Genomic DNA, 113,724 nt, shown 5'->3' on the forward strand with positions numbered 1-113,724 from the left:
CACCTCGACCGCGGCTATGAGCGGGTCGAGGAGAAGCTGGGCGCCTGCGGTGCAACGATCGAGCGCATCCGCGCCGAGTGACCGGCCAGCGCCCCTGGCCGGCGCCAACCCCGCGGGGCGGCCGTGACGGCGTGACGGGGACCTGCGTCCGGCACCGTCGCCCGAACCCGCCGGGCACGGCCGGCGGCGGCGGCGCTTGACGCCCCCGTCCCGCGGCGCATCTTTGGCGCGAGGACAGCCGGAGCCGGGGCGGCCGGGCAAGCGGCGGTTCATGGCCGGAACCGGCAGCACAGCGACAGGCGGCGCGGACGCGCCCGAAAGGATGACGATGACCGGGGATGCACGGTTCGAGGACGGCGCCGAGCAGGCGCTTCACCTGGGCGCGATCTCGTTCGAGGACCTGCAGGTGATCTCGGCGCTGTGCCAGGACGCGGTGCTGAGCGCGGCCGACATCCGCTGGGACCGGCCGGCGCGCCGGCTGGTGCTGCTGCTCAACCGCTTCCGCTGGGAAGACCGGGCCGCGGCCGAGCGCGAGGCGCGCGAGCCCGAGCGCGTGCGCTCGCTGCTGGTGCTGGGCGACGTGCTGAAGGTCGCGGGCCAGGGCATCGCCCGGGGCGATGCCGACACGGTGCTGTCGCTGCTCGGGCTGGGCTGGGAGCCGGGCGAGGACGGCACCGGCCGGGTGATCCTGACCTTCGCCGGCGACGGCGCGATCGCGGCGACGGTGGAATGCCTCGACGCGAGCCTGCGCGACGTCACCCGGCCCTATGCCGCGCCCTCGGGCAAGGTGCCGCACCACCCCGAGTGAGGCCCCCCCCGAGCGTGGAGCCGGGCCCGGCCGCCGGGGCGCTGCCCCGGACCCCGGGATATTTGCGCAAAGTCGATGGCCAGAGCTGGCGGGCCTGAGATGGCCGGGCGAGAGGCGGCCGGGAATGGGCGGCGGGGGTGCGACGGGGGCGCTTTCGACGGTTGAGGCGCCGCGACGGCTGGGCTAATCCCGGCGGGACCGATCGCAGGGGGCCGCCGATGCCGCAGTTTCTGGATACCACCGACGCGGGCTTCGAGGCCGCCTTCACCGCCCTTCTGGCGATGAAGCGCGAGGATGCGCCCGATGTCGACGCGACCGTCGCCGAGATCATCGCCGACGTGCGCGTGCGCGGCGACGCGGCGGTGATCGAGCTGACCGAGCGCTTCGACCGGCTGTCGCTGACGCCCGCGACGCTGGCCTTCACCCCCGAGGAGATCGAGGCGGAATGCGCGAAGGTCGCGCCCGAGGACCGGGCGGCGCTGGACCTCGCCGCCGCGCGGATCCGGGCCTATCACGAACGCCAGATGCCGCAGGACGCGCGCTGGACCGATGCGAGCGGGGCCGAGCTGGGCTGGCGGTGGACGCCGGTCTCGGCGGCGGGGCTCTACGTGCCGGGGGGGCTTGCGAGCTATCCGTCCTCGGTGCTGATGAACGCGATCCCGGCCAAGGTCGCGGGGGTCGGGCGGCTGGTGATCGCCTGCCCGACGCCGGGGGGCGCGGTGAACCCGCTGGTGCTGCTGGCGGCGCGGCTTGCCGGGGTGGACACCGTCTATCGCATCGGCGGCGCGCAGGCGATCGCGGCGCTGGCCTACGGCACCGCGACCATCGCGGGCGTCGACAAGATCACCGGGCCCGGCAATGCCTTCGTCGCCGCCGCCAAGCGCCGGGTCTTCGGCAAGGTCGGCATCGACATGATCGCCGGCCCCTCGGAGATCCTGGTGATCGCCGATGGCGACAACGACCCCGACTGGATCGCGCTCGACCTGCTGAGCCAGGCCGAGCATGACGAGAGCGCGCAGTCGATCCTGGTGACGCCGGACGCGGAATTCGCGCGGGCCGTGGCGGCCGCCGTCGAGGCGCGGCTGCGGACGCTCGAGCGGCGCGCGATCGCCGGGGCGAGCTGGCGCGATTTCGGTGCGGTGATCGTGACGCGCGACCTGGCCGAGGCGGCGGCGCTGTCGAACCGGGTCGCGCCCGAGCATCTCGAGCTGTGCGTGGCCGACCCGGACGGCCTGGCCGAGGCGATCACCCATGCCGGCGCGATCTTCCTCGGGCACTGGACCCCCGAGGCGATCGGCGACTATGTCGGCGGCCCGAACCACGTGCTGCCGACGGCGCGCTCGGCGCGGTTCTCGTCGGGGCTGTCGGTGATGGATTTCGTCAAGCGCACGACGCTGGCGAAGATGACGCCGGCGGCGCTGGCGGCGATCGGGCCGGCGGCGGAGCGGCTGGCGGTGTCCGAAAGCCTCGAGGCGCACGGGCTGTCGGTGCGCGCAAGGCTCGACCGGCTCAATCGGTAAGGCAGGTCGGGGGGGCTCGCGAGCCCCCCCGCGCCCCCCCGCGCTCTGGCGCATCCGCCCGGCCGGGGCGCCCGGGCCGGGGGGGCGCGGGGGGCCACGCTGGCCCCCCGACCCTGTTTCAGGCCGCCCCGTCCATCACCAGGTGCCCCGGCCCCACTTCGCGGAACGCCCGCGCCGGCGGCACGAAGCCCCGGGGACGCACCGGGCTTTTCAGCTCGCTCACCTCGGCATTGCGCCGCAGCCCGCGCCGCGAGGGGTCGGGCACCGGCACCGCCGAGATCAGCTGGCGGGTGTAGGGATGCTGCGGATTGCCGAAGATCTGCGCCCGCGGCCCGATCTCGACGATCTCGCCCAAGTACATCACCGCCACCCGGTGGCTGACGCGTTCCACCACCGCCATGTCGTGGCTGATGAACAGATACGCGATCCCCAGCCGTTCCTGCAGGTCCATCAGCAGGTTGCAGACCTGCGCCTTGACCGACACGTCCAGCGCCGAGACGCTTTCATCCGCCACGATCACCTTCGGCTCGAGCGCGAGCACCCGCGCGATCGCCACCCGCTGCCGCTGCCCGCCCGAGAATTCGTGCGGATAGCGCCCGGCCATCTCGGGCGCGAGCCCCACCTGCCCCAGAAGCTCCGCCACCCGCGCCCGGGCCGCCGCCCCGCGCGCGATCCCGTGCTTTTCCAGCGGCTCGGCGATGGCGCCGCCGATCGTCATCCGCGGGTTCAGCGACGAGAACGGGTCCTGGAAGATCATCTGCCCCGACCGCCGCATCCGGCGCAGCTCGGCCGTGCCCAGCCGCGGCACGTCGAAGCCGTCCAGCTCGATCTCGCCCGCCATCGGCTCGACCAGCCGCAGGATCGACCGCCCGGTGGTCGACTTGCCGCAGCCCGATTCGCCCACGAGGCTGAGCGTCTCGCCCTGCCACAGGTCGAAGGACACGTTCTCGACCGCGTGCACCGCGCCCGTCGGCCGGCCGAGCATGTCCGAGCCGACCTTGAACCGGGTGGTGAGGTTGCGCACCTTCAGCACCGGGCCGCCGCCGCGCACCACCGTGTCGGGCAGCGCCGCGAGCGGGGTGATGGCGCCTGTCTCGGGCTCGACCGCCGGGAAGCGCAGCGGAAGCTGGCTGCCTTCCATGCCGCCAAGCTTCGGCACCGCCGCCAGCAGCGCGCGGGTATAGGGCTTTTCACCGGCCGCGAAGATCTGCGCCGTCGGCCCCTGCTCGACCATGTCGCCGCGGTACATCACCAGCGTACGGTCGGCGATCTCGGCCACCACGCCCATGTCGTGGGTGATGAACAGCACCGCCATCCCGGTCTCGGCCTGCAGCTCCTTGATCAGGTCGAGGATCTGGCCCTGGATCGTCACGTCGAGCGCCGTCGTCGGCTCGTCCGCGATCAGAAGCTTCGGCTTCGACGCCAGCGCCATCGCGATCATCACCCGCTGGCGCATCCCGCCCGAGAATTCGTGCGGGTACTGGTCGATGCGGCGCGCGGCATCGGGGATGCGCACGCGCTCCATCAGCGCCAGCACCTCGGCGCGCGCCTCCGGGCCGGTCATGCCGCGGTGGCGGGTCAGCACCTCGCCGATCTGGCGGCCGACGGTGAAGACCGGGTTCAGCGAGGTCATCGGCTCCTGGAAGATGATCGCCATCTCGTTGCCGCGGATCTCGCGCATCTCGCGGTCCGAAAGCCCGATCAGCTCGCGCCCCATCAGCCGCGCCGAACCGGTGACGCGCGACGCCTTCGCCTCGAGCAGCCCGAGCACCGTCATCGAGGTGACGGACTTGCCCGATCCGCTTTCGCCGACGATGGCCAGCGTCTCGCCCGCCGCGATCTCGAACGAGATGTCGCGCACGACCTCGCGCCAGCCCTCATCGGTGCGGAAGGCGGTGGTGAGGCCGTCGACCTTGAGGATCGGTTCCGCCATCTCAGCGCCCCACGGCATAGGCCTGCATCATCCGCGGCGTGGCGGCGGCGCGCAGCACCCCCTCCGCGCTGCGGGATGCGGCGGTGAGACGGCCGATGGTCCAGTCGCTCGAGACGTCGACGCCGTGGCCGCGGGCGCGCAGCTCGGCGATCGCCGCCTCGCCGATCCGGCCCTCGATCAGCATGCCGCCGGGGTTCGAGGTGCGCGGATAGAACGAGGCCGGGAAATGCGTCGAATGGAACAGCGGCATGTCGATCGCCGCCTGCAGGTTCGGCTCGTGGTGGACGTGGCGCAGGAAGAACGACAGCTGCCACTGGTCCTGCTGGTCGCCGCCGGGCGTGCCGAAGGCCAGCACCGGCTTGCCGTCCTTCAGCGCGATCGAGGGCGTCAGCGTGGTGCGCGGGCGCTTGCCCGGCGCGAGCGAGGTCGGCAGCCCCTCCTTCAGCCAGAACATCTGCGCGCGCGAGTTCAGGCAGAAGCCGAGCCCCGGCAGGATCGGCGAGGATTGCAGCCAGCCGCCCGAGGGCGTGGTCGAGACCATGTTGCCCCAGCGGTCGATCACGTCGATATGCACGGTGTCGCCGCGCTTTTCCGACAGGTGGGCCATCGTCGGCTCGTAGACCGCGCCCTGCCCCAGCCCGCCGATCACGTCGAGCGCGAGCTGCCGCTGCGCCTCGAAGCCCGCGATCTCGCCGGGGTTCAGCACCATGGACGCCGCGTTGCCGATCAGCGCCCGGCGCTTGGCCGCATAGTCCTTGGACAACAGCACATCCATCGGCACGGCGGCGAAGTCGGGATCGCCGTAATAGGCCTCGCGGTCGGCGAAGGCGAGCTTCATCGCCTCGATCACCGAATGGACGAAGTCCGGGCCGCAGGGGTCCATGTCGCCGATCCCCATCCCCTCGAGGATCGCGAGCGATTGCAAGAGCACCGGCCCCTGCCCCCAAGGGCCGGTCTTGGCGACGGTCCAGTCGTGGTAGGTGCCATAGGTCGGCGTCTCGATCGTGGCCGAATAGCCGGCCATGTCGTCGGCCGTCAGCACCGCCTTGTGACGCGCGCCGGAGGCATCCATCACCTCGGCGGTGTCAAGGTAGCGCTGCATCTCCTCGGCGACGAAGCCGCGGTAGAAGGCGTCGCGCGCGGCCTGAACGCCGGCCTCGCGGTTCGGCGCCGCCTCGGCCTCGGCGATGATGCGCCGCCAGGTCTGGGCCAGCACCGGGTTCTTGAAATTCGACCACGCCTTGGGGGACTGATCGCCCGGCAGCCAGGTCTGGGCGCTGGTCGGCCATTCGGTGCGGAAGAAGTCCGACAGCCCGTCGATGGTCGCGGCCACGCGCGGCAGCATCGGGTGGCCCTGCTCCAGATAGTAGATCGCCGGCTCCAGCACCTCGCGCACGGACAGGCTGCCATAGTCGCGCAGCATCAGCATCCAGCCGTCGAAGGCGCCCGGGATCACGGTGGCCAGAAGGCCGTCGCCGGGGATCAGGTCGATCCCTTCCGCCTTGTAATGCGCGATGGTCGCGCCCTTCGGCGCCGGGCCCTGCGCGCAGATCACCTCAAGCTTGCCCGTCGCGGCGGAATAGACCAGCGCCGGCAGGTCGCCGCCGGCGCCGTTCAGATGCGGCTCGACGACCTGCAGCGCGAAGCCGGTGGCAACGGCGGCGTCGAAGGCGTTGCCGCCCTTCTCGAGGATCGACATGCCGACCGCCGAGGCGATCCAGTGGGTCGAGGTCACGACGCCGAACGAGCCGATGAGTTCGGGGCGGGTGGTGAAATCGGTCATCTTGTCAGGTCTTTCCAGAAGTTCAGGACTCGCGCGGGTCGAGCGCGTCGCGCAGGCCGTCGCCGAGGATGTTGAAGCCGATCACGACGAGGAAGATCGCGGCCCCGGGGTACATCGCCATCCACGGCGCCTGGCCGAGGAAGTTCTTCGCCACGTTCAGCATCGACCCCCACGAGGGCGCCGGCGCCTGCTGGCCAAGGCCCAGGAACGACAGCGAGGCCTCGGCGATGATCGCGGTGGCGACGGTCAGCGTCGCCTGCACGATGATCGGGGGGATGATGTTGGGCAGGATGTAGCGGGTCATGATGTCGAGGTGGCCAAGGCCGATCGAGCGGGCGCCCTCGACATAGTCCTCGGTCTTCACCGCCAGCACCTGGCCGCGGGTCAGCCGGATGAAGACCGGCATCGCCGAGATCCCGATGGCGATCATCGCGTTGGTCAGCGACGGGCCGAGGAAGGCCGCGAGTGCGATGGCAAGGATCAGGAACGGCATCGCCAGCAGCGCGTCGGTGAAGCGCGAGATCACCATGTCGACCCAGCCGCCGAAATAGCCGGCGATCAGCCCGATCGGCAGGCCCAGCACGACGGCGATGATCACCGAGATCACGCCGGCCATCAGCGAGGCCTGCGCGCCCCAGATCATGCGCGACAGCACGTCGCGGCCGATGTCGTCGGTGCCCATCAGATGCTCGGCCGAGGGCGCCTTGCGGATCGCGGTCCAGCTGGTCTGCAGCGGATCGTCGATCGGCAGCACCGGGGCGAGCGCCGCGACGATGACGAAGAAGGCGACGATGATCAGCCCGACGAGCGCCGCGCGCGAGCGCTTGAGCTTGGCCCAGGCGCGGGATTTCTGCCGCGGGGCGGCGGGGGTGGTGAGCGCGGCGGTCACAGCGTGCTCCTCAGGCGGGGGTTCATCAGCATGTAGAGGACGTCGGCGATCAGGTTCATCGCCAGGAAGCCCACGGCGGTGCACAGCACCACGCCCTGCACCACGGCATAGTCGCGGTTGAAGACGCTATCGACGATCAGCTTGCCGAAGCCGGGGATGGTGAAGATCTGCTCGGTCAGCACGGCGCCGGCCAGCAGTTCGCCGAACAGCAGCGCCGTCAGCGTGATCACCGGCAGCAGCGCGTTGCGGAACGAATGGCTCATCACCACCTCGCGCGGGGACAGGCCCTTGGCCCGGGCGGTGCGGATGTAGTCCTGCGACAGCACCCCCAGCATGGCCGAGCGGGTGTGGCGCATCAGCGTCGCGGCAAGCCCGGTGCCCAGCACGAACGAGGGCATCAGCATCGTCTGGATCGACCGGGCGGGATCGCTGAAGAACGGCTCGTAGCCCGAGGCCGGCAGCCAGCCCAGCCGCACCGAGACGAAGAGGATCAGCATGATCCCCAGCCAGAAGTTCGGGATCGACAGGCCCGAGAGCGCGACGATGTTGGCCAGCCAGTCGATCCAGGTGTTCTTGCGGACCGCGGCGAGGATGCCGGCGGGAATGCCGATCGCCAGCGCGAAGATCATCGACATGATCGCCAGCTGGATCGTCACCGGCAGCTTCTGCGCGATCAGCTGCGCGACCGGCTGGTTGGTGCGCAGCGACGCGCCGAAATCGCCCTGCACGATGCCCGAGATCCAGTACCAGTACTGCATCACCCAGGGGTCGTTCAGGTGGTACTGCTCGCGCAGGAAGGCGATGGTCGCGGGGTCGCGCTCTTCGCCCGCAAGCGCCAGCACCGGGTCGCCGGGCAGAAGCTTCTGCAGCAGGAACACCAGGATCGAGACGATCAGCAGCGTGGGCAGCGCCACGAGCAGACGCCTGACGATGAAGGCCAGCATGGGCAGGATCCTTTGGTCGGAGATCGGCGGCCCCGCGCCGCCCCGAGAGGGTCCGGCGGCGCGGGGCTGGCGGCAAGAGGGGTCCCGGCGGGGAGAGGGATCGCCGGGAGCCGGTTGAACCGCCGGTCAGCCGGCGCCGGTCGATCGGCGCCGGTCGGGTGGGACCCGTCAGCCGGGACCCGTCGGGCGGGACCCGTCAGGTGGGGCCGATCAGTCGGCGTCGGTGACGCCGGTCAGGCGGATCATCCCGTCCGGGAAGGCCTCGAACCCGTCGACGCCCTTGTCGTAGGCGAAGATGTAGGTCTGGTGGCCGAGGTAGATCACCGGCAGGTCCTCGGACAGGATCTTGGTCGCGGCGTCGTAGTATTCCTTGCGCTTTGCGACGTCCGTGGTGGTGCGGGCATCGTTCAGCAGCGTGTCGACCTCGGGGTTGCAGTACTTGGCATCGTTGATGCCGCCCTCGCAGGTGACGAACTGGTGGATGTTGCCGTCCGGGTCGGCCCGGCCCGACCAGTCCGAGCGCGACAGCTGGTAGTTGCCGGCGGTCTGCTCGGCCAGCAGGGTCGCGAACTCGGTCGCGCGCAGGCTGACGTCGAAGCCTGCCTCGGCGACCATCGCCTGGATGACCTGCATCATCTGGGTCACGACCGGGTTGTTGGCGTGCTGCAGCTCGATCGCGACGCGCTCGACCCCGGCTTCCTTCAGCAGCGCCTTCGCGCCCTCGAGATCGCGCGGCTCCAGCGGCACGTCCTTGTCGTACCACGGGCTGGTCGGCGCCCAGGGCTGGTTGCCGGCCTTGGCGGTGCCCTCGAACACGACCTGGTTCAGCGCCTCGCGGTCGATCGCCTTCGAGAAGGCCTGGCGGATGCGCTTGTCCTCGCCCAGCGGGTTCTTCGCCCGCTCGCCGTTGCCGACGTTGACGTAAAGCGCCATGTAGCCCAGGCCGGTCACGTCCTGCATCTGCAGCTCGGCATCGTCCTTGACCGAGGCCACGTCCGTCGCCGCCAGCCGCTCGACCATGTCGAGCTGGCCCGAGCGCAGGTTCGCGAGGCGCACGGTGGTGTCGGGGATCGGCAGGTAGGTGACGCGGTCGAGATGGATGTTCTCGGCGTTCCAGTACGCGGGGAACTTCTCCAGCACGATCCGGTCCTGCGCGATGCGCTCGACGAACTTGAACGGGCCCGAGCAGACCGGGTTCGCGCCGAAGTCCTTGCCGGCGGCCTCGGCGGCGGCGGGCGAGATCATCATGCCGGCGCGGTCCGACAGCTGCGCCAGCAGCGAGGCGTCGGCGGCCTTGAGGGTGAAGGTGACCTGCATCGGGCCGGTGGCCTCGACCGTGTCGACCGACGAAAGCTCGGACTTGCGGCGGCTTTCGGGCAGGGTCATCGACCGGGTGATGTTGTAGACCACCGCCTCGGCGTCGAAGGGGGTGCCGTCATGGAAGGTGACACCCTCGCGCAGGTTCATCACCAGCTTCATGCCGTCGTCGGAATAGGACCAGTCCGTCGCGAGTTGCGGGACGATGTTCACGTCCTTGTCGAGGTCGACGAGCTTGTCGCACAGGCCCGTGTAGACGATGCGCCCGACGAAGGTGCGCGACTGGTCCGGGTCCAGCACGTCGGCATCGTCCTGCAGGCCGATGCGCAGCTCGTTCGCCATGGCGGGCATCGCCGCGGCAAGGGCCGCCACGGTGGCGACGGAGGTGAGCAGCTGTTTCATGTGGTTTGCATTCCCTGTTGTCTTTCTTCGGTCTCGTCGTCGTCTGCGCCGGGGATCGCCCCCGATCGCGGTCGTGGATCGTGCTGGGCGTCGGGGACCAGCCCGGCCAGCGGCAGCGCCGCCAGCAGCGCGCCCTCCGGCCCTGCCGCCTCGTGCGCCGTGCCGCCGGGGGCGGCCCCGTCCAGCGAGGTCTGCCGGATCAGCACCTCCTGCAGGTAGAGCAGGTGTTCGCGCATCCCCTCGCCCGCGCGGTGCGGGTCGCGGGCGGCGATGGCGGCGACGATCTCGGCATGGTGCCGGCGCGTCGCCATCGGGTCGGGCTGGCCGGTGCGGGCGCGGGCCCGGATCGCCTGCCAGCTCGGGTCCTGCCGCACGCGGTTGAGGATGTCGAAGATCGACAGGAACAGCGCGTTGCCGGCGCTGAGCGCGATCTGGCGGTGGAAGGCGCCGTCCCACAGTTCGCGTGCATCGGCGTCGTCGGTCTCGGCGCTGGTGATGCGCGCGCACAGCAGCTGCAGCCGGTCGATGTCCTCGGGCCGCGCCCGCAGCGCCGCAAGCTGCGCCAGCTGCGGCTCGATCCGCAGCCGCACCTCCATGATCTCGAGGAAATTGGTCGCCGCCACCATCGCCTTCGGTGCCGGGGCCGGCATGTCGGGCTGGCCGACGAAGGTTCCCGACCCCTGCCGCCGCCACAGCGCGCCCTCGGCCTCGAGCACCTCGAGCGCGCGGCGCAGGGCGCGGCGGGTCAGGCCCAGCTCGTCCGCCAGCTGGCGCTCGGGCATCAGCCGGGTGCCGCCGCCCAGACCCAGCGCGGCGATATGCGCACGCACGAGGTCGAGCGCCTTCGAGGATGTGGTGTCGGAACGTGCCATGGGCAGGGACTTCGAAGCCTTCATGCGGACCGGAAGCGGACCAGATGCGAACCAATTCGAATTGGATCGAAGCCCCTGTCGAGAACCGATATCGGCGCACCGCCCTGCCGGACCCCAGATCGTGACCATTTGCACACTTATTGTGCATTAATTCCGGTGAGTGCACGCGATATGATCATGACTGGCCATCACGTCATCATACCACCCGCCGCATGAGGGCGGGCCGGCGAGAATCACGCGAATTGGTTCAGGCGTCCGGCGATTGGTTCGCGGCGCCATCCGGCCGGCGCCCGGTGAGGCGCAGCGCCAGCTCGGCCGCGCGGGCGAGCGGCGCTTCGGCGATGCCGGTCTCGAAGCCCAGCGCCGCGAGATGCGCGACCACGGCGCCGGTCGCGACATTGCCGCTTGCCCCCGGCGCGAAGGGACAGCCGCCAAGCCCGCCGACCGCGGAATCGAAGATCCGCAGCCCGTAGCCCAGCGCCGTCGAGATGTTGTCGAGCGCCCGGCCCCCGGTGTCGTGGAAATGCCCCGCCAGCCGCGCCGGCGGCAGCTCTGCCGTCACGAGGTCGAGCACCTGCGCCAGCGTCGCGGGTTCGGCCCGGCCGATCGTGTCGGCAAGGCAGATCTCGTGGCAGCCCATCTCGTGCAGCCGCCGCGCCAGCGCCAGCACCGCGCCCGGCGCCACCCGCCCCTCGAACGGGCAGTCGGTGATGCACGAGACATAGGCCCGCACCGGGCGGCGGGCCGCGGCCAGCACCGGGGCGAAGCGCGCGAGGCTTTCCGCGACCGAGCAGTTGATGTTGGCGCGGCTGAAGGATTCCGAGGCCGAGGCGAAGATCGCGATCTCGTCGGCGCCGGCGGCCTCGGCGGCTTCGAGCCCGCGCAGATTGGGCGCGAGCGCCGCGTAGCGGATGCCGGGCCGGCGCGCGATCCCGGCCATCACCGCCGCGCCGTCGGCCATCTGCGGCACCCGCGCCGGGTTGACGAAGCTTGCGGCCTCGATGCGGGTGAGGCCGGTCGCCGACAGCAGGTCGACGAGCGCGATCTTGTCGGCGGTGGCGACGATCGCGGGCTCGGCCTGCAGCCCGTCGCGTGGCCCGACCTCGACGATGGTGACATGTTCAGCCATCCGCGCCCCCCGCATCCCCGGCATCCCCCGCATCCCCAGCATCCTCCAGCACCGCGAGCAGGTCGCCGTCGGCCACCTGCTGGCCCTCGGCCACGCCCAGCCGGGCGATGCGGCCGTCGCGCGGGGCGCGCAGCATGTGCTCCATCTTCATCGCCTCGAGCACCATGAGCGCCTCTCCGGCCGCGACCTGCTGGCCCGCCCCGGCCAGCAGCCGCGTGACGAGCCCGGGCATCGGCGCGCGGATCTCGTTGCCGCCCGCCCCGGCGGCGGCGGCGCGCGCGAGCGGGTCGGGGCGCTGCCAGTGCCAGGCCTGCCCGCCCTCGAACACCGTCACCGCCCGTGGCGGGGGCGCGACGCCTCCGGCGGGGATATTTGGACAAAGTCGAGGAGAGGCGGCGATGGCCAGGTGGCGGGTCAGCCCGTCGCGGGTCAGGCTGATGCGGTCGGGGCCGGCGGCGACCGCGTAGCTTGCGCCCCCGAAGACGACGCGGGCGCCGTCGAGCTGCAGGACCATCGTCTCGTCCTCGGCCCCGCGGCGCAGCGCGACGCTGACCGCGGCCGGGCCCCAGTGGCGGTAGCCGCGGGCGGCGGACCAGGGATCGGCGGCGTCGGGCGGCGTGGCCAGGCCCGACAGCACCAGCGCCGCGGCGAGCCGCGCCTCGGGCGGTGGCGGCGGCGCGGCGGCCAGGGCGTCGATGTCGCGCGCGATCAGGCCGGTGTCGACGGCGCCGGCGCGAAAGCCCTCGTGCCGGGTCAGCGCGGCCAGGAAGCCGAGGTTGGTGACGGAGCCCGCGACCCGGGTCGCCGACAGCGCCCGATGCAGCCGCGCGAGCGCGGTGGCGCGGTCGGGGCCATGGGCGATGACCTTGGCGATCATCGGGTCGTACCAGGGGGTGATCTCGTCGCCCTCGGCCACGCCCGCGTCGATGCGCAGCGGGCCGCGCGCGAAGGCCGCGCCCGGCGGGAAGGCCAGGGTCGAGAGCCGGCCGGTGGCGGGCAGGAAGCCCCTGGCTGCATCCTCGGCATAGAGCCGCGCCTCGACGGCATGGCCGTCGATCGCGAGGCTGTCCTGGGTGACCGGCAGCGGCGCGCCGGCCGCGACGCGGATCTGCAGCTCGACGAGGTCGAGCCCGGTGATCGCCTCGGTCACCGGGTGTTCGACCTGCAGGCGGGTGTTCATCTCCATGAACCAGAACCCGTCCTCGCGCAGGCCGCGCGCGCCGTCGGCGATGAATTCGACCGTGCCCGCGCCGACATAGCCGATGGCGCGCGCGGCCTCGGTCGCGGCGCGGCCCATGGCGGCGCGGACCGCGGGCGTCATGCCGGGCGCCGGCGCCTCCTCGATCACCTTCTGGTGGCGGCGCTGCAGCGAGCAGTCGCGTTCGAACAGGTGGATGACGTGGCCGTGGCCGTCGGCGAAGACCTGGATCTCGACATGGCGCGGGGCGGTGACGTAGCGCTCGACCAGCACCGCGGGATCGCCGAAGCTCGCCTGCCCCTCGCGCTGCGCCGAGGCGAGGCTTTCCGCGAAGGCGCCGGGGTCCTCGACCAGCCGCATCCCCTTGCCGCCGCCGCCGGCGCGGGCCTTGATCAGCACCGGGTAGCCGATGCGCGCGGCCTCGGCCGCGAGATGCGCGGGGTCCTGATCCGGGCCGTGATAGCCCGGCACCACCGGCACGCCGGCCCGCTCCATCAGCGCCTTGGCGGCATCCTTCAGCCCCATCGCGCGGATCGCCGCGGCGGGCGGCCCGATGAAGGCCAGCCCCGCGGCCGCGACCGCCTCGACGAAGTCGGGGTTCTCGGACAGGAAGCCGTAGCCGGGGTGGATCGCCTGCGCCCCGGTCCCGAGCGCGGCGGCGATGATGCGATCGCCCCGCAGGTAGCTGTCGGCCACCGCCGCCGGGCCGATGCGCACCGCGCGGTCGGCCATCGCGACATGGCGCGCGCCCGCGTCGGCGTCGGAATGCACCGCCACCGTCTCGATGCCCATCTTGCGGCAGGTGGCGATGACCCGGCAGGCGATCTCGCCGCGGTTGGCGATCAGGATGCGGTCGAACATCGGGCTTTCCTCACATCCGGAACACGCCGAAGCGCGTGTCGCCGATCGGCGCGTTCAGGCTGGCGGCGAGCGACAGCGCCAGCACCTCGCGCGAGCGGCGCGGGTCGACGATGCCGTCGTCCCAGAGCCGCGCCGCGGCATAGAGCGGGTGCGACTGGCGCGCGAACATCTCGATCGTGGGCGCCTTGAAGGCGGCCTCGTCCTCGGGCGACCACTGGCCGCCGCGGCGCTCGATCCCGTCGCGCCGGACGGTGGCCAGAACGCCCGCGGCCTGCTCGCCCCCCATCACCGCGATCCGCGAGCCGGGCCAGGTCCACAGGAACCGCGGCTGGTAGGCGCGCCCGCACATGCCGTAGTTGCCCGCCCCGAACGAGCCGCCGACCAGAAGCGTCACCTTCGGCACCGAGGTCGTCGCCACCGCCGTTACCAGCTTGGCGCCGTCCTTGGCGATGCCGCCCGCCTCGTAGGCGCGCCCGACCATGAAGCCGGTGATGTTTTGCAAGAACACCAGCGGGATCCGGCGCTGCGAGCACAGCTCGACGAAATGCGCGCCCTTCTGCGCGCTTTCCGAGAACAGCACGCCGTTGTTCGCGACGATGCCGACGGGGATCCCCATCACATGGGCAAAGCCCGTCACCAGCGTCTCGCCGTAGCGCGGCTTGAACGCGTCGAGGCGCGAGCCGTCGACGATGCGCGCGATCACCTCGCGGATGTCGTAGGGGGTGCGCAGGTCGGCAGGCACCACGCCCAGCATCTCGTCCGGGTCATAGAGCGGCGGCTCGGGCGCGGCGCGCTCGAGCCCGGGCGGGCGCGGGCGGTTGAGGCTGGCCACCGCCTGCCGCGCGAGCGCCAGCGCATGGGCGTCGTCCTCGGCCAGCATGTCGGCCACGCCCGACAGCCGCGTGTGCAGGTCCCCGCCGCCCAGATCCTCGGCCGTCACCACCTCGCCGGTGGCCGCGCGCACGAGCGGGGGGCCGGCCAGGAAGATCGTCCCCTGCCCGCGCACGATGATGGTGACATCCGACATCGCCGGCACATAGGCGCCGCCGGCGGTGCAGCTGCCCATCACCACCGCGATCTGGGGGATGTTCGCCGCGCTCATCCGGGCCTGGTTGTAGAAGATCCGGCCGAAATGGTCGCGGTCGGGGAAGACCTCGTCCTGGTTGGGCAGGTTCGCCCCGCCGCTGTCGACGAGATAGACGCAGGGCAGGTGGTTCTCGGCCGCGATCTCCTGCGCGCGCAGGTGCTTCTTCACCGTCATCGGGAAATAGGTCCCGCCCTTCACGGTGGCGTCGTTGGCCAGCACCATCACCTCGCGCCCGGCGACGCGGCCGACGCCCGCGATCACCCCCGCCCCCGGCACCTCGCCGCCGTAGAGGCCATGCGCGGCGGTGGCGCCGATCTCGAGGAAGGGCGCGCCGGGATCGAGAAGCGCCGTGACCCGGTCGCGCGGCAGCATCTTGCCGCGCCCGGCGTGGCGGTCGGCCGCCGCCTGCCCGCCCCCGGCCCGCGCCGCGGCCACCGCCGCCGCGATCTCGTCCAGCGCGCGGCCCTGCGCGGCGGCATTGGCGGCGAACTCGGGCCCGCCCGTCAGCACCTGCGACCGGATCACGCTCATGCCCCCTGCGCCCCCATCAGCTCGCGCCCGATCAGCATCCGCCGGATCTCGGAGGTGCCGGCGCCGATCTCCATCAGCTTGGCGTCGCGGAACAGCCGGCTGACGGTGCTGTCGGCAAGGAATCCCGCCCCGCCCATCGCCTGCACCGCCTGATGCGCCTGCACCATCGCCTGCTCGCTGGCGTAAAGCACGCAGGCGGCGGCATCGGCGCGGGTGACGCGGCCGCGGTCGCAGGCGCGCGCCACCTCGTAGACATAGGCGCGGGCCGAGTTCAGCGCCGTGTACATGTCGGCGATCTTGCCCTGCATCAGCTGGAACGACCCGATCGGCTGGCCGAACTGGCGCCGCTCGACCATGTAGGGCATCACCTCGTCGAGGCAGGCCGCCATGATCCCGGTGCCGATCCCCGCCAGCACGACCCGTTCGAAGTCGAGCCCCGACATCAGCACCCGCACCCCGCGCCCGACCTCGCCCAGCACGTTCTCGCCCGAGACCTCGACGCCGTCGAACACCAGCTCGGCCGTGTTCGACCCGCGCATCCCCAGCTTGTCGAAATGCCCGCTGGTCGAGAAGCCGGGCATGTCGCGCTCGACCAGGAAGGCGGTGATGCCCTTCGATCCCGCCTCGGGGTCGGTCTTGGCATAGACCACCAGCAGGTCGGCATCGGGGCCGTTGGTGATCCAGTACTTGGTGCCGTTCAGCACCCAGCCGTTGCCGCGCGGCTCGGCGCGCAGCCGCATCGACACCACGTCCGAGCCCGATCCCGCCTCGGACATCGCCAGCGCGCCGACCCGCTCGCCCGAGACGAGCCCGGGCAGATAGCGCGCCTTCTGCGCCGGGCTGGCGTTCAGCTTGATCTGGTTCACGCACAGGTTCGAATGCGCGCCGTAGCTGAGCGAGACCGAGGCCGAGGCCCGCGCGATCTCCTCGACCGCGACGACATGGGCGAGATAGCCCATGCCGGCGCCGCCGTACTCCTCGGGCACGGTGATGCCCAGAAGACCAAGCTCGCCCATCTCGCGCCAGAGCGCGGCGGGAAAGACGTTGTCGCGGTCGATCGCCGCCGCCTGCGGCTTGACCCGGGCCTGTGCCCAGGCGTGCACGGTGTCGCGCAGCGCGTCGATCTCGTCGCCGAGATCGAAGCGCATCGAGTGGTGGAACATCGGCATCCTCCCGGCCTGGTCCCCATGGTGCGACGCCCCCGCTCCCCCGGGGGCTGCCGGCGGACCCCTCCCGGTCCGCGAGTCGGCTGTCGCCTTGGTCCAGCATCCGGCAAACCGCCCCGCGCTTCAGCGCGAACGTGGCGGCACCGCCCGGCTGCCGCCACGTCCTTCGCGGGGCGGCCCGGGCGCCGCCCCGGCCTTTTGCGAAGGTCGCGCGGCGCCGGGGGGCGATCACGAATTGATGAGCCTGCATGCAGTTGGCCCGAAAGCGCCCCGGCGCGGAGCGGCCAAACCGGCGGAATGACTTCGGAAAATGGCGTCATGCGCGGGGTTCCGCCGCCCGGGACGCTGACGCCGAGGCAACATCGACAGTGCGCGGGTGCGACGTTTTGATACAGCCTTCCGCTTGCAGGGGCGCCAGGGGGGAGAGGCCGGGGCAACCGGCCACACCTGACACCCGCACAACCCGACATCGAAACCATCAGGGGTTTTCTCATGAACGCACGGATCACGGGCCTGTCGGCCGTTCTTCTTGCCACGACCGTCCTGGCCGGACCGGCCGCCGCGCAGGCGACCGCGCCCGACGGCAGCGCGCTTGCCGCCGACCAGACGCTGACGATCCGCATGCTCGACGAACAGTCCTCGCTCGATCCGCAGCTGATCGAGGACGTCTCGGGCTCGGACATCGCGCGCCAGCTCTTCGAGGGGCTCACCAACCAGAACGCCGAGGGCGAGGTCATCCCCGGCGTCGCCGAAAGCTGGGACGTCAGCGACGACAAGCTGACCTACACCTTCCACCTGCGCGACGCGAAATGGTCGAACGGCGACCCGGTCACGGCGGGCGACTTCGTCTACGCCTGGCAGCGCGCGATCGATCCCGCGACCGCGTCGGAATACCAGTGGTACATGGGGCTGATGTCGATCGCGAATGCCCAGGACATCATCGACGGCAAGAAGCAGCCGTCCGAGCTGGGCGTGAAGGCCGTCGACGACAAGACCTTCGAGGTCACGCTGTCGACCCCGATCCCCTATTTCGTGCAGATGACCAGCCACACCACGACCTACCCGGCGCCGAAGGCGGTGATCGAGGAGTTCGGCGACCAGTGGACCGCGCCCGAGCACATCGTGTCGAACGGCGCCTACATGCTGAAAGAGCACGTGCCGAACGAGCGCACGGTGGCGGTGAAGAACCCCGAGTACTGGGACGCCGGCAACGTCACGATCGAAACCTTCGTCACGCTGGTGATCAACGACGAGAGCCAGGCGCTGACCCGGTTCCTGGCGGGCGAGCTGGACCGCACCGAGATGCCCGCGGGCCAGTTCCCGCGCATGCAGAAGGAGCACCCGGACGAGGCGGTCAGCTTCCCGCGGCTGTGCAACTATTACTACACCTTCAACCTCAGCGATCAGGGCCCCGAGGCGTTCAAGGACGTGAAGGTGCGCCAGGCGCTGTCGCTTGCCATCGACCGCGACATCATCACCAAGAACGTGCTCGCCGGCGGCCAGCCGCCCGCCTACACCTTCACCCCGGCCGCGACCGCGAACTTCCAGGTGCCGGACGTGCCCGCGGCCTCGATGACCCAGGCCGAGCGTGACGCCAAGGCCAAGGAGCTGCTGGCCGAGGCGGGCTATGACGCGTCGAACCCGCTGACCTTCGACATGCTCTACAACACCTCGGAGGATCACCAGAAGATCGCCGTGGCGATGTCGCAGATGTGGAAGCAGAAGCTGGGCGTGCAGGCCAACCTCGCCAACATGGAGTGGAAGACCTTCCTCGACACCCGCGGCCAGCAGAACTTCGACATGGCCCGCGGCGCCTGGTGCGGCGACTACAACGAGGCCTCGACCTTCCTCGACCTTCTGGTCAGCCAGTCGGGCTACAACGACGGCAAGTACGCCAACCCCAAGGTCGACGAGCTGATGGCCGACGCCAAGACCGCCGACGACCCGCAGGCCGACTACACCCAGGTCGAGCAGATCCTCGCCGAGGACATGCCGGTGATCCCGGTCTACCACTACGCGGGCGTCTACATGCTGGACAGCGACGTCGGGAACTACCCGACCAACAACGTCGAGCAGAACTGGTACGTCAAGGACATGTGGATCAAGGCCGAGTAAGCCGCCACGATCCCCCAAGGTCTGACAGAACCCTGCCCGCGGACTGCGCGGGCGGGGTCTCGGACCATATGATTTCCAAAGCCTTCCCGGCCGTTAGCGGGTCCTCCTCATGCTCACCTACATCCTGCGGCGATTGCTGATCGCGATCCCGACGCTTCTGATCCTGATCGTCGTGTGCTTCCTGCTGATGCACGCGGCCCCCGGCAGCCCCTTCACCTCGGAACGCGCCCTGCCCCCGCAGGTCATGGCCAACATCGAGGCGCGCTACGGCCTCGACCAGCCGCTGGTGATCCAGATGTGGGACTACCTGGTGAACGTGGTGACCCGCTTCGACTTCGGGCCAAGCTTCGTCTACCGCGACCGCACCGTGAACGGCATCATCGCGCAGGGCTTCCCGGTCACGCTGACCTACGGCACGCTGTCGTTCATCGTCGCCGTCATCGTCGGCGTCTCGCTCGGCGTCGCCGCGGCGCTGCGCCAGAACACCTGGCTCGACTACCTCGCCGTCGGCGTCAGCTTCTCGGCCCAGGCGCTGCCGAACTTCGTCATGGCCCCGATCCTGGTGATCGTCTTCACCTGGAAGCTTGGCTGGCTGCCGGGCGGCGGCTGGAACGGCGGGGCCTGGCCCTACCTGGTGATGCCGGTGATCGCGCTCTCGACCTCGTTCATGGCCTCGATCGCGCGGATCACCCGCTCGTCGATGCTGGAAGTGCTGAACGCCAACTTCATCCGCACCGCCAAGGCCAAGGGCCTGCCCGCCCGCACCGTCGTGTGGCGCCACGCGATGAAGCCCACGATGATGCCGGTGGTCAGCTACCTCGGCCCCGCCTTCGTCGGCATGATCACCGGCTCGGTGGTGATCGACATGTACTTCTCGACCGGCGGCATCGGGCTGTTCTACGTGAACTCGGCGCTCAACCGCGACTATTCGGTGATGCTGGGCCTGACGATCCTCTACGGGGCGCTCACCATCCTGTTCAACCTGATCACGGACGTGGCCTATGCCTGGCTCGATCCCAAGATCCGTTACTGAGGGCCCCGACATGACCCCCGAAACCCGGATGGACCGGATCGCCGAGCACCTGACCGACACTGAGGTCAAGGGCCGCTCGCTCTGGCTCGATGCCGCGCGGCGCTTCATGCGCAACAAGGCCGCCGTCGCCGCCGTCGTGGCGCTGGTCGCCGTCGTCGCCTTCGTCCTGATCGGCCCGCTCTTCGCCCGCTTCTCGAACGAGGAGATCGACTGGGCGCTGATGGGCGACGTGGCGGGACAGGGCCAGCCCTCGCTCGCGACCGGGCATTTCTTCGGCCTCGATGAGCTGGGCCGCGACATGTATTCCCGCGTGATCCAGGCGACGGGAACCTCGCTGATCGTGGGCGTCATCGGCGCCTTCGTCTCGGTGGTGATCGGCACGCTCTATGGCGCGGTCGCGGGCTACCTCGGCGGGCGGACCGACAACCTGATGATGCGCGCCGTCGACATCCTGCTGGCGGTGCCCTCGATGTTCGTCATCATCCTGCTTCTGGTGATGTTCGGGCGCAGCTTCTACATGCTCTTCGTCGGCATCGGCCTCGTCAGCTGGCTGGAGATGAGCCGCATCGTGCGCGGCCAGACCCTGAGCTTGCGCGGTCGCGAGTTCATCGAGGCCGCCCGCGCCTCGGGCGTCGGGCCGATGACGATCATCCTGCGCCACATCGTGCCGAACCTGCTGGGCGTCGTCGTGGTCTATGCCTCGCTGCTGGTGCCGCAGATCATCCTGACCGAAAGCTTCATCTCGTTCCTCGGCCTCGGCGTGCAGGAACCCGCGACCTCGCTCGGCGCGCTGATCTCGGCCGGGGCCGCGACCATCACCTACGGGACGGTCTGGCAGCTGGCCTTCCCGCTCGTCTTCTTCCTGATCACCATCGTCTCGATGTTCTTCATCGGTGACGGCCTGCGCGACGCGCTCGACCCGAAGGACCGCTGATATGGCACTCGTGGAAGCAAGGGATCTGACCGTCACCTTCCAGACCGGCGACGGCCCGGTCGCGGCGGTGAAGGGCGTCAGCTTCGACATCGAAGCCGGCGAATGCCTGGGGATCGTCGGCGAAAGCGGCTCGGGCAAGAGCCAGACGATGATGGCCGCGATGGGGCTTCTCGCGCGCAACGGCCGCGCCAGCGGGTCGTTCCGCTTCGACGGGCGCGACCTGCTGTCGCTGCCCGCCTCCGAGGCCGGGCGCATCCGCGGCGCCGACGTGTCGATGATCTTCCAGGACCCGCTGACCGCGCTGACCCCGCACCTGACCGTGGGCCAGCAGCTGGGCGAGGTGCTGGCGCATCACAAGGGCCTGAAGGGGTCCGAGGCGCGGCAGATCTCGCTCGACTGGCTCGACCGCGTCCGCATCTCCGACGCGGCACGACGTTTCGCGCAATATCCGCACGAGCTGTCGGGGGGCATGCGCCAGCGGGTGATGATCGCGATGGCGATGCTGTGCAGCCCGCGGTTGCTGATCGCGGACGAGCCCACCACCGCGCTCGACGTCACCGTGCAGGCCGAGATCCTCGACCTGATGGCGGGCCTGCAGCGCGAGACCGGCACCGCGATCGCGCTGATCACCCATGACATGGGCGTGGTCGCGCGGATGTGCGACCGCATCCAGGTCATGCGCCACGGCCAGTATGTCGAACAGGGCAGCGCGACCGAGATCTTCGCCGCCCCGCGCGAGGCCTACACCCGCCAGCTGATCGACGCGATGCCGCGCATCGACAGGATCCGCACCGACGCCGCCCGCGACCCCGCCCGTGCGGACGGCGGCGGCGCCGACATCCGCGGCGCGCAGATCCTCGACGTGAAGGACGTGAAGGTCCATTTCCCGATCAAGCTGCAGCAGGGGCTCTTCGGTCGCAAGGTCGACCTCAAGGCCGTCGACGGCGTCAGCTTCGACCTGCGCGCCGGCGAGACGCTGGGGATCGTCGGCGAATCGGGCTGCGGCAAGTCGACCCTCGCCCGCGCGGTGCTGCAGCTGATCCCGCCGACCGACGGCTCGGTGGCCTGGCTCGGCCGCGACCTGACGGCGATGGATGCCAAGGCGCTGAAGGACAGCCGGCGCGACCTGCAGATCGTGTTCCAGGACCCGCTCGCCTCGCTCGACCCGCGCATGACCATCGCCCAGTCGATCGCGGAACCGCTCAAGACCTTCCAGCCGCAGCTCACCCGCTCGGAACGCCGCGCGAAGGTGCTGGCGATGATGGACCGCGTGGGCCTGCCCGCGACCATGCAGAACCGCTACCCGCACGAGCTGTCGGGCGGCCAGAACCAGCGCGTCGGCATCGCCCGCGCGATGATCAACACCCCGAAGCTGATCGTCTGCGACGAGGCGGTCTCGGCGCTCGACGTCTCGATCCAGGCGCAGGTGCTGGACCTGCTGCGCGAGCTTCAGGCCGAGTTCGGCATGGCGATGCTGTTCATCAGCCACGACCTTGCCGTGGTGCGCGAGATCTCGCACCGGATCCTGGTCCTGTACCTCGGCCGCGTCGTCGAATTCGCCGACCGCGACCGGATCTACGAGACGCCGCTGCATCCCTACACCCGGGCGCTGATCTCGGCGGTGCCGATCCCGGACCCGGGGCTCGAGCGCGCGCGCACCCGCCTGCGCCTGCCGGGCGAGCTGCCCTCGCCGCTCACCCCCGGCGCGCAGCTGCGCTTCCTGCCGTCGCGGCGCGGCGACGCGGGCTACCTGCCGCGGCTGTCGGAAGTGGCGCCCGGTCATTTCGTGGCCGAGCACGACAGCCTCGAGACCATCCTCGCGCAGTGACACAGTCCGGGGGAGGCGCGCCTCCCCCGTCCCCCCTTGCCGACCCCCTGCGCTTTCGACTTTGCGCAAATATCCCGGGGGTGAATTGGCCGCAGGCCAAGAGGGGGCAGCGCCCCCTTCCACACCGCAGTCCGCAGCGAGCCCCGGGGCAGGCGCGGAGGACACGAGACGAGCCGACGACCAGATCGAGATCCTGAAGGTCTTGGGGGAGGCGGAGACGCGGCGGCCCCAGGGAGGAGGAGGGGGCCGCCGCTTGATCCCGAGGCTCAGGGAGGAGGAGGAGCCTCTGGAATTCCGCTGCGATGTTGTTCACATCGCGTGCTCTCCATATGCCTGCCGCGAGCGACTCGCGCAATGGCCCCCGCTGCAACCCCGCCCTGCAGCAAACGCAAGGGTGTTTTCACGCTGCCGACATAATAGGCAAATCCCCGGCCCGCCGCCAGCGGAACCGGGGATTTTAATTCCATCTCAATGATTTGCCCCGCAACAAGGCGCCGGCGCCGTGCCGTTGCCGTGTCCGCACCGCACGAGCAGTCGGGTCAGCAACCGGGTCAGCAGTCGGGTCAGCAACCGGGTCAGAGCCGCCGGAAGGTCGCGTAGTCGGGCACCCTGCCCTCGCGCAGCGCCTTCTGCTCGTAGCGGGTCGACAGCCAGTCGTCCCAGGCCGTGCCGCCGTGGGCGACCAGCGCGAAGCCGGCCGGGGGCACCTCCTCGAGCGTCTGGCGCATGTAGTCGGGGATGTCGGTCGCCACCCGGAACTCGGCGCCCGGGCGCAGCAGCCGGTGCAGCGGCAGCAGGTGTTCGGGCGTGACGAAGCGGCGGCGGTGGTGGCGCCGCTTCGGCCAGGGATCGGGATAGTTCAGGAACGCCTTGTCGAGGCAGCCCTCCGGCAGCACGTCGAACAGGTCGCGCGCATCGCCGGGATGCACGGCAAGGTTCGTCACCCCGGCGGCGCGGATCTTGCCCAGCAGCATCGCCACGCCGTTGATGAACGGCTCGCAGCCGATGATGTTCACCTGCGGATAGCGCGCGGCCATGTGCACCAGATGCTCGCCGCCGCCAAAGCCGATCTCGACCCAGACCGGGCGGTCGTTGCCGAAGATCGTGGCCGGGTCCAGCGGGTGGCGGTCGGCGTTCTCCTCGCGGCTGACCCCGTGCGGGCGCAGCTCCTCGAGATCCTCGGCCAGATAGCCGCGCTGGCTGCCGCGCAGCGTCTTGCCGGCGCGGCGGCCGTAGAAGTTGCGCCAGGCGCCGTCGGCCGAGACCGTGGACTTGGCGGCCGGAATGCCGGGCACGCGGCGGTCGTCGCCGGGCGTGCCGCCGTGATCTGGCGTCGGGTCGGTCTTGTCGGTCATCGCGAAGGGCCCCGGATCGAAGTGATCCGGGGCCTCTAGTCCAGCCGGGGCGCGGCGGTCAAGGCCGCGGGCCGGATTTACTGGGTGCGCATCATGCCCTCGGGCTCGACCGCCTCGACGCCGGGCGAGGCCGCGAGCCGCGCGGCCAGGCGCGCGGTCGCGCGCACGGTCAGAAGGCCCAGCGCCCCCATCTCGTCGTCGATCGCGATGCCGAGCGATCCCGCCGCCCGCCGCGCCGCCGCGAGGTCGGAGCAGGTGACAACGTAGCGGATCGTTGCGTCGTCGGGCATGTCCTCCCCCGCACTCATGCGTCCTGCGCCGCCGGCGCGCCGGCCTCGCGCAGCCGGATCGGCAGCAGCGGCGCGATCGGCAGCCGCCGCAGCACCCGCGGCGCCTGCACCAGCCCGGCCCCGACATGGGTCGCGGGCTGGCTCGGCAGGCTCTGGGCATGCGCGGTCAGCGCCTGCCACAGCGCCGCGCCGCGCAGCCGGGCCGAGGACTGCGCGTACAGCGCCGCGATCCCCGCGACATGCGGCGTCGCCATCGAGGTGCCGCTCTTGGTGCCATGGCCGCCGCCGGGCACCGAGGACAGCACCCCGACGCCGGGACCGGCGATGTCGACGCTGCCATGCGGCGCGTACATGCCCACGTTCGAGAACCCGGCCCGCGCCAGCGTCTCGCCCACCGCGCCGACTGCCATGATCGAGGGGCAGTTCGCCGGCCGCGACACCGGCCTGAGCCCGCCCGAGCTGTCGTTTCCGGCCGCGGCGACGATCAGCGTGCCCCGCGCCAGCGCCGCGCGCGCCGCCGCCTCGTAGGCGGCCGGATAGCCGGTCGAGCCGATCGCCACCGGGGCGCCCAGCGACATCGACACCACCTGGCAGCCGTTGGCCACGGCCCAGTTGATCCCGGCCAGGATCCAGCCGTCCTGCCCCGAGCCGGCGTTCGACAGCACCTTGCCCGCCCAGATCTCGGCCTCGTGGGCGATGCCGTAGCGCACCACCGCCGGATCGACCGGCGCGCGCGGCCCGCAGGCGGTGCCGATGCAGTGGGTGCCGTGGCTGTGCAGGTCGTTCACCGCCTCGCCGGGCACGAAGCTGGCCGCGCGGATCGTGCGGCCGGCGAAGTCGCGGTGGCCCAGATCCATGCCGGTGTCCAGCACCGCGACGCGGATGCCGCGGCCTGAATAGGGCTGCGACACCAGGCCGATGGCGGGGCGCACCACGTGGCAGGCCTTCAGCCCCCAGGTCGCGGGCGGGGTGCCGATCGGCAGCGTCGGGCGCAGGATCGGCGCGCCGGGCAGCGCCTGCGCGGCCTCGTCCGGGTCCAGGTCCCCCGCCAGCATCCCCTCGACCATCGCGTTGGTCGCGTCGCGGAAGCCGCGCAGGTAGGACCGGCCATCATCGGCCAGCGCATAGACATACTGCTCGGGCTCGGCGATCGGCCCCTCGATCTCGCCCGCCAGCCCCTCGGCGAAGAGATTGAGCGAGGCGAGGCGGCTGACCGCGGCCGGGTCGGCGGCCTCGGACAGGATCGTCACGCCGATCTCGTTGAGAAACACCCCGTCGGCGCCCGCGGGCGCCTCGGCCCCCGTGTCCTGGTCCTTGAAGTCCAGCGACGAGGCGATGGTCAGCCCGGCGGCGCGCTTCATCTCGCGCGTGGCGGCGCTGCTGTCGTCGGGCCGGCCGACCATCAGGATGCGGCCGGTGTACTGCGGTTCGGTCACGGGAAACTGGTGAAAATCGTCCATGGTGTCGTCCTTGCAAGACGGATGTCCCGCGCGGTGCGCGCCCGGCCCGAAGCCTCCCGGTCCGGGGCGGTCCGGGCGGGACGTCCGGGGCGATCACACCCCGCATGGCTTCGGGTCGACAGGCGTCGGACGGGGCCGAAGAGCGCCCCGAGGGACATCGGTTGAAAATGGAACAGTCTGAAAATAGCGCAGTGGAAGGTATCAGAAGCACAAAGGCGGACCACTTCGGCCCGCCCCTGCAAAATACCACCCTGGCGCGAAGACGGCCAAGGACTATCGCGCCAGAGGCGCTGACCCTTTGTCAGCCGCGGCCGCGATAGGGCGGCACGCCCTGTTCGGGGATCCAGGCGCCCTCGGGCGGCGCGCCGGTCTGCCAGAACACGTCGATCGGGATGCCGCCGCGCGGATACCAGTAGGCACCGATGCGCAGCCAGACCGGGTCGAGCAGGTCGACCAGGGTCTTCGCGATCTCGACCGAACAGGTCTCGTGGAAGGCGCCGTGATTGCGGAACGACCCGAGGTAGAGCTTCAGCGACTTCGATTCCACCAGCCAGTCGCCGGGGATGTAGTCGATCATCAGATGCGCGAAATCGGGCTGCCCGGTCAGCGGGCAGAGCGAGGTGAACTCGGGCGCGGTGAAGCGCACGCAGTAGTTCGCGCCCGGATGCGAGGCGGGCACCCGTTCCAGCACCGCCTCTTCCGGCGAGGCGGGAAGACCGACGTTCGCGCCAAGCTGCGTCAGTCCGGAGACGTCGGTCTTCGCCATGGTCAGACCGCCTTCTTCAGCGCGTCGATGAGGTCGGTCTTCTCCCACGAGAAGCCGCCGTCATTGTCGGGCTGGCGCCCGAAATGGCCGTAGGCCGCGGTGCGCTGGTAGATCGGGCGGTTCAGCTGCAGGTGCTCGCGGATCCCGCGCGGGGTGAGATCCATCGAGGCGGCGACGGCGCGCTCGATCTCGGCCTCGGACACTTCGCCGGTGCCATAGGTCTCGGCATAGATCGCGAGCGGCCGGGCGACACCGATCGCATAGGCCAGCTGGATCGTGCAGCGCTTGGCCATGCCCGAGGCGACGACGTTCTTCGCCAGGTAGCGCGCGGCATAGGCCGCCGAGCGGTCGACCTTGGTCGGGTCCTTGCCCGAGAAGGCGCCGCCGCCATGCGGGGCCGCGCCGCCATAGGTGTCGACGATGATCTTGCGGCCCGTCAGGCCCGCGTCGCCGTCCGGGCCGCCGATCACGAAGGTGCCGGTCGGGTTGACCCACCATTCGGTCTTGTCGGTCAGCCAGCCCTCGGGCAGCACTTCGCGGATGTAGGGCTCGACGATGGCGCGGATGTCGGCCGAGGTCTGGCGGGCATCGGTGTGCTGGGTCGAGAGCACGAGCTGCGTCACCTCGACCGGCACGCCGTTCTCGTAGCGCAGGCTCAGCTGCGACTTGGCATCGGGGCCGAGCGTGGGCTCGTTGCCCGATTTGCGCGCCTCGGTCAGGCGCTTGAGGATGGCGTGGCTGTAGTGGATCGGCGCGGGCATCAGCACCGGCGTCTCCTCGCAGGCATAGCCGAACATGATGCCCTGGTCGCCGGCGCCGTCCTTGTCGACGCCCTGCGCGATATGCGCGGACTGCGGGTGCAGGAAGTTGGCGACCTTCAGCGTCGCCCAGTGGAATTCGTCCTGCTCGTAGCCGATGTCACGCACGCAGTCGCGCACGATCTGGTCGATCTTCCCCATGTACTCGGCAAGCTTGGTCTTGTCGGACAGGCCAACCTCGCCGCCGACGACGACCTGGTTGGTGGTGGCGAAGGTTTCGCAGGCGACGCGGGCGTTGGGCTCCTCGGACAGGAAGGCGTCGAGGACGGCATCCGAGATCCGGTCGCAGACCTTGTCGGGATGGCCCTCCGAGACGGACTCGGAGGTGAAGATGTAGCTTTGACGAGTCATGGGGAAGCGCTCCATTCGATTGACCCCGTCACGCCAGGAAGCCGTTGTGAGGGGCAGGTGAGCTTGCCTACGCCCGGGCGGGGGTGGGGTCAATGGCCGAATGACCGCAGCGTCAACCGCGGTTTTGCAGCGCACGAGCCCATGGGTCGGGCCGGTGCGCGGGCGGGTCTGTGCTCTGGCATGTCGTCGGGTGCGGACCGGTCCGTGGCGCCGCCCGGGGCCCCCGGGGGCAGACCTCAGTCCCGCTGGCGGCGGCGGCGCAGGACCAGCCCCGCCAGCGCGACCAGCAGCAGCCCCGCGACCGGCAGGTCGCCGGTGCGGGCGTAAGGCGTCGGCGCCAGCGACGGCGGCAGCCGCGCGTCCAGCATCCCCTCGGTGTCGAGCGGCAGCGAGGCCAGCACCCGCCCGCCCGCGTCGATCACCGCCGAGACGCCGGTGTTGGCGACGCGCAGCAGGGGCAGCCCCTGCTCGACCGCGCGCAGCCGCGCCTGCGCCAGATGCTGGTAGGGCCCGGCGAGCGATCCGAACCACGCGTCGTTCGTCGCCTGCAGCAGCCAGCGCGGCCGGCCCGGCGCGTCGAGGATGTCCTGCGGGAACACCGCCTCGTAGCAGATCAGCGGCAGCGCCGGGCCGATCGCGCCGCCGAAGTCGATGATCTGCGGCCCCGGGCCGGCGCTGTAGCCCGACCCCATCTGCGCGGCGAAGGCGGTGATGCCGAAGCGGGCGGCGAGGTCGCCGAAGGGGATGTATTCGCCGAAGGGCACGAGGTGGTGCTTGTCGTAGACCGCCCCCACCGCGCCCCCCGGCCCGATCACGGCGAGCGAGTTGTAATAGCGACGCCCCTCCTCGCGCTGGATGCCGACCACGACCGGCGGACCGCCCGCGGCATCGGCGATCATGCCCAGCACCGGGCCGGGATCGTTCAGCGGCCAGGCGACCGAGGTCTCGGGCCAGAGCACGAGATCGGGGCGCGGCCTGCCGGCCTCGGGCGACTGCGCGGTCAGCGCCAGCAGGCGCTCGAAAAAGTGCTGCGGCATCCCCGGCAGCCATTTCAGCGCCTGCGCGGCATTGGGCTGCACCAGGCGGATCACCGGCGCGTCGGGCGCGACGCCCGGCAGGGTCGAGAGCCGCCAAGCGCCCCCCGCCCAGGCCGCGGCGACGATCGCGACGGCCGCGAGCCCGCCCCGGCGCGGCGCGGCGGCGGCAAGCGCGGCCAGCCCCACCGTCAGCAGCGACAGCGCCACCGGCCCGCCCAGCGCGGCCAGCTGCGCGACCGGCGAGCCGATCCAGACATGGCCGAACAGCGCCCAGGGAAAGCCGGTGAAGATGTAGCCGCGGAGCAGGTCCGACAGCGCCAGCAGCACGGCAAGAGCGGCCAGCCGCCCTGCCCGGCCCCGATCGCCCTCGCCCCCCAGCCGGTGCGCGCCCATCGCCGGCAGCGCCCAGAACAGCGCCATCCCGAAGGCCATCATCGGCAGCGCGAAGGGCGCCATCCAGCCGTCGCGCTCGGGCTCGACCATGAACGGCTCGACGATCCAGAACATCGCGGTGGCGAAATGCCCCGCGCCGGCCCAGAGCGCGAGCGCCCCCGCCGTCCGCGCCCGCGGCGCCGCGACCACCCGCGCGAAGATCACCGCCAGCGCCGGCAGCGTCACGACCCACAGGCCGAGCGGCGCCTGCCCCAGCGCCGCCAGCGCGCCCAGCGCCGCCACCAGCCCCCGCGCCCGCCAGCGCGCGCCGGCGGCCAGGCCATGGCCGGGGCCGACGGTCCGGGGCCTTGGGATCGGATCGGTCATCGCGGTGCCGGGACGGGGGCCCGCGGGCGCGGGCAGGCAGGCAAGGTCATCGGCAGCGCTTCGTCATCGGGGAAGGGTCAGGCCTCGACCGGGGCGGGCACGCGCACGCGCAGGCGCTTGATCCGGCGCGGGTCGGCATCGACCACCTCGAATTCGACGCCCTCCTCGCCCGGGATCACCTCGCCCCGCGCCGGCACGCGGCCGGTGAGCATGAACACGAGACCGCCGAGCGTGTCGACCTCCTCGGCCTCGTCCTCGTCGGCGATCTTGCGGCCGATCTCGCCCTCGAACTCGTCGAGCGGCGCGCGGGCCTGCACCAGCCACTGGCCGGGCTTCTCCTGCACCCAGAGATGGCCCTCGACCTCGTCGTGCTCGTCCTCGATCTCGCCGATGACCTGTTCGATCAGGTCCTCGAGCGTGACGAGCCCGTCGACGCCGCCGTATTCGTCGATCACCAGCGCCATGTGGATGCGGTCGGCCTGCATCTTCTGCAAGAGCACCCCGATCGGCATCGAGGGCGGCGCATAAAGCAGCGGGCGCAACAGCTTGCGCAGCGCGAAGGGCTGCTGCGGCGCGCCCGGGGCCGAGCCGAAGCCATGCGTCAGCGCAAGGTCCTTGAGGTGCACGAGCCCCAGCGGGCTGTCGAGCGTTCCCTTGAACACCGGCAGCCGGGTGAAGCCATGCTCGCGGAAGGTCTCGATCAGCTCGTCGCGCTCGATCGTGACGGGAACCGCCACGATCTCGGGCTTGGGGATCGCCACGTCGCCGACGCGCATCCGCCGCAGCGCCGCCAGCCCGGCGATCGGCGCCGTGCCGTCGTCGGAGGGAGGCTCTGCCCCGTCCTCGTCCTCGATCCCGGCGCGCGGGCCGAAGAAGCGTCCGAAAAATCCGCGGGAACTGCCGTTCTCGCCACTCTCACCGTGGTCCAGCGCGCCTTGCGCAGCCGTAGACCCGTCCGAACTCTCGCCCATCTGTCCTTTCCAACAGCCGGAACCCTTGGGTTCCAATTCACCCAGTTGAGATCACTCGTAGGGATTTGCAAGCCCGAGACCGGCAAGGATCGCGATTTCCGCGCCTTCCATCAGGGCCGCGTCGGCCTCGGTCTCGTGATCGTATCCCATGAGGTGAAGCGTGGCATGAATGACCAGATGCGTCACGTGGTCTTTCATCGGCTTTTTCTGCTCGGCGGCCTCCCGCTCGCAGGTTTCCCAGGCGATGGCGATGTCGCCAAGGCTCTCGGGATCGTCGGGCGCGCCCGGTTCGGGCAGGTCGGGGGTGCCGCCCTCCTCCTCGGCCATCCGGTCCTCGGCGGGCCAGGACAGCACGTTGGTGGGCTTCGGCTTGTCGCGGAACTCGGCGTTGAGCGTGGCGATGCGGGCGTCGTCGCAGCCCATCAGGCTGATCTCGAAGCCCGCGGGCGAAATCCCAAGGTGCGAAAGCGCCGCGGTGGCGGCGCTTTCGGCGATCGTGTCAAGCGCGAAGCCCTCCCAGCGGGGGTCCTCGCAAAGGGTGTCAACCAGCGGCGTTCTTTGCATCGTCGCGGTCATAGGCCTCGATGATGCGGGCGACAAGCGGGTGGCGCACGACGTCGGACGAGGTGAAGTAGTTGAAGCTCACCCCGTTCACCCCCTCGAGGATCCGCTCCGCGTCGCGCAGGCCCGAGGCGACGCCGCGCGGCAGGTCGATCTGGCTGCGGTCGCCGGTGATGACCATGCGGCTGCCCTCGCCCAGACGGGTGAGGAACATCTTCATCTGCATGGTCGTGGCGTTCTGCGCCTCGTCCAGCACCACGAAGGCGTTGGCGAGCGTGCGGCCGCGCATGAAGGCCAGGGGCGCGATCTCGATGCGCTTGTCGGCCATCAGCTTTTCCACCTGCTTGGCGGGCAGGAAGTCGTTCAGCGCATCGTAGAGCGGCTGCATGTAGGGATCGACCTTCTCCTTCATGTCGCCGGGCAGGAAGCCCAGGCGCTCGCCGGCCTCGACGGCCGGGCGGGAGAGGATGATCTTGTCGACGTGACCGCCGATCAGCATCGTCACGCCGACCGCCACCGCGAGATAGGTCTTGCCGGTGCCCGCCGGGCCGATGCCGAAGGCCAGCTCGTGCTTGAACAGGTTCGCGACATAGGCCTTCTGGGCGTCGGTCCGCGGCTCGACATGCTTCTTGCGGGTGCGGATCTCGAACCGGCCCTGCTGGAACATCTCCAGCTGGTCCTCGGGCGAGGTCGGCGCGTCGCGGGTGAAGTCGTTCATGCGGATCGCGGCATCGATGTCGCCGGCCTCGACCTCGCGCCCGCTTTCCAGCCGGCCGTAGAGATCCTGGAGGATGGCGGCGGCCTGACCGCGCTGGTCCGGGGTGCCGACGACCGCAAGCTGGTTGCCGCGTCGCAGGATGTGGACCCCGAGGGCATGTTCGACCTGGGCGAGATTGCGGTCGAACTGGCCGCAGAGATCACGCAGCAGGTTGTTGTCGGCGAATTCCAGAAGCGTTTCGTGGACGTCTTCGGGACGGGGCGGGGGTGTCAGCGCGCTGATGCCCAATAAGGTCTCCTGACGAGCAAGAACGTGGGGATTGGGTGGTTCTGCTTACTAGAGTTAGTAATCGGATGGTGCCAAGCGATCCAGAGGATGGCAATGATTCCTGCCTTGCCCTTGCAGTTTTCCGAAACGCAACGGATTTCGGGCCGCTTCGGTTCCGCAGCCGCCCGCCCTGCCCCGCGCCCTGCCCCGCGCCCGGGACCCGCGCCCGGGACCCGGGTCCCGCCTGCGCTCCGGCAACGAGTCGCGTCCTTGGCGCGCGCATCCGGCTCGCGCGCCTTTCGCGCACGTGGCGCACCCGAGTCGCCTGCGCGGTGCGCGCGCGGGCGGAAGCGCGACACCTTTCGTTTCGCAATTGGAGACAATAGCGCATCACTGCCGATTTTGCGCACAGTCGCCGGTTGCAAAGCGCAAGCATTCCGGCCGCTGCGCTGTTTCGTTTGGCCGCGACGTCGATTGGACCTATTTATCTGCTGGTAATGAATTGTTCCGCCGGATGGTCCGGCGACCGCGCGGGTCGCGGGACCAGACAAGGAGACGGAAATGAAGGCGCTTACCACCCTTGCAGCCCTTGCCCTCGCGGCGACGACCACGGCCGTGGCAGCGAGCCCGGTGGTGCCCGGCGTCATCACCGTCAGCTGCTTCCGCGGTCCGACCACGGCGGTGATCTGGGATCACCCGCGCCCGGTCTTCATCGAGAGCCTCGTCGCCGTCGGCTACGACTACAACACCGCCACCTCGATCGCCGAGCGGATCTGCCGCGACGAAGAGGGCGTGGGCAACGAAGACCACCTGAAGGCCGCGACGCGCCAGGCGCTCTACAACTCGCCGATGTGGCTCAAGGGCCAGCTGCGCAAGCGGCACTGATCCCCGGTTCCGGACCCGATCCCCGGCGGGCGTCGCGCAGGCGGCGCCCGTCTTGCATTCTGGGGGCGCCTTGCATCCGGGTGGCGGTCCCTGCGAGCGGCGCGGGTCAGGCCAGCATCTTGCGCAGGAACACGCGGTCGTGGCCGCGCGGGTTCTCGGGCAGCCGGCCGAAGACCTCGTAACCCAGCCCCTGGTAGAAGCCGGGCGCCTGGAACCCGAAGGTGTCAAGCCAGATCCCGCGGCAGCCCCGGGCGCGGGCCAGCGCCTCGGCCCGGGCGATCAGGTCGCGCCCGACCCCCTGCCCGCGCAGCGCCTCGGGCACCACCAGCAGTTCGACCACCGCCCAGTCATAGGCGGTGCGGCCCCAGAGCCCTCCCTGCACCGGCCCGTCGCCGTCGCGCAGCACGAAGGCGAAGGGGCGCAGCTGCGGCGCCGGCCCGCGCCGCAGGTTGCTTTCGACCAGGATCTCCAGGATCGCGCGGCGTTCGTCCTCGTCCGGCGTCTCGCGGAAGGTGATCCCGACCGCCATCGGCCAGACCCGCACTCAGACCAGCTCGCCGGCAAGCGAGTTCAGCCCCGAGGCGGTGATCCGCACCCGGGCCAGATCGCCCACCGCGAGCGGGCCGCGCACGTGGACGGCGTGCAGGTAGTCGGACTTGCCGACCCACTGCCCCGGCTCGCGCCCCGGCTTCTCGAACAGCACGCCGACCTCGCGCCCGATCATGGCGCGCTGCAGCGCCTGCTGCTGCTCGCCCAGCAGCGCCTGCAGCCGCTGCAGCCGGTCCTCGGCGATCTCGCGCGCGACGGCGGGCTTCTCGGCCGCCGGCGTGCCCGGCCGCGCCGAGTAGCGGAACGAGAACGCGGTGCCGTAGCGGACCTCGCGGATCAGGTCGAGCGTCTCCTGGAACTCGGCCTCAGTCTCGCCGGGGAAGCCGACGATGAAGTCGCCCGACAGGTGCAGGTCGGGGCGCGCGGCGCGGATCCTCTCGACCAGGCGCAGGTACTGCTCGGCCGTGTGCTTGCGCGCCATCGCCTTCAGCACCCGGTCCGATCCCGCCTGCACCGGCAGGTGCAGGTAGGGCATCAGCTTCGGCTCGTCGCCATGCACCGCGATCAGGTCGTCGCCCATGTCGTTGGGATGGCTGGTGGTGTAGCGGATCCGTTCGAGCCCCTCGATCGCCGCCAGCGACCGGATCAGCTGCGCGAGGCTGACATCGCCCGCCTCCGACGCGCCGTGATAGGCGTTGACGTTCTGGCCCAGCAGCGTGATCTCGCGCACCCCGCGCCCGACGAGCGCCCGCGCCTCCTCCAGCACCCGCGCCGCGGGGCGCGAGACCTCGGCGCCGCGGGTGTAGGGCACGACGCAGAAGGCGCAGAACTTGTCGCAGCCCTCCTGCACCGTCAGGAAGGCCGCGGGGGCGCGGCGGGCGGGCGTGCCCGAGGGCCCGCGCAGCGGCAGGTGGTCGAACTTGTCCTCGGCCGGGAAGTCGGTCTCGACCGGTTTCGCGCCGGTGGCGGTGGCCGCGACCATCTGCGGCAGCCGGTGATAGCTCTGGGGCCCGACCACCAGGTCGACCATCGGCATCCGGGTCAGGATCTCGGGCCCCTCGGCCTGCGCGACGCAGCCCGCGACGCCGATCTTCATCCCGGGCTTCGCCTGCTTGAGCGGCCGCAGCCGCCCGAGGTCCGAGAACAGCTTTTCCGAGGCCTTCTCGCGGATGTGGCAGGTGTTCAGCAGCACCATGTCGGCCTCTTCGGCGCGCTCGGTCAGCTCATAGCCCTGCCCGCCCATGGCCTCGGCCATGCGCTCGCTGTCATAGACGTTCATCTGGCAGCCGTAGGTCTTGATGAAAAGCTTCTTGGTGCCGCCGGGCCGGGTGCCGTCCGCCATTCGCCTGGGCCTTCCTGTCGTCGAGGGATCGGGGGCTTCTACACGGATCGGGGGGCGCTTCGCAATCGCCTGCCGGCTTGCAAGCGGCGCCGGGCCACGGCAGGGTCGCCGCCAAGACACGACCGGAAGGCCCCGCCGATGCGCCATGCCCATATCGACAGCTTCCTGCCGCAGGCGGCGCGCGCGCTGGCCAGGGGGCCGGTCGCGGTGATCATGGCCGAAGACCTGGTCGAGGTCGAAAGCACGCTGTCGCACCACCGCGCCGCGGGCTTCCGCCAGACGGTGCTCCTCGCCCCGCCGGAACTGGCGCTGGCGCCCGGGGTCGAGTCCGATCCCGCGCTGCACCGCATCGACCACCCGGTGCGCGAACAGGACGCGCTGGTGCGCGCGGTGAACATGCTGATCGCCGCCGCGCCGGGCGGGACGTGGTTCTACTATGGCTACAACGCCGAATACCTGTTCCACCCGTTCTGCGAGACCCGCAACGTGCGCGAGCTGATCAGCTTCCACGTCGAGGAACGGCGCGACGCGATGCTGGCCTATGTGGTCGATCTCTATGCCGGCGATCTTGGCCGCTTCCCCGATGCCGTCGACCGCGACGGCGCCTATCTCGACCGCACCGGCTACTACGCGCTCGCCCGCCGCAGCCCCGAGGGCGAGATCATGGAGCGCCAGCTGGATTTCTTCGGCGGCATCCGCTGGCGGTTCGAGGAGCACGTGCCCCGGCCCCGCCGCCGCATCGACCGCATCGCGCTGTTCCGCAGCCAGCCGGGGTTGCAGCTGCGCCCCGACTTCACCTTCAACCTCGAGGAATACAACACCTATGCCTGCCCCTGGCACCACAGCCTGACGGCCGCGGTCGCCTCGTTCCGCACGGCCAAGGCGCTCAAGCTCAACCCCGGGTCGACCTACGACATCCCGAGCTTCTGGTGGCACAACTCGGTGCCCTTCGAATGGAAGTCGGAACAGCTGATGCGGCTGGGGCTGATGGAACCCGGGCAGTGGTTCTGACCCCGCCCTGACTTTGCCCTCCCGCGCCCGGGCGCCAGACGCCCGCCCGACCTGCACGGGTCGACCCGGGGCCGCCGTCGCGCCGGACGGCGTGACAGGATCGCCCGCCCCACCCCGCGCGCATCGCCCGGCACTCTGCGAAGTGCGTGAGCCGAAGGCATCGTTAGGGAACCGCCGGCCCGCGCAAGCGTCAAGCAGACCCCGGCCCCTGTCACTCGGTGCAGGTCACTCGGTGCAGATCACTCGGCGGGGCGGCGGCGCAGGCGGATGACGACCTCGACCCGCGCAAGCTCGGCGCCGTCGGGCACTTCCGGCAGGCGGGTGATCTCAAGCTGGTGCGCGGGCGCGTCGACCAGCTCGGCGGTGTCTTCCCAGAAGAAATGCGGATGATCGTCGATCCGGGTGTCGAAATACGACCGCGCGCCGTCGACGGTGATCTCGTTCAGCAGCCCCGCCTCGCAGAAGGCGCGCAGCGTGTTGTAGACGGTGGCCAGCGAGACGCTGTCGCCGGTTTCGCGCACGGCGGCGTACAGGCTTTCGGCCGTCACGTGACGGTTCTTGCCGTCGCCGACCAGCAGGGCGGCGAGGGCAAGGCGCTGGCGGGTCGGGCGCAGACCCGCGCGGGACAGCCAGCGCGAGCCGCGCTCGGTTCCGGAGGGGATCACGGCATTCCAAGCTTGCGACATGGGTTGATATATATTCCCACGCCTCGCCCATGTCCAATGCTCCGTCCCGAGAAATTCCATCGCGAAAGCCTGCCGCTTGCCGACCCGCACCGCTGCCGCCCGCCGCCCGCCCCAGCTTTCCCCGCCGACCCGGTGCCACCGAGCGACGGGACCGACTGCTCTGACACACTGGCCCACCGACTGCCTCCACCGACAGGTCTCCCGTCCCGCCGGCCCCGCCTGACGCCACCCGCACCGCCCGCCCCCGGGGCGCGACCGGCCTGCCGCCCCCTTCGGGCCGGCGCGCGCCGGGGGGCGACCGGCGCGGCTTCGCCGGGGCGGGGCGCACGGGGGGCGGCTATTGCACCCTTGCGGAAACGGATGATAGAGGGTGCCCCGACCACAAGACCGCCCCCCGGCACGGAGACCGGCACTGACGGGGCGGCCATGCGAGGGAAAGGGGTCGAATGGCGGACTATCCGACGAGCTTCGACAAGGAGGCGCTTCTGGCCTGCGCGCGGGGCGAACTGTTCGGTCCGGGCAATGCCCAGCTGCCTGCCCCGCCGATGCTGATGATGGACCGGATCACCGAGATCTCGGGCGACGGCGGGCTGCATGGCAAGGGCCATGTGGTGGCCGAGTTCGACATCACGCCCGAGCTGTGGTTCTTCGACTGCCACTTCCCGGGCAACCCGATCATGCCCGGCTGCCTCGGCCTTGACGGCCTGTGGCAGCTCACCGGCTTCAACCTCGGCTGGCGCGGCTGGCTGGGGCGCGGCTATGCGCTGGGCGTGGGCGAGGTCAAGCTGACCGGCATGGTCCGCCCCGACCGCAAGATGCTGACCTACAAGGTCGACTTCACCAAGGCGATCCAGACCCGCCGGCTGACGATGGGCGTCGCCGATGGTATCGTCGAGGCCGATGGTGAAGTCATTTACCAGGTCAAGGACATGAAGGTGGCGCTCAGCGAAAGCTGAGCCCCGGCCCCTTCAGCCCGTTCTCAAGGAGACCCGAACATGCGTCGCGTCGTCGTCACCGGCCTCGGCATCGTATCCTCGATCGGCAACACCGCCGACGAGGTGCTGGCATCGCTGCAAGCCGGCCGTTCCGGCATCACCGCCAATGCCGACATGGCCGAGCGTGGCTTCCGCAGCCAGATCGCCGGCAACGTCAAGCTCGACGTGACCGAGCATGTCGAGAAGCGCACCCTGCGCTTCATGGGCCCCGGCGCCGCCTATGCCCACATCGCCATGACGCAGGCCATCGCCGACGCCGGCCTGACCGAGGCCGAGATCGTGAACGAGCGCACCGGCCTGATCGCCGGCTCGGGCGGCCCCTCGACCTCGGCGATGTTCGCCGCGCACCAGACGGTGCTGTCCTCGGGCAGCCCCAAGCGCATCGGCCCGCTGGCGGTGCCGAAATGCATGTCCTCGACGATCTCGGCGAACCTGTCGACCGCGTTCAGGATCAAGGGCATCAACTACTCGATCACCTCGGCCTGCTCGACCTCGCTGCACTGCATCGGCAACGCGGCGGAACAGATCATGCTGGGCAAGCAGGACGTGATGTTCGCCGGCGGCGCCGAGGAGCTGGACTGGACGCTGTCGTGCCTGTTCGACGCGATGGGCGCGATGTCGTCGAAGTACAACGCCACGCCCGAGAAGGCCTCGCGCGCCTTCGACGCCGGCCGTGACGGCTTCGTCATCGGCGGCGGCGGCGGCATCGTCGTGCTGGAAGAGCTGGAGCACGCGAAGGCCCGCGGCGCGAAGATCTATGCCGAGGTCACGGGCTATGCCGCGACCTCGGACGGCCACGACATGGTCGCCCCCTCGGGCGAGGGCGGCGAGCGCGCGATGCGGCTGGCGCTGTCGACGCTGGGGTCGGACCGCAAGGTCGGCTACATCAACGCCCACGGCACCTCGACCCCGGTCGGCGACGTCGGCGAGGTCGAGGCCGTGCGCCGCGTCTTCGGCCGCGGCACGACGCCGCTGATCTCTTCGACCAAGTCGATGACCGGCCACAGCCAGGGCGCCACCGGCGCGCAGGAGGCGATCTATTGCCTGCTGATGCTGGAGCACGACTTCATCGCCCCCTCGATCAACGTCGAGACGCTCGATCCCGCGATCGACCCGGGCGAGATCGCGACGGCGCGCGTCGACGCGGCGGGCCTCGACACGGTGATGACCAACAGCTTCGGCTTCGGCGGCACCAACGGCTCGATGCTGCTTTCGAAATACCACGGGTGAGATGACATGGCAGACCTGATGAAGGGCAAGCGCGGGCTGGTGATGGGGGTCGCGAACGATCGCTCGATCGCCTGGGGTATCGCGCAGGCCCTCGCCGCCGAGGGCGCGGACCTCGCCTTCACCTACCAGGGCGACGCCTTCGGCAAGCGGGTCGAGCCGCTTGCGGCCTCGCTCGGCTCGTCGATGCTGATCGACGTGGACGTGATGGACGATGCCTCGCTGGACGCGGCCTTCGCACGGCTGAAGGACGACTGGGGCAGCATCGACTTTCTCGTCCACGCGATCGCCTTCTCGGACAAGACCGAGCTGGCGGGCCGGTTCATCAACACCAGCCGCGAGAACTTCAAGACCTCGCTGACGATCTCGTGCTTCTCGTTCATCGACGTCGCCCGCCGCGCGCGCGAGCTGATGCCGAACGGCGGCACGCTGCTGACGCTGACCTACCAGGGCTCGAACCGGGTGACGCCGTTCTACAACGTGATGGGCGTGGCGAAGGCGGCGCTGGAAAGCTCGGTGCGCTATCTCGCCAACGACCTCGGCCCCGAGGGCATCCGCGTGAACGCGATCAGCCCCGGGCCGATGAAGACGCTCGCGGGGGCGGCGATCGGCGGTGCGCGCAAGACCTTCCGCCACACCGAGGCCAACGCGCCGATGCGCGCCAATGCCACGCTCGAGGCGATCGGCGGCACCGCGGCCTATCTGTGCTCGGATTACGGCGCCTGCACCACCGGCGAGATCATCATCGTCGACAACGGCTTCCACGTGCTGGGCATGCCGCAGCCGGACCACCTGTAGGGCCGCCGGCCACCCGCATCCGTCGCAGGGGCGTGCCCGGAACCGGGCGCGCCCCTCGTCGTTCCGGCCCCCGCCTGCCGGCCTGCCCGCCTGCCCACCTGCCCGCCAGACCCGCGGGCCCGATCGGCGCAGGGGCCGGCCGCAGCCCGGCCCGCACCTCTCGCAAGCCCGCACGTCTCGCAAGCTCGTGATCCCGCCCGGCTCTGGAACCGCCCGGTGCCGCCCCCCAGATCGCAGGCATGACCAGACCCCTGCTCTCCCGCCGCCGCCTCGTCTCGTTCGGCCTGACGATGGGCCTTGCCGCGCCCGCGCTGCTTGCGCATCCGCTCGCGGCCGGGGCGCAGGCCGACCGCTTCGCCCGGACCCGCGCGGCCGCGGGCGCGCTCGACCAGCTGCACGCGCTGGTGATCCTGCACCGCGGCCGCGAGGTGCTGGCCGAGGCGTTCCGCGGCCCCGCGCCCGACCGGGCGGTCAACGTCAAGTCGGTCTCGAAGACGCTCGTCGCCTCGATCGCCGCCGCGGTGATCGGCACCGGGCGGCTGACGCTCGACACCACGATCGGCGCGGCCGCGCCGCGGCTGATCCCGGCCGGGGCCGACCCGCGGGTGCGCGACCTGACCGTGGCCGATTTCCTGACCATGCAGACCGGCCTCGAACGCACCTCGGGCGGCAATTACGGCGCCTGGGTCTCCAGCCGGAACTGGGTGTCCTACGTGCTCGACCGCGAGATGACCGGCACGCCGGGGCGCGGGATGATGTATTCGACCGGCAGCTTCCACGTGCTGGGCGCGATGCTGACCGAGGTCACCGGCGAAAGCCTGCTGGCGCTGGCGCGTGCCCGTCTCGGCCGGCCGCTCGGGGTGCGGATCGACGGCTGGACCCGCGATCCGCAGGGCTTCTACATGGGCGGCAACAACATGGCGCTGAGCCCGCGCGCGATGGCGGCCTTCGGCGAGGCCTGGCGGCAGGGCGGCGCCGGCCCCGCGGGGCGGCTCGTGCCCCCGGGCTGGGTCGAGACGGCCTGGACCCCGCGGACGCGCTCGCCCTTCTCGGGCGACGCCTACGGGCTCGGGTGGTTCCTGTTCGACGCCGACGGCACGCCCGCCGCCTATGCCCGCGGCTACGGCGGGCAGATGATCTACGTCCTGCCCGGGCACGAGCTTGTCGTCGCCGTCACCTCGGACGACAGCCGCCCCGCGCGCAGCGAGGGCCATGCCGGCGACCTCAAGCGCCTGCTGGTCGGAACGATCCTGCCGGACATCCGCGCCTGAGCCCGCCCCGGGCCGGGCGCACCAGTGCGCGCGCGGCCTGCCGGACGGCGCCGGCCACGGCGACGCCGCTCAGCGCAGCGGAAACAGCCCGGCGAAGGCCTGCAAGACAGCCGGATCGCCCGCGATCGCCAGCCCCGAGCCCTCGATCGGCGCGCCGCCGTGGATCACCGCGGCCAGCGCCATGCGGTCGCCCGTCACCCGCACCGCGCCCTCGGGCAGGCCCGGGCCGATGGTCAGCCGCCCCGCCGAGACCCGCGCGGCAAAAGTCTGCCCCGCCCCGAAATCCAGCCCCAGCGACAGCTCGAGCGTCCCCGCACGCGCCGGGCTGAACAGCGTGCGCAGCGACATCACCAGCGTCGCGACCGAGATCGGCAGGTCGAAGCGCATCGCCGGCCCCGCCACCGCCCAGACCCCGAGCGCCTGCAACGCGGGCTCGAGCCCCCGGCCCCAGTCGCTCAGCCCGTAGAGCCGCCCGTCGCGACAGACGACCCCCGCCCGCTCAAGCTCGGCCAGCCGCTGGGTCAGCACCGTCGGCGCGATCCCCGGCAGGTCGGCGCGCAGCTCCGAGAACCGGCGCGGGTGGAACATCAGCTCGCGCACCACCAGCAGCGCCCAGCGCTCGCCGATCACGTCAAGCGCCTGCGCCATGCCGCAGCCGTCGCCGTAGCTTCGGCGGGGCTTTGCCGCTTCGGTATCCCTTTCATACTTCATGGTTGCTTTTTAATACCAATCCGCCCAGCCTGCAACCGCCGGGTGGCCGACCGCCGACCGGTCCGCCCCCGGACCACACCCCGAGACGACCCCAGGAGGAGACCCGAAATGACCTCGCCCCAGTTGATCTTCGTGAACCTGCCGGTGACCGACCTGCCCCGCGCCCGCGCCTTCTACGAAGGCATCGGCTTCACCATCAATCCGCAGTTCTCGGACGACACCGCCGCCTGCGTCGTGGTGTCCGACACGATCCACCTGATGATCCTGACCCATGCGAAATTCGCGGGCTTCGCGCCGCGCCCGCTGGCCGATCCCGCGCAGGGCTGCGCGGTGCTGACCTGCCTGTCGCGCGACAGCCGCGACGCGGTCGACGCGATCACCGAGGCCGCAGTGCGCGCGGGCGGCACCGACAACGACAAGGTGCAGGACTACGGCTTCATGTACGGGCGCAGCTTCTCGGACCCCGACGGCAACGTGTTCGAGGTGATGTGGATGGACCTCGCCGCCGCGCAGGAGGCGATGGGCGCCGCCGGCTGATCGGGCGAGGGGCATCGCCCCCTGCGCGGCGGCCGCTAGCGCAGCGCCACTGCGAAGACCGCCGCCAACGCCAGCAGGTGCGCCGCCGCGATCACCCCGCCCCGGCGCGCATCGCGCCGCGCGACCGCCCGCGCCGGCGCGCCCGGCTCGGCCCGGCGCCGGGCCCGGTGGCTCAGCAGCGACAGGAGCAGCATCCCCAGGATCATGCTGAAGGTCAGGAACGTGACCTGATCGACGGTGCCGAAACTGGCATCGAAGCCGATCGCGTCCTCGAAGCGGTAGCGGTTGAAGACCGCGGCGAAGATCGCGCCGGTGGTCATGCCGATCCGGGTGCCCAACTCCTCGACCGGGACCAGCAGCGTCAGCCCCGCGATCACGAGCGCGACGAAGAAGCCGGTGAACTTCTCGAACAGCAGCGGCGAGACCCGCCGGTCGATCCCGATCCCCAGCGTCACGCGCGAAAAGGCCGGCTGCCCGGCGCGGTGGCCGAAGCCGGTGTCATAGCGCCGCTCGGCCGCGCCCAGCGCCAGCGCCCCGATGCGCCAGCCCGGCAGGTGCACCTCGTCCGAGATCACCGAGTCGGCGCGGTCGGGCACCAGCACGATCCGGTCCGCGGTCTCGGCCGCCTCGATCGGCAGCGACAGGTGCTGGCGGTCGAACGGGTAGCGGCGCAGGTCGAAGGCATGATCCACCACCACCCGGAACGCGACCACGGCATAGACCGAGCCGTCGGGCCGGCGGCTGCGCACGAAGGGCGTGACCACGACCTCGCGCGCGAGGATCTCCATGTCGTGCGCCGGGTCGAAGCTGCCGCCCGGATCGCTGAACCAGACATAGCCCGACAGGCCGAAGCTGCCGTCGCCCGGGTCGATCGCGTGCAGGCTGGTGACGAAGGCGCCGGTGCGCACCTCGCGCGGCGCGGGCTGGGCAAGCGCGCCCCCGGCCCAGGCCAGGAGCCACAACAGCCCGGAAAGCAGGAACAGGTCGGGCAGCCACCCCGGCGCGGGCAGCCACGACGGCAGCATCGGTCGGATCACGCACGGCACCGGCAATCGCTCCTGCTGGGGGCGGATGCCGCAGGATGCGGCGCCGCGCGGCCGGGATCAAGGATCGCGGCGGCGGGCGGGGATCGCGACGGCCCGAGGGGGGGTGGCCCCCGCCCCGGGGCTGTGACAGTCTCGCCGCGCCGGCCCCGACCGGCCACCGGGAAGGAGGCCCGCGATGACCGCTTCCGACAACAGGCTGGGCTGGGTCCACCCGCGCGCCTGCGTCTTCGACGCCTACGGCACGCTGTTCGACGTGGCCTCAGCCGCGCGGCGCGCCGCCGCCGAGCCGGGCGGCGCCGCGCTTGCCGGGCTCTGGCCGCGGCTGGCCGAGGACTGGCGGCGCAAGCAGCTGGAGTACACCTGGCTGCGCAGCCTCATGGGCCAGCACGCCGATTTCGCCACCGTCACCGCCGAGGCGCTGGACTGGGCGCTCGACACCCATGCCCCCGGGGCGGGCGCGCCGCTGCGCGACCGGCTGCTCGCGCTCTATGACCGGCTCGAGGCCTATCCCGAGGTGCCCGCGGTGCTGGCGGCGCTGCGGCGCGCGGGACTGCCCTGCGCGATCCTGTCGAACGGCAGCCCCGCGATGCTGGCCGCCGCCACCGCCTCGGCCGGGATCGACGCGCTTCTCGACGCGCGGCTGTCGGTCGAGACGGTGGGCGTGTTCAAGCCCGCCCCCGTGGTCTACGCGCTGGCGACCGACGCCTTCGACTGCACCCCGGCCGAGATCCTGTTCGTGTCCTCGAACGGCTGGGACGTGGCGGGGGCGGCGCAGTTCGGCTTCCGCACCGCCTGGGTGAACCGCGCCGGCGCCCGGCCCGAGCGGCTGCCGAAGGGCCCCGACCGGGTGCTGCCCGACCTCTCCCCCCTCCCCGCCCTGACAGGAGCCCTGCCGTGACCGATTTCCTCACCGCCTCGGACGGGGTGCGCATCGCCTATGACGACCGCGGCAGCGGGCAGCCGCTGCTGTGCCTCTCGGGGCTGACGCGCAACATGGGCGATTTCGAATTCGTCCTGCCGCTCGCCGGGCGCTGCCGGCTGATCCGCATGGACTATCGCGGCCGCGGCCGGTCCGACCACGCGCCCCACGCGACCTACAACCTGATGCGCGAGGGGCAGGACGCGCTTGAGCTGCTGGACCATCTGGGGATCGCGCGGACCGCGATCCTCGGCACCTCGCGCGGCGGGCTGATCGCGATGGGGCTCGCCGGGGTCGCCAAGCCGCGGCTGTCGGGCGTGGTGCTGAACGACGTGGGCCCGGTGATCGACCCCGGCGGGCTCGCGCGGATCTTCGACTACGTCGGCCGCCAGCCCGCGGCGGCCACGCTCGACGACATGGCCGAGCGCACCCGGGCCGCGCTGGAAGCCGACTTCCCCGGCGTTCCGCTGGCCCGCTGGCGGCGGATGATGGACCACTGGTACCGCCCCGCGCATCCCGGAACCGAGGGCACCGGCATCCGCCTGAACTACGACCCGAAGCTTCTGGACGCGATGAAGGAGCAGACGGTGACCGGCACGATCACCGACCTGTGGCCGTTCTTCGACGCGCTCGACGGGCTGCCCCTGGGCGCGATCCGGGGCGCGAACTCGGACCTGCTGTCGCCCGCGACCCTGGCCGAGATGGCGCGCCGCCGCCCCGACATGCTGGTTGCCGAGGTGCCCGATCGCGGCCATGTACCGTTCCTTGACGAGCCGGCGGCGGTCCGGCTTCTCGAAACCTTCCTCGACCGCCTGCAGGACCAGCCATGACCGACATCACCCGCATCCTCGCCGCCGCCGAGCGGCTGAAGGGCCACATCCGCCGCACGCCGCTGCTGTCCTCGCCCTTCCTCGACGAGATCGCCGGCCGCCGGGTGCTGGTGAAGGCCGAATGCCTGCAGCACACCGGCTCGTTCAAGGCCCGCGGCGGCTGGTCGGCGGTCTCGGCCCTGCCCGAGGCGGTCCGCGGCCGCGGCGTCATCGCCTTCTCCTCGGGCAACCACGCGCAGGGGGTGGCGGCGGCCGCGAAGGCCTTCGGCATCCCCGCGGTGATCATCATGCCCGCCGATGCGCCGGCGCTGAAGATCGCCAACACCCGCGCGCTGGGGGCCGAGGTCGTGCTCTACGACCGCGCCGGCGGCGCCAGCCGCGAGGCGATCGGGGCCGAGCTGTCGGCGGCGCGCGGCCTGACGCTGATCCGGCCCTTCGACGACCCCGAGGTGATCGCGGGCCAGGGCACCTGCGGGCTCGAGATCGCCGAGCAGGCGGCCGGGATGGGCGTCAGCACGGCCGATGTCGTCGTCTGCTGCGGCGGCGGCGGGCTGACCTCGGGCATCGCGCTCGCGCTCGAGGCGAAGGCGCCGGGGCTGCGCGTGCGCCCGGCCGAGCCCGAGGGCTTCGACGACACCGCCCGCTCGCTCGCCACCGGCACCCCGCAGAGCAACGCCGCGCCCTCGGGCTCGATCTGCGACGCGATCGTCACCCCGGCGCCGGGCCAGCTGACCTTCCCGGTGCTGCAGCGCCTTGCGGGCCCGGGGCTCGTGGTCAGCGACGACGAGGCGATGATGGCCATGGCGCTCGCCTTCACCCGGCTGAAGATCGTGGTCGAGCCGGGCGGCGCCGTCGCGCTGGCCGCCTGCCTGTTCCGCAAGGACCGGATCGAGGGCGAGGCGGTGATCTGCACCGCCTCGGGCGGCAATGTCGACGCCGCGCTCTATGCCGAGGCGCTTGGCCGCTACGGGCACCTGTGATGCCCGGGCAGGATCTCGCGCTGGACGGGCTCAGCCTGCACTGGCGCGCCGACGGCGACCCGGCGGGGCGGCCGCTGGTGCTGATCCACGGGCTGGGGCAGGACCTGACCCTGTGGGACGCGGTGGTGCCGCTGCTGCCGGCGGGGCTTCGGATCCTGCGGCTGGACCTGCGCGGGCACGGAGGCTCGTCGGTGCCGGCGCCGCCCTATGCGATGGGCGCGCTGATCCGCGACACCGAGGCCGCGATGGACCATTGGGGCCTGCGCGACGCGGTCGTCGCGGGGCTGGGCCTCGGCGGGCTGGTGGCGCAGGCGCTGGCGGTCAAGCGGCTGGATCTGGTGCGGGCGCTGGTGCTGTCGAACACGGCCGTGAAGATCGCGACGCCCGCGGTCTGGGCGCGCCGGATCGCGGCGGTCGAGGACGGCGGTCTTGCCGCCATCGCCGCCGACGAGATCGCGCGCTGGTTCCCGCGCGCGGCCCGCACCGGCCCGCAGGCCGAGGCCTGCCGGGCGCGGCTGCTGGGCTGCGACCCGCGCGGCTGGGCCGGGGCGGCGGCGGCGATCGCGGGGACCGACCTGCTGACGCCCAGCTCGGGCCTGCGGCTGCCGACGCTGGTCGTCGCGGGCTCGGACGACGGCGCGACCCCGCCCGACCTGATGCGCGAGCTGGCCGGGCTGATCCCGGGCGCGGACTTCACGCTGCTGCGCCGCACCGGCCACCTGCCCCCCGCCGATGCCCCCGGCCCCTGGGCCGAGGCGGTGTCGGCCTTCCTCGCCCGCATCGGCGAGACGCGGGCAGAGCCGGCGCCGGACCCGGCGCCCCGTCACCATCACCACCACGGCCACGGCCACGGGCACGGGCACGGGCACGGCCACCACCACTGACGGCCAAGTCCCGTTTCCGGCACCGACAGGTCGCATCCGGCCAAGCCCGCCGGGGCGCGCCCCCTAGGCTCGGCCGCAAGGAGTCCCGATGCCCAGCCGCCTTGCCCTGCCCTTCATCCTGATCACGGTGATGATCGACGCGGTCGGGATCGGGCTGATCCTGCCGGTGCTGCCGGGCCTGATCGAGGATCTGACCGGCGCGGGGCTGGGCGACGCGGCGCTCTGGGGCGGGCTGCTGGCCTCGGGCTACGCGGTGATGCAGTTCCTGTTCGGCCCGCTGCTTGGCAACCTGTCGGACCGCTTCGGGCGGCGGCCGGTGATCCTTGCCTCGCTCGCGATGATGGCGCTGAACTATCTGGCGATGGCCGTCGCCGGGTCGATCTGGCTGCTGTTCGCGGGGCGGCTCGTCTCGGGCGTCACCGGGGCCACCCATGCCGCGGCGAACGCGGTCGCGGCCGACATCTCGGGCCCGGACGACCGCGCCCGCCGCTTCGGCCAGATCGGCGCCGCGCTGGGCGCGGGCTTCGTCGCCGGGCCGCTGCTGGGCGGGCTGCTGGCCACGATCGACCTGCGCGCGCCGTTCTGGGCCGCCGCCGGGCTTGCGGCGGCGAACCTGGTCTTCGGCCTGCTGGCGCTGCCCGAGACGGTGACGCCCGCGAACCGCCGCCCGTTCCGCTGGGCCCGCGCCAACCCGCTGGGCGCGTTCCGCGCGGTGGCGCGGCTGCCGGGGCTGGGGCGGATGCTGACGATCTACGGGCTTTACGCGGTGGCGATGTTCGTCTGGCCCTCGGTCTGGGCCTTCTACGGCGCGGTGCAGTTCGGCTGGGACCCGGTCCGCATCGGCGGCTCGCTCGCGCTCTACGGCGCGGCGATGGCGCTGGTGCAGGCGGTGCTGGTCGGGCGGCTGACGCGCCGCTTCGGCGACCGCGGCACGCTCTACCTCGGGATGGGGATCGAGCTTGTGACCTACCTGTTCTACGGCGTCGTCACCTCGGGCGGGCTCGCGCTGCTGTTCACGCCGGTCTCGGCGCTGGGATCGGTGGTGATGCCCGCGCTGCAAAGCCGGATGAGCCGCGCCGCCGCCGCCGATGCGCAGGGCGAGCTTCAGGGCGTCATCGGCAGCCTGATGGCGGTCGCGATGTGCCTCTCGCCGCTGGTGATGACGGCCGTCTTCGGCGCCTTCACCCGGCCGGGCGGCCCGCTGCCGCACCTGCCGGGCGCGCCCTTCCTCGTCTCGGCGGTGCTGATCGTCACCTGCCTCGCGCTCTTGCGCGCCGAGCCGAGGCTGCCGCGCCCCGCCGACGCCGACGCCGAAGACGAGCCCGCCGCCCGCCCTGACGCCTGAACCGCCCCCCGAACCACCCGCCAAACCGCCCCCGAACCGGAGCCGCCGCCATGATCCTCAAGGACCTCGAGATCTTCATCGTCTCGCCCCCCGCCCCCGGCTGGGGCGGGCGCTACTGGATCTTCCCCAAGATCACCACCGCCGACGGGATCGTGGGCTATGGCGAATGCTACGCCTCGACCGTGGGGCCGAAGGCGATGGTCGCGGTGATCGAGGACGTGTTCGAGCGCCACATGCGCGGCTCGCGCGCCGAGGATATCGAGCTGATGTTCCGCCGCGCCTATTCCTCGGGTTTCACCCAACGGCCGGACCCGACGGTGATGGGCGCGTTCTCGGGGCTCGAGATCGCCTGCTGGGACATCCTGGGCAAGATCCGCGACCGCCCGGTCTGGGCGCTTCTGGGTGGCAAGGTGAACCCGCGGCTGCGCAGCTACACCTACATCTACCCCCGCCCCGATCAGGACCATGCCGCGTTCTGGACCGACGCAGACGCCCATGGCGAGGCGGCGGCGCGGCTGGTCGCGCAGGGCTTCACCGCGCTGAAGTTCGACCCCGCCGGTCCCTACACGATCCACGGCGGCCATGAACCGGCCATGTCCGACATCACCCGCTCGGCCGCGTTCTGCGGCGCGATCCGCGCCGGCGTCGGCGACCGGGCCGACCTGCTGTTCGGCACCCACGGCCAGTTCAACGTCGCCGGCGCGATCCGCATGGGCCACGCGATCGAGCCCTTCGGCCCGCTGTGGTACGAAGAGCCGATCCCCCCCGACGCCACCGCCGACCTCGCCCGGGTCGCGGCGGCGGTGCGGGTGCCGGTCGCCACCGGCGAGCGGCTGACGACGAAGCAGGAATTCGCCGCCGTCCTGCGCGCCGGCGCGGCCGAGATCCTGCAACCCGCGCTCGGGCGTGCGGGCGGCATCCTCGAGGGCCGCAAGATCGCCGCCATCGCCGAGGTGTTCAGCGCCCAGGTCGCGCCGCATCTCTATGCCGGGCCCGTCGAATGGGCCGCCAACATCCATCTGGGCGTGTCGATCCCCAACCTGCTGATGGTCGAGACGATCGAGCAGGGCGGCGACTTCCACATGGCGCTGACCGGCCACCGCCTGACCTGGGAAGAGGGCTATGTCCTCGCGCCCGAGGGGCCGGGCCTCGGGATCGACTTCGACGAGGCGCTCGCCCGCGCCCACCCGTGGCACGGCGACCGGCTGCACCTCGAGATGCAGGAGGCGCCCTGCGACTATGCCCGCCCCAACCGCTTCGAAGGCGGCGCCCCCCGCACACAGGAGACCACCGATGCGTGACATGACCGACTATGCCCGCGGCGCGGCCTATCTCGCGGGCGACTACATGCCGATCGCCGAGGCGAAGATCCCGGTGACGCACTGGGGCTATCGCCGCTCGGACGTGACCTATGACGTGGTGGGCGTGCGCGACGGCGCCTTCTTCCGGCTCGACGACCACATCGCGCGGTTCCGCGCCTCGATGACCCGGCTCAGGATGACCCCGCCCGAGACCGACGACGAGATCCGCGCGATCCTGCACCGCACCGTCGCGCTGTCGGGGCTGCGCGACGCCTATGTCGCGATGGACTGCCTGCGCGCCTCGCCCCCGCCCGGCGCGCCGCGCCACCCCGCCTTCGCGCCCAGCTACCTGATCTGCACCGCCGTGCCCTGGGTCTGGGTCGCGTCAGAGGAGATGATCGCGCGCGGCATGCACCTGATGATCCCGAAGGTGCGCCGGATCCCGCCCGAAAGCTTCGACCCGCGGGTGAAGAACTTCCACTGGGGCGACCTGACCGAGGGCCAGTTCGAGGCGCTGGACGCCGGCGCCGACTTCGCGATCCTCACCGATGCCGAGGACTGCGTGACCGAAGGCGCGGGCTTCAACGTCTTCATGGTGGCGGGCGGCCGGGTGGTCACGCCCGCGCGCGGCGCGCTCGACGGGGTGACCCGCGCCTCGGTGCTCGAGCTGTGCGCGGAAGAAGGCATCCCGACCGAGATCCGCGCGATCCCCGCCGACGAGTTCCGGCAGGCCGACGAGATCTTCGGCTGCACAACCGCGGGCGGCATCATGCCCGCAAGCCGCATCGACGGGCGGATCATGGGCAACGACCGCCCCGGGCCCCTGTCCGAGCGGCTGCGCCAGCGGTTCTGGGCCCGCCGGGCCGAGGGCTGGCACGCGACCCCGGTCGACTACGCAAGCGCCTGATCGGCGCAAGCGCCTGACCGGGGCCTGACCGGGCGCGCGGCCACCCGAGCTGGCGCGCGCCGGGACCCTGCAAGGCTGGGCCCCTGCAAGGCCGTGACCCCGCAAGCCCCATGGGGTCCCGCCCCACTCATGTGAAGGGCACGCGGCATCACTTCCGCTCACCGCGCGTTGAACCGGCCCGAACCCGCCGAGGCCGAAGCCGGCGCTCGGCGGGAAGCAGCCGCGCCCCCGCGATCACGCCCGCCTCACGGCTTCGTAGGGAACGAATTTCCGATCCCGCCCGTTAAGTGGGCACGACGCGTTCGCGAGCAGCAAGGACGCGCGCGCCCGGCCGCCACTGACTCTCAAGCGGAACCCGGGCGACGGAACTGAGAGACGGAGTAAATCCCATGACGTTTTCCAAGAAATTCGCGCTCCCGCTGATGGCGGGGCTGGTCGGCGGCGTGGCGATGCCGGCCTTCGCCGGCGGCTACATCGAGCCGACGCCGCAGCCGGCCCCGGTCGTCGTGGCCGAGCCGCTCACCTACGGTGCCTGGCAGGGTGGCTATGTCGGCGCCAACGTCGGCTGGGCCGACCTGGATTCGGATCCCGATTTCGGCAGCACCGGCAGCATCTCGACCAACGGCGAGACCTTCGGCCTCGGCGGCGGCTACAACTGGCAGAACGGCGCCTGGGTCTATGGTATCGAGGGTGACATCTCGACCGCCGACCTGAAGGACAGCGAGTCCGACAACGGCGAGACGCTGGGCGTGGACATCGACATGATGGCGACCCTGCGTGGCCGCATCGGCTATGACATGGGCAACTGGATGCCCTACGCCACCGCCGGTGTCGCCGCCGCCAAGGCCGACTACACCTACGACACCGCCGCGGGCCGCTCGTCGGATTCGCAGACCATGACCGGCTACACCGCGGGTCTGGGCGTCGAGTACAAGCTCAGCGAGCAGTGGTCGGCCAAGGGCGAGTACCTCTACACCAAGTTCGACGGCCACCACGATTCCGAGGGTGACATCGACCACGACGTGAACCAGCTGCGCCTGGGCATGAACTACCACTTCTGATCGGCCGGCCCGAGCGATCGGGCCCGATCGGATCCCAGGGGCGCCCTTCGGGGCGCCCCTTCGCATGTCCGGGCCCCGCCGCAGCCCCCTGCCTGAGACCACCTGCCAGACCCGTCCTCCGGTCCGATCCCGTCCCGGTGTCTGGCGCCCGGCGCTCGTCGCCCGGCACGGCGACCACGACCGCCACGGCGGCAGCATCAAGGGCTCGGCGCAGCAAAAAGGGGCGCCGGCCCCGCGGCCGCGCCCCCCGATCCCGGATGTCATTGGTTCCGGCCGCCCCTGCGCGGACGCGGGGCGCTCCTCAGCCCTCGCAGACCCTGGCCCGCGCGGCGAGGTCCTCGGGCCGGGCACCAAGCACGGCGGACAGCGCCGCAAGCTCGCGCGAGCTCGGCACCCGCTCGGCGCGCTCGATCTCGCCGATCGCGTCGACGGGCACCTCGGACAGCAGTGACAGGACCTTGCGCGTCATCGGCGCCGACAGCCGCCAAGCCGCGACCGACGACAGGCCATAGGATTCGTACGTCGCAATCATTGGCCGGCGCGCGGCGGCGCCGAGAATAGAACCTAGGGTTTCCAATGCAGATCTCCCGTTCCGCCCAAAGCTTGCCCGTGGCAATCACAGGGCGCAATGAAGAAATCGCCGTGGCGCGGAAACGTTCCGGGGCGAATTCGGGGACAGGCGATTTATCGCCGCCTTTCCAACGGCTTAAGCCATCACAGGTTGCCCCGCGCACCGCCCCGGCAACCTTGGGGTGCACCACGACGCATCAGGGTTGTCCGGGGCGGCGGCGCGGCATCCGGCGGCTGTGTCAACGCTGCGCCACCTGCCAGCGATCCGACATCCACGGCGCCGCATTCGACGGCGCCAGCATCCCCTGCCCCAGCAGGTGGTCCGCCACCTTTTCGCCCACCATGATCGAGGGCGCGTTGAGGTTGCCGTTGGTGATCTGCGGGAAGATCGAGCTGTCGGCGACGCGCAGCCCCTCGACCCCGATCACCCGCGCCTCGGGATCGACCACGGCCATCGGGTCGTCCGCCGCGCCCATCCGCGCCGTGCCGCAGGGGTGGTAGGCGCTCTCGGCATGCTCGCGGATGAAGCTGTCGATCTCGGCATCGCTCTGCAGCGCGGCACCGGGCTGGATCTCGTGGCGGACATGGGGGGCGAAGGCCGGCTGCTCGAAGATCTCGCGCGTCAGGCGCACGCAGCGGCGGAACTCCTCCCAGTCGCTGTCCTGCGACATGTAGTTGAAGCGGATCACCGGCTTCTCGGCCGGATCGGCCGAGCGCAGCGTGACCGCCCCGCGCGAGCGCGAGCGCATCGGCCCGACATGGACCTGGAAGCCGTGGCCCTCGGCCGCGGCGCGGCCGTCGTAGCGCACCGCGATCGGCAGGAAGTGGTACTGGATGTCGGGATAGTCGACCCCGGGGGCCGACCGGATGAAGGCGCAGCTTTCGAACTGGTTCGAGGCGCCAAGCCCGGTGCCGGTCAGCATCCACTGCGCCCCCACCATCGCCTTGCCCCAGAGGTTCCAGTACTTGAACAGCGTGATCGGCTGCTTGGCCGCGAACTGCATGTAGACCTCGAGGTGGTCCTGCAGGTTCGCCCCCACCCCGGGCCGGTCGGCGACAGTCTCGATCCCGTGCTCGCGCAGGTGCTCGGCGCAGCCGATCCCCGACAGCATCAGCAGCTTCGGCGTGTTGATCGACGAGGCCGCCAGCACCACCTCGTGGCGCGGCCGAAGCACCTCGACCCGCCCGCCGCGGGCGATCTCGACGCCGACGGCGCGGCCGTCCTCGATCACCACCCGCCGCGCAAGGCCCCGGATCAGCCGCAGCCGCCCGGTCTTCAGCGCCGGGCGCAGGTAGGCATTGGCCGCCGACCAGCGCCGCCCGCGCCAGATCGTCGCCTCCATCGCGCCGAAGCCTTCCTGCTTCTCGCCGTTGTAATCCTCGGTCACCTCGTAGCCGGCCTGGCCCCCGGCCTCGACGAAGGCCTGGAACAGCGGATTCGACCGCGGCCCGCGGGTGACGTGCAGCGGCCCGTCATGGCCCCGGAAGGCCGAGCCGCCGCCGGCATCGCCGCCGTGCCAGTGCTCCATCCGCTTGAAATAGGGCAGCACGTCGGCATAGCCCCAGCCCTGCGCGCCCATCTCGGCCCAGGTGTCGAAGTCGCGGGCATGGCCGCGCACGAAGACCATGCCGTTGATCGAGGACGAACCGCCGATGACCTTGCCCCGCGGCGTGGCCAGGCGCCGGTTGCCCAGATGCGGCTCGGGCTCGGACGAAAAGCCCCAGTCGTAGATCGGCATGTTCATCGGATAGCTCAGCGCGCCCGGCATCTGGATGAAGGGCCCGCGGTCCGAACCGCCGAACTCGACCATTTCCACCGACTTGCCGGCCATCACCAGCCGGTAGGCCGCCGCCGACCCGCCCGAGCCCGCGCCCACGATCACATAATCCGCATCCGCCATCGTCCGATCCCCGCGACTGTCCGCGCCCGGCGGCGGGCGGGGTCCCCGCCCCCCCCGCACGCTGGCGCGCCCCGGGGATCCTGCCCCCGGGCAAATGAAATTCCCCTCCCCCCGAAGACCATCCCCGGGAGGGGCCGCCGGGCGGAACCCCGGCCAAAGGCGCCGTCCTGCGCCGCCCGGAACGGGCGGCGCCCGGCCCAACCATGGACAAGGGGGCGCAGGCCCCCGCAGGCCGTGGGCGGGAGCCCCCCGCCCGGGCCCCCTCAGTACGGCGCGTCGACCGGGCCGAGCCCCAGGTAGACCGACTTCACCTGGCTGTAGTGCTCGATCGCGGCCTTCGCGTTCTCGCGCCCCACGCCCGAGCGCTTGACGCCGCCGAAGGGCGCCTCGACCGGGGTGAGGTTGTAGGCGTTGATCCAGGTCGTCCCCGCCTGCAGCCCCGCCACCATCCGGTGCGCGCGCGCCAGGTCGGCGGTGAACACCCCCGCCGCCAGCCCCTCTTCCGAGCCATTGGCCCGCGCCAGCACCTCGTCCTCGGTCTCGAAGTCCAGCACCGACATGACGGGTCCGAAGATCTCCTCGCGCGCGATGGTCATCGCGTCGGTGACGTCGGCGAAGACCGTAGGCTCGACATAGAGCCCGTCCTTCATCGACCCGCCGGTGACCAGCGTCGCGCCCTCGTCCCTGGCGACCTGCAGGTAGTGCGCGACCTTCTCGGCCTGCATCCGCGACACCAGCGGCCCCATCTGCGTCGCCTCCGCGCGCGGATCGCCGATCACGATCGCCTCGGTCCGCGCCTTCAGCCGCTCAAGAAACTTCGCCTTGATGCCCTTCTGCACGAAGACCCGGGTGCCGTTCGAACAGATCTGCCCGGTGGAGTAGAAATTCCCCAGCATCGCCGCGCCGACGGCATCCTCGACCGACGCGTCGTCGAAGACGATCAGCGGCGACTTGCCGCCCAGCTCCATCGTCACCGCCCGGATGCCTTCGGCGGCGGCCGCGTAGACCTTGCGGCCCGTGGCGACCGAGCCGGTGAGCGACACCTTCGCCACCCGAGGGTCGGTCACCAGCGAAGCGCCCACCGCGCCGCGCCCCTGCACCACGTTGAACAGCCCCGGCGGCAGCCCGGCCTCGATGTAGATCTCGGCCAGCTTCAGCGTGCACAGCGGCGTCGTCTCCGACGGCTTGAACACCATCGCATTGCCCATCGCGAGCGCGGGCGCCGATTTCCAGCAGGCGATCTGGGTCGGGTAGTTCCAGGCGCCGATGCCCACGCAGACGCCCAGGGGCTCGCGGATCGTGTAGACCATGTCGCGCCCCAGAGGGATCGTCTCGCCGGTCACCGTGGGCGCGAGGCCCGCGAAATATTCAAGGCAATCCGCCCCCGAGGTCGCATCGGCATAGCGCGTCTCGTTGATCGGCTTGCCGGTGTCGAGCGTCTCGAGCTGGCTCAGCTCCTCGTTGCGCTCGCGGATGATCTGGACGGCGCGCGACAGGATCCGGGCCCGCTCGACCGGGCGCATCGCCGCCCAGTCCTTCTGGGCACGTTCCGCCGAGGCGATCGCCGCCTCGACGATCGCGGGCGTCGCCTCGTGCAGACGCGCGATCACCGCGCCGGTGGCGGGAAAGATCACCTCGATCTCGGCGCCGGCGGTGTCCTCGACATAGGCGCCGTCGATGAAATGGCTGGCTTTGGGTTGGGCGGTGAGGGTCAAAAGGGCCTCCGGCGGGGATATTTGGACAAAGTCGAAACGGGCAGTCACTCCCCGCGGGGGTAGCGCTTGCTCTCCTCGAGGATGTTCAGGTCCATGTGGTTGCGCATGTAGGCCTCGGAGGCCTTCTTCAGCGGCTGGTAGTCCCAGGGGTAGTAGCCGCCCTGTCTGAGCGCCTCGTAGACCACCCAGCGCCGCGCCTGGCTGGCGCGGACATCGGCGTCGTAGCGCGCGAGGTCCCAGCGGGTGGCGGCATCGGCCTTCATCCGCGCCAGCACCTCGGCATGGGCCGGGTCGCCCGCGAGGTTGGTGAGTTCGTGCGGGTCGGCCTCGAGATCGAAGAGCTGGTCGGGGTCGAGCGCGCAGAGGTTCAGCTTGAACCGCCCCTCGCGCAGCGAGACGAGGGGCGCGTAGCTGGCCTCGGCCGCGTATTCCATCATCACCGGTGCGGTGCGCGCCGTGCCTTCGGCGGTCGGCATCAGCGAGGTGCCGTCGGTCCAGGGCATGACCTCGTCCATCGAGATGCCGGCGATGTCGCACAGCGTCGGGCAGACGTCGATCGTCGAGACCGGGTCGGTAACGAGGCGCGGTTCGAGGCCCGGCGCGCAGATCATCAGCGGCACCCGCGCCGAGCCTTCGAAGAAGTTCATCTTGAACCACAATCCGCGCTCGCCCAGCATGTCGCCATGGTCGGAGACGAAGAGGATCACCGCCTCTTGCCGCGTCGTCTCCAGCGCCTCGAGGATCTCGCCGATCTTCTCGTCGCAATAGGAGATGTTGGCGAAATAGGCGCGGCGCGAGCGGCGCGTCATCTCGTCGGTCAGATCGAAATTGTGCCAGTCCGAGGCGTCGAAGATCCGCTTCGAATGCGGGTCCTGCTCCTCGTAGGGGATCAGGCCGACCTCGGGTTCGAGATGGGCGCAGTCCTCGTAGAGGTCCCAGTGCTTCTTGCGCGCGACGTAGGGGTCGTGCGGATGGGTCATCGACACGGTCAGCATCCAGGGCCGGTCGTCGAGCCGGCGGCCGAGGTCGTAGACCTTCATCTTCGCCTCGTGGGCGACGTTGTCGTCATATTCCAGCTGGTTGGTGATCTCGGCGGTGCCGGCGCCGGTGACCGAGCCCATGTTGTGGTACCACCAGTCGATCCGCTCGCCGGGCTTGCGGTAATCGGGGGTCCAGCCGAAGTCGGCGGGGTAGATGTCGGTGGTCAGCCGTTCCTCGAACCCGTGCAGCTGGTCGGGGCCGACGAAGTGCATTTTTCCCGACAGGCACGTGCGATAGCCGGCGCGGCGAAGGTGGTGCGCGAAGGTCGGCACGTCCGAGCGGAACTCGGCCGCGTTGTCGTAGACGCCGGTGCGCGAGGGCAGCTGGCCCGACATGAACGCCGCGCGCCCCGGCGCGCAGAGCGGCGAGCCGGTATAGGCGTTGCGGAACCGCACCGAGCGTTCGGCGAGCTTCTTGAGGTTCGGCGCGTGCAGCCAGTCGGCGGGCCCGTCGGGGAACAGGGTCCCGTTGAGCTGGTCGACCATGAAGATCAGGATGTTGGGCCGCGTCACGTCATTGTCCTTTCAGGCGCCCGCGCGCCAGTTCAGCCTCGAGATGCCCCATGACCAGCGCCGCCGCGGCGGCGCGGTCGGGGGCGGTGCGCCCCAGCGCCGCGCGCAGGTAGACGCCGTCGATCAGCGCCCCCAGCGAATCGGCGATTCGTCCGGCGTTCTCGCCCACCAGCGGCCGCAGGTTGACCACGAGGTTCGACCGCAACCGCCGGCGGTAGATCTCGAGCAGCCGGTGCGCGCCGTCCATCGTCTGGGCCAGAACGTAGAAATTCATCCACGCCGCAATGACTTCGCGGCGGAAGTTCATCTGCGAGAACGACACCCGGACGATCGCCTCGATCCGGGCCTCCGGCCCTTCGACCGTGGCGAGCGCCCCGCGGACCTCGGCGCCATAAATTCCCAAAATGTGTCGCATCGCTGCGAGGAAGATCGCCTCTTTCGAGCCGAAATAGTGGTGGGCCAGCGCCGAGCTGACCCCGGCCCTGCGGGCGATCTGGGCGACCGTGACCTCTAGGGTTCCGGTCTGGCCGATCTCCTGTATGGTCGCGCGCACAATTTCGGCGCGGCGAAGCGGTTCTGCGGCTGGGCGTGCCATGTGTACCCGTGAAATGTGTTGCAATGTGATCCTAGTGATGAGTTAATTGACTCGTCAATCAAGAAACCCCGGGACGCAGATCCCGGATCAACATGACGCACAGGGGAGTGCTTTATGACGAAATTCCGCGACCTGACCCTTGCCGCCTCGGCCCTGGCCCTTTCGGCCCTGCCGGCCTTCGCGGCCTGTGACAGCGTCACCTTCTCGGACGTGGGCTGGACCGACATCACCACCACCACCTCGGCCGCCAAGCAGGTGCTCGAGGGCCTCGGCTACGACGTCGACGTCAAGCTGCTGTCGGTTCCGGTGACCTATGCCTCGATGGATTCGGGCGATGTCGACGTCTTCCTCGGCAACTGGATGCCGGCGCAGGAAGGCGCGATCAAACCCTATCTCGACAAGGGCACGATCGAGGTTCTGAAGACCAACCTCGAGGGCACGCAGTACACGCTGGCGGTGCCGACCTACCTGTATGACAAGGGCCTGCACAGCTATGCCGACATCGGCAAGTTCAAGGACGAGCTGGACGGCAAGATCTACGGCATCGAGCCCGGCAACGAGGGCAACGGCTACCTGATCTCGCTGACCGAGGCCGGCAAGCCGCTGGAAGGCTTCGAGGTCGTCGAAAGCTCGGAGCAGGGGATGCTCGCGCAGGTGTCGCGGCTTTACCCGCAGGAGAAGGGCGTGGTCTTCCTCGGCTGGGCGCCGCACCCGATGAACGCCCAGTTCGACCTCAAGTACCTGCCCGGCGGCGAGGACTTCTTCGGCGGCGCCGGCATCGTGCAGACCGTGGTGAAGAAGGGCTTTGCCGAATCCTGCCCGAACGTGGCCAAGCTGCTGTCGAACATGACCTTCTCGCTTCCGATGGAAAACGAGATCATGGGCAAGATCCTCAACGACGGCGAGGATCCCGACAAGGCGGTGCAGGCCTGGGTCGAGAAGAACCCCGAGGTGCTGGACACCTGGCTGGCCGGCGTGACCACCGAGGGTGGCGAAGACGGCCTGCCGGCCGTGAAGGAAGAGTTCGGGCTCTGACCCGGACCTGACGGAAACGGGGGCCGCGGCCCCCGTTTTCCTGTGCCCCTCCCCTTTCCCGTACAATCGCAACGGAGCGCCAGAAGCGCATGGATTTCCTCGACGATCTGTTCGAGCCCGTAACCGATCTCGTCACGGACGAGAAGATTCCCGTCGGTCGCTGGGCGAAGCTGGTGTTCGACTGGCTCAACGCCCACGGCGGCCCCGTCTTCGATTTCATCGGCACCGTGCTGAGCTGGGTGATCGAGACGATGCTCGACATCCTCGACGCGATCCCGGCGCCGCTGCTGATCCTGCTGCTGGTCGCCTTCGCCTGGGCGATGCAGCGCAACTGGAAGATCTGCGCGCTGGTCGCGGCAGGCTTCCTGTTCGTGCTGAACCAGGGCTACTGGGACGAGATGCTGCAAAGCCTGACGCTGATCGTGTTCAGCTGCGCGGTCTGCATGCTGATCGGCGTGCCGCTGGGCATCGCCGCGGCGCACCGCCCCCGGCTTTACGCCGGCATGAGCCCGGTGCTTGACCTGATGCAGACGCTGCCGACCTTCGTCTACCTGATCCCGGCGATCGTCTTCTTCGGCCTCGGCATGGTGCCCGGCCTGATCGCGACGGTGGTCTTCGTGCTGCCCGCGCCGATCCGGCTGACCTACCTTGGCGTCTCCTCGACCCCGGCGGCGCTGCTCGAGGCCTCGACCGCCTTCGGCGCCACCAAGTCGCAGACGCTGTGGAAGGTGGAGCTGCCCTATGCGCTGCCGCAGATCATGGCCGGGCTGACCCAGGCGATCATGCTGTCGCTGTCGATGGTCGTGATCGCGGCCATGGTCGGCGCCAATGGCCTTGGCGTGCCGGTGGTGCGGGCGTTGAACTCGGTCAACACCGCGCTCGGCTTCGAATCCGGCTTCATCATCGTCGTCGTGGCGATCCTTCTCGACCGCATGCTGAAGGTGGAACGCAAATGAACGCGGTGGAATTCGACAACGTCTCGATCGTTTTCGGCGAACGCGCGCAGGCCGCGCTGCCGCTGATGGACCAGGGCCAGAGCCGGGCCGAGGTGCAGCGCGCCACCGGCCAGGTGCTGGGGGTGCACGACTGCTCGCTGACCGTCGCCGAGGGCGAGATCCTCGTGCTGATGGGCCTGTCGGGCTCGGGCAAGTCGACGCTTCTGCGCGCGGTGAACGGGCTGAACCCCGTCGTGCGCGGCGAGGTGCGGGTGAACGACGGCGGCCGGATGGTCTCGGTCACGCATGCCAACGAAAAGGCGCTGCGCCACATCCGCCAGGAACGCGTCGCCATGGTGTTCCAGCAGTTCGGCCTGCTGCCCTGGCGCACGGTGCGCGAGAACGTGGGCCTCGGGCTCGAGCTGGCGGGCGACCCGCCGGCCAAGCGGCGCGAGATGGTGGACCAGCAGCTCAGGCTCGTGGGCCTGTCGGACTGGGCCGAGCGGCGCGTGGGCGAGCTGTCGGGCGGCATGCAGCAGCGCGTGGGCCTGGCGCGCGCCTTCGCGACCGAGGCGCCGATCCTGTTGATGGACGAACCGTTCTCGGCGCTCGACCCGCTGATCCGCTCGCGGCTGCAGGACGAGCTGCTGGAGCTGCAGGCCTCGCTCAAGCGCACGATCATCTTCGTCAGTCACGACCTCGACGAGGCGTTCAAGCTTGGCAGCCGGATCGCGCTGATGGAGGGCGGCCGGATCGTGCAATGCGGTACCGCGCGCGAGATCATCGCCAACCCGGTCAACGACTATGTCGCCGATTTCGTCGCGCACATGAACCCGCTGGGCGTGCTGACGGCCGAGGACATGTCCGAGGCCGGGACCGCCCCCGGCGCGCCGGAACTGCCCGCGGACGCCCCGGTGCGCGACATCATGGAGGCGCTGAAGGCCCATCCCGCGGTCTCGATCGCCGGCGGCCGGCGCGTCACCCGCGAAGGCGTGATCGGCCGGCTGATCGACCCGCGCGGCTGAATGCCGCGCTTCGAGCGGCTCGCGACCATCGGCCCCCATGCCGTCGACCTGCTCGACGGCGCGGGGGCCGACCTCGTCATCGCCTTCGCCTCGATCGGCCATGACCCGTCGCGCCCGCCCTCGCCCGAATTCGTGGCCACGGCCACCGGCCGCGGCACCGCCGCCCACCCCCGCCGCGCGCTGTTCGTCACCGACGCGTCGCGCAGCTGGGCCACCGCCCCGGGCTTCGCCGAGGCGCTGCGGGCGGCCCTCGCCCGCCTTGCCCCGCCCGGGCGCATCCTGACCATCGGGCTGTCGATGGGCGCCGTCGCGGCGCTTGCCGCCGCCGAGATCCTGCCGGTCACCGCCGTGCTCGCCCTCGGCCCCCAGGCCGATCCGCGGCTGCCCGGCGAGACCCGCTGGCGCGACTGGACCGCCGCGCTGCCGCCCTGCCCGGCCCCTCCGCGCCCGACCTGCTGGACGATCCTCGCCCATGGCCTCGCGGACGACGCGGCGCAGGCCGCCGCCTTCCCGCACCGCGCGGGCCAGGACCACCTGCACTACCCCGCACAGTCGCATGGCTCGCTGGTCCCGCACCTGAAGGCACGCGGCGCGCTCCCGGGCCTCGTCGAGGCCGCGCTCGCCGGCGACCGCCGCCGCCTGCTGCGCATCGCCGCCTCCACCGGCGCCACCCGCCGCCGGACATGAGAAGGGGCGGACCGCGCCGGCCCGCCCCTGTTGCTCTCGACTTTGCGAAAATATCCCGGGGGGAGGGCCGCAGGCCCCGGGGGGCAGCGCCCCCCGTCCGCCCGAACCGCACGCCGACCGCGCCCCGTCCGCGCCCCTACCGCGCGCCCGCCGCACCCCGACCGTCAACGGACGGCCTGTCCACGGACGGCCTGGCCGGCGTCAGCCCTTCAGCAGCGCCTCGACGATCCGGTCCGCCGCCTCTTCCGCCGTCATCTCGACGGTGTTGACGGTGATCTCGGCGGCCTCGGGCGCCTCGTAGGGGCTGTCGATGCCGGTGAAGTTCTTCAGCTGCCCCGCGCGCGCCTTGCGGTACAGCCCCTTGACGTCGCGCGCCTCGGCGACCTCCAGCGGCGTGTCGACGAAGACCTCGACGAACTCGCCCGCGGGCAGCAGGTCGCGCACCATCTGCCGCTCGGCCCGGAACGGCGAGATGAAGGCCGTCAGCACGATCAGCCCCGCGTCGCACATCAGCTTCGCGACCTCGCCCACGCGGCGGATGTTCTCGACCCGGTCGGCATCGGTGAAGCCGAGGTCGCGGTTCAGCCCGTGGCGGACGTTGTCGCCGTCGAGCAGGAACGAGTGCTTGCCCAGCGCATAGAGCTTCTTCTCGACCAGGTTCGCGATCGTCGACTTGCCCGAGCCCGAGAGGCCGGTGAACCACACCAGCTTCGGCGCCTGGCCCTTCTGCGCGGCATGGGCGCCGCGGTCGATGTCGACGGCCTGCCAGTGGATGTTCTGCGACCGACGCAGCGCGAAGTGGATCATGCCGGCGGCGACGGTGCGGTTGGTCATCCGGTCGATCAGGATGAAGCCACCAAGGTCGGGGTTCGCGGCATAGGCCTCGAACGGGATCGCCCGGTCGAGCGAGATGTTGCACACCCCGATCGAATTCAGCTTCAGCGTCCGCACCGCCAGGTGTTCCAGCGTGTTGACGTTGACCTCGTATTTCGGCTCGGTGATCGTCGCGGTGACCGATTTCGCGCCGATCTGCAGCACGTAGGGCCGGCCCGGCAGCATCTCGTCCTCGTCCATCCAGACGACGGTGGCCTCGAACTGGTCGGCGACCTCGCAGGGGGCGTCGGCGGTGACGATGACATCCCCGCGCGAGCAGTCGATCTCGTCGTTCAGGGTCAGGGTCACCGACTGGCCGGCGACCGCGCGCGGCAGGTCGCCGTCGAAGGTCACCACCGCCTTGACGGTCGAGGTCTTGCCCGAGGGCAGCACCCGGACCGCGTCGCCGGGCGCGACCTGGCCGCCGACCACGAGGCCCGCGAAGCCGCGGAAGTCGAGGTTCGGTCGGTTGACCCACTGCACCGGCATCCGGAACGGCCCCTCGGCCTTCTCGGTCTCGCCCAGCGGCGCCTCTTCGAGATGCGCCATCAGCGTCGGGCCCTTGTACCAGGCCATGTGCTCGGAGGGCGTGACGATGTTGTCGCCCTTCAGCCCCGAGATCGGGATCGCGGTGAAGCTGTCGATGCCGATCGAGGCGGCGAAGGCCGAGTAGTCGGCGAGGATCTCGCGGAACCGCGCCTGGCTGTAGCCCACGAGGTCCATCTTGTTGATCGCGAGCACCACGTTGCGGATGCCCAGAAGGTTCACCAGATAGCTGTGCCGGCGCGTCTGCGTCAGCACGCCCTGGCGCGCGTCGATCAGGATCACCGCGAGGTCGGCGGTCGAGGCGCCGGTGACCATGTTGCGTGTGTACTGCTCGTGGCCCGGGGTGTCGGCGACGATGAACTTGCGCTTGTCGGTCGCGAAGAAGCGATAGGCGACGTCGATGGTGATGCCCTGCTCGCGCTCGGCGGCGAGGCCGTCGACGAGAAGGGCGAAGTCGATCTCCTGCCCCTGGGTGCCGACGCTCTTGCTGTCCTTCTCGAGGCTGGCGAGCTGATCCTCGAAGATCATCTTCGAGTCGTAGAGCAGCCGGCCGATCAGCGTCGATTTCCCGTCATCGACCGAGCCGCAGGTGATGAAGCGCAGCATGGTCTTGTGCTGGTGCTTCAGCAGGTAGGCGTCGATGTCGTCGGCAATCAGCTGGTCGGTGACGAACGAGGGGTCCTTCGGCGTAGTCATCAGAAGTAGCCCTCCTGCTTCTTCTTCTCCATCGAGGCGGCACTGTCGTGGTCGATGGCCCTGCCCTGGCGTTCCGAGGTCGTGGTCAGCAGCATTTCCTGGATCACCTCCGGCAGCGTCGCCGCCGTGCTTTCGACCGCGCCGGTCAGCGGATAGCAGCCCAGCGTGCGGAACCGGATCGAGCGCATCACCGGCTCTTCGCCGGGGTGCAGGCGGAACCGCTCGTCATCGACCATCAGCAGCATCCCGTCGCGTTCCACCGTCGGGCGCGGGGCCGAGAAGTAGAGCGGCACGATCTCGATGCCTTCCAGGTGGATGTACTGCCAGATGTCGAGTTCGGTCCAGTTCGACAGCGGGAAGACGCGGATCGACTCCCCCTTGGCCTTGCGCGCGTTGTACAGCCGCCAAAGCTCGGGGCGCTGGTTCTTCGGGTCCCAGCGGTGCTGCGCGGTGCGGAACGAGAAGATCCGCTCCTTGGCGCGGGATTTCTCCTCGTCGCGCCGGGCGCCGCCGAAGGCCGCGTCGAAGCCGTACTTGTCCAGCGCCTGCTTCAGCCCGTCGGTCTTCCACATGTCGGTGTGCAGCGCGCCGTGGTCGAAGGGGTTGATGCCCTTCGCCTTGGCCTCGGGGTTCTGGTAGACCAGAAGCTCCATCCCCGCGTCCTCGGCCGCCTTGTTGCGCAGCGCGTACATCGCCTTGAACTTCCACGTGGTGTCCACGTGCAAGAGCGGGAACGGCGGCGGCGCCGGGAAGAAGGCCTTCTTGGCCAGGTGCAGCATGCAGGCGCTGTCCTTGCCCACGGAATACAGCATCACCGGCTTCGTGGCCTGGGCCGCGACCTCGCGCATGATGTGGATGCTCTCGGCCTCGAGCCGCTGAAGGTGGGTCAGCCGCGCGGGAGTGATGTCGGTGGGTGTCGCCATGTCGGATGTACCTGTCCGTCAAGAAGGGCCCGACGCGGCCGAAAACCGCGCCTGAAGCTGTCAGATGACACCGCAATCCCCGCTGGTCCAGTGCCTATGGCGACTTTCCGCGCGCCGGCGCCAACGCCGATGCTGCGGGCGCAGTGTTTCCCTGTCGCGATCGCGAAACGCCCGTGTCGCCACCCGGGCCGGTGGCAGAGCACCGTTCCGGCCGCCCGCGCGGGCTGCGGAATTCGTTCCGCCGCCGGCAGTCCCGGCATGACCTTGCCAAAACGCGATTTTTTTTCGCTAGCGGCGCGGATCGGCCGCGCCGGGGCGCCCGCGGCACCCCCGGGGCGCGAATCCCGGCCGCTCAGCTGGGCGGCGGCGGCAGGATCTCGGTCGCCATCTGCTGCACGACCGGGCGCGCCTCGTCCGGGGTCATGCCCGGGCGCAGCCGCGGATCGTAAAGCATGCGCAGCATCAGCTCGTCCATCGGCGTGAGCAGCGCGAATTCCTCGTCGTCGTTGAAGATCGAGGGGCGCGCCGTCGGGCTGTCGTTGGCCAGGCCCAGGCCCTGGGCCAGTTCCTCGTGGATGCACGACAGGCGCATCAGGTCGGGATGCTCGCCCCGGATCACGGCGACGGCGCGGGTATAGACCGGCGAGGAGCCGGTGGAATAGGCGAAGACGAGGCAGTAGGTCGAGGGGCCCATCGTCAGGATCGAGCTGCGCGAGGCCGCGTCGATGTTGGGAAACAGCGCGTCGAGCCGGTCGGCGAAGCCGATCCTGTCGCCCTCGTTCAGCACGAGCACCGTGTAGTTGGCGGCCTCGACCGGCGCCATCCGGATCGGCAGGCCCGAGATCCGCGACAGCCGCCGGGCATAGCCGGTGATCTCGGCGCGGTCCTTGGCGCGCTGCGCGGCCGGGATCGTGGCGCCGAACTCGACCGCCATCGTCACCGGGCTTTCCCAGCGCCGCAGGCGGCTGGGCACGGCGCCCTGCACGAAGGCGCCGCCGCGGGCGGTGTATTCGTCGTAAAGCGCGATGCGCTCGAAATTCTCGGCCAGGATGCGCGCGTCGAAGGGCGCGTCGGTCGCGCCGGTGTCCTGCCGCAGCAGGCCCTGCGACAAGAGCTGCGCCTGCAGCTTGGCCAGGCGGTCCTTCATCGCCAGGCTCTCGGGCGCCAGCGGCTGGTCGGCCGCGGGCCGCGCCGCGGGCCGCTGCGGCGGCACCGGCGTGCTGTCGATCCCCGATCCCTGGCACCCCGCCACCAGCGCCGGCGCCAGCAGCATCAGGGCCAGAAGCGCCGCCCTGCCCGCCGAGCCTGCCTGCCCGTCCCGCACCATCGGCTGCATGTCAGCGGCCCGCCCCCCGCCGGCTGCCGGCCGCCGGCACCGACGGTCCCCGCGCGCGCGACGCCGCGAGCGCCTCGCGCAGCTCGCCCTCCATCTGGCGCAGCTCGGCCTCGGCGGCGGCGCGGTTGGCCTTGCCCTCGTCGGCGATGCGCAGCGAATCCTCGATCGTGGCGATCAGCTCGGCATTGGCGGTCTTCACCGCGGCGATGTCGAAGATGCCGCGCTCGACCTCGGTGCGGACGCGGGCATTGGCCTCGCGCAGGTTCTTCGCATTCGCGGTCAACAGCTCGTTCGTCAGGTCGGTCGCGGCCTTGACCGCCCCCGCCGCCTCGGCCGAGCGCTGGATCGTCACCGCCTGCGCCAGCTGCGTCTCCCACAGCGGCACGGTGTTCACGAGCGTCGAGTTGATCTTGCTGACCAGCGCCTTGTCGTTCTCCTGCACCAGCCGGATCGAGGGCAGCGCCTGCATCGTCACCTGCCGCGTCAGCCGCAGGTCGTGCACCCGCCGCTCGAGATCGTCGCGCGCGGCGCGCAGGTCGCGCAGGGTCTGCGCCGCCATCACCTTCTGCGTCTCGGAGGCCGCCGCGACCTCGGCCTCGCGCGCGGGGATGTCGGTCGCGTCGATCTCGGCCAGCCGCGCCTCGCCGGCGGCGATGTAGATCCCCAGCTCGCGGTAGAAGCCCAGCGTGCGGTCATAGAGCAGGTCGAGCGACTTCACGTCCTTGAGAAGCTTGTGCTCGTGCCCCAGAAGCGCGTCGGTGATCCGGTCGATCTGGGCCTGCACCTCTTCGTAGCGGGCGACGAACTTGGCGAAGGGCGCGGTGCGCCCGACGATCTTCTCCCACCAGCTGCGCTGGCGCCGCACGTCAAGCTCGGAGACCGAGAAGCCGCGGATCGTGGTCACGATCTGGCGCAGGCTGTCGCCGGCGGGGCCGACGTCCTTGTTCTTGACGTCGGTCAGCATCGACTGGCTGATCTGCTGCAGCTCGGCCTGGGCGGGGGCGCCGAACTGCACGATCGATCCGGCGTCGCCGATGTCGATCTCGGCCATGGCGGCGCGGATGCGCTCGGCCTCGGGGCCGGTCGCCTCGGACAGGGTGGCGGGCGCGGCGGGGACCTCGGGCAGATCCACCCGGGTCACCGCGTCGATCTCGGCCTCCTGCGCCAGGGCGCGGTCGCGGGTCGTGTCGGTCATCTGGTGATTCCTGCTATCGGCGCCGGGAGGGGTCCGGCCTCATTCCATCTCATCGTCGCGGCGCGCGGCAACCCCTTCGCGCAGCCCCTCGCGCGAAAGTCGGTCGCGCAGCACCCCGATCTCGACCCCGAGATCGCCGCGGTCGTTGCCCAGAAGCGCCTCGGTCCGCGCGGCGTAGTTCGCCTCGAGATCGTCGAGAAGCGCGATGTAGTCCGCGCGCGCCGTCGCACCGGCGTCGCCGCCCGCCTGCGACAGCCGCGCGAGCTTCTCCGAGGCCTCGGCCGCGCCCTCGAGATAGACCCCGAGATAGCGCCGCGCGGCGGTCAGGTCGCGCGGGTCGCTTTCGATCCGGGCGAACATGGCGCGGGCGGTGGTTTCGAACCCGGCGACGCGCGCGGCCAGCTGGCGGTCGCCAAGCCCGGCGATGGCGGCGGAGATGCGCGCAAGCTGGCGCTCGGCCTCCTGCAGGGCGCGGGCGACGCGGTCGTGCTGGAAGTCGTCGATGCCCCCGGGGCGGCGGTCGCGCCAGGGATCGGTGCCGAAGGCCACCACATGCAGAAGCGCCGCGATCGCGCCGAAGATCACCGGGGCCACGAGGTCGGCCCCGCCCGCCGCCGTGGGGGCAAGACTGGCGCCGGCGGTGCCAAGGCCGGTCAGCGCCATGCCGAACAGCTTGCGCGGGATCGCGGGGCGGCGCGCGAAGGTGCGGGCGTTGAACGCGGCCTCGGCCTTCACGCCCTCGGAGGTCAGGTAGGCCCCGCCCCAGAGCGCGGCCAGCGCCGCGAGGTCGGTCACGAGGTCGAGCGCGCCGCCAGAGAAGGCGGCGAAGACCAGGGGCAGCGGCGCGAGGAACAGGAGGTTGCGGCGCGCGCGCATCGGCTCGGGCGTGCGCGCCGTCAGCCGCCGGCCGGTCCCGGCCGAGCTGCCTCTCGCAGTCCGGGCCGAGGCGCGGGGATCGCCGCCGGGCGAGTGCGGCCCGCCAAAGCGTTCGGCCATCTACAGCCCCTCCAGCCAGCCGGCCGAGGTCGCGGCGATGACGAGGAACAGCGCCGCGAAGGCAAGCTTGGCCACCGGCCCGTCGTGGGCGGGGCGCGCCGGCAGCGTCGCGGGGGTGTCCCCGCCGACGCGGGCCGCGACCCAGCGCAGCCCCAGCACGACAAGCGCGCCCAGCGCCACAAGCAACAGAAGCCTTTGCATCGGTCCTTTCCCGCGCGCGCCACCGGCGCGCGCCTGGCTGTTTCGTTCCTAGGACATGGGCCATGACGCGCCGCGCGACAAGTCCCTGCCCCCTTGGCCGCGCCCCCTTGGCCGCGTCTGCGACGCCCGCCCCGGCCCGGTGGCGAAACCGGTCGCGGGGCCGTCAGGACGCCGCAGGAGGTGTCGGGGTCAGCGCGGCTTGCGCGGACCGCGGTCGGACGGCGCGCCGCCCGGCTTGCCGCCGCCAAAGCGCGGCTTGCCCCCCGGCGCGCCCGATCCTGCCCCCGGTCCCTTGCCCGGTCCCCTGCCCGATCCTTGGCCCGGTCCCTGGCCCGGTCCCTTGCGCGCGCCGTCGCCCTGGGCGCGGAAGCCTTCGCTGCGCGGCTTGCCGAAGCCGCCGCGGTCGCCGGCCGGCTTGCCATAGGGCTTGCCGCCCGCCGGGCCCTCGGGGCGCGGGCCCCGGGCGGGACCGCCGCGCGCGGCATCGCCATGCGACTTGAAGCCCTCGGCGCGGCCCTTGCCGGCCGGACCGCCATGCGACTTGAAGCCGGCGCTGCGCGGACCCTTGCCGAAGCCCTCGCTGCGCGGCCGCTCGCTGCGGCCCTCGCCCGATTCGTCGCGCGGCGGGCGCAGGCCCTTGTGGCGCGGCTTGCGCGCGGCCTCGCCCTCGTCGGCCTCGGGACGCGGCCCGCGGCTGAAGGCCGGCGCGCCAAAAGCGGGCTTGGCAAAGGGACGATCGCCCTCGGCGCGCGGCGGACGCGGGCCGCGGTCGCCCTCGGGGCGCGGGCCGCGGTCGAAGCCGGGCTTGCCGAAGCCGGGTTTGCCGAAAGCGGGCTTGCCATAGGGGCGGTCACCCTCGGCGCGCGGCGGACGCGGGCCGCGGTCGCCCTCGGGGCGCGGGCCACGGTCGAAGCCGGGCTTGCCGAAGCCGGGTTTGCCGAAAGCGGGCTTGCCATAGGGACGATCGCCCTCGCCCCGCGGCGGGCGCGGGCCGCGGTCGTCGCCGCCGCGCTCGCGGTTGCGATAGCTCTCGGCCGGCTCGGCGCGGTTGCGCTGGTCGTAGGTCTTCGGGCCCTGCCCCTCGCGGTTGATGCGGCCGGGGCGCTCGACATGGTCCTCGTTGCCCGGCAGCAGCGCGCCCAGCTGGTCGCGCATCACCTTGGCCTTCACCTCCATGATGTCGCCGGGCTTCATCTCGTTCAGGCGGAACGGGCCGTAGCTGACGCGGATCAGCCGGTTCACGATCAGCTTCACCGCGCTCATCGCGCGGCGGATCTCGCGGTTGCGGCCCTCGCGGATGCCGACGGTCAGCCAGGCGTTCGAGCCCTGCTGGCGGTCGAGCGTAACCTCCATCGGCTGGAAATCCTCGCCGTCGATGGTGATGCCGCGGCGCAGGGGATCGAGCGTCACGTCGTTGGGCTGACCGTTCACGCGCACGCGGTACTTGCGCAGCCAGCCGGTCTCGGGCAGCTCGAGCCGGCGCTTCAGTTCGCCGTCGTTCGTCAGCAGCAGCAGGCCTTCGGAATTGAGGTCGAGCCGGCCGACGCTCATCACCCGCGGCATGCCCTCGGGCATGGTGTCGAAGATGGTCTGGCGGCCCTTCTCGTCCTTCTCGGACACCACGAGCCCGAGGGGCTTGTAGTAGAGCCACAGGCGCGTCGGCTGCTTTTCGTCGATGGCGCGGCCATCGAGCAGGATGCGGTCGCCGGGCTTCACGTCGAGCGCGGGGCTGTCGATCTTCTTGCCGTTCACCGACACGCGGCCGGCAAGGATCATGCGCTCGGCATCGCGGCGCGAGGCGACGCCCGCGCGGGCCATCACCTTGGCAATGCGTTCGTCAGAGCTGGAATCGGTCATGTCTGTCCCCGAGATACTGGCGACATCGCGTCGCGGAAGGCCGCAGGAATACAGCAAAGCCCGCGGGCGTGGAAGGGGGCGCCAGATGCATCTCGCCTGCACCTTTTGCGCAGCTTGACCCAGCGTCATCTTGCGCGGACTGTAAAGGCGAGGGAGATGTCCGGGGGGGACAGCATGGCACTGGAGGTCATCGGCTCCGGCTTCGGCCGGACCGGAACGCGTTCGCTGAAGGAAGCGCTCGAGATACTGGGCTTCGGGCCCTGCCACCACATGGAGGAGGTCTTTGCCAATCCCGGCCAGGTGCCGGGCTGGGTGGGGGCGCTGAGCGGGCAGCCGACGGATTGGGTGGCGCTTTACGACGGGTACCGCGCACAGGTCGACTGGCCCGGCGCCCATGTCTGGCGGCAGGTCGCGGCGGCCCATCCGCAGGCGAAGGTGATCCACAGCCAGCGCCCCGACGACAGCTGGTGGCGCAGCTTCTCGACCACGATCGGCAAGGTGATGCGGATCTCCGACAGCCTCGCCCTGCCGCCGCACATCCGGCAGATGTTCGATGCCGCGCTGCCCGCCATCGGCGAGGGCACCTTCGGCACCCGCACGCCCGACCGCGACACCGCGCTCGCCACCTATCACCGCCGCCGCGAAGAGGTGCTGGCGGCGCTGCCGCCCGAACGGGTGCTGGTCTTCGACGTGGCCGAGGGCTGGGGGCCGCTGTGCGGCTTCCTCGGCGTGCCGGTGCCCGACACCGCCTTCCCGCACCTCAACGAACGGGCCGACTTCTGGGCGAATTTCGGCGGCGAGCCGCCGGACTGACCGACGGCGGGACGCGGACGCGGCATCGGCCCGCCCCGGCCTGCCCCGGCCGGCGTCAGGAGGCGCGCCCAAACGCGCCGCCGGCCGCGCGGGCGCTAGAGGATGCGCCCCTCCTCGAGCCGCACCACCCGGTCCATCCGCGCGGCCAGTTCGAGGTTGTGGGTCGCGATCAGCGCCGACAGCCCTGTCGCGCGCACGAGGTCCATGAGCGCCGCGAAGACCACGTCAGAGGTGCCGGGATCGAGGTTGCCGGTGGGCTCGTCCGCCAGAAGCAGCGCTGGACCGTTCGCCAGCGCGCGGCAGAAGGCCACGCGCTGCTGCTCGCCGCCCGAGAGCGCGGCGGGGCGGTGGTCCGCCCGCGCGCCGACGCCGACGCGCTCGAGCAACTCGCGCGCGCGCGCCTCGGCCGCCTTCGGCGCGGTGCCGTTGGCAAGCTGCGGCAGGATGATGTTCTCGGCCGCGGTGAATTCCGGCAGCAGGTGGTGGAACTGGTAGACGAAGCCCAGCCGCTCGCGCCGCAGCCGGGTGCGCAGCCGGTCGCCCGCCCCCGCCATCTCCTGCCCGTCGAGCAGCACGCGGCCGGTGTCGGGCGTGTCGAGCAGCCCCGCGATGTGCAGCAGCGTCGACTTGCCCGAACCCGAGGGCGCGACCAGCGCCACGACCTCGCCCCGCCCGATCACGAGGTCGGCGCCGCGCAGCACCGCGACCTCGCTCGGCTGGCCGCGGTTGTAGATCTTCTCGATCCCTTCAAGCGCCAGGACGTCACTCATAGCGCAGGGCCTCCACCGGGTTCATCCGCGCGGCGCGGCGCGCGGGCAGGATCGTCACGACGAAGCTGAGAAACAGCGACAGGCCCGCGGCCTTGCACACGTCCCACAGCTGCAGCTTGGCGGGCAGGTTGTAGATGCCGCGGATCGACGGGTCCCAGACCCCGCCGCCGGCGACGAAGTTCACGAAGCTGAAGATCGGGTCGATCCAGATCGCGAAGAGACAGCCCAGGATCACCCCCATCGCGGTGCCGATCACGCCGGTGAAGGCGCCGCACAGGAAGAAGACCCGCAGCACCGAGCCTTCGGTCAGGCCCATGGTGCGCAGGATGCCGATGTCGCGGCCCTTGTTCTTGACCAGCATGATCAGCCCCGAGGTGATGTTCATCGCCGCGATCAGCACGAGGATCGACAGGATGATGAACATCACGTTGTCCTCGACGTCGAGCGCGCGCAGGAACGACCCCGACGAGTCGCGCCAGGTCCAGAGGTAGACCTGCTGGCCAGCGGCGATGGCGATCGGTCCCTGCAGCGCGTCGACATCCTCGGGGTCGGTGGTCATCACCTCGATCTCGTCGGCGACGCCCTCGCGGTTGAAGAAGGCCTGGGCCGCGTCGAAGGGCATGTAGATCCGGGTGCGGTCGATGTCGTAGCGCCCGGCGGTGAAGATGTAGACGACCTCATAGGCGGCGGCGCGGGGGCTGGTGCCGAAGGCGGTGCGCACGCCGTTGGGCTGGATGATGCGCACCCGGTCGCCGACGTTCACGCCCAGTTCGCGCGCGAGGCCCGAGCCGATGGCGATGCCGCCGCCCTCGACCATGCCGAACTGCGCGAGATCGCCCCACGAGGCGTCCGGATGCTGGCCGATGCGCGGGATCTTCGCGAGGTTCGCGGGGCTGATGCCGAAGACCTCGGCGCCGCCCGCCTCCTCGCCGAAACTTGCCATCACCTGGCCGCGCACCAGCGGCGCGGCCGAGGTCACGCCCGGCACCTCGGCCACCCGCGCGGCCACGGCGTCATAGTCCGGCATCGTGCGGATCACCGCGCCGTTCTCAAGCGTCTGCGGCGCGGCATAGACCGTGACATGGGCATTGGCGCCAAGGATCGTGTCGACGAACTCGGCCCGGAAGCCCGCGCGCACGGCGAGGGTCGCGATCAGCGCGAAGACCGCGAGGGTGATGCCGACGAGGCTGATCCAGGTCATCACCGACACCCCGCCCTCGGCCCGCCGGGCTCGCAGGTAGCGCCAGGCGACGAGGAATTCGAAGCGCGAGAACGGGGGGGTGGGGCGGCCTTGGGTGCCCTGGGTCATGCCGGCTCCGATCGGGGGCGAAAATCGCGCGCAAGGTGGCGAGGGGGGCGGGAAAGGTCAAGCCGCGGGGATCTCGCGCAGCCGCACGAGGGCGCGAGGCGCGGACCGGACCGACGGCCGGGCGCACGCCCCGGTCATCGAGGGCCCCGTCATGTGCGAAAGACCCACGTCTCACACCTCTTTCCGGCCCGCGCCACCAAGCCCGTCCCGGCTCCGCCGCCCGTCGCCCCTCGTCACGCTTCTCCTCACAGGCGGAGCCGCAGCCTGACCGGGTGCCCCGCGCCCGGTCAGGGAGCGCGCGCCCGGTCCGCGCGCTGACCCGTCGCGCCCGCTTCCGCAGCCATCCATGCAACCTGCAGAGCGCACCCCGCACCACGCGCCCCCCGGTCGCACGCCTGCACTCAGCCGGTCCGGGCATCGCCGCCCCGCCCTGTCCGCAGGCACACTTGCGGCCTGCGCCGGGCGACCAAAGCGATGCGCCCCCACACGCGCGCGTGCACCCAGCCCGGCCCGGGCGCCCCGAAGCACCGAGGCGCCGGGCGCTCAGGTGGCGAAGCTCTCGACCTCGCCACCGGGGCTCACCGCCAGGACCGCGACCGGTTCGGGCAGCCGCGCGAGGATCGCGGGCAGCTCGTCGCGCGGAGCAAGCACCAGCGCCGTGGCCGCCGCATCGGCCAGCGCCGCGCTTTGGGACCGCAGGCTGATCGTCGACCAGCAGGGCCGCTCGCCCCGGGGCCCGAGGATGTGGGTCTCGGCCCCGAGACGGAGCGCGCCGGGGCTCGAGGTCGCCATCGCCCCGCCCAGAAGGGTGCGGTGGCCGATCCGGCCAAGCCCGGGATCTTCGACCGCCAGCCGCCAGGGCCCGCCCAGGGCCGCGAATTCGCCCATGTCGACAAGCGCGCGGGTGAAGCCCGCGGCGGCAAGCAGCGCCCGGATCCGGTCCGCGGCCCAACCCTGGGCGATGCCGTTCAGCGTCAGCGCCTGCCCCGGCTCAAGCGCCACGCCCTGCCCGCTCACCCGCACCCGGTCCCAGCCGATCGCGGCGCGCGCCGGCACCGGGTCGCGCCCCTCGGCCAGCGCCCGCCACAGCGGCTGCACCGTCGGGTCGAACAGCCCGCCCGTAGCCAGATGCACCCGGCCCGCCACCCCGAGCAGGTCCAGAAGGTCGGGCGGGGCCGGATCGAGCCGCCCGGCGGCGTTCAGCGCGACGAGGGCCGAGTCCGGCCTTGCCAGCGAGAACAGCCGCTCGATCCGCTCGATCTCGGCGCCGATCCGCGCCAGCGTCGCCCCCGGCAGGCCGCGCGGGCCCGAAAGCGTGATCCGCGCCTCGGCCCCGAAGGCACGGCCCTGCCAGGCGGCGGTCTCGGCCCGCGCCGGGCGCGCCAGCGCGGCGGCGGCGATCGCGAGGAAGCGGCGGCGCGCGATCATGGCCGCGCCCCCTGCCGCGCCGCGGGCAGCGTCCGCCCCTTCGCCGCCAGCACCAGCGGCACGCAGGTCCGGGGGTCGTCGTGGATCGTCACGCAGTCGAGACAGGCGAAGCACTCGGCATAGTCGATCCGGCCCGAGGGCTCGATCGCGCCATAGCGACAGCGCACGCGGCACAGCTGGCAGGGGCTGCCGCAGCCGTCGCGGCGCGGGATCCAGCGGCGCAGACGCAGCGCGTCGCCCAGCGCCATCACCGCGCCCAGCGGGCACAGGTACCGGCAGAAGCCCTTGAAGGTCACCGCGCTCAAGCCCAGCCAGAACAGGGCATAGGCGACATAGTACCATTCGCGCTGGAACCCGGTGGTGATCGCGGTCTTGAAGGGCTCGATCTCGGCCAGCTTCTCGGCCTCGGCGGGCGCAAGGAACGCCGCCGCCACCAGCCCCGCCAGCGCGAGGTACTTCACCCGCTTCAGCCGCCGGTCCCAGGCCGGCGACGGCTCCCACGACCTGATCCCCAGCCGGCGCCCGACCAGCGCCGTGGCCTCCTGCAGCGCGCCGAAGGGGCACAGCCAGCCGCAGAACAGCCCCCGCCCCCAGGCCAGCATCCCCAGGATCGCCGCCGCCCAGATCAGCAGCGACACCGGGTCGTAGAGCAGCACCGCGAAGCTGCCGCCCCCGGTCGCGGCCCGGATCACCGCGATGACGGTCACGATCGACAGCTGCCCCTGCGCCCAGTAGCCCGCGAACAGCGTCATCGCCGCCAGCCACGCCAGCCGCAGGGACGCCGCCCGCGCCGGCGCGGCCAGCCCGTGCATCCCCGGCCCCAGCGCCCACAGCAGCCCCGGCAGCGCCACCGCCAGCACCAGAAGGTCGCCCTGCCGGTTGCGCAGCGCCTCGCGCCAGGGCGCGACCGCGGCGACCGGCGCCTCGGGGCGCAGGAAGAAGCGCGGATCGGCGCGGCTGGCCAGGGTGAAATGGCGCGATCCAAGCTCGGGCTGGAACATGCCATGCGCCCGCACCGCCTGGGCCGACAGCTCCCAGTCGCGGGTCGGGTCGAACCCCAGCCGCCGGTCGGTGCGCAGGATCATCGCCTGCCCTTCGCGCAGCCGCTCGGGCAGTGCGTCGTTCAGCGCGAAGGACAGGTCCGCGTCGCGCAGCGCCACCGGCAGCCCGTCCTGCGCCGCCGACAGCCGGTCGGGCGCGGTGTTGCGCACGAAGTCCGCCGACACGAGGCCGTGGCGCCCGGCATCCACGACCAGGATCGGCTCGTCCTCGGGCGAGACCGCGAGGAAGCGCTGCAGCTCGGCGAAGCCGTCCGGGTCGAGCACCGCGCGCGCGACCGCGGGCGGGCCGATGTCGACCACCCAGAGGTCGAGGTAGCGCCCCGCCGGATCGGCCAGCGCCTCGGGATCGTCGATGGCCCAGAGCGAGCCCGCGAAGGCCGCCTGCAGCGCCGCATTGTCGACCGCGAGGTTGCGCGCGATCCCCTCGCGCACCAGCGCGTCCCAGTCGAGCGTCTCGTCATGGCCCGGATCGGGCCGCGCGGGCGCGCCGGTGCGGATGCCGCGCATCTTCTCGCGCGCGACGGCCAGCGCCGCGGCGAGGATCGATTCATGGGCGATGCGCACGCTTGCCGTCGCCTTGGTCACCCCGTCGAGATGCACGAGGTCCGATCCCTCGCCCCCCGCGCCATAGGGCGTGCCGACCACCAGCGGCTCGGAGATCGCGTGGCCGCGGTACTGTTCGAGAAAGGCGCGCAGCGGCGCCTCGCCAAGGCCCGAGACGAAGATCGGCTCGTTGTGGTGCAGAAGCTGGACGTCGAGGAACCGCCCGTCGCGGTCGAGCGTCACCAGCATGTCGATCGGCTGGCCCGAGAAGCCGGGGATCGGCGCGAGCGGTCCGGTCTCGAACACGAAGCCCGCGGGCGCGCCGCCCGAGTTGCGCAGCTCGTAGATGCCGCGCCCGGGGTCCAGCTCGGGGCCAAGCTCCATCGGCGGGGCGACATGGGCGGCGATCGCCTCGCGCGGCAGCGGGGCGGGTTCGGCCGTGGCGGGCCCGCCGCCCGCGACCGCGGCAAGCGCGAGGACAAGGGCGCGCAGCGACGCCCGGAGGGGCGTCGGGCCCGGCACCGGAATTCGCCCCGGCATTGGCGCCGAGATTGCGGCCGGGACTGCGACCGGGACTGCGACCGGGACTGCGACCGGGACTGCGACCGGGACTGCGACCGGGACTGCGACCGGGGCGGGTGCCCGGGCGAGGATGGCGGCGAGCGTGCCGGCACGGCACAGGGCAGCGGCGACCGGGCGCCAGGCACGGGACATCTGGGGTTCCTCCGGCCCCGAGGCTAGGCCAGGCGGGTGGCGGGCGCCCATACGACCTAGGTATGGGCCGCGCCGATCGGGCGCGACACCGGCCGGTTCGGCGCTATGCTGGGCCCCGGGGAGGCATCTGGAATGCACAGGTTCAGCACCGGGCCGGGCGCACCGTCAGGCCCGCCGCCAAGCCCGCGCGGCGGCGACGGCACGCCGCCGCCCGGCAAGGACACGCGCGCCGCCGTACCGGGCGGGCCCGGGGCCTCTGGCAGGGGCGTTTCCGGCGTGGGCGTTTCCGGGCCGGGCGTTTCCGGGCCAGAGGGACAGGCCCGGAACGTGGCTGGCAAGGACCACTCCGGCACGGACGTATCAGGCGGGGGCATTTCAGGCGGGGACGTTTCCGGCCGGGACGTGGCCGGCGGAGACCTCTCTGGCGGGGGCGTGCCCGGCGGCGCGCGGCCGGGGGCCGCGGCGGGCGGAGGCATGGCCGCGGGGCGCGGCGCGCGCGGGCCGGTGTTCCTGCTGTCGCTTCTGGCGCTGGTGGCGCTCTGGTGGGGGCTGGCGGTGCTGAAGGCCGATCCGCAGGTGCTGCCCGCGCCGGACGAGGTCGCGCGGGTGGCCTGGCAGGAATGGGTCTCGGGGCGGCTGCCGCACCACCTGCTGGCGACGCTGCGCCGGGTGGCGATCGCCTTCGTGCTGGCGATGGCCGCGGGCGCGGTGATCGGGGTCGTGCTGGGGCGCAACCCGAAGCTCGACATGATCGCCGATGCCTGGGTGACGGTGTTCCTGAACCTGCCGGCGCTGGTGCTGATCGTGCTGTGCTACCTGTGGCTGGGGCTGAACGAGACCGCCGCGATCCTGGCCGTGACGCTGAACAAGACCGCGATGGTGATCGTGACCCTGCGCGAGGGCGCGCGCACCTTCGACCCGCGGATCCGGGACATGACGATCGTCTTCGGCTTCTCGCGCTGGAAGCGGCTGCGCCACGTCATGCTGCCCGAGCTTGCGCCCTTCCTGGCCACCGCGGCGCGCAACGGGCTGGCCGTGATCTGGAAGATCGTGCTGGTGGTCGAGTTCCTCGGCCGGTCGGACGGGATCGGCTTTCGCATCCACATGCATTTCCAGCTGTTCCAGACCGCCCAGGTCATGGCCTATGCCCTGGCCTTCGTCGTGGTGATGCTGGCCGTCGACTACCTGCTGATCCAGCCGTTCGAGCGCCGCGCCCGGGCCTGGCGACAGGGTTGAGGAGACGCGGCCGGGCCACCCGGGGCGCAGGGGGCGCTGCCCCCGGCTCCTGCGGAGCCTCCCCCGGGATATTTCGGCAAAGTCGAGGAGTAGCCGGCGCCTGGCAGCCAATGGGCCGGGGCGCGGCAGGGGGATGTGCGCGGGATGTCGGCGGGATCTCGGCGGGAGATCGGTGGGGCGTCAGCCGGGCACACCGGCCGCGGCGCGCAGGCGCGGGCGGATGCGGGCAAGCCAGTTCGCCAGCAGGTGGATCGGGGTCGAGTCGATCTCGCCGCTGTCGACCAGCGCCATCAGCTCGTCGAAGGCCAGGACATGGGCGCGGATGTCCTCGTCCTCGTCCTCGAGCCCGCCGATGCGCTTGTCGCGGTCGGGCAGGTCGCAGATCCCGATGAAGAAATAGAGATACTCGGTGATCGCGCCGGGCGAGGCATAGCCGCGCGGCCCCGCGATCAGCTCGCGCATCCGCGTGCCCGATTCCTCGATCGCCTCGCGTCGCGCCGCCTCCTCGGGCGTCTCGCCGCCATCGATCCGGCCCGCCGCCACCTCGAGCAGCCAGGGCTCGGCATCGCCGCGGGCGAAGGGGCCCATGCGGAACTGCTCGATCAGCTGCACCCGGTCGCGCACCGGGTCGTAGGGCAGCACCAGCACCGCGTCCGACGACACGAAGACCGCGCGCGTCGTCTCGCGCCCCATCGCGCCGTCGAAGCGCCGCCAGGAGAGGTCGTATTCCTCGATCGCGAAGTAGTTGGCATAGGGCTCGCGCCGCGCGGCGACCGAGATGTCGCCCGCGGTCACGGCGCGGCGCAGCGTGACGGGCGCAGGCGCGCGGGCGCGCACCTGGCTTGCGCCGCGCGCCAGCAGCAGCGGCCAGCGCCGGTGCGCCCGCTCGCGCCCGCCGTCGCGGCCGTATTCGGCCATGAAGGCGCGTGCCGTGGCCACCGTCGTCTCGCCCCAGCGCGCGCGCCACGCGTCGTAGGACCAGGGCGCGCCCGCAGGCCAGCCGCCGGCGCCGGGCCCCGCATCGGGCCCCGCATCGGACACGGTTTCGGTCCCGGTTTCGGTCTCGGGCGCGGCGCCGGCCTTGGGGGCCGTCCCGGGCAGGAAGAGCTGCACCTCGCACGGGCCCGAGGCGGTCTCGGCCGGGACCGGGGCGGGCGCGAGGTGGAAGCCCGCCTCGTAGAAGGCGAGCCGCGCGATCTCGTCGCCCGTCAGGCCCAGCGCCACGAGGCCGCGGGCGGTGGCGCCCGCCTCGGGCAGGATCTGGGGGAAGGCCTCGTCGCCGGCGGCGCGCACGGCGTGGTCCGGCAGCGTCGCGGGCAGCACCTCTGGCAGGCGGCCGACGACCACCGCCAGCAGGGCCGGGTCGCGCAGCGAGCCATACAGGAACACGGACATGACGGCATTACCCCCAGGCGCGGCCTGCGCCCCGGGCCGCATAGGCCGCGAGGATGCCGCCGATGGCAAGGGTCAGCAGGACGTCGACATGCGTGAACAGCGGCGCGTAGCCGAGGCAGAGGTCGAAGATCGACACCACCGCGTCCATCGGCCCCTTGTAGCGCCGGTCGAAGGCGCGGATGAACATCACCACGGTCGAAGCCGCGAACAGCGTGCAGATCGCCGTCAGCGCCGCCGCGCGCAGGCCCGCCGCGCAGGTGCTGGCCGCGCCGGGCACCTCGACCTGGGTGAGGGTGCGGCGCGGCGTCATGTCGCGCCCGAGCATCCGCCAGCCGACGAGGACGCCGGCCAGCACCGCGATCAGCCACAGCTTGCCGACGCGCTGGCCCTCGGGCATGTGCGGCACGACCGCGACCGCGCCGAAGAAGCCGACGGCCGCGAGGCACAGCGCCGCCACCAGTTTCGCGGCATTCGGCATCTCAGGCCGACAGCCCGCGCGCCGGGGTGGTGGCGGGGCGGGTCACGGTGATCTGGGTCACGTCGCAGTTGCCGCCGTGGAACGTGCCCGCGCAGGAGGCGAGATAGAGGTTCCACATCCGCCGGAACCGGTCGTCGAAGCCCAGGCCCGCGACCTCGTCCCAGCGGGCGTTGAACGTCTCGTGCCAGCGGCGCAGGGTCTGGGAATAGCTTTCCCCGAACTCGAGCGAGCCCGCCACCGCGAGGCCCGCGCGCTCGACCTCGGAGCGCAGGGCCGAGGGCGAGGGCAGCGCGCCGCCGGGGAAGATGTGCTTCTGGATGAAGTCGACGCCGCGGCGGTAGATCCGGTAGCGGCGGTCGGCCACCGTGATGATCTGCAGACAGGCGGCGCGGCCGGGCTTGAGCACCCCGTGCAGCCGGTCGAAGAACACCGGCCAGTATTTCTCGCCCACCGCCTCGAACATCTCGATCGAGCCGACGCCGTCGTACTGGCCGCGCTCGTCGCGGTAGTCCTGCAGCTTGATCTCGACCCGGTCCGACAGGCCGGCGCGGGCGATGCGGTCGGTGGCGTAGTCGTGCTGGGCCCGCGAGATGGTCAGCCCGGTGACGCGCAGCCCGCGCTCGCCGGCGGCATATTCGGCGAACCCGCCCCAGCCGCAGCCGATCTCGAGCACGTGCTCGCCGGGCGCGACGCCCATCCGGTCGACGAGGCTTGCGTATTTCGCGCGCTGCGCGGCCTCGAGGCTGAGCTGCCCGCCGCCCGGGGCCGCGTCGAACAGCGCCGAGGAATAGGTCATGGTGTCATCGAGCCAGAGGCGGTAGAACTCGTTGCCGAGGTCGTAATGCGCCGCGATGTTGCGCCGCGCCTGGCCGCGGGAATTGCCGCGCAGCCAGTGGCGCAGCCCTTCCCAGGCACGGGCGAGGCCCATGCCCGGGAAGCCGTCGTAGATCTCGTCGTTGCCGGCGTTCACGAGGTCCATGAACGCCATCAGGTCGGGCGTCGACCAGCCGCCCTCGACATAGCTTTCGCAAAAGCCGAGGTCGCCCTCGCGCACCAGCCGGGCGAAGAGGTCGGGGTCGTGGATCTGCAGCTCGGCCACCGGGCCCGGCCCCTGCCCCTCGGCCCGGAAGCGCCGGCCGTCGGGCAGCACGAAGTCGATGCGCCCGTGCGGCATCCGGCAGGCCATCTGGAAGACCCGCGCGAAATAGCGCGGCAGCCCGGTCTGGCCCTCGGTCGTCGTCAGCATGGCAATCCTTTCCGTCTGTGTCGAAAGGTTAAGCAAAACATCGCCACCCGGTAAAGGCGGGCCGGCACCTGCGGTCCGGGCCGCGATCCCGTCGGGCAAGGGGCCGGCCGCGTCGCGCGCGGCCCGCGCGGACCTCACCCATTCGGCGGCGGCCTTCTTGGCGGGGTCTTCGCGGGGTCTTCGGCACCGCGGCCGGGTCAGCGCTGCGAGACCAGCAGCACCCCGATCACGATCAGCGCGATGCCGGCCCAGGCACGCGGCGAGAGCGCCTCGCCGAGGAAGGCGGCGGCGAAGACCGCGACCAGCACCACCGACATCTTGTCGATCGAGGCGACCTGCGCCGCCGGCCCGAGCGAGAGCGCCCGGAAGTAGCACAGCCACGAGGCCCCGGTGGCGAGCCCGGAGAGCACGAGGAACAGCCCCGCCCGGCCCGGCACCTGCCCGAGCGGCATCCACTGGCCGCGCAGGCTGACCATCAGCGCCAGGAACGGCAGGATCACCAGCGTGCGCAGGAAGGTCGCGTAATCCGAGGGCACCTCGCGCAGGCCGACGCGCGCGAAGATCGCGGTGAGGGCGGCGAAGCCCGCCGAAAGTGCGGCCCAGAGCGGCCAGCCAAGGAGGGATGCGGGCATCGGTACGCCTTTCGGTACGGGGGGTGGGAGATGCGGGCGTCTGATCGGTAGGGGGGCTGGTCGGTGAGGGGGTCCGGGGGCGCTGCCCCCGGCTCCTGCGGAGCCTCCCCCGGGATATTTCGGCCAAGGCGAAAGCTGAAGCGGCTATTTCTCGGCATAGGCCGCCAGCGCACGCTCGCGACCCTCCTTCAGGCCGACGATGCGGTCGGGATAGGCCTCGTCGGGCGCGAGCCCCCAGGAGACGGGGCAGGCCTCGAAATAGGAGAGCGCGGTGGCGGCCGGGCGGGCCCGGCCCTCGGCGATCCAGGCGTCGCGGTAGCGCCGGTCGGGGTCGAACTTCTCGGCCTGGGTCTCGGGGTTGAAGACGCGGAAATAGGGCGCGGCATCGGGGCCGCAGCCCGCCACCCACTGCCAGCCGAGCGCGTTCGAGGCCGGGTCCCAGTCGATCAGGCAGTCCTCGAACCAGCGCAGGCCCACCCGCCAGTCGGTCAGCAGATGCTTGGTCAGGTACGAGGCCACCACCATCCGCGCGCGGTTGTGCATCGTGCCGGTCACGTACATCTCGCGCATCGCCGCATCGACGAGCGGCTCGCCGGTCAGGCCGCGGCGCCAGGCCTCGGCCTCGCGGTTGTCGCGCCGCCAGCCGAAGCCGTTCCAGTCCTCGCGGAAGTTGGTCGTGGCAAGGTCGGGCGCGTGGTAGCACAGGTGCCAGGCGAAATCGCGCCACGCGAGTTCCTTGAGGAAGGTCTCGGCCCCGCGGCCACCGTCCTCGAGCGCGCGCAGGCCCGCGTGCCAGACCGTGCGCGGGCCGATCTCGCCCCAGGTCAGGTTCTCGGACAGGCCCGAGGTCGCGGGCAAATCGATGCGGTCGCGGTCGTCGGCATACTGCGCGACCTTGTCGGACAGGAAGCGGTGCAGCCGGTCGCGGGCGCGGGCCTCGCCGGGATGGGCATGGGCGGCCACGACGGCGGCGCCGCGGCGCATCGCGGCGCCGAGCCGCCAGTCGGCGAGGCTGTCCGAGGCCGGCCAGCCCGCGGGGGCCGGGATTTTGGCGGGGGCCCGGTCGGGTTCGGGCACGCCGCGCGCGCGCAGCGCCTTCCAGAACGGGGTGTAGACCTTGTAGAAGCCGCCCTGCCCGGTCTCGATCTCCCAGGGTTCGGCCAGGGTGTGGCCGGGATGGCTCGTGACCTCGAGCCCGTCGTCCTTCAGCGCCGCCTTGACGGTCGCGTCGCGGTTGCGGGTCGCGGGATCGTAGGCGCGGGTCCAGGCCACCGCCGCGGCGCCGGTCTCGCGCGCGAGGGCGCGCAGGACCGTGAGCGCGGGGCCGCGGCGCAGCACCAGCCGGCTGTCCTTGGCGCGCAGCGCCGCGTCGAAGGCCGCGATCGCCTCGCCCAGGCGCCATTTCGGCGCGGCCCCCCAATCCTCGACCAGCTCGTCGAGCACGAAGACCGGGATCACCGGCCGGCCCGTCGCCACGGCGGCGCTCAGCGCGGGGTGGTCCGACAGCCGGAACTCGCGGCGCAGCCAGAGGATCAGCGGGGCGTCGGGGGAGGCTGAGTCGGTCATCGCGGGCCTTTCACGGATGTCTTCGGGCGCAACGTCTACGCCACCCGCACGGGTCCGGACCACAGGGCGCCGTGGCGTCACCCGGGATCGTGCCCGTTCTGCGGGCACTCCCGCGCGCGCCGCAACCGCGGTGCCGCCCCGCGGGGCGAAATCCACTTGGCGCCACGCCATGGCATAGGTAGCGTCGCATCGGATCCGACAGGAGCCCGGGGGCCGTTAGCCCCCCGCATCGAAAGGACATTCATGAACCGCATCTCCAAGCTGATGGTCTCGGCCGCCGCGATTTCCGCCGGCCTGAGCCCGGCGCTCCCCGCCTTCGCCGCCGACAGCGAACTGACCGTCTTCGACTGGGCCGGCTTCGAGGAGCCGTCGATCTTCCAGGGCTATGTCGACAAATACGGCGACGTGCCGACCTATGCCTTCTTCGGCGACGACGACGAGGCATTCCAGAAGGTCTCGTCGGGCTTCAAGGCCGACGTGACCCATCCCTGCTCGTCGGCGGTGCAGAAGTACCGCGACGCCGACCTGATCGAGCCCTGGGATGTCTCGAAGATCGCGGCCTTCGGCGACATCGATCCGAAGTTCCTGAACTCGCCGGTGTTCAAGGACGACAAGGGCGTCTGGTTCCTGCCGACCGACTGGGGCGTCTCGGCCATCGCCTATGCCAAGGGCGAGGTCCCCGACGAGGACGTGGCCTCGCTCGACGTCTTCGTGAACCCGAAGTACGAGGGCCGGATCTCGCTGCCCGACAGCGCCGACGACGTCTGGTCGCTGGCCTATCTCGCCACCGGCGTGACCGACTGGTCCGATGTCACCGACGAGCAGTTCAAGGCCGCCGCCGACTGGCTGCGCGAGGCCAACAAGCTGGTGCGTTCCTACTGGTCGGACCCGTCCGAGATGGCGCAGCTGATGGCCTCGGGCGAGGTTCTGGTCGCCTGGTCGTGGAACGACGGCATCGCCTATCTGAAGGACGACGGCTTCGACGTCGGCTTCCAGCGCGAGGCCAAGGAAGGGTCGTCGACCTGGTTCTGCGGCTACGTCAACATGAAGGACGGCCCCGGCTCGGAAGAGAAGGCCTATGACTTCATGAACGCCTGGCTGGCGCCGTCCTCGGCGCAGGGGCTGCTGGACGCGATCGGCTACGGCCATTCCAACAGCAAGGGCATGGCCGAGCTGCCGGCCGAGGAGGTCGCGGATGCGGGCCTCGGCCCGATCAAGGCGCCGATCCTCGCCCAGACCCCGATCTCGGCCGAGCAGCGCGAGAAGCAGCTGCAGGAGTTCGAGCAGATCAAGGCCGGCTTCTGATCCGTCCCGCCTGACCTGAAGCGCCCGCGCGGAGGACCTGCGCGGGCGCTTTGCGTTTGAGACGGGGGTCCGGGGTCAAGGCGCCCCGGGGGACAGGGCGCCTCAGGGACAGCGCGCTTCAGGCCGCGCGCAGGGACTGGCCGTCGGCAAAAAGGTGCAGCTTCTCGGGCGGCGCGGTCAGGGCCACCTGCCGGCGCCGCAGGCCGCGGTGAATGCCCGGGAACTTGGCGATCACCCCCTGCCCCGCGCCCGGCTCGGCCACGAAATACAGCAGCGTCACCTCGCCCAGCGCCTCGGTATAGTCGACCTCGCCGGAATAGAGCGCGGGCGTGCCCTCGGGCGCGGGCGACAGGTCCTCGGGACGGACGCCAAGGTTGACCTCGCGCCCCTCGGATCCCGGCTCGGTCGCGATCGCGACGGTGGCGCGGCCGCCGCCCGCCAGCGCGACCTCGGTCGTGGCGCCGGCGCGCGCGATCGTGCCGGGCAGCAGGTTCATCGAGGGCGAGCCGATGAACCGGGCCACGAACTCGTTGCGCGGCGTCTCGTAGAGTTCGAGCGGCGTTCCGACCTGCGCGATGCCGCGGTCGGCCAGCACCACGATGCGCGAGGCCAGCGTCATCGCCTCGACCTGGTCGTGGGTGACGTAGATCATCGTCGCCTCGGGCATCCGCTCCTTCAGCTGCGCGATCTCGATCCGGGTCGCCACCCGCAGCGCCGCGTCGAGGTTCGAGAGCGGCTCGTCGAACAGGTAGACCTCGGGGTCGCGCACGATGGCGCGGCCGATGGCGACGCGCTGGCGCTGCCCGCCCGACAGCGCCTTCGGCAGCCGGTCGAGATAGGGCGTCAGCTGCAGCATGTCGGCCGCGCGGTCGACCTTCGCCATGCGCTCTGACTTCGGCACCTTCGCGATCTCGAGCGCGAAGGCCATGTTCTCGCGCACCGTCATGTGCGGATAAAGCGCGTAGGACTGGAACACCATCGCGATGCCGCGCTGGGCGGGCGGCACGTCGTTCATCCGCACGCCCCCGATCTCCAGCGTGCCGCCGGAGATCTTCTCGAGCCCGGCGATCATGCGCAGCAGCGTAGACTTCCCGCAGCCCGAGGGGCCGACGAAGACGATCAGTTCGCCCCGCTCGATCTCGAGGTCGATGCCCCGCAGCACCTGGGTCGCGCCATAGCTCTTGTCGACGCCCGTCAGTTTCAGCTCGGCCATTCCCGGCCCTCCTTTCCGGCGTCAGCCGCCCTTGACCGACCCGGCCAGAAGGCCGCGGACGAAGTATTTCTGCATCGAGAAGAACACCACCAGCGGCACCAGCATCGAGATGAAGGCGGCCGCGGTCAGCAGCTCCCAGTTGTTCCCGCGCGAGCCCAGAAGCTCGACGATCCGGCCGGTCATCACCATCTGGTCGTTGCCCGAGCCGAGGAAGACCTTGGCCACCAGAAGGTCGTTCCAGGTCCAGAGGAACTGGAAGATCCCGAAGGCGGCAAGCGCCGGCAGGCTGAGCGGCAGCACGATCTTGCGGAAGATCTCGAATTCGGTCGCGCCGTCGACGCGGGCGCATTCGATGACCTCCTTCGGCAGGCCGACCATGTAGTTGCGCAGCAGATAGATCGCGAGCGGCATGCCAAAGCCGGTATGCGCGAGCCAGATGCCGATGTAGCTGCGCCCCAGCCCGATGCCGTTGTGGAACCGCAGCAGCGGGATCAGCGACAGCTGCAGCGGCACCACCAGCAGCCCGACCACGCAGGCGATCAGCAGCGCGCGCCCCGGGAACTGCATCCAGGCCAGCGCATAGGCCGCGAAGGCCGCGACCAGGATCGGGATCACCGTCGCCGGGATCGTCACCGTCAGCGTGTTCAGGAACGCCTGCCCCATGCCGTCGGCGGTCATCACCTGGACGTAGTTCTGCAGCGTGAACTCGGGCGGGCTCGCGCGGGTCAGCACCAGCCGCTCGCCGCGCCGGCCCTTGAAGGGCTCGGGGCTGGTCAGGCGGTAGGCGCCGTCCGCGGCGATGCTCAGCGTGCCGCCGTCGCGGGTCTCGGCGGTCTCGCCCGCGGGGAATTCCCCCGGCGCGCGGATCGAGGTGCCGAAACTGCCGACCGTGCCGGTGCCGTCGCCGAAGACATTGCCCGTCAGCACCCACTGGCCGTCTTCCTGCACCGCGTCGCCGGGCGGGCCGGTGCGGGCCGACATCGGCTCTTCGGCCGAGGACAGCGCCTGCCACCAGCCAAGGCTCTGGATCTGTTCGCGGTCGCGGAAGGACGACACCAGCAGGCCGATGGTGGGGATGGTCCACAGCAGCACCAGCGCGATGACGGCGACGTAATTGGCGACCCGCAGCCGCGAGCGGGTTCCGGCGATCTCGCTCATTCCCCGCCCTCCGCGCGCGCATTGCGGATGTTCCAGACCATCAGCGGCGTCACCGCCACCATGATCACCAGCGCGATGGCCGAGCCGCGGCCGAAGTCGCCGGCGCGGAACGACCAGTCGTACATCATGTTGGCCAGCACCTGCGTGCCCCACTGGCCGTTGGTCATCGCGAAGACGATGTCGAAGATCTTCAGCACGAGGATGGTGATCGTGGTCCAGACCACGGCGATCGTGCCCCAGATCTGCGGCACCTTGATGCGCCAGAACACCTGCCAGGGGTTGGCGCCGTCGAGGATCGCGGCCTCGATCGTCTCGTCGGGGATGCCGCGCAGCGCCGCCGACAGGATCACCATCGCAAAGCCCGTCTGCATCCAGACCATGATCAGCATCAGGAAGACCGTGTTCCAGAACGGCAGCGCGAGCCAGGCCTGCGGCTCACCGCCCAGCGCGGTGACGATCGCGTTCAGCAGCCCGATCTGCGCCTGGTCGGCGCCGCGGTATTCATAGACGAACTTCCAGATCACCGAGGCGCCGACGAAGCTGATCGCCATCGGCATGAAGATCAGCGACTTGGCGATGGCGCCGCCGCGGATGCTGTCGGTCAGCTGCGCCGCGAACAGCCCGATCAGCGTGGCCATCGTCGGCACGAAGACCAGCCACATCAGGTTGTTGATCAGGCTTTCGTGGAATTTCGGCTCGTGGATCAGCCAGCGGTAGTTTTCAAGCCCGGCGAACTGGCCGTTGCGCATCAGGCTGAGGCGCAGCGATTCGAGGACCGGGTAGACGAGGTAGAGCCCGAGCACGATCACCGCCGGGCCGAGGAACAGCCAGGGCCGGATGGCCGAGGCGCGGCGGATGTTGCCCGCCGCCCCCGGGCCGCGCGGCGGGAACACGCGGTCGAGGATCAGGTTCGACAGGAAGAAATAGGCCACGCAACCGAAGCAGCCGGTGATGACGCTGGCGAGGGCGAAGAGGATCTGCTGCATCGTCGCCCCGCTCAGCGCCCCCCGGGGGGCGCGCTGTGCAAGCCGGCGCTCACTTCAGGCCATCCCAGGTCGACTGGATCTGCGCCGCCGCGTCCTCGGCCGACAGGCCGCCGACGAAATCGACCATGCCGGTCCAGAACGCCCCCGCGCCGATCGCGCCCGGCATCAGGTCCGACCCGTCGAAGCGGAAGGTGTCGGCCGAGGTCAGGATCTCGCCCATCTTCTTCAGCGTCGGGTCGCCGTAGGTGTCGGGGTTGGCATCCTTGAACGGGGTCAGGAAGCCGTCCTGCGCCATCCAGACCTCATGCGCGATCGGCGTCTTCAGCCAGTCGATGAAGGCCTGCGCCAGCTCGGTGTCGCGGGTGATGGTGAAGGTCGTGCCCGCGCCCAGCACCGGGTTGCCGAGGTCCTTGGAGGCATAGGGCGGCATGTAGAAGAAGTCGGCATCCACGCCCATCTCGACATCCTCGGGGAAGAACGACGGGATGAAGCTGGCCTGGTGGTGCATGTAGCACTGCGGCGGGAAGTCGAAGAGGCCGGCGGGGCTGTCGCGGTGATCGGTCGAGGCGACGGCCTCGACCCCGCCCGCCACGAAGTCGGGGGTCTTGGCGAACCAGCCGAACTCGTCGATCGCCTCGACCACGCGCGGGTCGTCGAAGGGGATCTCGTTCGAGGTCCACTGGTCGTAGACCTCGGGCGGCTGCAGGCGCAGCAGCAGGTCCTCGACCCAGTCGGTCGCGGGCCAGCCGGTGGCCCCGCCCGACCCCAGGCCGATGCACCAGGGCGTGCCGCCATCCGCGACGATCTGCTCGGTCAGCGCCTTCAGGTCCTCCATCGTCTCGGGGACCTCGTAGCCCATGTCCTCGAAATTCTCGGGGACGTAGAACACGAGCGATTTCACGTCGCTCTTGTAGGGAAAGCCATAGAGATGCTCGGCGCCGTCGGGGCCGGCATAGGTGCCCAGCTGCACCCAGCTGTCGCCGGCGGCGTAGTTCTCGGCCAGCCAGGCGTCGGTGCCGTCGGCCAGCGGCGTCAGGAACCCGCGCCCCGCGAGATCGGCGGCAAGCCCGGGCTGCGGAAAGATCGCGATGTCGGGGGGCGAGCCGGCCTCGGTGTCGATGATGATCTGCTGCTCGAAGCTGTCCGAGCCCGCATAATCGACCTTCGCGCCGGTCGCGGCCTCGAAATAGCGGAAGGCGTTGCGGAAGGTCGCCTCGTCCTCGGCGGTCCAGGTGCCGAAGATCTTCAGCGTCTGCCCCGAGAAGTCATGTGCCGCCGCGAAGTCGTCGTAGCTTTGCCAGTCGAAGCGGTCGTCCTCGCCGGGGGCGAACAGAAGGTCCTGCGCGCGCGCGCCTGCCGGCAGGATTGTGGCAAGGGCGAGAAGCGGGACGGTGACGGCGTGCAGGGCGCGACGGGTCGTCGGGCGGAATGTCATGGGGCGCGGATCCTCCTCATAGCGCGACCGATCCCCGCCGTTGCGCGGGGACTGTGGCCGAATGCGTGCATGATGTCCCCTCAGGGTAGCGGCATCTCGCGCGAGGTCAAATCGACGCGAGCCGTACGCGACGTCCGGATGTCGTGAATGGCGGGGGCCCGCGCCACGGATTCAGCCGGCAATGGTCCGCAAAATGTGCCCCCCGCGCCTTATTTGCGCCCCAGCGCACGGGTGAATTGGGCCGGAATGAAAAGGCCCAGAACGGGCCGTAAGTTATGGGGAAAGTGGACATGGCGGTTGCCGAACGCATCGACTATTCCGAGTACCATCAGCCCGCCATGCCGGCGGTCGCGACCGAGGCGGAGGCGGACGAGCTGTTCCGTCGTCTCGCGCGAGAGACATCGCTGCCGGAAGACAACTCGATGCCCTCGGGCTGGTGGATCATCGGCCTGCTGCCGATGGGCCTGCTGAGCTGGGGGGCGATCTTCTACTGGATCTTCGGCTGACGGCGCCCGCCGGGCGCAGCGACCGGGATCAGGGCTGCCGGCCGCCGTGCCGGTGGCGGACCGCCGCGGCCCGCGGCCGGTCCGGTGCCGGCGTCGGCGCCGCCGCCCTCAGCGCGGCAGCACGAGGTCGACCCTCAGCCCGCCCAGCGTCTCGCTGACACCCAGCCGCAGCGCGCCGCCGTGGCTGCGCGCGATGTCGGCAGCGATCGCAAGGCCAAGCCCCACGCCCGAGCCGCGATCCTGATTGCGCGCCGGGTCAAGCCGCGCGAAGGGCCGCAGCGCCTCCTCGCGCCGCTCGCGCGGGATGCCGGGGCCGTCATCCTCGACCGAGAACACCACCGCGGCCTCGCTCGCCGTCAGGCCGACCGTCACCCGGCTGCCATAGCGCACGCCGTTGCCGACGAGGTTCTCGAGCGCGCGCGAGATCGCGCCCGGACGCAGCCTGATCGCGCCCGCCTCGGCCGGCATCGGCCCCAGCGTCACCGGCTGGCCCGCGCGCTCGGCCCGGGCCTCGAGCGCGGTGAGGAAGGCCACCGGATCCACCAGCTCGACCTCGGTGTCCTGCGCATCGCCCCGCGCGAAGGCGAGGAACGCGTCGATCAGCCGCTCCATCTCCTCGATGTCGCGCGACATCGCGCGGCTCTCCTCCTCGTCGGGCAGCATCGCCAGTTCCAGCTTCATCCGCGTCAGCGGCGTGCGCAGGTCGTGGCTGACCCCCGACAGCATCATCGTGCGCTGCTCGATCTGCCGCTCGAGCCGGGCGCGCATGTCGAGGAACGCCGCCCCGGCCGAGCGCACCTCGGCCGCGCCGGCGGGTCGGTAGGGCGTCGCGCGGCCGCGGCCGAAATCCTCGGCCGCCTGGGCCAGCCGCTTGATCGGCTTGAGCTGGTTGCGCAGGAAGATGAACGAGATGCTGGTCATCAGCAGGCCGGTGGCGGCCATCAGCACGATCAGCTGGTGCGGGTTGCTGGCCGAGACGCGGCGGCGGTCGAACTCGATCAGCATCGGCCCCCAGCCGGTGTCGAGCCCCAGCCGCACCCGCCGGTTGCGCTGCAGATCGATCCCGCGCACCCCCGTCAACTCGGAGCGCAGCGTCGCGATCACGGTGCGCCCCGAGATGTCGGTGGCATCGCGGTGATCGCCGATCGGCGTCTCGGCCGGCAGCAGCAGCGCCACCCCGGCCGCGTCCGACAGCTCGCCCGCGGTCCGGGCCGCGGTGACCGCATCCGGCGCGCTTTCCACCTCGCGCAGGATCGATTCGAGCCCGCTGATCAGGCTGCGGGTCATCTGGTCGGTGACATCCTCGTACAGCCGCTGCACCACCATCGCCGTCACCACGATCTGCAGCGCGATCACCGGCACCGCCAGGATCAGCAGGCCCCGCGCGTAAAGCCCGCGCGGCATCACCTGCTTGATCCACGACGGCCGCGACCGCGGCAGCGCGCGGCCGATGCCCCGCGCCCGCTCGGTCGCCGGTCCGGCCCCCTCGCCGGGCTTTCCCTTCTGCGGTTCGGCTGGCACGGTCGTCATCGGCTTCTCCCGGCGGACGCGTCTCGCGTGGCATCCATGCCCGCGCCCCGGGGCCGACCCTAGAGATCATGGACGGAAACCGGAAGATGACAGGACCCAGCGCCCCGCCCGTGGGATGGATCGGCCCCGGCCTGCGGCGGGTGCTCGCGCCCAATCCCTCGCCGATGACCGGGCCGGGCACCAACACCTACCTGCTGGGCCCGGGCGACGGCGCCGTCGCGGTGATCGATCCCGGCCCCGACGACGCGGCGCACCTGGCCGCGATCCTCGGCGCGCTCGGCCCCGGCGAGCGGATCGTGCACATCCTCGTCACCCACAGCCACCGCGACCATTCCGGTCTGGCCGCGGCGCTCTCGGCCGCGACCGGCGCCGAAGTGCTGGGCTTCGGCCCCGACACCGCCGGCCGCAGCCCGGCGATGGCCCGGCTGGCGGCCGCGGGTCCCATCGGCGGCGGCGAGGGCCTGCACCCGGGCTATCGCCCGGACCGGCGGCTCGCCGACGGCGAGGCGGTCGAGGTGGCCGGGGCGGTGCTGCGCGCGCTGCACACGCCCGGCCATCTCGGCAACCACCTGTGCTTCCTGTGGCAGGACCGCTGCTTCACCGGCGATCTGGTGCTGGGCTGGACCAGCTCGCTGATCTCGCCGCCCGACGGCGATCTCGACGACTACCTCGCCTCGCTCGCGCGGCTCGCGGGCACCGGCGTGCGGGTCGGGCTGGCGGGCCACGGCGCCGACATCCCCGACCTTGGTCCGCGCATCGCCGCGCTCGCCGCCCATCGCCGGCGGCGCGACGACGAGATCCGCGCCGCCCTGGCCGAGCGTCCCGCCACCGCGCCGGATCTGGTGGCGCGGGTCTATGCGGGCCTCGCCCCCGAGCTTGCGACGGCCGCGGCCCGCAACGTGCTGTCGCACCTGATTTCGCTGGAAAGCCGGGGGCTTGCCGCCTGCACCGGCCCCCTCTCGGCGACGGCGGTCTTCGCCCTGACCGGCTGCCCCGACGGCACCCGGCCCCGAAGGTGACAAATGCCGAGAACGCCTCTGGACACCCCGAGAATCCCTCGCTATATCCGCCCTCGTGTTCCGGCGTAGCTCAGCGGTAGAGCAGTTGACTGTTAATCAATTGGTCGTAGGTTCGATCCCTACCGCCGGAGCCAAGATCCCATCAAGATCTTGGAAACACACGAGAAAGCGATCCTTCGGGGTCGCTTTTCGCGTTTCGGAACCCTCGCCTGACACACAGCTCTACAACGCCCATCGCACAGCATCCAGCCTGCGGGCAAGAAAGGGGGGTGTGGACACCTCATCGGCTGCACAAAAGGCGGGGTGAACACCAAGCTCCATGCGGTCACCGACGGCGAGGGCCGCCCACTGCGGCTCTTCATGACTGCGGCTATGATGCCGACTGGCTGAGAGAAGGCCTGCAAGACAAAGACTTGCGGGTATGCATCCCGAGACGGAAGGGCGGCAGCCTCCAGTCCGATATGACCGTCGACGCTTCAAGCGCCACAACGGGATCGAGACCATGTTCGGCCGGCTGCAGGACTGGAGCCGCGGTGCGACGCGCTACGACAGATGCCCGAAGGTCTTCCTCCCGGCCGTCCCTCTCGCCGCAACCGTCCTGTTTTCGCTATGTGTCCTGAGCCTCACCATCAGGCTGCCTAATGTTGTTCCCCTTTCACTGATGTGTGCAACAAACCCCCGGCGACAGAAGCGCGCCTGACACGGCGGACCAGCGACGAGGCTGCAGGCGCAAGAACCCAACGCCGGACCTGTCCGGCGGGTCGTGTTTCGCGCCTCCGGTCATCCCCTCGGCGAACGGTCGGCACGGGCATCTCTTACCGAAGATCGCGACAGCCCGGGCAGCTCGTTTGGCGGCTTCGGCGGCGCCGGGCCAAACGGCTTGCGCCCATGTCGGCCGCACGCTATGACAGGCGCGTTGCGGGTGTAGTTCAATGGTAGAACGGCAGCTTCCCAAGCTGCATACGAGGGTTCGATTCCCTTCACCCGCTCCAATAACTCCCTGAAATTCCTTCACTTTTTTCTGCGGTGACATTTTTTTGTCACTCGGATTTCAGGGCGGTGACAGGCCATTTGTCACCGGATTTGTCACTGGCCGGCGCCCAGCACACACATCACATCAAAAAATGCAAGGCGCAATCGCGGTAGTCACAATTTTGTGATCTCAACTTGCGCCGCTTCTCCCAGTGACAATGATTTTTGTCACCGGGCCATTTTGGCGAAGTGCGCCTAGGATTGCCATGCGCTGATGGAATGCCACCACCACCCAATAAGACACTGTTTAAAATAGGTTATTCACGGCAGGCTATCTATCCGCCATCAGATGCTCATGCGCATGTAATCAGCTCCGAAAGCTGCCTCCCAAGCTGCATACGAGGGTTCGATTCCCTTCATCCGATCCAAAACCCCCATTCAAATCAATCTCTTATTTGATCCCGCGCGGGCCCGCGGCCTGCCGTTGCCTTCGCCAGTCTTGGCGTCGGGCCGGTCACGCGCAGCCGCGGAGACGCCGCGGCGGCGGCCCGTGGCCGCGGATCGCGGCAGCACTCAGGGCACGCTGAGGGCCGCTGACCTCCACCACGGGGCGACGGGCGGCACTGGGCCGGATCGCCCTCAACCTAGGGTAAATCTCTTTGACGCAAACATGTCCCGAGGGACGTGACGATGCGGGCGCGTCCAGCGGCTCAAGCGTGCCTCGCAGAGGGTCTGCGCCGGCTTTGGCGGACGTCCGCCGGAGGCCGGGCCGGGACACTTCGGCAGAAGCCGCGAAACGGCGTGAAAAGGTTCCGTGCCCGCCGGATCGGCGCCCTTTTCGGGCCGCAATCCGGCGCGATGCCTAACCGCGAGTTAAGACCGGAAGGAGATCGGGACTATGGCGGCACAGGTGGCCCATTGGATGCGGCACGAGTTCCGGCAGATGCGGGGCGTCGTCGAGACCCTGCGCTGCCTCGCGGCCGCGATCGAGTTCTTCGGGCTCGCCTTCCTCGGGCTGATCCTCGCCGTCTCGCTCTGGTCGGTCTGGTAGGCCGCGCGCGGCCCCGGCCGCACTGGACCCGGCCCCGGCACGGGGCTAGGCAGGAGCGTCACGAGAACGAGAGGACTTCATGACCGACATCAAACGCCTCGAACCCGGCGCCCGCATGAGCGAAGCCGTCGTCTGCAACGGCATGGTCTTCCTGGCGGGCCAGGTCGGCACCCCGGGCGACAGCGTCGCCGACCAGACCCGCACCTGCTTGGCCGAGGTCGACCGGCTGCTCGCGCTGGCGGGGACCGACAAGACCCGGATCCTGACGACGCAGATCTGGCTGGCCGACATCGCCAGCTTCGACGAGATGAACGCCGTCTGGGACGGCTGGGTCGCCCCGGGCCATGCCCCGGCCCGCGCGACCGGCGAATCCCGCCTGGCCGCGCCGGAATACCTGGTCGAGGTGATCGTCACCGCCGCCCTGCCCTGAGCGACGGGACCCCGGGCGTCTGACCCCGGGCCGAGCCCGCGGTGCCAGATTCCGGGCACAAGACTCCGGGCGCCCGACTCTGGGCGCCCGGCTCCGGACACCCGGCTCCGGCCACCCGGCTCCGGGCATCGGAACCCAAGCGCTGGGACCCGCGATCGGGCCTCCTGCGCCGGCCTTCTGACCCGGCGTCCTGCACGGAAGCCACACGGGGCAGTTGCATGCGCCGGCTCCGCGCGCCATCATGCCGCTGCCCGTCCCGCCGGCCCCTCGGGGCCCCGGGCCGGGCGGACAGATCGCCCGACATCGGTGGCCCCGCGGCCGCCCGCCCCGGCAGAAGGCCGGGTGTGACCGACCAGGAAAGGAATGCGCCGCCGTGGCCCGCCCCTCTCTCCCGCTCCGCGCCGGGCAGATCCCCCGGTCCGTCCGCCAGGCCGGGTTGCGGGGATGGTGAGCGACCGCTTCACCCCGGTGCCGCCCGACCGGCTGTGGATCGACACCGACATGGGCTTCGACGATCTGGCCGCGATCCTGCTGATCCGCGCGCGCACGACCCGGATCGACGGGCTGTCGCTGGTGGCGGGCAACACGCTCCTGGACCAGGTCGTGGCGAACGCGATGTCCGCGGCCGAGGTCTTCGGCTGGGACATGCCGATCCATGTCGGCGCCCGCGACGCCATCGCCGGCGAGCGGATCACCCCCTTCTTCGCCCCCGGCGAGACCGGGATGCCCGGCAGCCGCTACCAGCTGCCGCCGACGGGCCAGCGCCCCGACAGCCAGGATGCCGTGGGCGCGCTGGCGGACTGGATCCGCGCGGGCGGACGCACCGTGCTGGCGCTTGGTCCGCTGACCAACATCGCCGCGCTGCTGACGCGCGAGCCCGAGCTTGCGACCCGCTTCCGACTGCTGTGGCTGGGCGGATCGGCCGGGGCCGGCAACCAGACCGCCACCGCCGAATGCAACGCCTATGCCGACCCCGAGGCGGTGCAGATCCTGTGCGACTCGGGGCTCGACTGGGCGATGATCGGGCTCGACACCTGCAAGCAGGTGACGGTGACCATCGTCGATGCCGAGCTGATCCGGGCCATGGGCGGCCCGCGGGCCGAGCTGCTGGCCGACATGCTCGACGGCTATGCCCGCACGCCCGACCCGCTGGGGCGCAGGCCGATGCCGCTTTATGATCCCGTCGCCGCGGCGGCGCTGATGGACCCGTCCACGGTGCTGTTCCACCCGGTGCGGGTGGATTGCGAACTGGAGGGGAAGCTTACCCGCGGCATGACCGTGGTCGAATGGCGCAGCTACGTGAAGGCGCCCAACCTGATGATCGCCACCTCGACCTCGCCCGACATGGTGCGCGAACTGTTCCTGACCGGGCTTGCCGTCGCGGCGATCGAGGAGCCGGCGGTACGGCGGCGCGCCGGCGTCTGACCGCCGCGGCGCGCGGATCGTCTCGCGACCGGGCGCGCCTTTCGAACGTCGCGCGTAGCAGGTCCGGGGCAGCTGCCCGGGGCGGCGCGCGGGTGACACGCGCCGGGGGCTTCGCGCCCCCGGACCCCCGCGGGATATTTGCACCAATGCGAAAGCGCGCGGTCAGGGCTTCACGAACAGCCGGCGCGGCACGTCGGCGATCAGGCTGTGGCCGGTCTCGGTGATCGCGATCGTCTCGGTGATCTCGAAGCCCATGTCGGCCATCCACAGGCCGGTCATGAAATGGAAGGTCATCCCCGGCGCGAGGACGGAGGTGTCGTCGGGGCGGATCGACATCGTGCGCTCGCCCCAGTCGGGCGGATAGCTGACGCCGACGGCATAGCCCGCGCGGCTTTCCTTCTCGATCCCGTGGCGCGCCAGCACCGCGAAATAGGCCCGGGCGATGTCGCCGCAGCTGTTGCCCGGCCGCGCCGCCGCAAGCCCCGCTTCCATCCCCTCGAGCGTCGCCGCCTCGGCGCGCAGGAAGGCGTCGGTGGGCCGGCCCAGGAACAGGGTGCGCGACAGCGGGCAGTGATAGCGGCGATAGCAGCCGCCGATCTCGAAGAAGGTGCCCTCGCCCGCGCGCATCGGCCGCGCGTCCCAGGTCAGGTGCGGCGCCGCGGCATCCGCGCCCGAGGGCAGCATCGGCACGATCGCGGTATAGTCGCCCGCCTCGCCGGGCACGCCGGTGATCAGCGCCTTCTGGATCTCGGCCGCGACCACCGATTTCGGCACGCCCGGCTCGGCCACTTCGAGGATGCGCGCATGGGCGGCGCCGACCAGCCGCCCGGCCATGCGCATGTAGTCGAGTTCGCGCGGCGATTTCACCGCGCGCTGCCAGTTCACGAGCCCGGTCGCATCCTGCAGCCGCGCCGCGGGCAGGCCCGCGCGCAGCGCCGCGTCGGCGGCGGCGGTGTAATAGTAGTTGTCCATCTCGACCCCGATCCGGGCCTGGCCAAGCCCGCGGGCCACAAGCGCCCGGGCGAGATGCGTCGCGGGATGGTCGGCCGGGTTCTGCACGCAGGCCTCGGGATAGGACAGCACGTCGTCCGGCGGCAGCCAGGCCGTGCGCAGCGCGCCGGCCGCGTCCATCGGCCGGCCGAACCAGAACGGCGCCTCCTCCAGCGGCAGCACCACCCACTGGTGGACGTAGAACGACCAGCCGTCATAGCCCGTCAGCCAGTACATGTTGGACGGATCCGCGATCACCACCGCCTCGAGCCCGGCGGCGGCCATCGCGCGGCGGGTGCGGGCAAGGCGCGCGTCGTACTCGGCACGCTCGAACGGCAGGACGGGAACGGGAACGGTCATCGCGGGGGCTCCTTCCGGGCTGGTCCCCCAGTCGTGGCCGATCGCCGCGCCGCTGTCACGGGGCCTGCCGCGCTGCCGCGAGCGGATTTCCGCGGGAATGCGGCCGGATCGGGACAGTTTTCCGAAGTCTCCGGGACAAGAGGAAGGACTTATCTCGACAAATCCGGTAGAGATGTCACGGGTTCACAGACTGCCCACGATTCCGCCGCAGTGCGGAAATGATGAGCAAAGGAAAGGACACTGCCATGTTCGCGAACCAGCGCCCGTCGCCGCGCGCCGCTCGGGCCAACTCGCTCGCCCTTGCAGTCTTCGCCATCGCCTATGTCGCGGTGATGGCCTTCCTGTTCCTGCCCCGCAGCTGGATCGCGCCCGAGCCGGCGGCGATCCAGCGCGCGGCCGCCGCGCCGCTGGCGATCGACCAGCCGCTCACCCGCTGATCAGCCGCTGATCAGCCACCGGCGCCCGCGGCGCCCGGCTCGTAGCGCTCGAGGAAGGCCTCGGCCGGCAGGCTGCGGAACTCCGCGAGCGCCGCGCGCAGCCGGTCATGGTCCCAGTCCCACCAGGCCAGCGCCAGCAGGCGCTCGGCCACCGCGGACGGGAACCGGGCGCGCAGCGGCACCGCCGGCACGCCCGCCACGATCATGTAGGGCGCGACATCGCGGGTGACCACGGCACCCGCCGCGACGATGGCGCCGGTGCCGATCGTGACCTCGGGCTTGACGATGGCGCCGTGCCCGATCCAGGTGTCATGCCCGATCACGGTGCGGCGCGCGGCGCGGGCCGCGAAGAAGGCCGCGTCGGGCCCGGCATCGTCCCAGTAATCGTCCGAACGGTAGAGGAAATGGTGCAGGCTCGCCGTGGTCATCGGGTGGTCGGTCGGCCCGATCCGGCACAGGGCCGCGATGTTGGCGAAGCGCCCGATGGCGGTGTTGGCGATGTCGCACAGCCGTTCGCAATAGCTGTAGTCGCCGAGGTCGGAATTCAGCAGCCGCGCGCCCGCGCCCACCTCGCAAAAGCGCCCGAGGGTGGAATTCGCGACCGTGGCGCCGTCGTGGATCAGCGGCCGGTCGGCCGACAGCCGTGCCATCAGCGCCCCCGGATCAGCCGCCGCCGGATCTTGCCCGAGATCCAGTCCATCGCCATCACCATGCCCAGAATGAGCAGGATGAAATAGGCCACCTCCTCCCAGTCCTTCTGCGTGATCAGCGCCTGGGTCAGCAAAAGCCCGATGCCGCCGCCGACGATCGCCCCGATGACCGTGGCCGAGCGGGTGTTGGATTCCAGGAAATACAGCACCTGGCTGAGGATCACCGGCGCCAGCTGCGGGATCACGCCCCACCGGTTGCGCGCGAGCCGCCCCGCCCCGGTCGAGCGCAGCCCCTCGACCTGACGGGCGTCGATGTTCTCGAGCGCCTCCGAGAACAGCTTGCCGAAGCTGCCGGTGTCGGTGAGCAGGATCGCGAGCGCGCCCGTCAGCGGCCCCGGCCCGAAGGCGCGCGACAGGATGATGGTCCAGATCAGCCCGTCGACGCCGCGCAGGAAGTCGAACACCCGCCGGATCCCGAAGCGCACCGGCAGCACCGAAAAGTTCTTCGCGGCAAGGAAGGCCAGCGGCAGCGCCAGCACCGCCCCCGCCATCGTGCCAAGGAAGGCCATCAGCAGCGTCTCGAACAAGGCGCCGAAGACGCGGTGATGCTGCCACATGCCGTTGTTCCAGAAGTCCTGCGCCATGGCCGACAGGTTCGACCGGCCCGGCCGGACCTGCTCGGCCGAGACCAGCGCGGCGCCGATCTGGCCCCAGCTCATGAAGTGGAACGGGCTTTCGAGGTCGAAGAAGAACATCTCCCAGCCGTAGGAATAGCGGAAGACCTCGGTCTTGGCCTTGGTCACGGTCAGGCGACCTTCCGGGGCCGTCACCTGCACCCGGGTGTTCGAGGCCGAGACGTAATCCGGCAACGGCCTGCCCGTGGGCCCGGCCACGGTGATGCCGGCACGGTCGGGGATGATGGTCAGCACGCCGTAGCCCGGCAAGGTCATGCGCACGTCCCCGGGCCCGATGCGCACGGCCGCGCCGCGCGGCAGGTCGACCTCGGTCGCGTCGCCCTCGCCGCGCACCCAGCCGGGCCATTGCGCGGGGCCCGCATAGGTGCCCTTGCGCTCGCCCTCGATCGCGACCTCGACGCCGCCGGCGCGGTTGTCGCGGGTGACATGGGTCTTGTAGCTGTAGCTGTCCGAGATCAGCGTCCCGCCGTTCTCCCAGCGCGCGCGGGCCAGCAGCTCGGGCAGCTGGAAGGCGAAAAGCGCATAGACGAGATAGCCAAGGATCGCGGCCGGGATCAGCAGCGAGACCAGCCGGCGGCGGGCGATGCGGCGCAGGGCGCTGGTGCGGGCGTCGGCCAGCGGGCCCGAGGCAAGGGTCGCGGTCATCGGCTCAGTCCCCCGTCACAAGGCGGTTGCGCAGCCAGCCCGACCCCTGGTCGATGGCGACGATGCTGAGAAACAGCAGCAGGAACACGGCGGCGGCGGCGTCATAGCGCCCCTGCCCCCAGCCGATGGCGATCTTCAGCTCGTAGCCGATGCCGCCCGCGCCGACGAAGCCCAGGATCGCCGAGGCGCGCACGTTGATCTCGAAGCGCAGCAGCGCATAGCTCAGCCAGTTCGGCGCGACCTGCGGCAGCACCGCCAGCCCCATCCGCTGGCCCCAGCCGGCCCCGGTCGACGCCAGCCCCTCGACCGGGCGCGGATCGGCATTCTCGTTGACCTCGGCGAACAGCTTGCCCAGCGCGCCGACGGTGTGGAAGCAGATCGCGATCATCGCCGGCACCGGCCCGCCGCCCAGCACGAAGATCAGCATCAGCGCGATCACCACCTCGGGCATGGCGCGGCACAGGTCCATCAGCCGCCGGACCGCCGGGATCAGCCGCGGCCAGGGCGCAAGGCCGGGCGTCGCCATCAGCGACAGCCCCCCCGCCAGCAGCGCGCCGACCAGGGTCGAGACGGCGGCGATGTTCAGCGTCTCGACGAGGGCCGGGAAATAGGTGGCCATCGCGGCGGGCAGGCCCGCGCGCTTGTCCCAGGCCTCGGCCAGCAGCTCGGCGGGGAAGTCGAAGACGCGGTGCAGCCCCGACAGGAAGCCGCCAGCGTTGCGCGCCTCGGCCATGTCGAAGCCCGCCGCCATCATCGCCGCGAACAGCGCGACCAGCACGGTGGAATAGACCCGCTTGCGCCGGGCCTGGGCGAGGTAGTCCTCGCGGATCGCGGCGATGGCGCTCGGGCCCCCGGCGCGATGAATGTCGGCTGTCGTCTCTGCCATGACCGGCCCCCGCCTTGCGCTGTCGTCCGGCCCCGCCCCCCTCGCGGCCGACATGGAAACGGGCGGGCCCGAAAGCCCGCCCGCCTGATCCGATCCGGCGATCAGCTGCCCGACATCTTGCGGGCGTCGATGATCGACTGGTACTGCTCGTGCTTGACCGGGATGAAGTCCTTCGCGTCGCCGCCGGCCACGCCATAGGCGCAGGTCGCGTCGGTTTCCCACAGGTTGGCGGTCAGCTCGGTCACCTTGGCCTTCACCTCGGCCGGCAGCGCCTTGCGCACCACCATCGGGCCTTCCGGGATCTCTTTCGACTTCCAGACCTGCACGAGGTCGTTCATGTCGACGAGGCCCGCGTCCACGGCCTTGCGCAGCGCGCCCGAGTTGTAGCCGTCTTCCCAGTTGCCAAGGCCGTCGGCCCAGGTCACGCCCAGGTCGATGTCGCCGTTGTTGACCGCGACGATGGTCTGCTCGTGGCCGCCGGTGAACTTCAGATCCTCGAAATACTGGCCCTTCTGCATCGGGATGCCGGCCTGGCTCAGCTCGACATTCGGGATCAGGTAGCCCGAGGTCGAGTTCGGATCGCCGAAGCCGATCACCTTGCCCTTGGCCGAGGCCATGTCGGTGATGCCGCTGTCCTTGCGCGCGATGCCGATCGAGTAATAGCCGATCGAGCCGTCGAGGTTTTGCTTGACCAGCACCGGCTCGACCGCCTCGGGGTCGGTGAGGAAGGTCTTGGCATAGCCCGAGGCGCCCATCCAGGCCATGTCGATCGTGCCGCCCAGCAGGCCTTGGATCACGCCGTCATAATCGGCCGGGGTGAAGACCTTGACCGGCACGCCCAGCGCATCCTCGATCTTCTTGCGGTAGCATTCGTTGGAATTCAGCCGGTCCTGGGCGTTCTCGCCGCCGAGGATGCCGATGTTGAAGCCGGTGATCTCCTGGGCCTGGGCCTGGGACACGAGCGCGGTCGAAACCAGCGCGGCAGCGATGAGAGCGTTCATGGGCTGTCTCCTGGGGATGGTTCGGACCTGCCGGCGGTCCCCGCCGCGCGGCAGGAAAGGGTCAGTCGGCCAGCATGGCCCGGGCATAGCCGCCGTCCGCCGCGGTGGGCGGGGCGTCGAGCGTCTCGATCGAGGTCGAGGTCGCGGCCTCCGAGAAGCTCGCGTCGGCGCCGTAGATCTCGCGCGCGGCCGCCGTGGTCAGCATCGCGGGCGTGCCGTCGAAGACGATCCGGCCCGCCCGCATCCCGATCACGCGGTCGCAGTAGCGCCGCGCGGTGTCGAGCGTGTGGAGATTGGCGATGACGGTGCGCCCGTCCTCCTCGTGGATCCGGCGCAGCGTCTCCATCACGATCTGGGCGTTCATCGGATCAAGCGAGGCGATCGGCTCGTCGGCCAGGATCACCTTCGGGTCCTGCATCACCGCGCGGGCGATCGCCACGCGCTGCTGCTGGCCGCCCGACAGCGCCTCGGCCCGTTTCGGCGCCTGCTCGGCGATGCCGAGCCGGTCGAGGATGTCGATGGCGCGCAGGATGTCGTCCTTCGGCCAGATGTTGAACAGGGTGGCCAGCGTGCCGCGCCGGTTCAGCAGCCCGTGCAGCACGTTCGACACCACGTCGAGCCGCGGCACCAGGTTGAACTGCTGGAACACCATCGCGCAGTCGGCCTGCCAGGCGCGCTTCTCGGCGCCGGTCAGCGCCAGCACGTCGCGCCCCTCGACCATCAGCCGCCCCGAGGTCGCGTCGGTCAGCCGGTTCATCATCCGCAGGAAGGTCGACTTGCCCGCGCCCGACCGGCCGATGATCCCGATCATCATCGGGCGCTCGACCTGGAACGTCGCGTTGTCCACGGCGGGACCCCGCCCGAAATCCTTGGTCACGCCCTCGACTGAAATGAGCATCCGGCCCCCGCTCTTTGGCTGGGGCCGGAGTAGGCCGCGTGCGCGACGCCGAAATCTCGGTTTGCTGAAGGTTTTGCGACACCTCCCCGCGGGGCGGGGTGTCGGCGGCGGCGCTCAGGCCTCGGCCAGCAGCCCGCCCGCGCGCGCGACCTTGCCGAACAGCCAGACCGAGATCGCGGCCATGATCGTCGACAGCACGAGGAAGGCGCCCTGGATGCCGAAGGCGTTGACCAGCGGCGCCGAGACCAGCGGCGACGAGAACTGGCCCGCGAAGAAAGCCGTGGTCAGCATCCCCGCCGCGCGGCCGCGCTGGTTCGCGGGCACCCGGTTCAGGAAATAGGTGGTGTAGTTGGCCATCGACGGCCCGATCCCCAGCCCCGCGACGAAGACCCCGAGGATCGACACCGGCAGCGCCCCGGTCTGCGAGATCATCAGGAAGCCCGAGGCCATCAGCGCGAAGCTCGCCGCGAAGACCGTCATCGCCGAGGCATGGCGGCGGATCACCCCGTAGAACAGCGCGCCCGGCGTCGCGGCCAGCATCATGCCGGCCATGATCATCCCGGTGAAGGCCGACGAGGTCACGCCCAGCTCGGCCAGCCGGAACGGCATCCGCGTCGGCATCATGTAGAAGGTCGACATGAACACGAAGGCCAGCCCGCCGGTGAAGGCGAAGAGCGGCCAGGGGAACGGCCCGTTCGCGGCCTCGCCCGGCTGCACGCCCGAGGCGAGCGCACCGCGCCGCGCGGTATGGGGCCGCAGCAGCACCAGCGCCGCGACCGCGATCGGCAGCGCGATCAGGTAGACCGCGAAGGCCCCGCGCCAGTGCAGCGCCGCCAACATCCCGCCCAGCACCATGACGACGACCCCGCCGCCCGACATGGCCGCCCCCTGAAGCCCCATGTAGCGCGCCCGCGCCGGCCCGTGCCACAGGTCGGTCGCATAGGCCATCGCCAGCGTCATCGAGCCCGCGACCCCCAAGCCCAGCAGCGCGCGCCCGGCCAGAAGCTCGGTCAGCGAATGCGCGACCAGCCCCGAGGCGCCGCCAAGCCCGTAGCACACGAGCGAGAAGACCAGGAGCGCCAGCCGGTTCCAGCGGTCGGCCGCCCAGCCGAAGAGCCCGGCGGCCAGGATGACCGAGGCCGAGGGCAGCGTCAGGATCAGGCCGGCCAGCGTGTCGATGCCGGGCTGGTCGGCGAAATGCGCCTTCAGCCCCGGCAGCGAGGGCGAGATCGTGGCATTGGCCATCACCGTCATCGAGGCCACCAAGAGCACGGTGACCGTCACCGCGGCGCCGGGCCCCTGGGCGGACGGCCGCGGTTCGGCGGCCTGGGAAGAGATCGTCATGGGAGGTCCTCGACGGCACGGAACCGCCGCACCACGCACAGCCCGCCGGGCGGGCCGGGGCGATGCGGGAACGACGGAACGGGAATGTTGCAGTGCCAAGCAACTTAGCCACCTAACCGTCAGGCGGCAAGGTGCAATGATGTACCCGCAACAATACCGATCGGTTCGCTTCCGCCCCCGCCCCCGGAAGACGGCCCCGGAACGCAGCCCCGAAAACGGCCCCGAAAACGACAGCGGGCGGCCCCCGGGGGGACCGCCCGCCATGCCGGCTTTGGCCCGGGCGGCCTCAGTGATGCGCGCCCTCGACCTTGCGGCCGGTGATCTTCTCGACCCAGTGCAGGACGAAGACGAAGAACACCGGCACGAAGAACACCGCCAGCACGGTGGCCGAGATCATGCCGCCGATCACCCCGGTGCCGATCGCATTCTGCGAGGCGGCCGAGGGGCCGGTGGCGATCGCCAGCGGCACCACGCCCAGCGTGAAGGCCATCGAGGTCATCAGGATCGGGCGGAACCGCAGCCGGCAGGCCTCGACCGCCGCGTCCAGAAGGCTCATCCCCTCCTGCCGCAGGTCCTTGGCGAATTCCACGATCAGGATCGCGTTCTTCGCCGACAGGCCGATGATCGCGATCAGGCCGACCTTGAAGTAGACGTCGTTGGGCATGTCGCGCAGCATCACCGCGAGGATCGCCCCCAGCACGCCCAGCGGCACCACCAGCATCACCGACAGCGGGATCGACCAGCTTTCGTACAGACCCGACAGCAGCAGGAACACGAAGACGATGCTCATCGCGAACAGGATCGTCGAGGTGTTGCCCGACGAGATCTCCTCGAGCGTCTGGCCGGTCCATTCATAGGCGAAGCCGTCGGGCAGCTGGCTGGCCAGGCGCTGCATCTCGGCCACCGCCTCGCCCGAGCTGTGGCCGGGCGCGGCCTGGCCCGCGATGCGGATCGCGGGATAGCCGTTGTAGCCCACCACCTGGCTCGGCCCCTGGCTCCACGAGACCGAGGCGAAGGACGAGAACGGCACCATGCCGCCCTGGTCGTTGCGCACGGTCAGGTCGAGGATGTCCTCGGGGCTCATCCGGCTGGTGTCCTGCGCCTGCATCACCACCCGCTGCAGCCGGCCCTGGTTCGGGAAGTCGTTGACATAGCTCGACCCGAAGGCGTTCGAGATCGTGGTGGCGATGTCGGCGAAGGCGACGCCGAAGGTCTGGGCCTTGTCGCGGTCGATGGTCAGGTCGACCTGCGCCGCGGCCGGCATGCCCTCGACCCGCAGGCCGGTGACGATGCCGCCCTTGCCGGCCTCGCCCATCAGCTGGTTCGCCGCCGCCATCAGCGCCTGCTGCCCGTTGCCGCCACGGTCCTGCAGCCGGAAGGCGAAGCCGCCCGTGGTGCCGAAGCCGGGGATCGGCGGCGGGCTCAGCGCGAAGGCGCGCGCGTCCTTCAGCCCGTAAAGCGCGCCGTTCGCCGCCCCCGCGATCTGGCCGGCCGAGCGTTCGCGCTCTTCCCAGTCCTTGAAGGTGATGAACATCAGCGCCGCGTTCGGCCCCTGCCCCGAGAAGCTGAAGCCGCGGATGCCGACCACGTCCTCGACCTCGGGCATGCCCTGGTAGATCTGCTGCGCCTGGTGGACCATCGCGTCGGTGCGCTGGGTCGAGGCGGCGGGCGGCGCCTGCAGGTCGGTGATGATGAAGCCCTGGTCCTCGTTGGGCAGGAAGGACGACGGCAGCCCGGTGAAGGCATAGCCGACATAGCCCACGACCACGAGGTAGACGACCATCACGATCCCGGTGCGCCGGGTCAGACCCTTGACGCCGCCGGCATAGCCCCGGGTCATCCGGTCGAAGCCGCGGTTGAACCAGCCGAAGAAGCCCTTGCGTTCATGGTGCCCGGTGACGGGTTTCAGGAACGAGGCGCAGAGCGCCGGCGTCAGCGTCAGCGCGAGGAAGGCCGAGAACAGGATCGACACGACCATCGTCAGCGCGAACTGGCGGTAGATGATGCCGGTCGAGCCGGGGAAGAACGCCATCGGGATGAACACCGCCGCCAGCACCAGCGTGATGCCGACGATGGCGGACTGGATCTGGCCCATCGCCTTCTTGGTGGCCTCGCGCGGGGACAGCCCCTCTTCGGCCATGATGCGCTCGACGTTCTCGATCACGACGATGGCGTCGTCGACAAGGATGCCGATCGCCAGCACCATCGCGAACATCGTCAGCACGTTGATCGAGAAGCCCGCGACCAGCATGACGCCGATGGTGCCCGCCAGCGCGATCGGCACGACGATCGTCGGGATCACGGTGTAGCGGAAGTTCTGCAGGAAGATGAACATCACCACGAAGACCAGCGCCACCGCTTCCAGCAGCGTGTGCAGCACCTTCTCGATCGACGCGGCCACGAAGGGCGAGGTGTCGTAGGGGATGGCATAGGCCATGCCCTGCGGGAAGAACTGGCTCAGCTCCTCCATCTTCGCCTGCACCGCCGCCGAGGTGTCGAGCGCGTTGCCGTCCGAGGACTGCTGGATGCCGATGCCCGCGGCCGGCTGGCCGTTCAGCCAGGTCGAGAAGCTGTAGCTTTCCGATCCGACCTCGACCCGCGCCACGTCGCCCAGCCGCACGGTCGAGCCGTCGGGATTGGCGACCAGCACGATGTTCTCGAACTCGGCCGGGTCCGACAGCTGGCCCTTGACCAGCACGGTCGCGGTCAGCTGCTGGTTGACCGGGTTCGGCGTCGCGCCGATCTGGCCGGCGGCGACCTGGGCGTTCTGCGCCCGGATCGCGGCCGAAACGTCGGCGGTCGACAGGTTGTAGCCCGTCAGCTTGTCGGGATCGATCCAGACCCGCATCGCCTTTTCAGACGCGAAGGCCTGCGCGCGCCCCACCCCGTCGATGCGGCGCAGTTCGCCCAGCACGTTGCGCGTGGCATAGTCGCCCAGCTGCGTCGCGTCCATCGAGCCGTCTTCCGAGGTCAGCATGACGAACATCAGGAAGCCCGTGCCCGCCTCCTCGACCTGGATGCCCTGGTCGACGACCGACGAGGGCAGCACGCTCTCGACGCGGGCGACCGCGTTCTGCACGTCGACCTGCGCGGTCGATACGTCGGTCCCCGGCGCGAAGGTCGCGGTGATCGACACCGAGCCCGACACGTCAGAGGTGCTTTCGAAATACTGGATGCCGTCGATGCCGTTCAGCTCCTCCTCGATGGGCTGGGCGACGGACTGGTACATCTCGGTCGGCGACGAACCGGTGTAGACGGCCGAGATCTGGATCTGTGGCGGCGCGACCTGGGGATATTGCGCGATCGGCATCTGCGGCAGCGCAAGCGCCCCCGCGATGACGATGAAGATGGCGATCACCCAGGCCAGGACCGGGCGGACGATGAAGAATTGCGACATGTTCGGCCCTTAGTTCTGCGCCTTGGGCTCGGGCGCGGTGTCGCCCGTCCAGGGTTCGGGAACGACCTTGCCGTCGGGATAGACCTTGATCAGGCCCTGCACGATCACGCGGTCCCCGGGCGCGAGCCCGTCCTCGACCAGCCAGCGCGCGCCCGGCAGCGTGTTGCCCAGCGTGACCGGCCGCAGCTTCGCCACGTCGCCCTCGCCGATGACATAGACCTGGGCATTGCCCTGGTTGTCGCGCTGCACCGACATCTGCGGGATCGCGATCGCCTCGCTGCGCACGGCCTGCTCGATGCGCACGCGCACATAGAGACCGGGCAGCAGATCGCCGTCGGGGTTCGGGAACTCGCCGCGCAGCGTCACCTGGCCGGTGGTCGAATCCACCGTCGCCTCGGAGAACAGCAGCTTGCCCTCGTGCTCGTACTCGGTGCCGTCGTCGTAGAACAGATGCACCTGCGCCTCGCCCTCGCCGGTCGCGACAAGCTGCCCCGCCTCGAGCGCGCGGCGCAGCTTCAGCAGCTGCGACGAGCTTTGGGTGAAGTCGGCATAGACCGGGTCAAGCTGCTGGATCGTCGCCATCACGTCGGTCTGCGCCGTCACCAGCGCGCCCTCGGTGATCGTCGCGCGCCCGATCGTGCCCGAGATCGGCGCCTTCACCTCGGTATAGTCGAGGTTCAGCTGCGCCTCCTGCAGCGCGGCCTCGGCCACGACGACATCGGCCTTGGCCTGCGCCAGCGTGGTCAGCGCGGTCTCATAGGTGGTGCCGGCGGCGACGTTGCGATCGCGCAGCTCGGCCTGGCGGTCGGCGTCGATCTGGGCGTTCTGCTCGGTCGCCTTCGCCCGTTCGAGCGAACCCTGCGCCGAGGCGACGCGCACCTGGAACGGGCGCGGGTCGATGCGGTAGAGCACGTCGCCCTTGGCCACGACGCCACCCTGTTCGAACACGCGCTCGATCACGATGCCCGAGACCTGCGGGCGCACCTCGGCCACGCGCGTGGCCGAGATCCGGCCCGGAAGCTCGTTGATGACCGGCAGCGGTTCGGGCTTGACCTCGATGAAGCTGACCGGCGCGGGCGGCATCTGGCCCTGCTGGGCAAGCGCCGGCAGGGCCGCCAGGCCCAGGCCGATCGCGAGAAGGGGAAGAATACGGGTCATTGCGAACCTTCGGAGAGACAATCGGTGGATGACGGGGGCGGGACAGGACCGGTCGGGTCGGTCCCGCAGGAATGCTCGGGCAGAAGCCGGGTCTGGATCGCGTCGAGGCAGCGGTTGCGGAACTCTGCGTCGATGTCGCGGAACCCGAAGTGCTCCAGGGATTTCAGCCCGAAGAACGCCAGGTAGGCAAGCAGCGCCGCGTCGCGGTCGCGGGCCTCGTCGCAGATGCGCGCGAGGTCCTGGTCGACGAAGCCGCGCACGAGGCCACGGCATTCGTCATCGGCCGCGACCCCGGCCGACAGCACCATCGCCGCGGTGACGTCATCGGCCGAGGGCGGCCGGCGCGCCACCTCGAGCAGGCTGCACAGCCACCGGTCCGGCCCCTCGGGCCGGGCCTCGCAGGCCTGCATCTGATGCTCGCGATGCACGTCGAGCTTGGCGCGGGTGAAGGCCACCAGCATCGCCGCCTTCGATTCGAAGTCGTAGATCACGCTCGACTTCGAGATGCCGGCCTCGCGCGCCACGGCATCGATCGACAGCCCGGCCAGGCCATCGCGGCGCACGACCTGTTCGATCGCAGCCATCGTCGCATCGCGGTCTATGGTGCGCTTGCGGCCCATGACGGGAATCCCACTCGGGTGAAGAATTAAAAACTAAACGTTCGAGTATGGTTTTTTGCGGCGGATTTCAACCGGCGTCGCGCGATTTTCCGCCGCGACGCGGCAAAAACATCGGTCTCCGATGCAGGAATGATCCAAATCCGGGCAAACGGCCGCCGCCGCCGCGGTTCGGGCCAAGATTCGAGAGGGGTTTTGCGGAGGACCGGCGCGGAGTCGGCGCGGGCGCCTCAGCCCCGATCGGCCGGCAGCAGGCCCATGCCGCGCATGTAGATGCCCAGCCCCGCCTCAAGCAGCTCCTCGGGCTGGAACGGGCCGCGCGCGCCGGGGGTGCCGCGGGCGAACAGCTCGACCACGCCGTGGCTCATCGCCCAGATATGCGCCGCCACCATCGAGGCCGGCGGCCGCCGCCCCTCGGGCAGCTGCTCGGTCAGCGCGGCGGCGGCGCGCGCCAGCACCGCCTGGCTGCGCTGGGCGACGGCGGCCAGCTCGGGCGAGCGCGACATCGACACCCCGCTTTCGAACATCGCCATGTAATGGCCCGGAAACTTGCGCGCGAAGGCAAGATAGGCCCGCCCCGTCGCCTCGAAGGCCGCGAGCGTCGAGGGGCGGCCCTCGTTCCAGGCATGGTCGATCAGGTCGGCGAAGATCGCGTGGCCCTGGCGGGCGCATTCCGCGATCAGGTCGTCGCGGCCGGCGAAGTGGCGATAGACCGCGGCCGGGGTCACGCCCGCGGTCTTGGCGGCCTCGGACAGGGTGAAGCCGGTCGGGCCCTGCGCCTCGATCAGCCGCAGCGCCGCATCGACCAGCGCCTGGCGCAGGTTGCCGTGGTGATAGCCCGCCTTAGCCACCGCCGCCGATGCCCCCCGCCAGGATCTCGGGACCGCCGCAGATCGTCGGGTCCGGCGCGCCGATCTTCGCAAGGTCGCGCCCCGGATAGTCGACCGCCGCCAGCAGCGCCCGGATCGCCGCCAGCCGTGCGCGGCGCTTGTCCTCGGACAGGATCACCGTCCAGGGCGAGATCGTCGAATGGCTGCGGATCAGCGTCTCGCGGATCGCCTCGGAATAGGCATCCCAGCGCTTAAGCCCCTCGACGTCGATCCAGCTCAGCTTCCACTGCTTCAGCGGGTCCCGCGCCCGGTCGAGGAACCGGCGCGTCTGCTCGGCGCGCCCGACCTCCAGCCAGATCTTCACCAGCACGATCCCCTCGTCGACCAGCGTGCTCTCGAAATCGGGCAGCTGGCGGAAGAACCGCGCCCGGTCCTCGGGGGTGCAGAAGTCGAACACCTTCTCGACCACGCCGCGGTTGTACCAGCTGCGGTCGAACAGCGCGATCTCGCCCTTGGCGGGCAGCCAGTCGACATAGCGTTGAAAGTACCACTGCCCCGCCTCGCGCTCGTCGGGCTTGGGCAGCGCCACGACATAGGCCGAGCGGGGGTTCAGGTTCTCGCGGATGCGCCCGATGGTGCCGCCCTTGCCGGCGGCGTCGCGCCCCTCGAACAGCACCACGACCCGCCCGCCCGCGGCCTTCAGCCCGGCGAGCATCCGCACCATCTCGACCTGCAGCATCTCCATCTCGGCCTCGTAGGCCTTCTTCTTCATCTCGTGGCGATAGGGAAACCCGGGGTCAAGGATCGCGCCCTTGTCGGCCTTGTCGATCGCGCGGCGGATCTCGGCGGGCGCGCCGCTCTCGTGCCAGTCGAGGATGTCGTCGACGAGCGGGATCTCGGGGTGCCGCTCGAGCTTCTCGGTCTTCTTCGCCATGTCGGCTCCGCGCTGGCCTGGGGGACTGTCCCGAGTATCGCGATTGGGCCCGTTACCGCAATCGCGCATCGCCCGCCGCCGGTCCGATCGCGCCCGTCGCCCGACCGCCGGCCTGACCACCGCCTTGCCCGCCCGTGCTGTCGGCTGGAACGGCGACGGCTCTGGCGGCGGCGCGGTCCGCGGCACGGTCGATCGCGGCGATCACCGCACCGGGCCGGGCATGGTGGGGCATGTGCCCGACGCCCTCCAGCTCGACCAGCCGCGCGCCCGGCACCGCCGCCGCCAGCGGCCGGGCATGAACCGAGGTCCAGACGATCTCGTCGGCGGTGCCGTGCAGACTTTCCACCGGCAGGGACAGCCCGGGATAGAGCGCAACCATCGCTTTAAGTTCGGCCTTCAACGCCTTGCGTTGCCGCGCATTCAGCCGCAGCACCCCGACCGTCGCCGACAGCATCGGCCCGAAGTGGCGGGCATAGCCCTCGGGGACGGCATCGGGCGCGAAGACCTCGGCCACCGCGTCGCGCAGCGTCGCCTTGCGCACCCAGGCCGAGACCAGCGGCACCGCGAGCCGCTGCCCCCACCAGGTCGAGGTGATGCGATAGAACAGCGGCATCCCGCCCTTCCACGGGTGGCTCGGCGCCGACAAAAGCACCAGCGCCGCGGGCCCGCCCGCCAGCCCCCAGGCCAGCGCCACCGCCCCGCCATAGCTGTGGCCCAGCACGACCGGCGCCTCGGCCCCCAGCGCGGCGACCGCGCCCGCGACCAGCGCGGCCTGGTCGGCCAGCGCCTCGCGCCCCGGCGCGGGGGCCGACCAGCCAAAGCCCGGGCGGTCGGGGATGAACAGCCGGTAGGGTCCGGCCAGCTGCCCCGCCAGCGCGAAGGTGTAGTCGCGCGCCGCGCCCGAGGCGCCGTGGATCAGCACCAGGTCGCGCACCCCCGGCCCGCCCTGCCCGCGCACGACGACATGGATCCGCACGCCCTCGACGGTGACGAACTCGCCCTCGGGCGGATGGCCGCGCCGCTCGGCCGCCTCGCGCGCGCGGGCGCGCCAGGCCGTCGCCAGCGCCAGCGCGGCGGCGGCCAGGATCAGCCCAAGGGCCAGCTCAGCGGCCAATCTCGGCCATGTCGTAGGGGGTCGACTGGTAGATCTCGTTGATCCAGTTGCCGTAGAGCAGGTGCGCGTGGCTGCGCCAGCGGTTGAGCGGCGGGCGCGCCGGATCGTCCGAAGGGTAGTAGTTCGCCGGCACGTTGATCGGCTTGCCGGCCGCGGTGTCGCGGTCGAACTCCTCCTTCAGCGTGCCGGTGTCGTATTCGAAGTGGTTGAAGATATAAAGCGCGCGGTGCGCGCCATCCTCGACCAGGCAGGGCCCGACCTCGTCCGACCCGAGCAGCGTCACCAGCCCGTCGGCCGCGTCGATCTCGTCCTGGCGCATCTCGGTCCAGCGCGAGACCGGGATGACGAAATCGTCCGAGAAGCCGCGCAGATAGGGCGAGGACGGCAGCCGGTTCTGATGGCGGAAACAGCCGAAGGCCTTCGCGGGCAGCACGTGCTTGTGCACCCCGGGATGGAAGTGGTGGATCATCGCCATCCCACCCCAGCAGACGCCGAAGGTCGACTGCACATGGGTCTGCGTCCAGTTGAAGATCCGGCGCAGCTCGTCCCAGTAGGTGACCTCGTCGAAGCCCAGCGTCTCGACCGGGGCGCCGGTGATGATCAGCCCGTCGAACTTGTCGCCCGAGGCCTCGACCTCGGCGAAGGGGCGATAGAAGGCCTCCATGTGCTCGGCCGCGGTGTGGCGCGACTGGTGCTCGGACATCCGGATCAGCTGGAAATCGATCTGCAGCGGCGTCGCCCCGATCAGGCGCGCGAACTGGTTCTCGGTCGGGATCTTCATCGGCATCAGGTTCAGAAGCCCGATGCGCAGCGGCCGGATGTCCTGCATCGCGGCGCGCCCCGGGCTCATCACCATCACGCCCTCCTTCGAGAGGATCTCGAAGGCGGGAAGCGTCTCTGGCAGGGTGATGGGCATCGGTCGTCTCCTCGGACAGGCGAGAGCGCAGATAGACCCTGCGGGCCCGAGGCTCAAGAGGAAGGGGGCGCTGCCCCCTCTTGGCCTGCGGCCAATTCACCCCCGGGATATTTTCGCAAAGTCGAATGCGGCTTCGACTTTGTCCAAATATCCCCGCCGGAGGCGGCCTTACCTTGCCGCCCGTGGCGGTCGGCGTCACCGCGCGGCGGTGCCGCCCGGAGGGCGCGGGCGCCGGGCAGGCGGTCGCTCCGGGTGGCGAGGCGCGTCCGGCGCGCAGGCGCTCCGTGAGCGGGTCCCAGGGGGGGCGGCTCTTGAGAGGGCGGGCGCCGGAGGTGGGTCGGGTCAGGCGGCACGATCGGGTGCGGCGCCGGGCGGCGCGGCCGGCGCGGCGGGGCGTTCGGCGAGCAGCGCGTCGAGCAGGCGCAGCACCTCGGTCGAGGCGGCGCCGACCTCGTCCATCGCCGCCATCGCGTCCTTGCGCCGCCCCTCGTTGAAGGCGGCAGCGGCGCGGATGCCGGCACGGTGGACGGCGGCATGCGGCGCCTGGAGCGCGCGGAAGCTGGCCGAGGCGCGAAACGGCTGCGCGTCGGGGCCGTAGTACCACTTGCCCAGCCGGCAGCAGCGGTGGTCGGACAGCTCGTCCGCCTTCAGCTCGACCCGGCCGAAGAACATGTCGGCCAGCCGCTTCTTCCAGACCACGTGGTCGGCCTTGGCCAGCCGGGCCACCCGGTCGGGCACGTCGAACTCGGCTACCCGGGACATCTCGGTCCCGGCGAGCGTCACCAGCCGCACGATCGCGGCATCGCTCGACTGCATCGTGGCGACATTGTCCTCGGCCATGCGGCTGGCGCGGCCGGCATCGCGGGCCAGCCCCTCGGCCGCCCGGGCCTGGTCCGAGACTGCGGCGGCGATCCCGGCCAGCCGGTCGTCAAGGTCGTCCGTGCGCGACAGGAACGCCCCGAGCGAGCCGCCGAGGCCCGACAGGCAGCCCTGGGCGTTGCGCG

100 protein-coding genes, 2 tRNA genes, 1 pseudogene and 1 riboswitch (2 of these 104 running past the window's edge) are annotated in these 113,724 nt (G+C 71.0%); of the genes and pseudogenes, 38 read left to right on the forward strand and 65 right to left on the reverse strand.

Going from position 1 to position 113,724, the window contains the following annotated elements:
* The 3 genes from murA to hisD form a co-directional block, all read left to right on the forward strand.
* A protein-coding gene (gene murA / locus V8J39_RS05675) for a UDP-N-acetylglucosamine 1-carboxyvinyltransferase (RefSeq protein ID WP_336459868.1) crosses the window boundary here: on the forward strand, positions 1-81 show its 3' portion. 1,191 nt of this gene lie to the left of the window's left edge; only the last 81 of its 1,272 coding nucleotides appear in the window; the start codon falls outside the window, past its left edge; it ends in the stop codon at positions 79-81.
* A gap of 247 nt (positions 82-328) precedes the next feature.
* Entirely contained in the window at positions 329-808 is a 480-nt protein-coding gene (locus V8J39_RS05680) for a DUF2948 family protein (RefSeq protein ID WP_336459869.1), read from the forward strand.
* Between the two features lie 218 nt (positions 809-1,026).
* The gene (gene hisD, locus V8J39_RS05685) at positions 1,027-2,328 is read left to right on the forward strand and encodes a histidinol dehydrogenase (protein WP_336459870.1); all 1,302 of its coding nucleotides are present in this window, start codon (positions 1,027-1,029) and stop codon (positions 2,326-2,328) included.
* Positions 2,329-2,446: 118 nt separating this feature from the next.
* On the opposite strand, the gene V8J39_RS05690 is transcribed toward hisD, so the two are convergent.
* The 10 genes from V8J39_RS05690 to V8J39_RS05735 all read right to left on the reverse strand — a co-directional run bounded on the left by V8J39_RS05690 (position 2,447) and on the right by V8J39_RS05735 (position 16,437).
* Complete coding sequence (locus V8J39_RS05690) at positions 2,447-4,261, reverse strand: ABC transporter ATP-binding protein (protein ID WP_336459871.1); 1,815 nt, start codon at positions 4,259-4,261, stop codon at positions 2,447-2,449.
* Between the two features lies 1 nt (position 4,262).
* Positions 4,263-6,044 (reverse strand): gamma-glutamyltransferase family protein, encoded by a 1,782-nt coding sequence (locus tag V8J39_RS05695; RefSeq protein ID WP_336459872.1) that lies wholly within the window; start codon positions 6,042-6,044, stop codon positions 4,263-4,265.
* A gap of 22 nt (positions 6,045-6,066) precedes the next feature.
* Entirely contained in the window at positions 6,067-6,933 is an 867-nt protein-coding gene (locus V8J39_RS05700; protein WP_336459873.1) for an ABC transporter permease, read from the reverse strand.
* Complete coding sequence (locus tag V8J39_RS05705; RefSeq protein WP_336459874.1) at positions 6,930-7,877, reverse strand: ABC transporter permease; 948 nt, start codon at positions 7,875-7,877, stop codon at positions 6,930-6,932. Before V8J39_RS05705 ends, V8J39_RS05700 begins: the two co-directional genes overlap by 4 nt.
* 210 nt (positions 7,878-8,087) lie before the next feature.
* Complete coding sequence (locus V8J39_RS05710; RefSeq protein WP_336459875.1) at positions 8,088-9,596, reverse strand: ABC transporter substrate-binding protein; 1,509 nt, start codon at positions 9,594-9,596, stop codon at positions 8,088-8,090.
* Positions 9,593-10,468 carry a FadR/GntR family transcriptional regulator gene (locus V8J39_RS05715; protein WP_336459876.1) on the reverse strand — a complete coding sequence of 292 codons (876 nt, stop codon included), beginning with the start codon at positions 10,466-10,468 and terminating at the stop codon, positions 9,593-9,595. Before V8J39_RS05715 ends, V8J39_RS05710 begins: the two co-directional genes overlap by 4 nt.
* Positions 10,469-10,715: 247 nt before the next feature.
* On the reverse strand, positions 10,716-11,597 hold the full coding sequence (locus tag V8J39_RS05720) for a hydroxymethylglutaryl-CoA lyase (protein WP_336459877.1): 882 nt from the start codon (positions 11,595-11,597) through the stop codon (positions 10,716-10,718).
* Positions 11,590-13,656, reverse strand: coding sequence for an acetyl/propionyl/methylcrotonyl-CoA carboxylase subunit alpha (locus tag V8J39_RS05725; RefSeq protein ID WP_336459878.1), 2,067 nt, complete (start codon positions 13,654-13,656; stop codon positions 11,590-11,592). Before V8J39_RS05725 ends, V8J39_RS05720 begins: the two co-directional genes overlap by 8 nt.
* A 10-nt stretch (positions 13,657-13,666) precedes the next feature.
* The gene (locus V8J39_RS05730) at positions 13,667-15,274 is read right to left on the reverse strand and encodes a carboxyl transferase domain-containing protein (RefSeq protein WP_336459879.1); all 1,608 of its coding nucleotides are present in this window, start codon (positions 15,272-15,274) and stop codon (positions 13,667-13,669) included.
* Positions 15,271-16,437, reverse strand: coding sequence for an acyl-CoA dehydrogenase family protein (locus tag V8J39_RS05735; protein WP_336459880.1), 1,167 nt, complete (start codon positions 16,435-16,437; stop codon positions 15,271-15,273). Before V8J39_RS05735 ends, V8J39_RS05730 begins: the two co-directional genes overlap by 4 nt.
* 495 nt (positions 16,438-16,932) lie before the next feature.
* Here V8J39_RS05735 and V8J39_RS05740 point away from each other — a divergent pair, with 495 nt between their 5' ends.
* The 4 genes from V8J39_RS05740 (at position 16,933) to V8J39_RS05755 (ending at position 22,350) form a co-directional block, all read left to right on the forward strand.
* On the forward strand, positions 16,933-18,555 hold the full coding sequence (locus V8J39_RS05740; RefSeq protein WP_336459881.1) for a peptide ABC transporter substrate-binding protein: 1,623 nt from the start codon (positions 16,933-16,935) through the stop codon (positions 18,553-18,555).
* 109 nt (positions 18,556-18,664) lie between these two features.
* On the forward strand, positions 18,665-19,588 hold the full coding sequence (oppB, locus tag V8J39_RS05745) for an oligopeptide ABC transporter permease OppB (protein ID WP_336459882.1): 924 nt from the start codon (positions 18,665-18,667) through the stop codon (positions 19,586-19,588).
* 10 nt (positions 19,589-19,598) lie between these two features.
* A complete protein-coding gene (locus V8J39_RS05750) occupies positions 19,599-20,522 on the forward strand; it encodes an ABC transporter permease subunit (RefSeq protein ID WP_336459883.1) in 924 nt (307 codons plus the stop codon).
* A gap of 1 nt (position 20,523) precedes the next feature.
* Positions 20,524-22,350: an ABC transporter ATP-binding protein gene (locus tag V8J39_RS05755; protein WP_336459884.1), complete on the forward strand. Its 1,827-nt coding sequence runs from the start codon at positions 20,524-20,526 to the stop codon at positions 22,348-22,350.
* Between the two features lie 575 nt (positions 22,351-22,925).
* Here V8J39_RS05755 and trmB read toward each other — a convergent pair.
* The 9 genes from trmB to V8J39_RS05800 all read right to left on the reverse strand — a co-directional run bounded on the left by trmB (position 22,926) and on the right by V8J39_RS05800 (position 31,724).
* Positions 22,926-23,705, reverse strand: a complete 780-nt coding sequence (gene trmB, locus V8J39_RS05760) for a tRNA (guanine(46)-N(7))-methyltransferase TrmB (protein WP_336459885.1) — start codon at positions 23,703-23,705, stop codon at positions 22,926-22,928.
* Positions 23,706-23,782: 77 nt separating this feature from the next.
* On the reverse strand, positions 23,783-23,995 hold the full coding sequence (locus V8J39_RS05765) for a hypothetical protein (RefSeq protein ID WP_336459886.1): 213 nt from the start codon (positions 23,993-23,995) through the stop codon (positions 23,783-23,785).
* 14 nt (positions 23,996-24,009) lie between these two features.
* Entirely contained in the window at positions 24,010-25,455 is a 1,446-nt protein-coding gene (locus tag V8J39_RS05770) for a S8 family serine peptidase (protein WP_336459887.1), read from the reverse strand.
* A gap of 301 nt (positions 25,456-25,756) precedes the next feature.
* Complete coding sequence (queF, locus tag V8J39_RS05775; protein ID WP_336459888.1) at positions 25,757-26,221, reverse strand: preQ(1) synthase; 465 nt, start codon at positions 26,219-26,221, stop codon at positions 25,757-25,759.
* Between the two features lie 2 nt (positions 26,222-26,223).
* On the reverse strand, positions 26,224-27,390 hold the full coding sequence (metK, locus tag V8J39_RS05780; RefSeq protein ID WP_336460211.1) for a methionine adenosyltransferase: 1,167 nt from the start codon (positions 27,388-27,390) through the stop codon (positions 26,224-26,226).
* Between the two features lie 7 nt (positions 27,391-27,397).
* A riboswitch (SAM-SAH riboswitch) is annotated at positions 27,398-27,446 on the reverse strand.
* A gap of 180 nt (positions 27,447-27,626) precedes the next feature.
* Entirely contained in the window at positions 27,627-29,186 is a 1,560-nt protein-coding gene (gene lnt / locus V8J39_RS05785) for an apolipoprotein N-acyltransferase (RefSeq protein WP_336459889.1), read from the reverse strand.
* 77 nt (positions 29,187-29,263) lie between these two features.
* Positions 29,264-30,157: a hemolysin family protein gene (locus V8J39_RS05790; protein ID WP_336459890.1), complete on the reverse strand. Its 894-nt coding sequence runs from the start codon at positions 30,155-30,157 to the stop codon at positions 29,264-29,266.
* A gap of 51 nt (positions 30,158-30,208) precedes the next feature.
* Positions 30,209-30,721, reverse strand: a complete 513-nt coding sequence (gene ybeY, locus V8J39_RS05795; RefSeq protein WP_336459891.1) for an rRNA maturation RNase YbeY — start codon at positions 30,719-30,721, stop codon at positions 30,209-30,211.
* A complete protein-coding gene (locus tag V8J39_RS05800) occupies positions 30,699-31,724 on the reverse strand; it encodes a PhoH family protein (RefSeq protein WP_336459892.1) in 1,026 nt (341 codons plus the stop codon). The genes ybeY and V8J39_RS05800 overlap by 23 nt, the downstream gene beginning before the upstream one ends.
* Before the next feature lie 540 nt (positions 31,725-32,264).
* On the opposite strand from V8J39_RS05800, the gene V8J39_RS05805 reads away from it, so the two are divergent.
* Entirely contained in the window at positions 32,265-32,588 is a 324-nt protein-coding gene (locus V8J39_RS05805) for a hypothetical protein (RefSeq protein ID WP_336459893.1), read from the forward strand.
* A gap of 106 nt (positions 32,589-32,694) precedes the next feature.
* On the opposite strand, the gene V8J39_RS05810 is transcribed toward V8J39_RS05805, so the two are convergent.
* A complete protein-coding gene (locus V8J39_RS05810; protein ID WP_336459894.1) occupies positions 32,695-33,117 on the reverse strand; it encodes a GNAT family N-acetyltransferase in 423 nt (140 codons plus the stop codon).
* A 15-nt stretch (positions 33,118-33,132) separates the two neighbouring features.
* Entirely contained in the window at positions 33,133-34,479 is a 1,347-nt protein-coding gene (gene miaB / locus V8J39_RS05815) for a tRNA (N6-isopentenyl adenosine(37)-C2)-methylthiotransferase MiaB (protein ID WP_336459895.1), read from the reverse strand.
* A 138-nt stretch (positions 34,480-34,617) separates the two neighbouring features.
* Here miaB and V8J39_RS05820 point away from each other — a divergent pair, with 138 nt between their 5' ends.
* The gene (locus tag V8J39_RS05820) at positions 34,618-35,490 is read left to right on the forward strand and encodes a hypothetical protein (protein WP_336459896.1); all 873 of its coding nucleotides are present in this window, start codon (positions 34,618-34,620) and stop codon (positions 35,488-35,490) included.
* Between the two features lie 239 nt (positions 35,491-35,729).
* Here the strand turns inward: V8J39_RS05820 and irr are convergent, their stop codons facing one another.
* Positions 35,730-36,176, reverse strand: a complete 447-nt coding sequence (irr, locus tag V8J39_RS05825) for a Fur family transcriptional regulator Irr (RefSeq protein ID WP_336459897.1) — start codon at positions 36,174-36,176, stop codon at positions 35,730-35,732.
* A gap of 446 nt (positions 36,177-36,622) precedes the next feature.
* Here irr and fabA point away from each other — a divergent pair, with 446 nt between their 5' ends.
* From fabA to V8J39_RS05845, 4 genes are all read left to right on the forward strand, one after another.
* Positions 36,623-37,132 (forward strand): bifunctional 3-hydroxydecanoyl-ACP dehydratase/trans-2-decenoyl-ACP isomerase, encoded by a 510-nt coding sequence (gene fabA, locus V8J39_RS05830; protein WP_336459898.1) that lies wholly within the window; start codon positions 36,623-36,625, stop codon positions 37,130-37,132.
* Positions 37,133-37,171: 39 nt separating this feature from the next.
* Positions 37,172-38,401: a beta-ketoacyl-ACP synthase I gene (fabB, locus tag V8J39_RS05835; RefSeq protein ID WP_336459899.1), complete on the forward strand. Its 1,230-nt coding sequence runs from the start codon at positions 37,172-37,174 to the stop codon at positions 38,399-38,401.
* A 6-nt stretch (positions 38,402-38,407) separates the two neighbouring features.
* A complete protein-coding gene (locus V8J39_RS05840) occupies positions 38,408-39,196 on the forward strand; it encodes an enoyl-ACP reductase FabI (protein ID WP_336459900.1) in 789 nt (262 codons plus the stop codon).
* Positions 39,197-39,435: 239 nt separating this feature from the next.
* Positions 39,436-40,467 carry a serine hydrolase domain-containing protein gene (locus V8J39_RS05845; protein WP_336459901.1) on the forward strand — a complete coding sequence of 344 codons (1,032 nt, stop codon included), beginning with the start codon at positions 39,436-39,438 and terminating at the stop codon, positions 40,465-40,467.
* A gap of 69 nt (positions 40,468-40,536) precedes the next feature.
* Here V8J39_RS05845 and V8J39_RS05850 read toward each other — a convergent pair whose 3' ends face one another.
* Positions 40,537-41,178, reverse strand: a complete 642-nt coding sequence (locus V8J39_RS05850) for a winged helix-turn-helix transcriptional regulator (RefSeq protein ID WP_336459902.1) — start codon at positions 41,176-41,178, stop codon at positions 40,537-40,539.
* Between the two features lie 108 nt (positions 41,179-41,286).
* Here V8J39_RS05850 and V8J39_RS05855 point away from each other — a divergent pair, with 108 nt between their 5' ends.
* Entirely contained in the window at positions 41,287-41,715 is a 429-nt protein-coding gene (locus tag V8J39_RS05855; protein ID WP_336459903.1) for a VOC family protein, read from the forward strand.
* 35 nt (positions 41,716-41,750) lie between these two features.
* Here V8J39_RS05855 and V8J39_RS05860 read toward each other — a convergent pair whose 3' ends face one another.
* Positions 41,751-42,752 (reverse strand): hypothetical protein, encoded by a 1,002-nt coding sequence (locus V8J39_RS05860; RefSeq protein WP_336459904.1) that lies wholly within the window; start codon positions 42,750-42,752, stop codon positions 41,751-41,753.
* Between the two features lie 184 nt (positions 42,753-42,936).
* Here V8J39_RS05860 and V8J39_RS05865 point away from each other — a divergent pair, with 184 nt between their 5' ends.
* From V8J39_RS05865 to V8J39_RS05900, 8 genes are all read left to right on the forward strand, one after another.
* A complete protein-coding gene (locus tag V8J39_RS05865; RefSeq protein ID WP_336459905.1) occupies positions 42,937-43,659 on the forward strand; it encodes a haloacid dehalogenase type II in 723 nt (240 codons plus the stop codon).
* Positions 43,656-44,510 carry an alpha/beta fold hydrolase gene (locus V8J39_RS05870; protein ID WP_336459906.1) on the forward strand — a complete coding sequence of 285 codons (855 nt, stop codon included), beginning with the start codon at positions 43,656-43,658 and terminating at the stop codon, positions 44,508-44,510. The genes V8J39_RS05865 and V8J39_RS05870 overlap by 4 nt, the downstream gene beginning before the upstream one ends.
* Positions 44,507-45,490, forward strand: a complete 984-nt coding sequence (locus V8J39_RS05875) for a threonine ammonia-lyase (protein WP_336459907.1) — start codon at positions 44,507-44,509, stop codon at positions 45,488-45,490. The genes V8J39_RS05870 and V8J39_RS05875 overlap by 4 nt, the downstream gene beginning before the upstream one ends.
* Complete coding sequence (locus tag V8J39_RS05880) at positions 45,490-46,374, forward strand: alpha/beta fold hydrolase (RefSeq protein WP_336459908.1); 885 nt, start codon at positions 45,490-45,492, stop codon at positions 46,372-46,374. Before V8J39_RS05875 ends, V8J39_RS05880 begins: the two co-directional genes overlap by 1 nt.
* 88 nt (positions 46,375-46,462) lie before the next feature.
* Complete coding sequence (locus tag V8J39_RS05885; protein WP_336459909.1) at positions 46,463-47,719, forward strand: TCR/Tet family MFS transporter; 1,257 nt, start codon at positions 46,463-46,465, stop codon at positions 47,717-47,719.
* 50 nt (positions 47,720-47,769) lie between these two features.
* Positions 47,770-49,020, forward strand: a complete 1,251-nt coding sequence (locus V8J39_RS05890) for a mandelate racemase/muconate lactonizing enzyme family protein (protein WP_336459910.1) — start codon at positions 47,770-47,772, stop codon at positions 49,018-49,020.
* Positions 49,013-49,927 carry an aminotransferase class IV gene (locus tag V8J39_RS05895; RefSeq protein ID WP_336459911.1) on the forward strand — a complete coding sequence of 305 codons (915 nt, stop codon included), beginning with the start codon at positions 49,013-49,015 and terminating at the stop codon, positions 49,925-49,927. Before V8J39_RS05890 ends, V8J39_RS05895 begins: the two co-directional genes overlap by 8 nt.
* A gap of 389 nt (positions 49,928-50,316) precedes the next feature.
* Positions 50,317-50,988, forward strand: a complete 672-nt coding sequence (locus V8J39_RS05900; RefSeq protein WP_336459912.1) for an outer membrane protein — start codon at positions 50,317-50,319, stop codon at positions 50,986-50,988.
* A gap of 301 nt (positions 50,989-51,289) precedes the next feature.
* Here the strand turns inward: V8J39_RS05900 and V8J39_RS05905 are convergent, their stop codons facing one another.
* The 5 genes from V8J39_RS05905 to betI form a co-directional block, all read right to left on the reverse strand.
* Positions 51,290-51,520: a helix-turn-helix domain-containing protein gene (locus V8J39_RS05905; protein ID WP_336459913.1), complete on the reverse strand. Its 231-nt coding sequence runs from the start codon at positions 51,518-51,520 to the stop codon at positions 51,290-51,292.
* A 277-nt stretch (positions 51,521-51,797) separates the two neighbouring features.
* Complete coding sequence (gene betA, locus V8J39_RS05910) at positions 51,798-53,459, reverse strand: choline dehydrogenase (RefSeq protein ID WP_336459914.1); 1,662 nt, start codon at positions 53,457-53,459, stop codon at positions 51,798-51,800.
* A 263-nt stretch (positions 53,460-53,722) separates the two neighbouring features.
* A complete protein-coding gene (betB, locus tag V8J39_RS05915) occupies positions 53,723-55,174 on the reverse strand; it encodes a betaine-aldehyde dehydrogenase (RefSeq protein WP_336459915.1) in 1,452 nt (483 codons plus the stop codon).
* A 44-nt stretch (positions 55,175-55,218) separates the two neighbouring features.
* Positions 55,219-56,727, reverse strand: a complete 1,509-nt coding sequence (gene betC / locus V8J39_RS05920; protein WP_336459916.1) for a choline-sulfatase — start codon at positions 56,725-56,727, stop codon at positions 55,219-55,221.
* Position 56,728: 1 nt separating this feature from the next.
* Positions 56,729-57,322, reverse strand: a complete 594-nt coding sequence (betI, locus tag V8J39_RS05925) for a choline-binding transcriptional repressor BetI (RefSeq protein ID WP_336459917.1) — start codon at positions 57,320-57,322, stop codon at positions 56,729-56,731.
* Positions 57,323-57,436: 114 nt separating this feature from the next.
* Between betI and choX the strand changes: the two genes are divergently transcribed.
* The 4 genes from choX (at position 57,437) to V8J39_RS05945 (ending at position 61,004) form a co-directional block, all read left to right on the forward strand.
* Positions 57,437-58,357: a choline ABC transporter substrate-binding protein gene (choX, locus tag V8J39_RS05930; RefSeq protein ID WP_336459918.1), complete on the forward strand. Its 921-nt coding sequence runs from the start codon at positions 57,437-57,439 to the stop codon at positions 58,355-58,357.
* 89 nt (positions 58,358-58,446) lie between these two features.
* On the forward strand, positions 58,447-59,313 hold the full coding sequence (choW, locus tag V8J39_RS05935; RefSeq protein WP_336459919.1) for a choline ABC transporter permease subunit: 867 nt from the start codon (positions 58,447-58,449) through the stop codon (positions 59,311-59,313).
* Positions 59,310-60,317: a choline ABC transporter ATP-binding protein gene (choV, locus tag V8J39_RS05940; protein WP_336459920.1), complete on the forward strand. Its 1,008-nt coding sequence runs from the start codon at positions 59,310-59,312 to the stop codon at positions 60,315-60,317. Before choW ends, choV begins: the two co-directional genes overlap by 4 nt.
* Entirely contained in the window at positions 60,318-61,004 is a 687-nt protein-coding gene (locus V8J39_RS05945) for a hypothetical protein (protein ID WP_336459921.1), read from the forward strand.
* A gap of 201 nt (positions 61,005-61,205) precedes the next feature.
* Here the strand turns inward: V8J39_RS05945 and cysN are convergent, their stop codons facing one another.
* The 7 genes from cysN to V8J39_RS05980 form a co-directional block, all read right to left on the reverse strand.
* Positions 61,206-63,119 carry a sulfate adenylyltransferase subunit CysN gene (gene cysN / locus V8J39_RS05950; protein ID WP_336459922.1) on the reverse strand — a complete coding sequence of 638 codons (1,914 nt, stop codon included), beginning with the start codon at positions 63,117-63,119 and terminating at the stop codon, positions 61,206-61,208.
* Positions 63,119-64,042: a sulfate adenylyltransferase subunit CysD gene (cysD, locus tag V8J39_RS05955; protein ID WP_336459923.1), complete on the reverse strand. Its 924-nt coding sequence runs from the start codon at positions 64,040-64,042 to the stop codon at positions 63,119-63,121. The genes cysN and cysD overlap by 1 nt, the downstream gene beginning before the upstream one ends.
* Before the next feature lie 352 nt (positions 64,043-64,394).
* Entirely contained in the window at positions 64,395-65,369 is a 975-nt protein-coding gene (locus tag V8J39_RS05960) for a DUF2927 domain-containing protein (RefSeq protein ID WP_442902563.1), read from the reverse strand.
* A 10-nt stretch (positions 65,370-65,379) separates the two neighbouring features.
* Entirely contained in the window at positions 65,380-66,573 is a 1,194-nt protein-coding gene (locus V8J39_RS05965; RefSeq protein ID WP_336459925.1) for a toxic anion resistance protein, read from the reverse strand.
* A 39-nt stretch (positions 66,574-66,612) separates the two neighbouring features.
* Positions 66,613-67,569, reverse strand: coding sequence for a 5-bromo-4-chloroindolyl phosphate hydrolysis family protein (locus V8J39_RS05970; protein WP_336459926.1), 957 nt, complete (start codon positions 67,567-67,569; stop codon positions 66,613-66,615).
* Positions 67,570-67,770 carry a hypothetical protein gene (locus V8J39_RS05975; RefSeq protein ID WP_336459927.1) on the reverse strand — a complete coding sequence of 67 codons (201 nt, stop codon included), beginning with the start codon at positions 67,768-67,770 and terminating at the stop codon, positions 67,570-67,572.
* A gap of 189 nt (positions 67,771-67,959) precedes the next feature.
* Positions 67,960-69,627, reverse strand: coding sequence for a pseudouridine synthase (locus V8J39_RS05980; protein ID WP_336459928.1), 1,668 nt, complete (start codon positions 69,625-69,627; stop codon positions 67,960-67,962).
* Between the two features lie 174 nt (positions 69,628-69,801).
* Here V8J39_RS05980 and V8J39_RS05985 point away from each other — a divergent pair, with 174 nt between their 5' ends.
* On the forward strand, positions 69,802-70,440 hold the full coding sequence (locus tag V8J39_RS05985; RefSeq protein ID WP_336459929.1) for a sulfotransferase family protein: 639 nt from the start codon (positions 69,802-69,804) through the stop codon (positions 70,438-70,440).
* Positions 70,441-70,535: 95 nt separating this feature from the next.
* On the opposite strand, the gene V8J39_RS05990 is transcribed toward V8J39_RS05985, so the two are convergent.
* The 4 genes from V8J39_RS05990 to V8J39_RS06005 all read right to left on the reverse strand — a co-directional run bounded on the left by V8J39_RS05990 (position 70,536) and on the right by V8J39_RS06005 (position 76,073).
* Positions 70,536-71,210, reverse strand: coding sequence for an ABC transporter ATP-binding protein (locus V8J39_RS05990; RefSeq protein WP_336459930.1), 675 nt, complete (start codon positions 71,208-71,210; stop codon positions 70,536-70,538).
* The gene (locus V8J39_RS05995; RefSeq protein ID WP_336459931.1) at positions 71,203-72,519 is read right to left on the reverse strand and encodes a lipoprotein-releasing ABC transporter permease subunit; all 1,317 of its coding nucleotides are present in this window, start codon (positions 72,517-72,519) and stop codon (positions 71,203-71,205) included. Before V8J39_RS05995 ends, V8J39_RS05990 begins: the two co-directional genes overlap by 8 nt.
* A gap of 543 nt (positions 72,520-73,062) precedes the next feature.
* Positions 73,063-73,947 (reverse strand): FAD:protein FMN transferase, encoded by an 885-nt coding sequence (locus tag V8J39_RS06000; protein ID WP_336459932.1) that lies wholly within the window; start codon positions 73,945-73,947, stop codon positions 73,063-73,065.
* Positions 73,944-76,073: a 4Fe-4S binding protein gene (locus tag V8J39_RS06005; RefSeq protein ID WP_336459933.1), complete on the reverse strand. Its 2,130-nt coding sequence runs from the start codon at positions 76,071-76,073 to the stop codon at positions 73,944-73,946. The genes V8J39_RS06000 and V8J39_RS06005 overlap by 4 nt, the downstream gene beginning before the upstream one ends.
* 666 nt (positions 76,074-76,739) lie before the next feature.
* On the opposite strand from V8J39_RS06005, the gene V8J39_RS06010 reads away from it, so the two are divergent.
* Positions 76,740-77,501, forward strand: coding sequence for an ABC transporter permease (locus tag V8J39_RS06010; RefSeq protein ID WP_336459934.1), 762 nt, complete (start codon positions 76,740-76,742; stop codon positions 77,499-77,501).
* Between the two features lie 180 nt (positions 77,502-77,681).
* Here V8J39_RS06010 and V8J39_RS06015 read toward each other — a convergent pair whose 3' ends face one another.
* From V8J39_RS06015 to V8J39_RS06035, 5 genes are all read right to left on the reverse strand, one after another.
* Positions 77,682-78,896, reverse strand: a complete 1,215-nt coding sequence (locus V8J39_RS06015; protein ID WP_336459935.1) for an NUDIX domain-containing protein — start codon at positions 78,894-78,896, stop codon at positions 77,682-77,684.
* Between the two features lie 7 nt (positions 78,897-78,903).
* Positions 78,904-79,374, reverse strand: a complete 471-nt coding sequence (locus tag V8J39_RS06020) for a TrgA family protein (RefSeq protein WP_336459936.1) — start codon at positions 79,372-79,374, stop codon at positions 78,904-78,906.
* 1 nt (position 79,375) lies between these two features.
* Positions 79,376-80,626, reverse strand: coding sequence for a cyclopropane-fatty-acyl-phospholipid synthase family protein (locus V8J39_RS06025; protein WP_336460212.1), 1,251 nt, complete (start codon positions 80,624-80,626; stop codon positions 79,376-79,378).
* A gap of 191 nt (positions 80,627-80,817) precedes the next feature.
* On the reverse strand, positions 80,818-81,252 hold the full coding sequence (locus tag V8J39_RS06030; RefSeq protein WP_336459937.1) for an EamA family transporter: 435 nt from the start codon (positions 81,250-81,252) through the stop codon (positions 80,818-80,820).
* A gap of 144 nt (positions 81,253-81,396) precedes the next feature.
* Entirely contained in the window at positions 81,397-82,818 is a 1,422-nt protein-coding gene (locus tag V8J39_RS06035; protein ID WP_336459938.1) for a cryptochrome/photolyase family protein, read from the reverse strand.
* Positions 82,819-83,061: 243 nt separating this feature from the next.
* Here V8J39_RS06035 and V8J39_RS06040 point away from each other — a divergent pair, with 243 nt between their 5' ends.
* A complete protein-coding gene (locus V8J39_RS06040) occupies positions 83,062-84,123 on the forward strand; it encodes an ABC transporter substrate-binding protein (protein WP_336459939.1) in 1,062 nt (353 codons plus the stop codon).
* 118 nt (positions 84,124-84,241) lie between these two features.
* Here V8J39_RS06040 and V8J39_RS06045 read toward each other — a convergent pair whose 3' ends face one another.
* The 4 genes from V8J39_RS06045 to V8J39_RS06060 are packed head-to-tail and all read right to left on the reverse strand — an operon-like array spanning position 84,242 to position 88,915.
* Positions 84,242-85,336: an ABC transporter ATP-binding protein gene (locus V8J39_RS06045; protein WP_336459940.1), complete on the reverse strand. Its 1,095-nt coding sequence runs from the start codon at positions 85,334-85,336 to the stop codon at positions 84,242-84,244.
* A 21-nt stretch (positions 85,337-85,357) separates the two neighbouring features.
* A complete protein-coding gene (locus V8J39_RS06050; RefSeq protein WP_336459941.1) occupies positions 85,358-86,494 on the reverse strand; it encodes a carbohydrate ABC transporter permease in 1,137 nt (378 codons plus the stop codon).
* Positions 86,491-87,480, reverse strand: a complete 990-nt coding sequence (locus V8J39_RS06055; protein WP_336459942.1) for a carbohydrate ABC transporter permease — start codon at positions 87,478-87,480, stop codon at positions 86,491-86,493. The genes V8J39_RS06050 and V8J39_RS06055 overlap by 4 nt, the downstream gene beginning before the upstream one ends.
* 49 nt (positions 87,481-87,529) lie before the next feature.
* Positions 87,530-88,915 (reverse strand): ABC transporter substrate-binding protein, encoded by a 1,386-nt coding sequence (locus tag V8J39_RS06060; RefSeq protein ID WP_336459943.1) that lies wholly within the window; start codon positions 88,913-88,915, stop codon positions 87,530-87,532.
* Positions 88,916-89,205: 290 nt separating this feature from the next.
* On the opposite strand from V8J39_RS06060, the gene V8J39_RS06065 reads away from it, so the two are divergent.
* Positions 89,206-89,421, forward strand: a complete 216-nt coding sequence (locus tag V8J39_RS06065) for a hypothetical protein (RefSeq protein ID WP_336459944.1) — start codon at positions 89,206-89,208, stop codon at positions 89,419-89,421.
* 108 nt (positions 89,422-89,529) lie between these two features.
* On the opposite strand, the gene V8J39_RS06070 is transcribed toward V8J39_RS06065, so the two are convergent.
* Entirely contained in the window at positions 89,530-90,825 is a 1,296-nt protein-coding gene (locus V8J39_RS06070; RefSeq protein ID WP_336460213.1) for an ATP-binding protein, read from the reverse strand.
* Positions 90,826-91,037: 212 nt separating this feature from the next.
* Between V8J39_RS06070 and V8J39_RS06075 the strand changes: the two genes are divergently transcribed.
* From V8J39_RS06075 to V8J39_RS06105, 7 genes and pseudogenes are all read left to right on the forward strand, one after another.
* Positions 91,038-91,970 (forward strand): MBL fold metallo-hydrolase, encoded by a 933-nt coding sequence (locus tag V8J39_RS06075; protein WP_336459945.1) that lies wholly within the window; start codon positions 91,038-91,040, stop codon positions 91,968-91,970.
* Between the two features lie 59 nt (positions 91,971-92,029).
* Positions 92,030-92,104 (forward strand) — tRNA-Asn (locus tag V8J39_RS06080).
* 77 nt (positions 92,105-92,181) lie between these two features.
* Positions 92,182-92,580, forward strand: a pseudogene (locus V8J39_RS06085) (IS5/IS1182 family transposase); the annotation flags it as partial.
* Positions 92,581-92,888: 308 nt separating this feature from the next.
* Positions 92,889-92,962 (forward strand) — tRNA-Gly (locus tag V8J39_RS06090).
* 878 nt (positions 92,963-93,840) lie between these two features.
* The gene (locus V8J39_RS06095) at positions 93,841-93,993 is read left to right on the forward strand and encodes a hypothetical protein (RefSeq protein WP_336459946.1); all 153 of its coding nucleotides are present in this window, start codon (positions 93,841-93,843) and stop codon (positions 93,991-93,993) included.
* 79 nt (positions 93,994-94,072) lie between these two features.
* A complete protein-coding gene (locus V8J39_RS06100) occupies positions 94,073-94,423 on the forward strand; it encodes a RidA family protein (RefSeq protein ID WP_336459947.1) in 351 nt (116 codons plus the stop codon).
* 444 nt (positions 94,424-94,867) lie between these two features.
* Complete coding sequence (locus tag V8J39_RS06105) at positions 94,868-95,848, forward strand: nucleoside hydrolase (RefSeq protein ID WP_336459948.1); 981 nt, start codon at positions 94,868-94,870, stop codon at positions 95,846-95,848.
* A 162-nt stretch (positions 95,849-96,010) separates the two neighbouring features.
* Here V8J39_RS06105 and V8J39_RS06110 read toward each other — a convergent pair whose 3' ends face one another.
* A complete protein-coding gene (locus tag V8J39_RS06110) occupies positions 96,011-97,198 on the reverse strand; it encodes a M24 family metallopeptidase (protein ID WP_336459949.1) in 1,188 nt (395 codons plus the stop codon).
* 245 nt (positions 97,199-97,443) lie between these two features.
* On the opposite strand from V8J39_RS06110, the gene V8J39_RS06115 reads away from it, so the two are divergent.
* Positions 97,444-97,635 carry a hypothetical protein gene (locus V8J39_RS06115; protein WP_336459950.1) on the forward strand — a complete coding sequence of 64 codons (192 nt, stop codon included), beginning with the start codon at positions 97,444-97,446 and terminating at the stop codon, positions 97,633-97,635.
* A gap of 11 nt (positions 97,636-97,646) precedes the next feature.
* Here V8J39_RS06115 and V8J39_RS06120 read toward each other — a convergent pair whose 3' ends face one another.
* The 14 genes from V8J39_RS06120 to V8J39_RS06185 form a co-directional block, all read right to left on the reverse strand.
* Positions 97,647-98,285, reverse strand: a complete 639-nt coding sequence (locus tag V8J39_RS06120) for a chloramphenicol acetyltransferase (protein WP_336459951.1) — start codon at positions 98,283-98,285, stop codon at positions 97,647-97,649.
* On the reverse strand, positions 98,285-99,625 hold the full coding sequence (gene phnE / locus V8J39_RS06125) for a phosphonate ABC transporter, permease protein PhnE (protein WP_336459952.1): 1,341 nt from the start codon (positions 99,623-99,625) through the stop codon (positions 98,285-98,287). Before phnE (V8J39_RS06125) ends, V8J39_RS06120 begins: the two co-directional genes overlap by 1 nt.
* A gap of 4 nt (positions 99,626-99,629) precedes the next feature.
* Positions 99,630-100,511, reverse strand: a complete 882-nt coding sequence (gene phnE / locus V8J39_RS06130; protein ID WP_336459953.1) for a phosphonate ABC transporter, permease protein PhnE — start codon at positions 100,509-100,511, stop codon at positions 99,630-99,632.
* A gap of 101 nt (positions 100,512-100,612) precedes the next feature.
* The gene (gene phnD, locus V8J39_RS06135; RefSeq protein ID WP_336459954.1) at positions 100,613-101,512 is read right to left on the reverse strand and encodes a phosphonate ABC transporter substrate-binding protein; all 900 of its coding nucleotides are present in this window, start codon (positions 101,510-101,512) and stop codon (positions 100,613-100,615) included.
* Positions 101,513-101,573: 61 nt separating this feature from the next.
* Positions 101,574-102,410, reverse strand: coding sequence for a phosphonate ABC transporter ATP-binding protein (phnC, locus tag V8J39_RS06140; RefSeq protein WP_336459955.1), 837 nt, complete (start codon positions 102,408-102,410; stop codon positions 101,574-101,576).
* 114 nt (positions 102,411-102,524) lie between these two features.
* Positions 102,525-103,754 carry an MFS transporter gene (locus V8J39_RS06145; RefSeq protein ID WP_336459956.1) on the reverse strand — a complete coding sequence of 410 codons (1,230 nt, stop codon included), beginning with the start codon at positions 103,752-103,754 and terminating at the stop codon, positions 102,525-102,527.
* A gap of 286 nt (positions 103,755-104,040) precedes the next feature.
* Positions 104,041-107,151, reverse strand: a complete 3,111-nt coding sequence (locus V8J39_RS06150; RefSeq protein ID WP_336459957.1) for an efflux RND transporter permease subunit — start codon at positions 107,149-107,151, stop codon at positions 104,041-104,043.
* A gap of 9 nt (positions 107,152-107,160) precedes the next feature.
* Positions 107,161-108,309, reverse strand: coding sequence for an efflux RND transporter periplasmic adaptor subunit (locus V8J39_RS06155; RefSeq protein WP_336459958.1), 1,149 nt, complete (start codon positions 108,307-108,309; stop codon positions 107,161-107,163).
* Entirely contained in the window at positions 108,306-108,893 is a 588-nt protein-coding gene (locus tag V8J39_RS06160) for a TetR/AcrR family transcriptional regulator (RefSeq protein WP_336459959.1), read from the reverse strand. Before V8J39_RS06160 ends, V8J39_RS06155 begins: the two co-directional genes overlap by 4 nt.
* A gap of 263 nt (positions 108,894-109,156) precedes the next feature.
* Positions 109,157-109,777, reverse strand: coding sequence for a TetR/AcrR family transcriptional regulator (locus V8J39_RS06165; protein WP_336459960.1), 621 nt, complete (start codon positions 109,775-109,777; stop codon positions 109,157-109,159).
* Positions 109,770-110,690, reverse strand: coding sequence for a polyphosphate kinase 2 (gene ppk2, locus V8J39_RS06170; RefSeq protein ID WP_336459961.1), 921 nt, complete (start codon positions 110,688-110,690; stop codon positions 109,770-109,772). The genes V8J39_RS06165 and ppk2 overlap by 8 nt, the downstream gene beginning before the upstream one ends.
* 52 nt (positions 110,691-110,742) lie before the next feature.
* A complete protein-coding gene (locus V8J39_RS06175; RefSeq protein ID WP_336459962.1) occupies positions 110,743-111,804 on the reverse strand; it encodes an alpha/beta fold hydrolase in 1,062 nt (353 codons plus the stop codon).
* The gene (locus V8J39_RS06180) at positions 111,794-112,720 is read right to left on the reverse strand and encodes a homoserine O-succinyltransferase (RefSeq protein ID WP_336459963.1); all 927 of its coding nucleotides are present in this window, start codon (positions 112,718-112,720) and stop codon (positions 111,794-111,796) included. Before V8J39_RS06180 ends, V8J39_RS06175 begins: the two co-directional genes overlap by 11 nt.
* A 342-nt stretch (positions 112,721-113,062) precedes the next feature.
* Positions 113,063-113,724 carry the end of a methyl-accepting chemotaxis protein gene (locus tag V8J39_RS06185; RefSeq protein WP_336459964.1) on the reverse strand. 703 nt of this gene lie beyond the right edge of the window, so the window shows 662 of its 1,365 coding nt (coding positions 704-1,365); its start codon lies off the right edge, out of view; it ends in the stop codon at positions 113,063-113,065.

The organism is Frigidibacter sp. MR17.24, from assembly GCF_037095655.1.
In the GTDB taxonomy this organism is placed as follows: Bacteria; Pseudomonadota; Alphaproteobacteria; order Rhodobacterales; family Rhodobacteraceae; genus Frigidibacter.

Coding starts and splice junctions, on each gene's coding strand:
- V8J39_RS05680 (WP_336459869.1), top strand. CDS start 329: ATGACCGGGGATGCACGGTTCGAGGACGGCGCCGAGCAGGCGCTTCAC.
- hisD (WP_336459870.1), top strand. CDS start 1,027: ATGCCGCAGTTTCTGGATACCACCGACGCGGGCTTCGAGGCCGCCTTC.
- V8J39_RS05690 (WP_336459871.1), bottom strand. CDS start 4,261: ATGGCGGAACCGATCCTCAAGGTCGACGGCCTCACCACCGCCTTCCGC.
- V8J39_RS05695 (WP_336459872.1), bottom strand. CDS start 6,044: ATGACCGATTTCACCACCCGCCCCGAACTCATCGGCTCGTTCGGCGTC.
- V8J39_RS05705 (WP_336459874.1), bottom strand. CDS start 7,877: ATGCTGGCCTTCATCGTCAGGCGTCTGCTCGTGGCGCTGCCCACGCTG.
- V8J39_RS05710 (WP_336459875.1), bottom strand. CDS start 9,596: ATGAAACAGCTGCTCACCTCCGTCGCCACCGTGGCGGCCCTTGCCGCG.
- V8J39_RS05715 (WP_336459876.1), bottom strand. CDS start 10,468: ATGGCACGTTCCGACACCACATCCTCGAAGGCGCTCGACCTCGTGCGT.
- V8J39_RS05720 (WP_336459877.1), bottom strand. CDS start 11,597: ATGGCTGAACATGTCACCATCGTCGAGGTCGGGCCACGCGACGGGCTG.
- V8J39_RS05725 (WP_336459878.1), bottom strand. CDS start 13,656: ATGTTCGACCGCATCCTGATCGCCAACCGCGGCGAGATCGCCTGCCGG.
- V8J39_RS05730 (WP_336459879.1), bottom strand. CDS start 15,274: ATGAGCGTGATCCGGTCGCAGGTGCTGACGGGCGGGCCCGAGTTCGCC.
- V8J39_RS05735 (WP_336459880.1), bottom strand. CDS start 16,437: ATGTTCCACCACTCGATGCGCTTCGATCTCGGCGACGAGATCGACGCG.
- V8J39_RS05740 (WP_336459881.1), top strand. CDS start 16,933: ATGAACGCACGGATCACGGGCCTGTCGGCCGTTCTTCTTGCCACGACC.
- oppB (WP_336459882.1), top strand. CDS start 18,665: ATGCTCACCTACATCCTGCGGCGATTGCTGATCGCGATCCCGACGCTT.
- V8J39_RS05750 (WP_336459883.1), top strand. CDS start 19,599: ATGACCCCCGAAACCCGGATGGACCGGATCGCCGAGCACCTGACCGAC.
- V8J39_RS05755 (WP_336459884.1), top strand. CDS start 20,524: ATGGCACTCGTGGAAGCAAGGGATCTGACCGTCACCTTCCAGACCGGC.
- trmB (WP_336459885.1), bottom strand. CDS start 23,705: ATGACCGACAAGACCGACCCGACGCCAGATCACGGCGGCACGCCCGGC.
- V8J39_RS05765 (WP_336459886.1), bottom strand. CDS start 23,995: ATGCCCGACGACGCAACGATCCGCTACGTTGTCACCTGCTCCGACCTC.
- V8J39_RS05770 (WP_336459887.1), bottom strand. CDS start 25,455: ATGGACGATTTTCACCAGTTTCCCGTGACCGAACCGCAGTACACCGGC.
- queF (WP_336459888.1), bottom strand. CDS start 26,221: ATGGCGAAGACCGACGTCTCCGGACTGACGCAGCTTGGCGCGAACGTC.
- metK (WP_336460211.1), bottom strand. CDS start 27,390: ATGACTCGTCAAAGCTACATCTTCACCTCCGAGTCCGTCTCGGAGGGC.
- lnt (WP_336459889.1), bottom strand. CDS start 29,186: ATGACCGATCCGATCCCAAGGCCCCGGACCGTCGGCCCCGGCCATGGC.
- V8J39_RS05790 (WP_336459890.1), bottom strand. CDS start 30,157: ATGGGCGAGAGTTCGGACGGGTCTACGGCTGCGCAAGGCGCGCTGGAC.
- ybeY (WP_336459891.1), bottom strand. CDS start 30,721: ATGCAAAGAACGCCGCTGGTTGACACCCTTTGCGAGGACCCCCGCTGG.
- V8J39_RS05805 (WP_336459893.1), top strand. CDS start 32,265: ATGAAGGCGCTTACCACCCTTGCAGCCCTTGCCCTCGCGGCGACGACC.
- V8J39_RS05810 (WP_336459894.1), bottom strand. CDS start 33,117: ATGGCGGTCGGGATCACCTTCCGCGAGACGCCGGACGAGGACGAACGC.
- miaB (WP_336459895.1), bottom strand. CDS start 34,479: ATGGCGGACGGCACCCGGCCCGGCGGCACCAAGAAGCTTTTCATCAAG.
- V8J39_RS05820 (WP_336459896.1), top strand. CDS start 34,618: ATGCGCCATGCCCATATCGACAGCTTCCTGCCGCAGGCGGCGCGCGCG.
- irr (WP_336459897.1), bottom strand. CDS start 36,176: ATGTCGCAAGCTTGGAATGCCGTGATCCCCTCCGGAACCGAGCGCGGC.
- fabA (WP_336459898.1), top strand. CDS start 36,623: ATGGCGGACTATCCGACGAGCTTCGACAAGGAGGCGCTTCTGGCCTGC.
- fabB (WP_336459899.1), top strand. CDS start 37,172: ATGCGTCGCGTCGTCGTCACCGGCCTCGGCATCGTATCCTCGATCGGC.
- V8J39_RS05840 (WP_336459900.1), top strand. CDS start 38,408: ATGGCAGACCTGATGAAGGGCAAGCGCGGGCTGGTGATGGGGGTCGCG.
- V8J39_RS05845 (WP_336459901.1), top strand. CDS start 39,436: ATGACCAGACCCCTGCTCTCCCGCCGCCGCCTCGTCTCGTTCGGCCTG.
- V8J39_RS05850 (WP_336459902.1), bottom strand. CDS start 41,178: ATGAAGTATGAAAGGGATACCGAAGCGGCAAAGCCCCGCCGAAGCTAC.
- V8J39_RS05855 (WP_336459903.1), top strand. CDS start 41,287: ATGACCTCGCCCCAGTTGATCTTCGTGAACCTGCCGGTGACCGACCTG.
- V8J39_RS05865 (WP_336459905.1), top strand. CDS start 42,937: ATGACCGCTTCCGACAACAGGCTGGGCTGGGTCCACCCGCGCGCCTGC.
- V8J39_RS05875 (WP_336459907.1), top strand. CDS start 44,507: ATGACCGACATCACCCGCATCCTCGCCGCCGCCGAGCGGCTGAAGGGC.
- V8J39_RS05880 (WP_336459908.1), top strand. CDS start 45,490: ATGCCCGGGCAGGATCTCGCGCTGGACGGGCTCAGCCTGCACTGGCGC.
- V8J39_RS05885 (WP_336459909.1), top strand. CDS start 46,463: ATGCCCAGCCGCCTTGCCCTGCCCTTCATCCTGATCACGGTGATGATC.
- V8J39_RS05890 (WP_336459910.1), top strand. CDS start 47,770: ATGATCCTCAAGGACCTCGAGATCTTCATCGTCTCGCCCCCCGCCCCC.
- V8J39_RS05895 (WP_336459911.1), top strand. CDS start 49,013: ATGCGTGACATGACCGACTATGCCCGCGGCGCGGCCTATCTCGCGGGC.
- V8J39_RS05900 (WP_336459912.1), top strand. CDS start 50,317: ATGACGTTTTCCAAGAAATTCGCGCTCCCGCTGATGGCGGGGCTGGTC.
- V8J39_RS05905 (WP_336459913.1), bottom strand. CDS start 51,520: ATGATTGCGACGTACGAATCCTATGGCCTGTCGTCGGTCGCGGCTTGG.
- betA (WP_336459914.1), bottom strand. CDS start 53,459: ATGGCGGATGCGGATTATGTGATCGTGGGCGCGGGCTCGGGCGGGTCG.
- betI (WP_336459917.1), bottom strand. CDS start 57,322: ATGGCACGCCCAGCCGCAGAACCGCTTCGCCGCGCCGAAATTGTGCGC.
- choX (WP_336459918.1), top strand. CDS start 57,437: ATGACGAAATTCCGCGACCTGACCCTTGCCGCCTCGGCCCTGGCCCTT.
- choW (WP_336459919.1), top strand. CDS start 58,447: ATGGATTTCCTCGACGATCTGTTCGAGCCCGTAACCGATCTCGTCACG.
- choV (WP_336459920.1), top strand. CDS start 59,310: ATGAACGCGGTGGAATTCGACAACGTCTCGATCGTTTTCGGCGAACGC.
- V8J39_RS05945 (WP_336459921.1), top strand. CDS start 60,318: ATGCCGCGCTTCGAGCGGCTCGCGACCATCGGCCCCCATGCCGTCGAC.
- cysN (WP_336459922.1), bottom strand. CDS start 63,119: ATGACTACGCCGAAGGACCCCTCGTTCGTCACCGACCAGCTGATTGCC.
- cysD (WP_336459923.1), bottom strand. CDS start 64,042: ATGGCGACACCCACCGACATCACTCCCGCGCGGCTGACCCACCTTCAG.
- V8J39_RS05960 (WP_442902563.1), bottom strand. CDS start 65,369: ATGGTGCGGGACGGGCAGGCAGGCTCGGCGGGCAGGGCGGCGCTTCTG.
- V8J39_RS05965 (WP_336459925.1), bottom strand. CDS start 66,573: ATGACCGACACGACCCGCGACCGCGCCCTGGCGCAGGAGGCCGAGATC.
- V8J39_RS05970 (WP_336459926.1), bottom strand. CDS start 67,569: ATGGCCGAACGCTTTGGCGGGCCGCACTCGCCCGGCGGCGATCCCCGC.
- V8J39_RS05975 (WP_336459927.1), bottom strand. CDS start 67,770: ATGCAAAGGCTTCTGTTGCTTGTGGCGCTGGGCGCGCTTGTCGTGCTG.
- V8J39_RS05980 (WP_336459928.1), bottom strand. CDS start 69,627: ATGACCGATTCCAGCTCTGACGAACGCATTGCCAAGGTGATGGCCCGC.
- V8J39_RS05985 (WP_336459929.1), top strand. CDS start 69,802: ATGGCACTGGAGGTCATCGGCTCCGGCTTCGGCCGGACCGGAACGCGT.
- V8J39_RS05990 (WP_336459930.1), bottom strand. CDS start 71,210: ATGAGTGACGTCCTGGCGCTTGAAGGGATCGAGAAGATCTACAACCGC.
- V8J39_RS05995 (WP_336459931.1), bottom strand. CDS start 72,519: ATGACCCAGGGCACCCAAGGCCGCCCCACCCCCCCGTTCTCGCGCTTC.
- V8J39_RS06000 (WP_336459932.1), bottom strand. CDS start 73,947: ATGATCGCGCGCCGCCGCTTCCTCGCGATCGCCGCCGCCGCGCTGGCG.
- V8J39_RS06010 (WP_336459934.1), top strand. CDS start 76,740: ATGGCCGCGGGGCGCGGCGCGCGCGGGCCGGTGTTCCTGCTGTCGCTT.
- V8J39_RS06015 (WP_336459935.1), bottom strand. CDS start 78,896: ATGTCCGTGTTCCTGTATGGCTCGCTGCGCGACCCGGCCCTGCTGGCG.
- V8J39_RS06020 (WP_336459936.1), bottom strand. CDS start 79,374: ATGCCGAATGCCGCGAAACTGGTGGCGGCGCTGTGCCTCGCGGCCGTC.
- V8J39_RS06030 (WP_336459937.1), bottom strand. CDS start 81,252: ATGCCCGCATCCCTCCTTGGCTGGCCGCTCTGGGCCGCACTTTCGGCG.
- V8J39_RS06035 (WP_336459938.1), bottom strand. CDS start 82,818: ATGACCGACTCAGCCTCCCCCGACGCCCCGCTGATCCTCTGGCTGCGC.
- V8J39_RS06040 (WP_336459939.1), top strand. CDS start 83,062: ATGAACCGCATCTCCAAGCTGATGGTCTCGGCCGCCGCGATTTCCGCC.
- V8J39_RS06045 (WP_336459940.1), bottom strand. CDS start 85,336: ATGGCCGAGCTGAAACTGACGGGCGTCGACAAGAGCTATGGCGCGACC.
- V8J39_RS06050 (WP_336459941.1), bottom strand. CDS start 86,494: ATGAGCGAGATCGCCGGAACCCGCTCGCGGCTGCGGGTCGCCAATTAC.
- V8J39_RS06055 (WP_336459942.1), bottom strand. CDS start 87,480: ATGCAGCAGATCCTCTTCGCCCTCGCCAGCGTCATCACCGGCTGCTTC.
- V8J39_RS06060 (WP_336459943.1), bottom strand. CDS start 88,915: ATGACATTCCGCCCGACGACCCGTCGCGCCCTGCACGCCGTCACCGTC.
- V8J39_RS06065 (WP_336459944.1), top strand. CDS start 89,206: ATGGCGGTTGCCGAACGCATCGACTATTCCGAGTACCATCAGCCCGCC.
- V8J39_RS06070 (WP_336460213.1), bottom strand. CDS start 90,825: ATGCCGCGCGGGCTTTACGCGCGGGGCCTGCTGATCCTGGCGGTGCCG.
- V8J39_RS06075 (WP_336459945.1), top strand. CDS start 91,038: ATGACAGGACCCAGCGCCCCGCCCGTGGGATGGATCGGCCCCGGCCTG.
- V8J39_RS06095 (WP_336459946.1), top strand. CDS start 93,841: ATGGCGGCACAGGTGGCCCATTGGATGCGGCACGAGTTCCGGCAGATG.
- V8J39_RS06100 (WP_336459947.1), top strand. CDS start 94,073: ATGACCGACATCAAACGCCTCGAACCCGGCGCCCGCATGAGCGAAGCC.
- V8J39_RS06105 (WP_336459948.1), top strand. CDS start 94,868: ATGGTGAGCGACCGCTTCACCCCGGTGCCGCCCGACCGGCTGTGGATC.
- V8J39_RS06110 (WP_336459949.1), bottom strand. CDS start 97,198: ATGACCGTTCCCGTTCCCGTCCTGCCGTTCGAGCGTGCCGAGTACGAC.
- V8J39_RS06115 (WP_336459950.1), top strand. CDS start 97,444: ATGTTCGCGAACCAGCGCCCGTCGCCGCGCGCCGCTCGGGCCAACTCG.
- V8J39_RS06120 (WP_336459951.1), bottom strand. CDS start 98,285: ATGGCACGGCTGTCGGCCGACCGGCCGCTGATCCACGACGGCGCCACG.
- phnE (WP_336459952.1), bottom strand. CDS start 99,625: ATGACCGCGACCCTTGCCTCGGGCCCGCTGGCCGACGCCCGCACCAGC.
- phnE (WP_336459953.1), bottom strand. CDS start 100,511: ATGGCAGAGACGACAGCCGACATTCATCGCGCCGGGGGCCCGAGCGCC.
- phnD (WP_336459954.1), bottom strand. CDS start 101,512: ATGAACGCTCTCATCGCTGCCGCGCTGGTTTCGACCGCGCTCGTGTCC.
- phnC (WP_336459955.1), bottom strand. CDS start 102,410: ATGCTCATTTCAGTCGAGGGCGTGACCAAGGATTTCGGGCGGGGTCCC.
- V8J39_RS06145 (WP_336459956.1), bottom strand. CDS start 103,754: ATGACGATCTCTTCCCAGGCCGCCGAACCGCGGCCGTCCGCCCAGGGG.
- V8J39_RS06150 (WP_336459957.1), bottom strand. CDS start 107,151: ATGTCGCAATTCTTCATCGTCCGCCCGGTCCTGGCCTGGGTGATCGCC.
- V8J39_RS06155 (WP_336459958.1), bottom strand. CDS start 108,309: ATGACCCGTATTCTTCCCCTTCTCGCGATCGGCCTGGGCCTGGCGGCC.
- V8J39_RS06160 (WP_336459959.1), bottom strand. CDS start 108,893: ATGGCTGCGATCGAACAGGTCGTGCGCCGCGATGGCCTGGCCGGGCTG.
- ppk2 (WP_336459961.1), bottom strand. CDS start 110,690: ATGGCGAAGAAGACCGAGAAGCTCGAGCGGCACCCCGAGATCCCGCTC.
- V8J39_RS06180 (WP_336459963.1), bottom strand. CDS start 112,720: ATGCCCATCACCCTGCCAGAGACGCTTCCCGCCTTCGAGATCCTCTCG.